94 protein-coding genes and 1 pseudogene (2 of these 95 only partly in view) are annotated in these 115,343 nt (G+C 71.8%); 55 read left to right on the forward strand and 40 right to left on the reverse strand.

Going from position 1 to position 115,343, the window contains the following annotated elements; genetic code table 11:
• The 3 genes in view from pgsB to EOT10_RS00970 are tightly spaced (at most 22 nt apart) and all read left to right on the forward strand, a layout consistent with a single transcriptional unit that may run on beyond the window.
• Positions 1-540 carry the final stretch of a poly-gamma-glutamate synthase PgsB gene (gene pgsB, locus EOT10_RS00960; protein WP_127826076.1) on the forward strand. The gene continues 1,029 nt to the left of window position 1, outside the view, so the window shows 540 of its 1,569 coding nt (coding positions 1,030-1,569); its start codon lies beyond the left edge, outside the window; the stop codon is at positions 538-540.
• The gene (locus EOT10_RS00965) at positions 537-1,019 is read left to right on the forward strand and encodes a poly-gamma-glutamate biosynthesis protein PgsC/CapC (RefSeq protein ID WP_127826077.1); all 483 of its coding nucleotides are present in this window, start codon (positions 537-539) and stop codon (positions 1,017-1,019) included. Before pgsB ends, EOT10_RS00965 begins: the two co-directional genes overlap by 4 nt.
• Before the next feature lie 22 nt (positions 1,020-1,041).
• Positions 1,042-2,112 (forward strand): C40 family peptidase, encoded by a 1,071-nt coding sequence (locus tag EOT10_RS00970; protein ID WP_127826078.1) that lies wholly within the window; start codon positions 1,042-1,044, stop codon positions 2,110-2,112.
• 68 nt (positions 2,113-2,180) lie between these two features.
• Here EOT10_RS00970 and EOT10_RS00975 read toward each other — a convergent pair whose 3' ends face one another.
• The 5 genes from EOT10_RS00975 to EOT10_RS00995 form a co-directional block, all read right to left on the reverse strand.
• The gene (locus EOT10_RS00975) at positions 2,181-4,322 is read right to left on the reverse strand and encodes a 3-hydroxyacyl-CoA dehydrogenase NAD-binding domain-containing protein (protein ID WP_127826079.1); all 2,142 of its coding nucleotides are present in this window, start codon (positions 4,320-4,322) and stop codon (positions 2,181-2,183) included.
• Positions 4,319-5,545, reverse strand: coding sequence for a thiolase family protein (locus tag EOT10_RS00980; protein WP_127826080.1), 1,227 nt, complete (start codon positions 5,543-5,545; stop codon positions 4,319-4,321). The genes EOT10_RS00975 and EOT10_RS00980 overlap by 4 nt, the downstream gene beginning before the upstream one ends.
• Before the next feature lie 239 nt (positions 5,546-5,784).
• Positions 5,785-7,068: a ribonuclease D gene (locus tag EOT10_RS00985; protein WP_127826081.1), complete on the reverse strand. Its 1,284-nt coding sequence runs from the start codon at positions 7,066-7,068 to the stop codon at positions 5,785-5,787.
• Between the two features lie 84 nt (positions 7,069-7,152).
• On the reverse strand, positions 7,153-7,815 hold the full coding sequence (locus EOT10_RS00990) for a response regulator transcription factor (protein ID WP_100591261.1): 663 nt from the start codon (positions 7,813-7,815) through the stop codon (positions 7,153-7,155).
• A gap of 328 nt (positions 7,816-8,143) precedes the next feature.
• Positions 8,144-8,779, reverse strand: coding sequence for a DUF3000 domain-containing protein (locus EOT10_RS00995; protein ID WP_431313242.1), 636 nt, complete (start codon positions 8,777-8,779; stop codon positions 8,144-8,146).
• A 152-nt stretch (positions 8,780-8,931) separates the two neighbouring features.
• Between EOT10_RS00995 and hemE the strand changes: the two genes are divergently transcribed.
• The gene (gene hemE / locus EOT10_RS01000) at positions 8,932-9,999 is read left to right on the forward strand and encodes a uroporphyrinogen decarboxylase (RefSeq protein WP_127826083.1); all 1,068 of its coding nucleotides are present in this window, start codon (positions 8,932-8,934) and stop codon (positions 9,997-9,999) included.
• A gap of 57 nt (positions 10,000-10,056) precedes the next feature.
• Here hemE and EOT10_RS01005 read toward each other — a convergent pair whose 3' ends face one another.
• From EOT10_RS01005 to EOT10_RS01015, 3 genes are all read right to left on the reverse strand, one after another.
• Positions 10,057-10,482 (reverse strand): hypothetical protein, encoded by a 426-nt coding sequence (locus tag EOT10_RS01005; RefSeq protein WP_127826084.1) that lies wholly within the window; start codon positions 10,480-10,482, stop codon positions 10,057-10,059.
• Positions 10,483-10,548: 66 nt separating this feature from the next.
• On the reverse strand, positions 10,549-11,931 hold the full coding sequence (locus EOT10_RS01010; protein ID WP_127826085.1) for an FAD-dependent oxidoreductase: 1,383 nt from the start codon (positions 11,929-11,931) through the stop codon (positions 10,549-10,551).
• Positions 11,932-11,958: 27 nt separating this feature from the next.
• A complete protein-coding gene (locus tag EOT10_RS01015) occupies positions 11,959-12,951 on the reverse strand; it encodes a DUF4349 domain-containing protein (protein ID WP_127826086.1) in 993 nt (330 codons plus the stop codon).
• Positions 12,952-13,110: 159 nt separating this feature from the next.
• On the opposite strand from EOT10_RS01015, the gene hemG reads away from it, so the two are divergent.
• Both hemG and hemQ read left to right on the forward strand, forming a co-directional pair.
• The gene (gene hemG / locus EOT10_RS01020) at positions 13,111-14,577 is read left to right on the forward strand and encodes a protoporphyrinogen oxidase (protein WP_127826087.1); all 1,467 of its coding nucleotides are present in this window, start codon (positions 13,111-13,113) and stop codon (positions 14,575-14,577) included.
• A gap of 4 nt (positions 14,578-14,581) precedes the next feature.
• Positions 14,582-15,301 carry a hydrogen peroxide-dependent heme synthase gene (gene hemQ / locus EOT10_RS01025; RefSeq protein ID WP_127826088.1) on the forward strand — a complete coding sequence of 240 codons (720 nt, stop codon included), beginning with the start codon at positions 14,582-14,584 and terminating at the stop codon, positions 15,299-15,301.
• A 76-nt stretch (positions 15,302-15,377) separates the two neighbouring features.
• On the opposite strand, the gene EOT10_RS01030 is transcribed toward hemQ, so the two are convergent.
• The 3 genes from EOT10_RS01030 to EOT10_RS01040 all read right to left on the reverse strand — a co-directional run bounded on the left by EOT10_RS01030 (position 15,378) and on the right by EOT10_RS01040 (position 19,342).
• Positions 15,378-17,000: an alpha/beta hydrolase gene (locus EOT10_RS01030; protein WP_127826089.1), complete on the reverse strand. Its 1,623-nt coding sequence runs from the start codon at positions 16,998-17,000 to the stop codon at positions 15,378-15,380.
• Between the two features lie 58 nt (positions 17,001-17,058).
• Positions 17,059-17,826: a TIGR04222 domain-containing membrane protein gene (locus EOT10_RS01035; RefSeq protein WP_127826090.1), complete on the reverse strand. Its 768-nt coding sequence runs from the start codon at positions 17,824-17,826 to the stop codon at positions 17,059-17,061.
• A gap of 151 nt (positions 17,827-17,977) precedes the next feature.
• Entirely contained in the window at positions 17,978-19,342 is a 1,365-nt protein-coding gene (locus EOT10_RS01040) for an MbnB/TglH/ChrH family RiPP precursor modification enzyme (protein WP_127826695.1), read from the reverse strand.
• A gap of 680 nt (positions 19,343-20,022) precedes the next feature.
• Between EOT10_RS01040 and EOT10_RS01045 the strand changes: the two genes are divergently transcribed.
• From EOT10_RS01045 to EOT10_RS01140, 20 genes are all read left to right on the forward strand, one after another.
• The gene (locus EOT10_RS01045) at positions 20,023-21,888 is read left to right on the forward strand and encodes a phage tail sheath family protein (protein ID WP_127826091.1); all 1,866 of its coding nucleotides are present in this window, start codon (positions 20,023-20,025) and stop codon (positions 21,886-21,888) included.
• Between the two features lie 45 nt (positions 21,889-21,933).
• Entirely contained in the window at positions 21,934-22,458 is a 525-nt protein-coding gene (locus EOT10_RS01050) for a phage tail protein (RefSeq protein WP_127826092.1), read from the forward strand.
• 125 nt (positions 22,459-22,583) lie between these two features.
• Positions 22,584-23,339 (forward strand): T4 family baseplate hub assembly chaperone, encoded by a 756-nt coding sequence (locus tag EOT10_RS01055; protein WP_127826093.1) that lies wholly within the window; start codon positions 22,584-22,586, stop codon positions 23,337-23,339.
• A 271-nt stretch (positions 23,340-23,610) separates the two neighbouring features.
• Positions 23,611-24,129: a hypothetical protein gene (locus EOT10_RS01060; RefSeq protein ID WP_223280691.1), complete on the forward strand. Its 519-nt coding sequence runs from the start codon at positions 23,611-23,613 to the stop codon at positions 24,127-24,129.
• Between the two features lie 60 nt (positions 24,130-24,189).
• Complete coding sequence (locus tag EOT10_RS01065) at positions 24,190-25,116, forward strand: Pvc16 family protein (RefSeq protein ID WP_127826094.1); 927 nt, start codon at positions 24,190-24,192, stop codon at positions 25,114-25,116.
• Between the two features lie 33 nt (positions 25,117-25,149).
• Entirely contained in the window at positions 25,150-27,150 is a 2,001-nt protein-coding gene (locus tag EOT10_RS01070; RefSeq protein WP_127826095.1) for an ATP-binding protein, read from the forward strand.
• Positions 27,141-27,434 carry a hypothetical protein gene (locus EOT10_RS01075; protein WP_127826096.1) on the forward strand — a complete coding sequence of 98 codons (294 nt, stop codon included), beginning with the start codon at positions 27,141-27,143 and terminating at the stop codon, positions 27,432-27,434. Before EOT10_RS01070 ends, EOT10_RS01075 begins: the two co-directional genes overlap by 10 nt.
• Entirely contained in the window at positions 27,431-34,099 is a 6,669-nt protein-coding gene (locus tag EOT10_RS01080; protein WP_127826097.1) for an eCIS core domain-containing protein, read from the forward strand. Before EOT10_RS01075 ends, EOT10_RS01080 begins: the two co-directional genes overlap by 4 nt.
• Entirely contained in the window at positions 34,096-34,890 is a 795-nt protein-coding gene (locus EOT10_RS01085; RefSeq protein WP_127826098.1) for a hypothetical protein, read from the forward strand. Before EOT10_RS01080 ends, EOT10_RS01085 begins: the two co-directional genes overlap by 4 nt.
• A 52-nt stretch (positions 34,891-34,942) precedes the next feature.
• Positions 34,943-35,617, forward strand: a complete 675-nt coding sequence (locus tag EOT10_RS01090; RefSeq protein WP_127826099.1) for a hypothetical protein — start codon at positions 34,943-34,945, stop codon at positions 35,615-35,617.
• A gap of 42 nt (positions 35,618-35,659) precedes the next feature.
• Positions 35,660-36,034, forward strand: a complete 375-nt coding sequence (locus EOT10_RS01095) for a LysM peptidoglycan-binding domain-containing protein (RefSeq protein ID WP_127826100.1) — start codon at positions 35,660-35,662, stop codon at positions 36,032-36,034.
• Positions 36,027-37,166, forward strand: coding sequence for a hypothetical protein (locus EOT10_RS01100; RefSeq protein ID WP_127826101.1), 1,140 nt, complete (start codon positions 36,027-36,029; stop codon positions 37,164-37,166). The genes EOT10_RS01095 and EOT10_RS01100 overlap by 8 nt, the downstream gene beginning before the upstream one ends.
• A gap of 45 nt (positions 37,167-37,211) precedes the next feature.
• Positions 37,212-37,745, forward strand: a complete 534-nt coding sequence (locus EOT10_RS01105; RefSeq protein ID WP_127826102.1) for a phage baseplate assembly protein V — start codon at positions 37,212-37,214, stop codon at positions 37,743-37,745.
• A gap of 42 nt (positions 37,746-37,787) precedes the next feature.
• Positions 37,788-38,168, forward strand: a complete 381-nt coding sequence (locus EOT10_RS01110; protein ID WP_223280692.1) for a hypothetical protein — start codon at positions 37,788-37,790, stop codon at positions 38,166-38,168.
• The gene (locus tag EOT10_RS01115) at positions 38,165-38,551 is read left to right on the forward strand and encodes a GPW/gp25 family protein (protein ID WP_127826103.1); all 387 of its coding nucleotides are present in this window, start codon (positions 38,165-38,167) and stop codon (positions 38,549-38,551) included. The genes EOT10_RS01110 and EOT10_RS01115 overlap by 4 nt, the downstream gene beginning before the upstream one ends.
• Positions 38,548-41,712 (forward strand): putative baseplate assembly protein, encoded by a 3,165-nt coding sequence (locus tag EOT10_RS01120; RefSeq protein WP_127826104.1) that lies wholly within the window; start codon positions 38,548-38,550, stop codon positions 41,710-41,712. Before EOT10_RS01115 ends, EOT10_RS01120 begins: the two co-directional genes overlap by 4 nt.
• Positions 41,709-45,509, forward strand: a complete 3,801-nt coding sequence (locus EOT10_RS01125) for a putative baseplate assembly protein (RefSeq protein ID WP_127826105.1) — start codon at positions 41,709-41,711, stop codon at positions 45,507-45,509. The genes EOT10_RS01120 and EOT10_RS01125 overlap by 4 nt, the downstream gene beginning before the upstream one ends.
• The gene (locus EOT10_RS01130; protein WP_127826106.1) at positions 45,509-47,650 is read left to right on the forward strand and encodes a hypothetical protein; all 2,142 of its coding nucleotides are present in this window, start codon (positions 45,509-45,511) and stop codon (positions 47,648-47,650) included. The genes EOT10_RS01125 and EOT10_RS01130 overlap by 1 nt, the downstream gene beginning before the upstream one ends.
• 115 nt (positions 47,651-47,765) lie before the next feature.
• On the forward strand, positions 47,766-49,361 hold the full coding sequence (locus tag EOT10_RS01135) for a DUF6519 domain-containing protein (protein WP_127826107.1): 1,596 nt from the start codon (positions 47,766-47,768) through the stop codon (positions 49,359-49,361).
• Positions 49,361-50,254 (forward strand): peptidoglycan-binding protein, encoded by an 894-nt coding sequence (locus EOT10_RS01140; RefSeq protein ID WP_127826108.1) that lies wholly within the window; start codon positions 49,361-49,363, stop codon positions 50,252-50,254. The genes EOT10_RS01135 and EOT10_RS01140 overlap by 1 nt, the downstream gene beginning before the upstream one ends.
• Before the next feature lie 27 nt (positions 50,255-50,281).
• Here the strand turns inward: EOT10_RS01140 and EOT10_RS01145 are convergent, their stop codons facing one another.
• The 6 genes from EOT10_RS01145 to zapE form a co-directional block, all read right to left on the reverse strand.
• Complete coding sequence (locus EOT10_RS01145) at positions 50,282-51,016, reverse strand: peptidyl-tRNA hydrolase (protein WP_127826109.1); 735 nt, start codon at positions 51,014-51,016, stop codon at positions 50,282-50,284.
• Between the two features lie 212 nt (positions 51,017-51,228).
• On the reverse strand, positions 51,229-52,095 hold the full coding sequence (locus EOT10_RS01155; RefSeq protein ID WP_223280693.1) for a polysaccharide deacetylase family protein: 867 nt from the start codon (positions 52,093-52,095) through the stop codon (positions 51,229-51,231).
• An 89-nt stretch (positions 52,096-52,184) separates the two neighbouring features.
• A complete protein-coding gene (locus EOT10_RS01160; protein ID WP_127826111.1) occupies positions 52,185-53,057 on the reverse strand; it encodes an ABC transporter substrate-binding protein in 873 nt (290 codons plus the stop codon).
• Between the two features lie 107 nt (positions 53,058-53,164).
• Positions 53,165-54,091 carry a PPK2 family polyphosphate kinase gene (locus tag EOT10_RS01165; RefSeq protein ID WP_431313243.1) on the reverse strand — a complete coding sequence of 309 codons (927 nt, stop codon included), beginning with the start codon at positions 54,089-54,091 and terminating at the stop codon, positions 53,165-53,167.
• A gap of 71 nt (positions 54,092-54,162) precedes the next feature.
• The gene (locus EOT10_RS01170; protein ID WP_127826113.1) at positions 54,163-55,563 is read right to left on the reverse strand and encodes a PhoX family protein; all 1,401 of its coding nucleotides are present in this window, start codon (positions 55,561-55,563) and stop codon (positions 54,163-54,165) included.
• 195 nt (positions 55,564-55,758) lie between these two features.
• Positions 55,759-56,850 (reverse strand): cell division protein ZapE, encoded by a 1,092-nt coding sequence (gene zapE / locus EOT10_RS01175; protein ID WP_127826114.1) that lies wholly within the window; start codon positions 56,848-56,850, stop codon positions 55,759-55,761.
• A 341-nt stretch (positions 56,851-57,191) separates the two neighbouring features.
• On the opposite strand from zapE, the gene EOT10_RS01185 reads away from it, so the two are divergent.
• The 4 genes from EOT10_RS01185 to msrB all read left to right on the forward strand — a co-directional run bounded on the left by EOT10_RS01185 (position 57,192) and on the right by msrB (position 60,503).
• A complete protein-coding gene (locus tag EOT10_RS01185) occupies positions 57,192-57,965 on the forward strand; it encodes a pyrimidine reductase family protein (RefSeq protein ID WP_127826116.1) in 774 nt (257 codons plus the stop codon).
• A 144-nt stretch (positions 57,966-58,109) separates the two neighbouring features.
• Complete coding sequence (locus EOT10_RS01190) at positions 58,110-58,583, forward strand: indole-3-glycerol phosphate synthase (RefSeq protein WP_189490957.1); 474 nt, start codon at positions 58,110-58,112, stop codon at positions 58,581-58,583.
• A 104-nt stretch (positions 58,584-58,687) separates the two neighbouring features.
• Positions 58,688-60,082: a UDP-N-acetylmuramate--L-alanine ligase gene (gene murC / locus EOT10_RS01195; RefSeq protein ID WP_127826117.1), complete on the forward strand. Its 1,395-nt coding sequence runs from the start codon at positions 58,688-58,690 to the stop codon at positions 60,080-60,082.
• A 13-nt stretch (positions 60,083-60,095) separates the two neighbouring features.
• A complete protein-coding gene (gene msrB, locus EOT10_RS01200) occupies positions 60,096-60,503 on the forward strand; it encodes a peptide-methionine (R)-S-oxide reductase MsrB (RefSeq protein ID WP_127826118.1) in 408 nt (135 codons plus the stop codon).
• Between the two features lie 26 nt (positions 60,504-60,529).
• On the opposite strand, the gene EOT10_RS01205 is transcribed toward msrB, so the two are convergent.
• The 3 genes from EOT10_RS01205 to EOT10_RS01215 form a co-directional block, all read right to left on the reverse strand.
• Positions 60,530-61,000 (reverse strand): hypothetical protein, encoded by a 471-nt coding sequence (locus tag EOT10_RS01205; protein WP_127826119.1) that lies wholly within the window; start codon positions 60,998-61,000, stop codon positions 60,530-60,532.
• A gap of 87 nt (positions 61,001-61,087) precedes the next feature.
• Positions 61,088-62,395: a cytochrome P450 gene (locus EOT10_RS01210; protein WP_127826120.1), complete on the reverse strand. Its 1,308-nt coding sequence runs from the start codon at positions 62,393-62,395 to the stop codon at positions 61,088-61,090.
• Positions 62,392-63,174: an alpha/beta fold hydrolase gene (locus EOT10_RS01215; protein WP_127826121.1), complete on the reverse strand. Its 783-nt coding sequence runs from the start codon at positions 63,172-63,174 to the stop codon at positions 62,392-62,394. Before EOT10_RS01215 ends, EOT10_RS01210 begins: the two co-directional genes overlap by 4 nt.
• A gap of 191 nt (positions 63,175-63,365) precedes the next feature.
• Here EOT10_RS01215 and EOT10_RS01220 point away from each other — a divergent pair, with 191 nt between their 5' ends.
• From EOT10_RS01220 to EOT10_RS01230, 3 genes are all read left to right on the forward strand, one after another.
• A complete protein-coding gene (locus EOT10_RS01220; protein ID WP_127826122.1) occupies positions 63,366-64,259 on the forward strand; it encodes a pentapeptide repeat-containing protein in 894 nt (297 codons plus the stop codon).
• Positions 64,260-64,459: 200 nt separating this feature from the next.
• A complete protein-coding gene (cyc2, locus tag EOT10_RS01225; RefSeq protein ID WP_223280694.1) occupies positions 64,460-66,721 on the forward strand; it encodes a germacradienol/geosmin synthase Cyc2 in 2,262 nt (753 codons plus the stop codon).
• Positions 66,722-66,743: 22 nt separating this feature from the next.
• Positions 66,744-67,334 carry a PDZ domain-containing protein gene (locus EOT10_RS01230; RefSeq protein WP_127826123.1) on the forward strand — a complete coding sequence of 197 codons (591 nt, stop codon included), beginning with the start codon at positions 66,744-66,746 and terminating at the stop codon, positions 67,332-67,334.
• 12 nt (positions 67,335-67,346) lie between these two features.
• Here the strand turns inward: EOT10_RS01230 and EOT10_RS01235 are convergent, their stop codons facing one another.
• Entirely contained in the window at positions 67,347-68,132 is a 786-nt protein-coding gene (locus EOT10_RS01235; RefSeq protein ID WP_127826124.1) for a metallophosphoesterase, read from the reverse strand.
• Positions 68,133-68,348: 216 nt separating this feature from the next.
• Between EOT10_RS01235 and EOT10_RS01240 the strand changes: the two genes are divergently transcribed.
• Both EOT10_RS01240 and EOT10_RS01245 read left to right on the forward strand, forming a co-directional pair.
• Positions 68,349-69,473 carry an aminopeptidase P family protein gene (locus tag EOT10_RS01240; protein ID WP_127826125.1) on the forward strand — a complete coding sequence of 375 codons (1,125 nt, stop codon included), beginning with the start codon at positions 68,349-68,351 and terminating at the stop codon, positions 69,471-69,473.
• 3 nt (positions 69,474-69,476) lie between these two features.
• Positions 69,477-70,403: an aminoglycoside phosphotransferase family protein gene (locus tag EOT10_RS01245; protein WP_127826126.1), complete on the forward strand. Its 927-nt coding sequence runs from the start codon at positions 69,477-69,479 to the stop codon at positions 70,401-70,403.
• 228 nt (positions 70,404-70,631) lie between these two features.
• Here the strand turns inward: EOT10_RS01245 and treZ are convergent, their stop codons facing one another.
• Positions 70,632-72,380, reverse strand: coding sequence for a malto-oligosyltrehalose trehalohydrolase (treZ, locus tag EOT10_RS01250; RefSeq protein WP_127826127.1), 1,749 nt, complete (start codon positions 72,378-72,380; stop codon positions 70,632-70,634).
• A 152-nt stretch (positions 72,381-72,532) separates the two neighbouring features.
• Complete coding sequence (locus tag EOT10_RS01255) at positions 72,533-73,483, reverse strand: GNAT family protein (protein ID WP_223280695.1); 951 nt, start codon at positions 73,481-73,483, stop codon at positions 72,533-72,535.
• A gap of 253 nt (positions 73,484-73,736) precedes the next feature.
• Here EOT10_RS01255 and EOT10_RS01260 point away from each other — a divergent pair, with 253 nt between their 5' ends.
• The gene (locus EOT10_RS01260) at positions 73,737-74,288 is read left to right on the forward strand and encodes an FHA domain-containing protein (RefSeq protein ID WP_127826128.1); all 552 of its coding nucleotides are present in this window, start codon (positions 73,737-73,739) and stop codon (positions 74,286-74,288) included.
• A 93-nt stretch (positions 74,289-74,381) separates the two neighbouring features.
• Here the strand turns inward: EOT10_RS01260 and EOT10_RS01265 are convergent, their stop codons facing one another.
• Positions 74,382-75,632 carry a M14 family zinc carboxypeptidase gene (locus EOT10_RS01265; RefSeq protein ID WP_127826129.1) on the reverse strand — a complete coding sequence of 417 codons (1,251 nt, stop codon included), beginning with the start codon at positions 75,630-75,632 and terminating at the stop codon, positions 74,382-74,384.
• Between the two features lie 258 nt (positions 75,633-75,890).
• Here EOT10_RS01265 and EOT10_RS01270 point away from each other — a divergent pair, with 258 nt between their 5' ends.
• A complete protein-coding gene (locus EOT10_RS01270; RefSeq protein ID WP_223280696.1) occupies positions 75,891-77,249 on the forward strand; it encodes a cytochrome P450 in 1,359 nt (452 codons plus the stop codon).
• On the opposite strand, the gene treY is transcribed toward EOT10_RS01270, so the two are convergent.
• Positions 77,209-79,764 (reverse strand): malto-oligosyltrehalose synthase, encoded by a 2,556-nt coding sequence (gene treY / locus EOT10_RS01275; protein ID WP_431313244.1) that lies wholly within the window; start codon positions 79,762-79,764, stop codon positions 77,209-77,211. The two genes, EOT10_RS01270 and treY, sit on opposite strands and share 41 nt — an antisense overlap.
• An 81-nt stretch (positions 79,765-79,845) precedes the next feature.
• Here treY and EOT10_RS01280 point away from each other — a divergent pair, with 81 nt between their 5' ends.
• Positions 79,846-81,147, forward strand: coding sequence for an MFS transporter (locus EOT10_RS01280; protein ID WP_127826131.1), 1,302 nt, complete (start codon positions 79,846-79,848; stop codon positions 81,145-81,147).
• Here the strand turns inward: EOT10_RS01280 and glgX are convergent.
• Entirely contained in the window at positions 81,101-83,215 is a 2,115-nt protein-coding gene (gene glgX, locus EOT10_RS01285; RefSeq protein ID WP_127826132.1) for a glycogen debranching protein GlgX, read from the reverse strand. The genes EOT10_RS01280 and glgX overlap by 47 nt on opposite strands.
• 160 nt (positions 83,216-83,375) lie before the next feature.
• Here glgX and EOT10_RS01290 point away from each other — a divergent pair, with 160 nt between their 5' ends.
• The 4 genes from EOT10_RS01290 (at position 83,376) to EOT10_RS01305 (ending at position 87,716) form a co-directional block, all read left to right on the forward strand.
• Positions 83,376-84,164 (forward strand): Tat pathway signal sequence domain protein, encoded by a 789-nt coding sequence (locus tag EOT10_RS01290; RefSeq protein WP_127826133.1) that lies wholly within the window; start codon positions 83,376-83,378, stop codon positions 84,162-84,164.
• A 44-nt stretch (positions 84,165-84,208) separates the two neighbouring features.
• Complete coding sequence (locus EOT10_RS01295) at positions 84,209-85,513, forward strand: copper amine oxidase (protein WP_127826134.1); 1,305 nt, start codon at positions 84,209-84,211, stop codon at positions 85,511-85,513.
• A gap of 102 nt (positions 85,514-85,615) precedes the next feature.
• Complete coding sequence (locus EOT10_RS01300) at positions 85,616-86,872, forward strand: DUF5919 domain-containing protein (protein ID WP_127826135.1); 1,257 nt, start codon at positions 85,616-85,618, stop codon at positions 86,870-86,872.
• Between the two features lie 121 nt (positions 86,873-86,993).
• Positions 86,994-87,716 (forward strand): 3'-5' exonuclease, encoded by a 723-nt coding sequence (locus EOT10_RS01305; RefSeq protein ID WP_127826136.1) that lies wholly within the window; start codon positions 86,994-86,996, stop codon positions 87,714-87,716.
• Between the two features lie 76 nt (positions 87,717-87,792).
• Here EOT10_RS01305 and EOT10_RS01310 read toward each other — a convergent pair whose 3' ends face one another.
• Complete coding sequence (locus EOT10_RS01310; protein WP_127826137.1) at positions 87,793-90,630, reverse strand: glycosyl hydrolase family 95 catalytic domain-containing protein; 2,838 nt, start codon at positions 90,628-90,630, stop codon at positions 87,793-87,795.
• A gap of 189 nt (positions 90,631-90,819) precedes the next feature.
• On the reverse strand, positions 90,820-91,692 hold the full coding sequence (locus tag EOT10_RS01315; protein ID WP_127826138.1) for a phosphotransferase enzyme family protein: 873 nt from the start codon (positions 91,690-91,692) through the stop codon (positions 90,820-90,822).
• A gap of 193 nt (positions 91,693-91,885) precedes the next feature.
• On the opposite strand from EOT10_RS01315, the gene EOT10_RS01320 reads away from it, so the two are divergent.
• The 3 genes from EOT10_RS01320 to EOT10_RS01330 are packed head-to-tail and all read left to right on the forward strand — an operon-like array spanning position 91,886 to position 94,997.
• Positions 91,886-92,821: a carbohydrate ABC transporter permease gene (locus EOT10_RS01320; RefSeq protein WP_127826139.1), complete on the forward strand. Its 936-nt coding sequence runs from the start codon at positions 91,886-91,888 to the stop codon at positions 92,819-92,821.
• 59 nt (positions 92,822-92,880) lie between these two features.
• Positions 92,881-93,714: a carbohydrate ABC transporter permease gene (locus EOT10_RS01325; protein WP_127826702.1), complete on the forward strand. Its 834-nt coding sequence runs from the start codon at positions 92,881-92,883 to the stop codon at positions 93,712-93,714.
• Positions 93,711-94,997 carry an ABC transporter substrate-binding protein gene (locus EOT10_RS01330; RefSeq protein ID WP_127826140.1) on the forward strand — a complete coding sequence of 429 codons (1,287 nt, stop codon included), beginning with the start codon at positions 93,711-93,713 and terminating at the stop codon, positions 94,995-94,997. Before EOT10_RS01325 ends, EOT10_RS01330 begins: the two co-directional genes overlap by 4 nt.
• A gap of 28 nt (positions 94,998-95,025) precedes the next feature.
• Here the strand turns inward: EOT10_RS01330 and EOT10_RS01335 are convergent.
• Positions 95,026-95,654: pseudogene (locus EOT10_RS01335) on the reverse strand (flavin reductase family protein); the annotation flags it as partial.
• Between the two features lie 108 nt (positions 95,655-95,762).
• Here EOT10_RS01335 and EOT10_RS01340 point away from each other — a divergent pair.
• The 3 genes from EOT10_RS01340 (at position 95,763) to EOT10_RS01350 (ending at position 100,224) form a co-directional block, all read left to right on the forward strand.
• On the forward strand, positions 95,763-96,947 hold the full coding sequence (locus tag EOT10_RS01340; protein WP_127826141.1) for an RNA-guided endonuclease InsQ/TnpB family protein: 1,185 nt from the start codon (positions 95,763-95,765) through the stop codon (positions 96,945-96,947).
• 282 nt (positions 96,948-97,229) lie between these two features.
• A complete protein-coding gene (locus EOT10_RS01345; RefSeq protein ID WP_223280697.1) occupies positions 97,230-98,594 on the forward strand; it encodes an alpha/beta hydrolase in 1,365 nt (454 codons plus the stop codon).
• A 37-nt stretch (positions 98,595-98,631) separates the two neighbouring features.
• Positions 98,632-100,224 carry an MFS transporter gene (locus EOT10_RS01350; RefSeq protein ID WP_127826142.1) on the forward strand — a complete coding sequence of 531 codons (1,593 nt, stop codon included), beginning with the start codon at positions 98,632-98,634 and terminating at the stop codon, positions 100,222-100,224.
• Positions 100,225-100,228: 4 nt separating this feature from the next.
• Here the strand turns inward: EOT10_RS01350 and EOT10_RS01355 are convergent, their stop codons facing one another.
• Positions 100,229-101,023 (reverse strand): IclR family transcriptional regulator, encoded by a 795-nt coding sequence (locus EOT10_RS01355; RefSeq protein WP_223280698.1) that lies wholly within the window; start codon positions 101,021-101,023, stop codon positions 100,229-100,231.
• A gap of 28 nt (positions 101,024-101,051) precedes the next feature.
• The gene (locus EOT10_RS01360; RefSeq protein WP_127826144.1) at positions 101,052-101,477 is read right to left on the reverse strand and encodes a MarR family winged helix-turn-helix transcriptional regulator; all 426 of its coding nucleotides are present in this window, start codon (positions 101,475-101,477) and stop codon (positions 101,052-101,054) included.
• A 227-nt stretch (positions 101,478-101,704) separates the two neighbouring features.
• Here EOT10_RS01360 and mgt point away from each other — a divergent pair, with 227 nt between their 5' ends.
• The 7 genes from mgt (at position 101,705) to EOT10_RS01395 (ending at position 107,870) form a co-directional block, all read left to right on the forward strand.
• The gene (gene mgt, locus EOT10_RS01365) at positions 101,705-102,916 is read left to right on the forward strand and encodes a macrolide-inactivating glycosyltransferase (RefSeq protein WP_127826145.1); all 1,212 of its coding nucleotides are present in this window, start codon (positions 101,705-101,707) and stop codon (positions 102,914-102,916) included.
• Between the two features lie 203 nt (positions 102,917-103,119).
• Complete coding sequence (locus EOT10_RS01370) at positions 103,120-104,073, forward strand: CDP-alcohol phosphatidyltransferase family protein (protein ID WP_127826146.1); 954 nt, start codon at positions 103,120-103,122, stop codon at positions 104,071-104,073.
• A 252-nt stretch (positions 104,074-104,325) separates the two neighbouring features.
• Positions 104,326-105,537 carry a S8 family peptidase gene (locus EOT10_RS01375; protein WP_127826147.1) on the forward strand — a complete coding sequence of 404 codons (1,212 nt, stop codon included), beginning with the start codon at positions 104,326-104,328 and terminating at the stop codon, positions 105,535-105,537.
• 77 nt (positions 105,538-105,614) lie between these two features.
• A complete protein-coding gene (locus EOT10_RS01380) occupies positions 105,615-106,166 on the forward strand; it encodes a DUF1697 domain-containing protein (protein ID WP_127826148.1) in 552 nt (183 codons plus the stop codon).
• Positions 106,159-106,527, forward strand: coding sequence for a nuclear transport factor 2 family protein (locus tag EOT10_RS01385; protein ID WP_127826149.1), 369 nt, complete (start codon positions 106,159-106,161; stop codon positions 106,525-106,527). The genes EOT10_RS01380 and EOT10_RS01385 overlap by 8 nt, the downstream gene beginning before the upstream one ends.
• 61 nt (positions 106,528-106,588) lie before the next feature.
• Complete coding sequence (locus EOT10_RS01390; RefSeq protein ID WP_127826150.1) at positions 106,589-107,158, forward strand: TIGR03086 family metal-binding protein; 570 nt, start codon at positions 106,589-106,591, stop codon at positions 107,156-107,158.
• A 67-nt stretch (positions 107,159-107,225) separates the two neighbouring features.
• On the forward strand, positions 107,226-107,870 hold the full coding sequence (locus EOT10_RS01395; RefSeq protein ID WP_127826151.1) for a mycothiol-dependent nitroreductase Rv2466c family protein: 645 nt from the start codon (positions 107,226-107,228) through the stop codon (positions 107,868-107,870).
• Positions 107,871-107,880: 10 nt separating this feature from the next.
• Here EOT10_RS01395 and EOT10_RS01400 read toward each other — a convergent pair whose 3' ends face one another.
• From EOT10_RS01400 to EOT10_RS01440, 9 genes are all read right to left on the reverse strand, one after another.
• Positions 107,881-108,630 (reverse strand): sirohydrochlorin chelatase, encoded by a 750-nt coding sequence (locus EOT10_RS01400; protein WP_127826152.1) that lies wholly within the window; start codon positions 108,628-108,630, stop codon positions 107,881-107,883.
• Between the two features lie 7 nt (positions 108,631-108,637).
• On the reverse strand, positions 108,638-109,567 hold the full coding sequence (locus EOT10_RS01405) for an ABC transporter permease (RefSeq protein WP_127826153.1): 930 nt from the start codon (positions 109,565-109,567) through the stop codon (positions 108,638-108,640).
• Positions 109,554-110,345 (reverse strand): ABC transporter ATP-binding protein, encoded by a 792-nt coding sequence (locus tag EOT10_RS01410; protein ID WP_127826154.1) that lies wholly within the window; start codon positions 110,343-110,345, stop codon positions 109,554-109,556. The genes EOT10_RS01405 and EOT10_RS01410 overlap by 14 nt, the downstream gene beginning before the upstream one ends.
• A 51-nt stretch (positions 110,346-110,396) precedes the next feature.
• Positions 110,397-111,515: an aliphatic sulfonate ABC transporter substrate-binding protein gene (locus EOT10_RS01415; RefSeq protein WP_127826155.1), complete on the reverse strand. Its 1,119-nt coding sequence runs from the start codon at positions 111,513-111,515 to the stop codon at positions 110,397-110,399.
• Positions 111,516-111,745: 230 nt separating this feature from the next.
• Positions 111,746-113,104: a sulfate adenylyltransferase subunit 1 gene (locus EOT10_RS01420; protein WP_127826156.1), complete on the reverse strand. Its 1,359-nt coding sequence runs from the start codon at positions 113,102-113,104 to the stop codon at positions 111,746-111,748.
• Positions 113,105-113,106: 2 nt separating this feature from the next.
• On the reverse strand, positions 113,107-114,045 hold the full coding sequence (gene cysD, locus EOT10_RS01425) for a sulfate adenylyltransferase subunit CysD (RefSeq protein ID WP_127826157.1): 939 nt from the start codon (positions 114,043-114,045) through the stop codon (positions 113,107-113,109).
• The gene (gene cysC, locus EOT10_RS01430) at positions 114,042-114,623 is read right to left on the reverse strand and encodes an adenylyl-sulfate kinase (RefSeq protein WP_127826158.1); all 582 of its coding nucleotides are present in this window, start codon (positions 114,621-114,623) and stop codon (positions 114,042-114,044) included. The genes cysD and cysC overlap by 4 nt, the downstream gene beginning before the upstream one ends.
• Positions 114,623-115,336 carry a phosphoadenylyl-sulfate reductase gene (locus EOT10_RS01435; protein WP_127826159.1) on the reverse strand — a complete coding sequence of 238 codons (714 nt, stop codon included), beginning with the start codon at positions 115,334-115,336 and terminating at the stop codon, positions 114,623-114,625. The genes cysC and EOT10_RS01435 overlap by 1 nt, the downstream gene beginning before the upstream one ends.
• On the reverse strand, positions 115,333-115,343 hold the final stretch of the coding sequence (locus EOT10_RS01440; protein WP_127826160.1) for a hypothetical protein. The gene runs 301 nt beyond the window's last position; only the last 11 of its 312 coding nucleotides appear in the window; its start codon lies beyond the right edge, outside the window; its stop codon occupies positions 115,333-115,335. Before EOT10_RS01440 ends, EOT10_RS01435 begins: the two co-directional genes overlap by 4 nt.

The raw sequence follows: 115,343 nt of genomic DNA on the forward strand, positions 1-115,343 counted from the left end.
GTGGACCTCGGCGGCGACCGGCGCGACGCCGAGGAGTTCATGGGCCTGCTGCTCGGCGACCTCGGGCCGGACTCCTCGCTCGTCGCCATCGGCAACATCCACGGCCAGGGCGAGCACCTCCTGGAGCACCTCGCCGAACTCCCCGCGGACGAGTCCGACGACACGGCCGACACCACCGACACCGCCGACCCCTACGGGACCGCGCCCCTGCCGCACGCGGCGCGGGCCACCCCCGAGCACGCCGAGACGATGCAGCTCTACGCGCCCCGCATCGACCCGTACCAGCAGTACCCGCAGGCGTACGAGACGCGGTACGCGCCACAGGCCCACATCCCCGTACAGCGCGACGCGGACCGGCCCCATCCCGAGTACGACGAGCAGCGGGCGCCCCGCGAGGCCTGGCCCACGGTGACACAGGGCCGACCCGTACCGCCCGCCGAACAGGACCGTCCCCGCGGCCTGTTCGAGCCGCGCGTCCCGCCGACGCCTTCCACCGACGACCCGCAGCAGTGGCACAGCAGCCCAGGAGAACCCCGTTGATCCCCACCGTCCTCACCCCCGAGATCGCCGCGATCGGCATCGCGATCGGGCTGCTGTTCTCCCTGATCTGCTACCTCACGACGAACCTCTCGCCGGGCGGCATGATCACCCCGGGCTGGATCGCCCTGACCCTCGTCGAGGACCTCCAGCGCGCGGCCATGGTCGTGGGCGTCACCGTCCTCACCTATGTGGGCACGCTCCTGATGCAGCGCTACGTGATCCTCTACGGCAAGCGCCTGTTCGCGGCGGTCGTGCTGCTCGGCGTGACGCTCCAGGCCACCGTGATGATCGTGCTCTCCCTCGAGTTCCCGCTGATGTACGCGAACCAGACCCTGGGCTTCATCGTCCCCGGCCTCATCGCGTACCAGCTGGTCCGCCAGCCCAAGGGCCCCACGATCCTCGCCACCGGCTCGGTGACGCTGATGGCGTACGTCGTCCTCACCGCCGGAATCCTCCTCGGCGTCATGCCGTCCGCCTGAACCTGCCACCGGAGCCGACCCCATGCCTGCCAAGAAGAAGCACCCCGTCCTGCACACCGCGGTCATCCTCGCGCTGCTCGGCGGCAGCGCCTACCTGACGGTGGAACTGCGCAAGGACGAACAGGCCAAGGCCCCCGCGGTCCAGGCCGTCACCGACACCCCGCTCCTGGAGTCGAGCACCGGCCAGAAGGGCGGCAAGCAGACCTGGGAGCGCCTGAAGAACCCCGAGCGCTCGGTCCTGCGCGGCGAGGCCGGCCAGGTCCTCGCGACCTTCACCGACGGCGCCCGCACCGCCACGCTCAAGGGCCCGAGCCGCACGTTCACCGAGCCCGCCAACACCAAGTCCCGGGTGGTCACGGAGGACTGGGTGCGGCTCATGCCCGAACCCTGGCGCAAGGGCGCCGAGCGGGAGAAGTGGTTCAAGGACTGGTTCAAGGAGTTCTACGGCAGCGAGGAGGACGACGTCTTCGCGTTCGCCTTCCAGTACCTGGAGGGCGCCCCCGTCAAGAAGGACGACGAGGGCATCGCGTACGCGGGTGACGCCAACTTCGGTCCGATCAACCCGAACGGCAGCGAGGGCAACGACCTGCGCGACGAACTCTCGGACTTCTACGACTACTTGGGCATCCCCTACACGTTCCGCGACGGCGTCACGCAGCAGCCCGAGACCCGCCGTGCCCGGTCCGTCGACTGTTCGGGCTTCCAGCGTCTGGTGTGGGGCTACCGGTCCCGCTACCCCCTGATGTCGTCGGACAAGTCCGGCGACGGCCTGCCGCGCACCGCCAACGGCATGGCGCGCTCGGACGTGGGGACCGACATCATCCCGCTCAAGGGAGTCGGCGCGGCCGACCGGCCCACGTCCATCGACGTGCTGCAGCCCGGCGACCTCGTCTTCTTCAAGCTCGACGCCCGCACGAACCAGCGCCTCGACCATGTCGGCATGTACATGGGCCACGACACCGACGGCCACATGATCTTCGTGTCGAGCCGTGAAGAGGTCAACGGCCCCACCATCGGCGACAAGGGCGGCACGTCCCGCCTCGACGGCAACGGCTACTACGCGAGCACCCTGCGCAGCGCCAAGCGGCTCTGACCGGCCGCTCGACACGACGGTGCCCGGCACGTCAGGAGGCGTGCCGGGCACCGTCGTATGCGGGGGAGTTACGCGGGGACGCTCGCCACGCCCGTCTCCAGGAACCGCTTCCCGGTCACCCGCTCGCTGACGCCCTCGCGGTCCAGGTACGGCGTGATGCCGCCCAGGTGGAAGGGCCAGCCGGCGCCGGTGATCAGGCACAGGTCGATGTCCTGGGCCTCGGCGACGACGCCCTCGTCCAGCATGAGCCGGATCTCCTGGGCCACCGCGTCGAGCACGCGGTCGCGGACCTGCTCCTCCGTCAGGACGACGTCGCCCTGCTTGAGGAGCGCGGCGACCTCGGGGTCCAGCTCCGGCTTGAAGCCGTTCTCGGCGGAGTACGTGTAGAAGCCGCGCTTGCCCGCCTTGACGACGGCCGCCAGGTTCGGGGACACCGTGAAGCGCTCCGGGAAGGCGCGGTTCAGGGTCTCCGAGACGTGCAGACCGATCGCGGGACCGACCAGCTCCAGAAGGACGAGAGGCGACATCGGCAGGCCGAGCGGCTCGACGGCCTTCTCGGCCGTCTCGACCGGGGTGCCCTCGTCGATGACGTTCTGGATCTCGCCCATGAAGCGGGTGAGGATGCGGTTCACGACGAACGCCGGTGCGTCCTTCACCAGGACCGCGGTCTTCTTCAGCTTCTTGGCGACACCGAAGGCCGTGGCCAGCGAGGCGTCGTCGGTCTGCTCGCCGCGGACGATCTCCAGGAGCGGGAGGATCGCGACCGGGTTGAAGAAGTGGAAGCCGACGACCCGCTCGGGGTGCTTCAGCTTCGACGCCATCTCGGAGACCGAGAGCGACGAGGTGTTGGTGGCGAGGATCGCGTGCGCCGGGGCGACCGCCTCGACCTCCGCGAACACCTGCTGCTTGACGCCGATCTCCTCGAAGACGGCCTCGATGATGAAGTCGGCGTCGGAGAAGCCCTCGGCCTTGTCCAGGACACCGGTCACCAGCGCCTTGAGGCGGTTGGCCTTGTCCTGGTTGACGCGGCCCTTGCCGAGCAGCTTGTCGATCTCGGCGTGGACGTAGCCCACACCCTTGTCGACGCGCTCCTGGTCGATGTCGGTCAGGACGACCGGCACCTCCAGGCGGCGCAGGAAGAGCAGCGCGAGCTGCGAGGCCATCAGGCCCGCGCCCACGACGCCGACCTTGGTGACCGGCCGCGCCAGGCTCTTGTCCGGGGCGCCGGCGGGACGCTTGGCGCGCTTCTGCACCAGGTTGAACGAGTAGATACCCGCGCGCAGTTCACCACCCATGATCAGGTCCGCGAGGGCCTGGTCCTCGGCGTCGAACCCGGCCTGCAGGTTCCCGTCCTTGGCGGCGGCGATGATGTCGAGGGCGCGGTACGCGGCCGGGGCGGCGCCGTGCACCTTGCCGTCGGCGATGGACCTGCCGCGCGCGACGGCCTGGTCCCAGGCGTCACCGCGGTCGACCTCGGCGCGCTCGACGGAGACCTCGCCCTTGAGGACGTTCGCCGTCCAGATCAGCGACTGCTCCAGGAAGTCCGCGCCCTCGAAGATCGCGTCGGCGATGCCGAGTTCGAAGACCTGCTTGCCCTTGAGCTGGCGGTTCTGGTTGAGCGAGTTCTCGATGATGACCGAGACGGCCTTGTCGGCGCCGATCAGGTTCGGGAGCAGCGCGCAGCCGCCCCAGCCCGGGACCAGACCGAGGAAGACCTCGGGCAGCGAGAACGCGGGCAGCGCCTTGGAGACGGTGCGGTACGTGCAGTGCAGACCGACCTCGACACCGCCGCCCATGGCCGCGCCGTTGTAGTACGCGAAGGTCGGCACGGCGAGGCCCGCCAGGCGCTTGAAGACCTCGTGGCCGCCCTTGCCGATGGCCAGCGCGTCGTCGTGCTTCTTAAGGAGCTCGACGCCCTTGAGGTCGGCGCCCACGGCGAAGATGAACGGCTTGCCGGTGATGCCGGCGCCGACGATCGTGCCGTCGGCCGCCTCCTTCTCGACCTGGTCGATCGCGGTGTTCAGGTTCGCGAGGGAGGCCGGGCCGAAGGTGGTCGGCTTGGTGTGGTCGAAGCCGTTGTCGAGCGTGATCAGCGCGAACCGGCCCGCGCCGAACGGGAGGTCGAGGTGGCGTACGTTCGCCGACGTGACGACCTCGTCCGGGAACAGCTCGGCGGCGCCCTTCAGGAGCTCAGCGGTGGTGGTGCTCACTTGTCGCCTCCGGCGTCCTTGTGGTGCGGGTTCTCCCAGATGACCGTGGCGCCCATGCCGAAGCCGACGCACATCGTCGTCAGGCCGTAGCGCACCTCGGGCTGCTCCTCGAACTGGCGGGCCAGCTGCGTCATCAGACGCACGCCGGAGGAGGCCAGCGGGTGACCGAACGCGATGGCGCCGCCGTACTGGTTGACGCGCGCGTCGTCGTCGGCGATGCCGTAGTGGTCCAGGAAGGCGAGGACCTGGACGGCGAAGGCCTCGTTGATCTCGAAGAGGTTGATGTCCTCGATCGACAGACCGGCCTTGGCGAGCGCCTTCTCCGTCGCCGGGATCGGGCCGTAGCCCATGACCTCCGGCTCGACGCCCACGAAGGCGTAGGAGACGAGGCGCATCTTGACCGGCAGGTTGTTCTCGCGTGCGAAGTCCTCGGACGCGATGATCGACGCGGTCGCACCGTCGTTCAGACCGGCGGCGTTGCCCGCGGTGACGCGGCCGTGGACGCGGAACGGCGTCTTCAGGCCGGCCAGGTTCTCCAGGGTCGTGCCCGGGCGCATCGGCTCGTCGGCGGTGACCAGACCCCAGCCGGTCTCGCCGACGTCCGGGTTGGTGTTGCGCACGGAGATCGGGACGAGGTCCTGCTGGATCTTCCCGTTCGCGTACGCCTTCGCCGCCTTCTCCTGCGAGCGCACGGCGTACTCGTCGGCGCGCTGCTTGGTGATGTGCGGGTAGCGGTCGTGCAGGTTCTCGGCGGTCATGCCCATGAACAGGGCGGACTCGTCGACGAGCTTCTCCGACACGAAGCGCGGGTTCGGGTCGACGCCCTCGCCCATGGGGTGACGGCCCATGTGCTCGACACCGCCGGCGATGACGGCGTCGTACGCGCCGAAGGCGATGGAGCCCGCGGTCGCGGTCACGGCGGTCAGGGCGCCGGCGCACATGCGGTCGATGGAGTAGCCGGGCACGGACTGCGGGAGGCCCGCGAGGATGCCGGCGGTGCGGCCGAGGGTCAGGCCCTGGTCGCCGATCTGCGTGGTCGCGGCGATGGCGACCTCGTCGATCTTCGCGGGTTCGAGGGCCGGGTTGCGGCGCAGCAGCTCCCGGATGGCCTTCACGACGAGATCGTCGGCGCGGGTCTCGTGGTAGATGCCCTTCGGGCCCGCCTTGCCGAACGGGGTGCGGACGCCGTCGACGAAGACGACGTCCCTGACGGTACGAGGCACGATGGCTCTCCTCCAGATGCGGGATGGCACTGCCGCGCGGCACGCTCCCGGAGTCGGGCGACGCGCTGCGAATACCGTCATGCTACTTGCGGGTAACCAAGACGTGTAGTCCCCCCGGCCGGAGCGGCGAAGGTCACACCCGACCTGCATACGCGAGGACGCCCCCGGGAGATCCCAGGGGCGTCCTCACATACGGCACATGCGGCGCGTGCGGCACATGCGTCACGTACTTCTGTGCGTCAGTCCGTCTGCTTCAGCGCCTCGGTCAGCAGCGGCGTGACCTGTTCGATCTGCCAGGGCCGCGCCCCGTACCCGCGCAGCGCCTCGGCCACCGCCGCCTCGGAGCGGTCGCCCGGCGGCTCCCAGCACACTCGGCGGACCGTGTCAGGGGTGATCAGGTTCTCCTGCGGCATGTTCAGCGTCTCGGCGAGCGCCGACACCGCGGCCCGCGCCGCGGACAGGCGCGCGGCGGCGGCCGGGTCCTTGTCGGCCCAGGCCCGCGGGGGAGGAGGCCCGGCGACCGGGGCCCCCGGCTGCGGCAGCTCCGCGTCGGGCAGCTCCCTCGCCCGGTCCACGGCCGCCTGCCACTGCTCCAGCTGGCGCCGCCCCACCCGGTGCCCGAACCCGGGCAGCGCGGCCAGCGCGTGCACGTTCACCGGGACCGCGAGCGCCGCCTCGACGATCGCCCCGTCGCCGAGGACCTTGCCCGGCGAGACGTCACGCCGCTGCGCGATCCGGTCCCGCGCCGTCCACAGCTCCCGTACGACGGCCATCTGTCGGCGGCGCCGCACCTTGTGCATGCCGGACGTGCGCCGCCACGGGTCCTTGCGGGGCGGGGCGGGCGGCGCCGACGCGATGGCATCGAACTCCTGGTGCGCCCATTCGAGCTTGCCCTGCCGGTCGAGCTCCTTCTCCAGCGCGTCCCGCAGGTCCACGAGGAGCTCCACGTCGAGCGCGGCGTAGCGCAGCCACGGGTCGGGCAGGGGCCGTGTCGACCAGTCGACGGCGGAGTGGCCCTTCTCCAGGACGTAGCCGAGGACGTTCTCCACCATCGCGCCGAGCCCCACGCGCGGGAAGCCGGCCAGGCGCCCGGCGAGCTCGGTGTCGAAGAGGCGGCTGGGGACCATACCTATCTCGCGCAGGCACGGGAGGTCCTGCGTCGCGGCGTGCAGCACCCACTCGGCGCCGGCGACGGCGTCACCGAGGGCGGTGAGGTCGGGGCAGGCCACGGGGTCGATGAGCGCGGAGCCCGCGCCCTCGCGGCGCAGCTGCACCAGGTAGGCGCGCTGCCCGTAGCGGTAGCCGGAGGCGCGCTCGGCGTCCACGGCCACGGGGCCGGTGCCCGCGGCGAAGGCCGCGACCACCTCGGCGAGGGAGGCCTCGTCGGCGATCACCGGCGGGATGCCCTCGCGGGGTTCGAGCAGGGGGATCGGCACCTCCGCAACAGATCCGCCGTCGTCCGGGGGTGCGCCCCCGGTGGTTCGCAGTGAGCTGTCTGCTGCGGTCTCTTGGGCGTCGGTCACCTGTCAAGGGTATCCGTGGATGTACAGCGCCCGTCGACGGAACGTTCCGTCGACGGGCGATGAAGGTACGTAAACAAGTCAGGATCAGTGGATGATGCCGGTGCGCAGGGCCACGGCCACCATGCCGGCGCGGTCGCCCGTGCCGAGCTTGCGCGCGATGCGGGCGAGGTGGCTCTTGACGGTCAGCGCGGACAGGCCCATCGAGACACCGATGGCCTTGTTCGACTGACCCTCGGCGACGAGCCGGAGCACCTCGACCTCACGTCCTGACAGTTCGCGGTAGCCGCCCGGGTGGCTCGGAGCACCCGGGGGGCGGCGGTGCATACGGGCCGCGGCGGACCCGATGGGGGCGGCGCCGGGGCGGGAGGGCAGCCCGACGTTGGTACGGGTGCCGGTGACGACGTAGCCCTTGACTCCGCCCGCGAGGGCGTTGCGCACGGCACCGATGTCGTCGGCGGCGGAGAGGGCGAGCCCGTTGGGCCAGCCCGCGGCTCGGGTTTCGGACAGAAGGGTCAGGCCGGAGCCGTCCGGGAGGTGGACGTCAGCGACGCAGATGTCTCGGGGGTTGCCGATGCGGGGACGAGCCTCCGCGACGGACGAGGCCTCGATCACGTCACGTACACCGAGGGCCCAGAGGTGGCGGGTCACGGTGGAACGGACGCGGGGGTCGGCCACGACCACCATGGCGGTCGGCTTGTTCGGGCGGTAGGCGACCAGGCTTGCGGGCTGCTCGAGGAGAACGGACACCAGGCCTCCTGGGGTGCGGGACGGGACCGGCTCGGGGATGAAGCCGGAGCGAACCGTGCTTTCAAGGTCACAGACCTCTTCGGCAGTAAACCCGCCCGCCTTTAGAGAAAGATCACGATTAGGTGAGTAACAATTCGTGCAATTCGGACACGCGATCGATCATCCGAAGATCGAACCGAATCACAACGGGACCGGAACTCTTCGAGGTCCGGTCCCGGTCCGTGCCGCCCCACCCCGTCACCGTCGGCGACGGAAGGCCGAAAATCGCCCACTCACAGCCACACTCATAGCCACTCTCATCACTCTCAAAGCCGGCACTCATGACCGGCTAGGACTTCTGCGGGCCCCGGCGCTGAGGCAGCGACACCACGGACGCGTCCCCCGCGCCCGCCGGCGGCAGCCCCGCGATCTGGCTGAGCAGATCGCACCAGGCCGCCAGATGCGAGGCCGTGTCCGGCACCCCGCCAAGACCCTCACGCGGTGTCCACGACGCCCGGATCTCGATCTGCGACGCCGGTGGCCGGTCGCCGAGCCCGCCGAAGTAGTGCGAACCCGCCCGCGTCACCGTCCCGCTCGGCTCCCCGTACGACAGGCCACGCCCCTCGAGCGCCCCCGTCAGCCATGACCAGCAGACCTCGGGGAGCAGCGGGTCGGCCGCCATCTCCGGCTCCAGTTCCGCCCGCACCAGCGTCACCAGACGGAACGTCCCGTGCCACGCGTCGTGCCCCGCCGGATCGTGCAGCAGCACGAGACGTCCGTCCGCGAGGTCGTCGTCGCCGTCCACCACCGCGGCCTCCAGCGCGTACGCGTAGGGCGCGAGGCGCTGGGGCGGCTTGACCTGGTCCACCTCGATCTCCGGGCGCAGCCGTGCGCCCCGAAGAGCCTCGACCGCCGCACGGAACGGCGGTGGAGCCGCGTCCACCGGATCCTTCGTCTTACGCCCCTCCCGCTCCGATTCAGTCATTCCCTCAGCGCCGTCCGACAGTCGTCCCTCAGCCGCAGCCATGCGGGGAAGATTAAGGGGAACGCGGCCTTCGCGCAGGGTAAGACACCCGGCACCCCCGCGCCGATGTCCCCGCGCCCGGCGCCGTTCGTACCCGTGCGAGACTTTCCGACGTGAGTGCCAACCTCGGCCCCTCGGGCCAGCAGCCGACAGCGACGTACGATTCCGCCTTCCTCAAGGCGTGCCGGCGTGAGCCGGTGCCGCACACCCCGGTGTGGTTCATGAGGCAGGCCGGTCGCTCGCTGCCCGAGTACCTCAAGGTGCGCGAGGGCATCCCGATGCTCGAGTCGTGCGCGATGCCCGAGCTCGTCGCCGAGATCACGATGCAGCCCGTGCGCCGCCACCACGTCGACGCGGCCGTCTACTACAGCGACATCGTCGTGCCGCTCAAGGCCATCGGCATCGACCTCGACATCAAGCCCGGCATCGGGCCCGTCGTCGAGCAGCCGATCCGTTCGCGTGCCGACCTCGCGCGTCTTCGCGACCTCACGCCCGAGGACGTCTGGTACGTCACCGAGGCCATCGGCCTGCTGACCGCCGAGCTCGGCTCCACGCCGCTCATCGGCTTCGCCGGCGCGCCCTTCACCCTCGCGAGCTACCTCATCGAGGGCGGGCCGTCCAAGAACCACGAGCACACCAAGGCCCTCATGTACGGCGACCCGCAGCTGTGGGCCGACCTGCTCGACCGCCTCGCCGAGATCACCTCCGCCTTCCTGAAGGTGCAGATCGATGCGGGCGCCTCGGCCGTCCAGGTCTTCGACTCGTGGGTCGGCGCGCTCGCCCCCGCCGACTACCGCCGCTCCGTCATGCCCGCCTCGTCCAAGGTGTTCAAGGCCGTCGAGGAGTCCGGCGTGCCGCGCATCCACTTCGGTGTCGGCACCGGCGAACTGCTCGGGCTCATGGGCGAGGCCGGCGCCGACGTGGTCGGCGTCGACTGGCGCGTGCCGCTCGACGAGGCCGCGCGCCGCGTCGGCCCCGGCAAGGCGCTCCAGGGCAACCTCGACCCGGCGGTCCTCTTCTCCACGCAGGAGGCGGTGGAGGCCAAGACGGACGAGGTCCTGGCCGCGGCGAAGGGCCTTGAGGGGCACGTCTTCAACCTGGGCCACGGAGTGCCCCCGACGACGGACCCGGACGCGCTGACGCGCCTCGTGGAGTACGTCCACGCGAAGACGGCGGTCTGAGGGCGCAGGACATGACGATGCCGCCGCCGGGACAGGCGGCGGCAACGTCGTGACGCGTCAGGCCTCGCAGTTGACGGGCGGGTTGCCGCCGGCCACCCGGCACACGTCGAGCCCGGTCCCGCCGTTCACGATGCCCAGGTTGAAGCCGGTGCGGATGAAGTCGCTCTCGCTCTCGCCCAGGACCTGGCCGGTCGGCGAGACGCTGTTCGTCTGGATGTAGTCGGAGCCGCTGCCGCCGCGGACAGTGCCGGCGACATTGCCGGTTTGGATGAAGTCGTTGCCGCCGAGGCCGTTGACCGTGTCGCCGGCGTTGACCGTCGAACACTGGATGAAGTCGCTGCCCGGTGTTCCGGTCACGTTCGAGCCGGTGACGGGGATCCCGTTGACCGAGCAGTTGGTGGCGGCCTGGGCGGGGGAGCTCAGGGCGATCGGGGCGATGACGAGTGAGGCGGCGCAGAGGGCGCGCGCAATGTTTCTGATCATATGGCCAGTGACACATGGTCACGAAGCCTTCGCAATTCGTCACCACGGGTCACTGGTCCGCCTGGGTCAGCCCGCCGCCCGGACGGCTGTCACGGCCTTGCGGGCCGCCACGAGCACCGGGTCCCACACCGGTGAGAACGGCGGGGCGTAGCCCAGGTCGAGCGCCGTCATCCGGTCCACCGTCATCCCCGCCGTCAGCGCGACCGCCGCGACGTCGACCCGCTTCGCCGCTCCCTCGCGCCCGACGATCTGGACGCCGAGCAGCTTGCCCGTACGGCGTTCGGCGATCATCTTCACCGTCATGTCGGCCGCGCCGGGGTAGTAGCGGGCCCGGCTGGTCGACGAGATCGTGGCGGTCACGAACTGGAGACCGGCCCGCCGCGCGTCCTTCTCGCGCAGGCCGGTGCGCGCGATCTCCAGGTCGCACACCTTGCTCACCGCCGTCCCGACGACGCCCGGGAACGTCGCGTAACCGCCGCCCGCGTTCGTACCGATGACCTGCCCGTGCTTGTTGGCGTGCGTGCCGAGCGCGATGTGGCGCTCGCGGCCGGACACCAGGTCGAGGACCTCCACACAGTCGCCGCCCGACCAGATGTTCTCGTGGCCGCGCACCCGCATCGCGAGGTCGGTGAGGAGCCCGCCGCGGTCGCCCAGCGGGAGCCCGGCGGCGCGGGCGAGAGACGTCTCGGGGCGGACGCCGATGCCGAGGACCACGACATCCGCCGGGTACTCGGCGGACGTCGTCGCCACCGCCCGCACCCGCCCGTCCGCACCCGTGAGGATCTTGGTGACCTCGGCGTCGTCGACCATGGTGATGCCCAGGCCCGTCATCGCCTCGTGCACCAGGCGGCCCATGTCCGGGTCGAGCGTCGACATGGGCTCGGCGCCGCGGTTGACGACGGTGACCTCGTACCCGCGGTTGATCAGCGCCTCCGCCATCTCCACGCCGATGTAGCCCGCGCCGACCACGACGGCACGGCGGCCCCGCGTCGCCGAGAGCGTGTCGAGCAGTGCCTGCCCGTCGTCGAGGGTCTGCACGCCGTGCACCCCCGGCGCGTCGATCCCGGGAATCCGCGGCCGCACCGGCCGGGCCCCGGTCGCGATCACGAGCTTGTCGTACGACGTCCAGGCCTCCGCCCCGGTGTCGAGCTCACGCGCCCTCACCCGGCCGCCCTCGATGTCGAGTTCGGTCACCTCCGTGCGCATCCGCAGGTCGATGTCGCGCGCCCGGTGCTCCTCGGGCGAGCGCGCGATCAGCTCCTCGCGCTCGGCGACGTCGCCACCCACCCAGTACGGGATGCCGCACGCCGAGTACGAGGAGAAGTGCCCGCGCTCGAAGGCCACGATCTCCAGCTCGTCGGGGCCGCGCATCCTGCGGGCCTGCGACGCGGCGGACATGCCCGCCGCGTCGCCGCCGATGACCACCAGTCGCTCACGTGAAGGGCTCATACGCACCAAACTACGTGGGCGCCCCCGTCACTCGTCCCCGCCCCGCTCCCTCGCCGCAGGATGCACCGGCAGCGCGCCGGACGCCGTCCCCTGCGGCGGCACGGCGGCAGCGGCCCGGCGCGGCATCCTCGGCCGTACGAGGCGCAGCCAGAGGAAGGCCAGCAGGCCGCCCACCGCGGCGAACGGCAGGACCGCGCCGATGACCACCGCGAGCCAGCGCAGCATCGTCACGAACGCGTGCCAGCCGCCCGAGACCGCGTCGGTGAACCCCGGCTCCTCGTCCTTCTTCTCCGCCTTCTTCACCGGCGTCTCGGTCAGCGACAGCGTGATCGTCGCCAGGCTCGTCCGGTCCTTGAGGGACGCCTGCTGCGCGAGCAGCGCCTCCAGGTCGGACTCGCGGGTGCTCAACTCCCCTTCCAGGGCGACCACATCGCTCAGCTTCGTCGCCTTGTCCATCAGCTCCCGCACGCGCGCCACGCTCGCCCGCTGCGACCTGACGCGGCTCTCCACGTCGACGACCTGGTCCGTGACGTCCTGCGCCTTCACGTTCCGGTCGATGAGCCTGCCCGCGCCGGAGAGGTCCGCGAGCACCTGCTCGTAGCGCTCCTGCGGGACGCGCAGGACGACCCGGGAACGCTCGTGTCCCGTGTCGTCGCGGTCGGTCGACTCGTCGCCGACGATGCCGCCCGCGTCCTCGGCCGCCGCACGGGCCCGCTCGAGCGCCCGCGGCACGTCCTTGACCTGCACGGTGAGCGTCGCGGTGCGGATGATGTGGACGCCGGTGAGCCGGGGTGCCTGCCGCTTGGCCGCGTCCGGGCTGCCGTTCGCCTGTCCGCCGCCCGCCCCCTGCGCGTTGCCGCGGTCCTCCGCTGCCGCCTTGCCGTCGGCCCTGCTCGCGCTCGCGTCCCCGCCGCCGGACGCGCCGCTGCACCCGGTGAGCGCGAGCGTCGCGGTGAGCAGTACGGCGCCGAGCGCCTGGACGGAGCGGCGCCCCGGCCGCGGTGTGCTGGATGCCTGCATCGACGTACCCCCGAAGGTTGGGTTGAGTGGGACGGATGGGCCTTCGCCACGGATGGCCCTTCGCCGCCTCCTTTGACGGCCGGGAGGCCCCTTTCGGTGGTTGCCGCGCGGTCCCGATGCGGTCACGGTCGGGACTCGCCGCAATGAGACAGTGGGGGCATGCGCGAAGCGGACACAGGGACGGGAACGGGACAGGCGCCCAGGGCGGTCGTCATCGGCGGAGGCATCGCGGGGCTCGCCGCGGCTCACCGATTGCTCGGCACCGGCGCGCACGTCACCGTGCTGGAGGCCTCGGGGCGGCTCGGCGGCAAGCTGCGCGCCGGCGAGATCGCCGGCGTACGGGTCGACCTCGGCGCCGAGTCGATGCTGGCCCGGCGCCCCGAAGCCGTGGCTCTCGCCCGCGAGGTGGGGCTCGCCGACCGGCTGCAGCCGCCGAGTACGGCCACGGCCTCGCTCTGGACCCGGGGCGCGCTGCGCCCGATGCCCAAGGGCCATGTGATGGGCGTCCCCGGCACCGCCGCCGCACTCTCCGGAGTCCTGTCCGACGAGGGCCTGGCCCGCATCGAACGGGACCGCGACCTGCCGGCCACCGAGTTCGGCGACGACGTCGCGGTCGGCGCGTACGTGGCCGAGCGGCTCGGCCGCGAGGTCGTCGACCGGCTCGTGGAGCCGCTGCTCGGCGGGGTGTACGCGGGCGACGCGTACCGCATCTCGATGCGCAGCGCCGTTCCCCAGCTCTTCGAGGCGGCCCGCGCGCACCGCTCGCTGACCGAGGCCGTCCGCGCCATCCAGGAGCGCGCGGCGCAGAGCCGGCAGACGGGCCCGGTCTTCATGGGCATCGAGGGCGGCATCGGGACGCTTCCGCTCGCCGTCGCCGACTCGATCCGCGCGCGCGGCGGCGAGATCCTCCTCGACAGCCCCGCGCACGAGCTGCGCCGCACCCCCGACGGCTGGCAGGTCAGGGCCGACGACCGGATCATCGAGGCCGACGCCGTCGTCCTCGCCGTGCCCGCGCAGAAGGCGGCCTGGCTCCTCGACACCGAGTCGCCGGCCGCCGCCGCCGAGCTGCGTGCCGTCGAGTACGCCTCGATGGCCCTGATCACCCTTGCGTTCCGGCGCGGCGAGGCGAACCTGCCCGAGGGCTCCGGCTTCCTCGTGCCGCCCGTCGACGGCCACACCATCAAGGCGTCCACGTTCGCCTCGCACAAGTGGGGCTGGATCGCGGCCGAGGACCCGGACCTGGTCGTCGTACGCACCTCCGTCGGCCGCCACCGGGACGAGAAGGACCTCGCGCGGGACGACGACGGGCTCGTCGCCGTCTCCCGCCACGACCTGCGCGAGGCCACCGGCCTGACCGCCGAGCCCGTCGCCACGCGGGTCACGCGCTGGCACGAGGGCCTGCCCCAGTACCCCGTCGGCCACCACGCGCGCGTGGCCCGCATCCGTGGCCACGTCGCCAAGGTCCCGGGCCTCGCCGTGTGCGGAGCGGCGTACGACGGGGTCGGCATCCCCGCCTGCATCGCGAGCGCCTACGCCGCGGTCGACCAGCTCGGCGGCGATCTGACCGGCCTGGACGAACTGACCGCCCACCCGGTGCAGAGTCTGCACGGCGGCGCGGGAGAATAGATCCATGAGTGACGACGCCCCCGCCAAGATCCCGAACGCCGGCAAGATGGCCAAGGACCTCAACGAGGTCATCCGCTACACCCTGTGGTCCGTCTTCAAGCTCCGAGACGTCCTCCCCGAGGACCGCACGGGCTACGCGGACGAGGTCCAGGAGCTCTTCGACCAGCTCTCCGCCAAGGACGTGACGATCCGCGGCACGTACGACCTGTCGGGCCTGCGCGCCGACGCCGACCTCATGATCTGGTGGCACGCGGAGACCGCCGACCAGCTCCAGGAGGCGTACAACCTCTTCCGCCGCACGAAGCTCGGCCGCGCCCTGGAGCCGGTCTGGTCGAACATGGCGCTGCACCGCCCCGCCGAGTTCAACCGCTCGCACATCCCGGCGTTCCTCGCCGACGAGACGGCCCGCGACTACGTGAGCGTCTACCCCTTCGTGCGCTCCTACGACTGGTACCTGCTGCCCGACGTGGACCGCCGCCGCATGCTCGCGGACCACGGCAAGATGGCCCGTGGCTACCCGGACGTGCGCGCCAACACGGTCGCCTCGTTCTCGCTGGGCGACTACGAGTGGATCCTCGCCTTCGAGGCCGACGAGCTGCACCGCATCGTCGACCTGATGCGTCACCTGCGTGCCTCCGAGGCCCGGATGCACGTCCGCGAGGAGGTCCCGTTCTACACGGGCCGCCGCAAGAGCGTCGCCGAACTGGTCGCGGGTCTCGCCTAGTTCGCCGCGCGGTTCTTCGCGCGAAGGGGCCGGCCGGTCGTCGTGACCGGGCGGCCCCTTCGCGTACGCGCCGCTGTCAGTTCGCGGCGAGCGGGGTCGGCTCGGGGTGCGGGGCGCAGCTCGCGGCGCCGGTCACCGGCACCCGCCCCTCCATCAGGTAGGCGTCGAGGTGGCCGTTGACGCACTTGTTGGGGCCGGCGGCGATGCCGTGGGTGCCCGCGCCCCGCTCGGTGACCAGGACCGAACCCTGAAGTCTGCGCCACAGCTCCCGTGCGCCCTCGTAGGGGGTGGCTGCGTCCCGCTCGGCGGCCAGGATCAGCGTCGGGGGCAGCGCGCCGGGCGCGGTCCGCACGTCGACGGGGCGCTGACGCGGGGCGGGCCAGTACGCGCAGGGCAGGTTCATCCAGGCGTTGTCCCACGTCTCGAACGGGGCGCGCCGCGCGAGCCGCGTGTTGTCGCGGTCCCAGACGCGGAAGTCGGTGGGCCAGGCCGCGTCGTTGCACTCGACGGCCGTGTAGACGGCGGCGGCGTTCTCGTTCTCCGCGGCCGCCGCCTTCTGCGGCGCGGCCTGCTCGGTGAGCGGCTCGGGATCACCCTTCAGATACGCGGACAGCGCGGTCGCCCGCAACGCCCAGTAGTCGTCGTAGTACCCGACCTGCAGGAACGCGGTCTGGAGCTGGCCAGGGCCGACGGTGCCGCCCGCCGGCTTGCTCGCGAGCCGCGCCCGCACCTTCTCGTAGCTCTGCTGCACGTCGTCCGCGGTCGCGCCCAGGTGGTACGTCCTGTCGTGCTTGGCCACCCAGCGGCGGAAGTCCGCCCAGCGCCGCTCGAACGCCACCGACTGCGCGAGGTTGTTCGTGTACCAGATCCGCGTCGGGTCGGGGTTCACCGCCGAGTCGAAGACCATGCGGCGCACATGCGTGGGGAAGAGCGTCGCGTACACGGCCCCGTAGTAGGTGCCGTACGACGACCCCATGAAGTTCAGCCTCGGCTCACCGAGTGCGGCGCGCAGCACGTCCAGGTCGCGGGCGTTGTCGAGCGTCGTGTAGTGCCGCAGCGCGTCCCCGGCGTTCTTCGCGCACCCCTGCGCGTACGCCTTGGCCTCGGCGATCCGCTCCAGCTTGTACGAGGCGGAGGGGTGCGTCGGCGCCTGGGTCGGGGCATGCCCGAACCGCTTCGGGTCCTCGCAGGACAGCGGGGCGGACCGGCCGACGCCGCGCGGGGCGTAGCCGACGAGGTCGTACGCGGAGGCGATGCGCTTCCACTCCGGCATCAGGCCGACGAGCGGAAAGTACATGCCGGACGCGCCGGGGCCGCCGGGGTTGAAGACGAGCGCTCCCTGCCGGGCCACCGGTCTGCCGCCCTCCGGGGCCGTCCGGCCGGTGGCCTTCACACGGCTGACGGTCAGCCTGATCTGCTTGCCGTCGGGGTGCGCGTAGTCGAGGGGGACGGAGACCGTGCCGCACTTGATGTGGTTCGGGAGGCCCTCCGCCTTCGCGCACGGGCCGAAGCTGATCCCGGTGGCCGCTGCGCGGGCGGCGGCGACGGCGGTGCCGCGCAGGGCCGCGGAGTCGGGCGGCTGCGCGGTGTCGGCCCGGCCCGGGGCGGCGACGAGGGCGGTGAGGACCAGGGAACCGGCGGCGGCGTAGAAGGAGGAGGCGTAGCGGGAGGGGGTGTGGCGGGAGGGGGCTGCTCTCACAAAGGGGATACTTCGTGCGGCAGTTGGCGAAGTAAAGCACCGGCCTGCCGGTGTCGGCTCAATGACCCCGTTGCGCCGTCCCGAACGCCGAGCGCAGGGCTGCGTCGGGGACCGCGCGGACGCCGTGCACCGCGACCGCGGTGAGCAGTCCCGCCTCCCCGGTCGCGCGCACGGCCCTAGGTAGCGCGCCGATCAGCCGCTGCCCGGTGGGGGACGCCCAGCGGGTGTACGGATGCACCTCGAAGCGGGCGATCGCCAGACAGGCCAGCGTGAGGGCGAGCGGCAGCACGAACCACGCGGCGATCAGCACCCCGTCACCCGGCGCCTGACCGGGCATCAGGAGCGCCACGCCGGCCAGCGTGACGACCGCGAGAGCCGCGGCCCGCACCTGGCGGACGGCGCCCGCGACCCCGCTCCGCGCACCGTCGGGAACGGCGAGGCCCGCCGCGACGAGCCGGTCGGCGAGCGCCCGTACCGCGTCCGCCGCCGCCGTCGCCCGGCGGACCGCCCCTATCCGGGACTGCCCGTCCGGCCCGATGGCGCCGATCACCGACCGCTCGATGTCGTCACCGCCGACCGGATCGACCACGGTCGCCCAGCCGGTGTGCGCGAGCAGCAGCCGCCGGCTGCGCGCCATCGAGACGAGGGTCAGGTCGGCCACCCGGTACGGGCCGCCCGACAGGAACGCGGCCTCGTACAGCGTCAGCTCGTGCGTGCCGCCGCCGGCCGGCTCGCTCTCCGCGGCGTGCACCGCGGCGAGGCAGAGGCGCGCGCAGGAGAGGAAGGCCGCGGCGCAGGCCATGAGCAGGAACAGGAGCCAGAACATGGGGTTTATCTATGTCACGTGTTCGGGTGGCCGCCACGGCAATTCCATGATGTGGACAGAGCGTTGTCGGTATGTGACGTTCCGTTTCGTTTCGCTTCGTGGCTCCGTGCGGGCCGTCACGCTGGTGTCAGAGCTGGCGTCAGTGTCGGCGTCATGACGGCCGGAGTGCCGGGCGTCGCCGGCGCAGGGCGGACCGTGCCGCGTGCGCGAGGCGGGCCGCGGGGCGGGCGGCCGGCGGGGTCGGTCCCGACCGCTCGCGCCACCACCGCTCCAGCTCCCGCCGCGCCACCGCGTCGAGGGAGTCGCCCGCGTCCAGGGACTCGCCCGCGTCGAGCAGGTGCTCCGCGAAGTCGAGGGCGTCCCGGCGGTAGCCGCCCGTCATGGGGCGCGACCGCGCGTACGACAGGAACGCGGGGCGGTACGCGGCCGCGCCGAGGATCACCGGAAGCTCGGGCGCCACCTTCGCCACGACGTCCGCCCGCTTGGCACACAGCGCCCGGCCCTGGACCTTCAGGCGCGCGTGGTCGAAGCCCTCCGGCGCGGGTGTCCCCGCGACGAGGGCGGACAGGAGGGAGGCCTGAGCGAGGGCGAGCCGCTGGCGGGCGGGGGCGGTTTCGTGAGGGGAGGCGTCGGTGTCCTGGGAGGCCGGGGCCGGGGCCGGAGAGAGCCGTACGGGAGCACGCCCGTCGGCGGGAGCTGTCGTCAACGTCCCCCGGATCTCGGCGAGTTCACGCTCCAGCTCCTCGGGTGCCGGGAAGTTCTCGTCGCGTTCCAGGAGGACCCCGGGCGGCGAGACCCGGGACGCCAGGTCGGCGAGGATGTCGAGGACGGGGCGCGGCACGGGGTGCGCGTGGCTGTCGTGCCACACACCGTCGCGCTCGAATCCGCCCGCCACATGGACGTAGGCGATGGCCTCGACCGGCAGTTCGGTGAGCGCCTTCGCCGGGTCCTCGCCGCGGTTGACGTGGTTCGTGTGCAGGTTCGCCACGTCGATCAGGAGGCGGACGCCGGTGCGCTCCACCAGCTCGTAGAGGAACTGGCCCTCCGTCATCTCCTCGCCGGGCCAGGAGAACAGGGCCGCGATGTTCTCCACGGCGAGGGGGACGGGCAGGGCGTCCTGGGCGATGCGGATGTTCTCGCAGAGCACGTCGAGGGCGTCGCGGGTGCGCGGGACCGGCAGCAGATGGCCGGCCTCAAGGGGCTGCGACGCGGTCAGCGCACCACCCGCCCGTACGAACGCGATGTGCTCGGTGACGAGCGGGGAGCCGAGCGCCTCGGCGCGGGCCGCGAGGTCGGCGAGCCTGCCCCCGTCGGGCCGGTCGGCGCCGCCGAGGCCGAGCGAGACGCCGTGCGGCACGACGGTGACGCCGCGCTCGCGCAGCCGAAGGAGGGAGTCGGGGACGTGCCCGGGGCAGACGTTCTCGGCGACGGCCTCGACCCACTCGACGCCCGGCATCGCCTCCACGGCCTCCGCGATCTCCGGCCGCCAGCCGATGCCCGTACCCAGACGCTCGATCCGCTGCATGGTTCCCCTCCTCCACCCGGCCCGTGTGCCGTGCGATGACCGTGTCATGGCCCCGCCGGGCCGCTCCGAACCCGGGAGGGGGGACGTTCAGAGCTTCATTTGAGGTTCCGCCGGGGGTCGGCGCGCGGGGCCGGTGCGCGGAGCCGGCGCGCGGGACCGGGGGCTCGCGCCGCGGTCCCACCCCGGTGGAACCGGCCACGGCGCTCTTGGCGCGTCTGCGTAAAGCCGCAAGGCCGGGGAGGCCATGTGTACGGGCACGGAGCCGCAACGCCGCCGGAATTGTGAGGTACGTCAGCACATGGGCTCCCCTGTGCTGCACCATCCGCTGTGTGGAAGTCGTGAACTACCTGTCCCGACACGTGCACATCGTGTGTAGGTCGAGCAGGCCCCACTTCATCGAACCGACTTTCGGGCTGGCGTAAACATGCCTTGCTCCCACAACGCCCAACTACCCACAGTGGACGGGCACTTGAGCATCAGGAGTCACAAGCACGCGTGCTTGGCCCGGGCGGCCGTCCGTCCGGGGCATCGACGGGGGAAACTGATACCGGTGTGCGGACCGGCGCGGCACGACGCGTCCGGAGACCGCCGCGCGCCGCCTTTTGCCACACCTCTCCCTCTGCTGTCTCTTGGTGCCTTCACCCGGTGCCTGAGCAGGGATAGGAGGGGGAATGCCGACGAATGCAGTGAGCGCCGCCAAGCCGACATATCCCGGCGTGTACGTCGAAGAGCTTCCCAGCAGTGCCCGCACCATCTCGACCGTCACCACCTCGGTGACCGCGTTCGTGGGTCACACCCGGCGCGGACCGCTGAACCAGCCGGTGCGGGTCACCAGCTTCACCGAGTTCGAGCGCCGCTTCGGCGGCCTCACCTCGCAGAGTGCCGTCGGCTACGCGGTGCACCAGTTCTTCGGCAACGGCGGCACGGTCGCCGTGATCGTCCGCGTCACCAAGGCGGGCAGCGGCAAGGCCGCCTGCGTCACCCTGGAGTCCACCGAGGGCCACAGCGAGAGCGCGGTCCTCGAAGTGCACGCCAAGGAGCCCGGCCACTGGGGCGACGGTCTGCGCGTCGCCGTCGACTACGACACCGCGTGCCCGGACGACGAGTTCAACCTGAGCGTGTACGACGCCCGCGGCGGCGCCCGCGAGGCCTTCACCGGCCTGTCCATGGACGCCTCCCACGGCCGCTACGCCCCGACCGTCGTCAACGCGGGCTCCCGGCTGATCCGCGTAGACGTCGTCGGCGAGGGCCGCCCCGACCCGTCGGGCACCGTTTCCAAGCCGTTCGGGCACGAACTCCCCGATCTGGCCGTCGACTTGAAGGTCAAGATCGGCGAGGTCGAGCGCGAGTTCACGCTGTACGACCCCGACAGCGACGGCGAGGCCCCGTGCAACGTGGCCGAGCTCGCCCTGCTCCTCGAACGCAAGCTCCGGGCCCTGCCAGACGCCCCCGGCAAGCACGCCTTCGCGGGCGTCGAGGTCACCGCCTTCGGCCGGCGCGTCCAGGTCGTGGCGGGTTCCACCGATCCCGAGGACGTGGTCCGCTTCGTCGGCGAGTGCGCCAACGACCTGGGCCTCGAAGGCTCCGTCAACCCGCCGGTGTTCCCGCTCGAAGGCGGCGAGGACGGCGACCCGCCCGGGCCGCGCGACCTCATCGGCTCCGAGGCCGACAAGACCGGCATCCAGTCCCTGCGCGGCGAGGACGACGTCAACCTCCTCGTCCTGCCCGAGCTGGCCGCGTACGAGAACGTCGACGACGCGGTCACCGTGGTCTCGGCGGCCCAGCGACTGTGCCAGGAACGGCGGATCTTCCTCCTCGTCGACGCCCCGAACTCCTGGGGCAGCGTGGACGCGGCACGCGCGGGCCTCGCGGCCTTCGAGCCGGTGCGCGGCAACCACGCGGGCCTGTACTTCCCGCAGCTGCAGCTCACCGACCCGCTCACCGGCCGCCTCCGCTCCTTCCCGCCGTCGGGCGCCGTCGCGGGCGTCTTCGCCCGTACGGACGCCGAGCGCGGAGTGTGGAAGGCGCCCGCCGGCACCGAGGCCCGCCTCGCCGGTGTGCACTCCCTCGCGGTCAACCTCACCGACCGCGAGAACGGCCTGCTCAACCCGCTGGGCGTGAACTGCCTGCGGACCTTCCCGATGGTCGGCCCGACCGTCTGGGGCGCCCGCACGCTGGAGGGCTCCGACGCCCTCGACAGCGAATGGAAGTACGTGCCGGTGCGCAGGCTCGCCCTGTACGTCGAGGAGAGCCTGCAACGCGGCCTGCAGTGGGTCGTGTTCGAGCCCAACGACGAGAACCTGTGGCAGCAGATCCGCCTCAGCGCCTCCTCGTACCTGCACAACCTCTTCCGCCAGGGCGCCTTCAAGGGCGGCACTCCGCGCGAGGCGTACTTCGTCAAGTGCGACCACGACACCACGACGGACGAGGACATCGCGAACGGCGTCGTGAACGTCCTGGTCGGCATCGCGCCGGTCAAGCCCGCCGAGTTCGTGATCGTCAAGATCCAGCAGACGTCCGGGCAGTTCGAGCTCTAGGCACCCGAAGGACCCGACAAACCGCTGTGAGCGTGAAGGAATCCGATGGCTGAGTTCACTGTCAACGCCCATCGCTTCGACCCGTACAAGAACTTCAAGTTCCTGGTCCTGTGGGACGGTCGTACGGTCGCGGGCATCAGCAAGATCAGTCCGCTGAAGCGGACCACCGAGGTCGTCAAGCACCGGCACGGCGGCGACCCGAGCTCCCCGCGCAAGTCGCCGGGCCGCTCCGAGTTCGAGGGCGTCACCCTGGAGCGGGGGGTCACCCACGACCCCGAGTTCGACCGCTGGGCCAACAAGGTCTGGCAGGTCGGGGCCGGACTCGGCTCCGAGGTGTCCCTCGCGGACTTCCGCAAGGACATCGTGGTCCAGGTCCTCAACGAGGCCGGCCAGGTCGCCGTCTCGCACAAGCTGTACCGGGCCTGGCCCAGCGAGTACCAGGTCCTCGGCGAGCTGGACGCCAACGCCAACGCGGTGGCGATACAGAGCCTCAAGCTCGAGTGCGAGGGCTGGGAACGCGACTACGAGGTGCCGGAGCCGGAGGAGCCGTCTTTCCTCAACCCGGCGTGATCCGGGGTGAGTTGAACGGTCTCCATCGCCCTGGGCGAGTTGCACCACCGGCTTGAAGCCGGAACATCGGCTGAATTCCACCGCGCGGGCGGCGGCAGGGGAACGGAACAGGGGCGGGGGCAGGTATGACGGTCACCCAGGCCGGCGACCTCCTGGCGACATGGGAGGCGGGGATCGGGCGCGACGGCCCCGGCCGTGCCCTGCTCCTGCACCGCGCCGCCCGTCCCGAACTCGCCGGCGACAGCGAGGCGTTGCTCGCTCTGCCGGTCGGCGCCGGCGAGGCCGATCTGTTCGCGCTGCGCCGGACCCTGTTCGGCGAGCGCATGCAGGTCAGGGTCGACTGCACCGCATGCGGCGCGGACATGGAATTCGACCTGGACGCAGGGGAGTTCGCTCGTTCCCTGCGACCGCCGGACCAGCCGGTGGTGCGGCTCACCGAGGGCGGCTTGGACATCGCGTTCCGGGTGCCGACCGTGGCCGATCTCTCGGCGGCGGCCCGGCACCCGGACGCGGCACTCTCGGCCGACGGGGCTCGGCGGGCGCTGCTCGACCGGTGTGTCGTCTCGGCGGAACGCGACGGGGACGCCGTCTCCGTCGACGCACTGCCGCCCTCCGTACAGCGGAAGATCGCGGAGGCCGCCGAGGCCGTCGACCCGGCCGCCGACGTGACGCTCAGCATCAACTGCCCCGAGTGCGAGGCGGCCACCCGCGCCGAACTCGACATCGCCTCCTACCTGTGGACGGAGCTGGACGCCTGGGCACGCGACGTCCTGCTCGACGTCCATCTGCTCGCCACCGCCTACGGCTGGACCGAGCCGGACATCCTGGCGCTCAGCCCGCTGCGGCGCCGCTACTACCTGGAGCTGTGTGCGGATGCCTGAGCCGTTCGGCCCGCCGGGGGGCGCGTCCCCGGACTCCTCCTCTTCCTCCTCTTCCTCCTCGGATTCCCGCTCTCCCGACTACTTCGACCGGCTGCTCGCCCGGCATGCGCAGGGCGCCGGGCCGAGTGCCGGGGTGGCACGGGTGCGGCCGAGGCTCGCCGGCCCCTTCGAGCGGGTGGAGGCGGTGCGCGGGGGCGGGCATCAGGAGGCCGACGAGGTTGGGGCGCTGTGGCCTTCTTCGCAACAACAAGCCGTGAGGGGTGGGGAGTTGATGGCTGCGACGCGTGAGGTCAGGTTCCACTCGGAACGTGAGCGCACCCTCGTACGTACGGAATCGACCCCTGCCCCCGAGCCGCTCACCCCACGCGCTGCGTCTCCAGCCCTCCGGCCGGACGTGCCCCTGCTGCGGCCCGCCGCCGCACCCGTGCCGCGCGCTCTCCCCGAGACCTCACGCCGTGCCACCGCACGGGAGCGCACCACCGCGCTTCCGTCCCCGCGCGCGGCCTCCGCGCCCGTCCCCCCGGGTGCGGAGGCCGCAGCCGCCGTCGTGCCCGCCCCCCTTCGGCCCAGCGCCGTGGACACGGCGGCGGCACGGGACGCGGTACGGCAGACAGCGGGGCGCCGCGGTGCACGCGGCGCCGAGCAGGTGGTGCAGGTGCAGATCGGGCGGCTCGAAGTGACCGCAGCGGGGGCTTCGTCCGGGGGCGGTGGTCGCGGGCAGCGGCAGGCCCCGGGGCGGCAGGGCGCGACGGTCAGTTTGCAGGACTACCTGGCGCGGGGGCGCGAGTGAACGACGTACGCCGTGGACGACGTATCGGACGAGGCATCGAGGGACTGAGGAACTGACGTCATGAGCAACGCACTTGCACTCGCCCACGTCACCCAGGCCCTGGCCCTGCTGATCGAGGCCAACCTGCAGCCGGAGATCGGCATGGCCGTCAAGGTCGAGCCGCGCAAGCCGCCGGCCGACCCGCCGTCCGACCCCACCATCACCGTGTTCCTGTACCAGGTCACGCCCAACACCTCGCAGCGCAACAACGACCTGCCGACCAGGGCCTCCGACGGCAGGGTCGTCAAGCGCCCGGCCGCCGCCCTCGACCTGCACTTCGTGATCAGCGCGTACGGCGAGGAGAACGAGCTGGTCGGGCAGCGCCTCATCGGCTCCGTGGTGCGCACGCTGCACGAGATCCCCATCCTGCCCAAGGACATCATCGAACAGGCCGGTGAAAAGCCTTACTTGGCGGGCAGCGACCTGGCGGAGGCGGTCCAGAAGATCCGGTTCACGCCGACCGCGATGGACGTCGACGAGACGTCGAAGCTGTGGGGGATGCTGTACCAGACGCCGTACTCGCTGTCCGTGGTGTACCAGGCGGCGCTCGTGTTCATCGAGGGCCGCGAGACGCCGGTCCCGGCCAAGCCGGTGGAGCGGCAGACGGTGACGGTGCTGCCGTTCGGGGCGCCGGGGGCACCGGAGCGGCCGGGGGCGGTGTCCGACGGGAGTGCGTCTACGGGGGCGGGTGCGGTCTCTGCCGGGGATGCGTCGACGGGCTCGGGCCCGGCCGCCGACGGGGCGGACGCGCCGGTGAAGGGCGACGCCTCGGCGAGGGGCGCTGGTAAGGCGGTGGCGAAGACCGCCGCTGCCGCGAAGGCCCCGGTCAAGTCGGCGGCTGCCAAGGCCCCGGCCCGTGCCCGCAAGACCTCGGCGCGTGGCGCCGCCAAGAGCGCGGAGTCGGCCACGCCGCGGAAGCCGGCCCAGGACACGGGCGCGGAGAGCTGAGGGAGCGTGCGGACACGGGGGCGAGGTGACGACATGGCGGCGGACCGGGCAGAGGGACGGGGCCGTGACCTGCCGTTGACGGCGGAGATCCAGCGCGTACTGGCGCGGGTGGACGCGCACGCAGCGCGGGTGGCGGACACCGCACCGGCTCAACCAGCCGGAGAACAGAGCGACTTGGGGGCGGGCGAGGACACTACCGCGACCGGCCACGTACCGGAGACGACGCCGGCCACCGCCGCCCCGCTCACCGCCCTGTCCTCCTGCTTCGGCCTGACCGCCTTCGAGCGCGACCTCATCCTCCTCACCGCCGCCTACGAACTGGACCCCACGACCGCCGCCCGCTGCGCGGCCGCGAGCGGTGACCCCGAGCGTGCCTACCCCACCTTCTCCCTCGCCCTGGCCGCGCTCGGCGAGCCGCACTGGAGCGCGCTCACCCCGGTCGCCCCGCTGCGCCGCTGGCGCCTCGTCGAGCTGGACGACGAGTCACGGCTGACCATGTCGCGGCTCCGGCTCGACGAGCGCATCCTGCACTTCCTGCTCGGCTCGCCCTATCTGGACTCCCGGCTGCACGGCCAGTTGCGCCGCACCCCGGTCGCCGACGGCCTGCCGCCCTCGTACGACCTGGCCGCGAACCGCGTCACCGCGGGCTGGACGGCGGGCGCGCGCCCGGACGCCCCGCTCCTCGTCGAGCTGGTCGGCGGCGATCTGCGCAGCCGCGCCGACATAGCCGCCGCCGCGGCCGCCCGCGCCGGTCTCGGGATCTACGCGATGAACGCCGAGGACATCCCCACCGATCCCGCCGCCCGCGACGCCCTCGCCCGGCTCTGGCAGCGCGAGGCGATCCTGCTGCCGGCCGCGCTGCTCGTAGAGGTCGACGAACTGGACCGGGACCAGCGGGCGGCGACGGAGGCGTTCCTTGCCGGAGCCGCCGTTCCCGTCGTGGTCTCCAGCGCGGACCCACGGCCGACGGAGCGGGCGCGCGGCGAACGAGTGAGCGTGCCGAACCTGGATGACGAGGAACAACTCGGCTTGTGGTCCGGTGAGTTCGAAGGGGTCGTCGACATCGCAGAGAGCGAACTGCGCTCGCTGGTGGCGCAGTTCCAGCTGCCGCCTCATGTCGTACGTTCCGCAGCTGCCGCCGTACGCCGGGACCTGCCCGCCGAAGACGTGCTCGACGGGGCGCAGCTCGCCTGGCGGGCGGGCCTGGGCGAGGCCCGCGTCGGCATGGACGAGCTGGGGCGGCGTATCGAGCCCGAGGCGGGCTGGGACGACCTGGTCCTTCACGAGCGGCAGACCAGCGTGCTGCGCGAGATCGTCGCGCACGTGCGGCAGCGGGCAACTGTCCACCAGGAGTGGGGATTCGCCCAAACGCTCCGTCGCGGCCTCGGCGTCACGGCGCTCTTCGCGGGAGGCTCCGGCACCGGCAAGACCCTGGCCGCCGAGGTCATGGCCAAGGAGCTCGGCCTCGACCTCTTCATCATCGACCTCTCCCAGGTCGTCAGTAAGTACATCGGCGAGACGGAGAAGAACCTCCGCAAGGTCTTCGACGCCGCCGAACGCGGCGGCGCGCTGCTCCTCTTCGACGAGGCCGACGCCCTGTTCGGCAAGCGCAGCGAGGTCAAGGACAGCCACGACCGGTACGCGAACCTCGAGGTCAGCTACCTCCTCATGCGCATGGAGGCGTACCGGGGCCTCGCCATCCTCACCACCAACATGAAGAAGGCCCTCGACACCGCCTTCATGCGCCGCATCCGCTTCGTCGTCGACTTCCCCTTCCCGGCCGAGCACGAGCGCGCCGAGATCTGGCGCCGGGTGCTTCCCGCGCAGACCCCGGTCAAGGGAATCGAGCCGGACCTGCTCGCCCAACTCACTGTCGCCGGCGGCTCGATCCGCAACATCGCACTCTCCGGTGCCTTCCTCGCCGCCGAGGAGGGCGACCGCCTCCAGATGCGCCACATGCTCGCGGCGGCCCGCACCGAATACCTCAAGCTGGAACGCTCCTTGACGCCGACGGAGGTCCGCGGATGGGTGTGAAACGTGAGAACCCTGCACCTCGTGAGATCCGTATCGACGTCGGCGAACTCGTCCTCGACGGGTTCCGCGTCGACCCCGACCGGGTCTCGGCGTCCTTCGAGCACGAACTGACCCGTCTCGTACGCGAACACGGTGTCCCGCTGGCCGCGGACGGGTCCCTGACCCTCGACGCGCTCTCCGGCCTCCCCTCGATGCCCGCGGACCTCTCCGCCCGCCGCCTCGGCCAGGAACTGGCCCGCGCGGTGCACGCCGGTCTCTCCGGCCACGGGGAGGTGACCCGATGAGCGGCTCCCAGACCCAGGACGCCCGCAGCGACCAGTCCGCCGAACAGCGCCGCAAGAAGCGCAAGGAGCGGGCCGCGAAGAACCGCGCGCCCGAGCCGAAGGACATCGTCAGCGGCGCGGGCCAGCCCCTCGACGTCGGCGTGCGCAGGGAGCTGGAGGAACAGCTCGGCCACGACTTCAGCCGCGTACGCCTGCACACGGACCGCGACGCGGGCGCCCTCACCGACCTGCTCGGCGCGGACGCGGTGGCGGTCGGCCAGGACATCTTCTTCCGCGAGGGCGCCTTCCGCCCGGGCACGACCGACGGCCAACGCCTCCTTGCCCACGAGCTGTTGCACACCGTCCAGAACCCGGAGGGGCTCGGCGCGCTGCGCGCCGGCCGCGACCTGGGCGCGGTAAGCCTGCCGCAGCAGGCCGCCGAGCGGGAGGCGGAGGCGGGGGCGCAGGAACTCGTACGCTCTGAGGAATCGGCGCCGGAGAAGACCCCGGAGATTGAGGCGGGGCAGGCCACCCCTGGCTGGATGCGGTACGCGACGGTCGACGCGGACCGGAATCGCATCGAGCAGATCGACCCGGCGACTCTCGTCGACCGGTTGGCCAACCAGGTGGTGCGCTCGCTGCGCGGCGACCCGGAGGACCTGTCGAAGCGCACCCGGATGCAACTCGCCCGGATGCCCGAGGACTTGCGGGACGGCGTCCTGGTCCGGCTGGAGAACCGGCTGCTCAGTCCGGAGCACGACCGCGTCCTCGACCTCGTCGACGACATCGAGTACGTCGATGAGCTGGAGCAGAGTTCGCTCGACGTGCCGGGCGTGGAGTCCGACTCGGCGGCGGACCTGCACGTCGAGCGGGAGAACGAGCGGCGGCAGGCCGAGGAGGAGCAGGGCGAGGAGGAGCTGCCCGAGGTGGCGCCGGGTCCGGAGAAGGACCGGACCGAGCAGGAGTGGGTGCCCGGCAGCACTCCGGAGAACGGGGGCAGCCGGGAGGACGGAACCACCCCACAGGGCAAGCAGCCGAAGCGGAAGCCCGGTGCGGGCGCCAAGGGATCCAATGCCCAGGGTGGAACCGGGAGTTCGGGGGCCGAGGCGGACTCTGGCGTACCGGGTGCTGCTGCTCGGCAGGATGCGTCGTCAGGCCAGAGCGAGGCCTCGGGCGGGAAGTCCGAGGGCGGTCAGGGCGGTCAGGCCGGTCAGCAGGGTGGCGGTGAGAAGAAGGAAGCGGGCGGCGCCGACGGTAAGGACGGCAAGGACGGGCACGGCCAGCAGGGCGCCGCGGCTGCGAGCAAGGAGGAGTCCGCTGCCAAGAACCGTCCCGGCGCGGCCGACGCGCTGACGGCCGGCAAGCAGGTCAAGCCGGAGGACAAGGGCGGCAAGGACAAGCCCACCGGCTCGCCCATGGCGTCCGGCAAGGACACCGAGCTGTCCGGCGCGGTCAGCAGGCTCGACGGCGTACGCAGTCAGGACCTGGACGGCGAGGAGGAGCAGGCCGACGAGGACCCGTTCGGTGCGGGTAGTGAGTCGGAGGTCGAGGTCGGGGGCGGTGAGCCGAGCGCCTGGGACACCAAGCTGCGGCCGGAGGACTTCCTGCCGGAGCAGGACCTCGATGTGTCCGGCGTGCCGACCGCGGACAGGTCGGAGCCCGGCTCCGGCGACGCCGCGCTGCCGTCGTTCCCGGCACCTCCGCCCACCAAGGCCGAAAAGGTGCAGGCCGAGCGGGACGCCGAGGACGCCGAGGATGCGGCGGACGCGGATCTGCCGGAGCCCGAGCTCGACGCGGACGCTGATGGGCCGGGGGACTCAGCCGACGCGGACGAAACAGGCGCCTCCGGTGGCGAGTTGGGGGCCGTCGATGTGGAGCGGGCTGCTGCCGCTCCGGCGGGCGCGGGCGCGGCGACGAAGGACCCGAAGAGCGGGGACGACCCGAAGGCTGGTCCGGTCGCCGCGCAGACGACCGTGCAGGAGGCGCCGGGCAAGACTGCCGGCGGCGAGACCACGGAGGCCCCCGCGAAGGAGGCCGCCGCCAAGGAGGAGAAGGGCGCCCCGGCGGCGGGGGACAAGGGCGGGGGTGCGGCGGAGAAGGGGTCTCAGCAGGCCGCGGGGAGCAAGACGGCGGCGTCGGAACCCGGGGCGAAGTCATCAGGGTCCTCCGGGCCGGCGTCCAGCACAGGGGCTGCGAGCGGCGGGGCTTCGGCCACTGCTGGTACTGGGCCTGGCGCTGCCGGCAAGACTGAGGCCGCCCCCGAGCCCAAGGCTGCCTCCGGTGGTGGGCCCGGTGCGGGAAGCAGCCCGCAGCACGAGGCCCCGGCGGCGAAGGCGCACACGCCCGCCGCGGCGGAGCCCGTAAAAACCCCGGAGGCGCCCGCGCCGGTCTCCGCACCCGAGCCTGCCTCCGAACCCGAGCAGGCGCCCGCGCCGAAGGCGGCGGGCCGCAAGCAGGGTGCCGAGCCGAAGGCCACGCGAGCTGGGGGCGGAGGCGGCGGCAGCGCTGCCAAGGCGGCCCCCGGCCGGGGCAAGAAGGACACCGCAGCGGCCCCCAACCTCGCCACCGTGTCTCCCGAAGCGGGCCTTTCGACGGCCTCAAAGCTCAAGCCGCACAAGGCACTTCAGGCCATGTCGGGTGTCGGCAGTGCGACGGACCGCACGGTCGGTGACGAACACAAGGCCCTCGCCGCCGCCCCGCCCCAGATGCAGCGTCCGGCCGGTGCCCCGCAGACCCTGGAGGGCAAGCCGAAGGCCGGCGCCCCGGCCACATACTCGCAGGATCCGGCGCAGAAGTCCGAGGCGCCGAAGGACGAGAAGGCCGAGGTCAAGGGCGCCAAGGAGCCCGAGGGGCAGATCGAGGCGGAGAAGGCGGAGGAGCCCGGCGGCTGGGACACCTTCAAGATGGCCCTGGGCTTCGGTGTCGGCAAGCTCCTGAGCTGGGTCGGCTTCAAGGTGGACGCGCAGGAACTGGCCGCCAAGTTCGCCGGGCTGCCCACGAAGGACGAGGCGCTGAAGAAGGCCCAGGCGGGCAACGCGCCGGGCGTACAGATGCAGGGCGCCGCCGAGGATACTGCCGGTGAGCAGGGCACCAGTGTCGACGCCAAGGGCGAGGAGACCGTCGCCACGGGCCGGGACGACGCGGGCCGCCCGATGGGCGAGAACCAGGTCTACCCCGACGCTCCCAAGGAGCAGATGAAGGGGCAGGTCCCCGGCGCCGCCGGCGGCAAGGGCGGGATCCCCGCGGGCGGTGCGTCGACCGGGGCGGTACCGCCGGAAGCGGCCTCGGAGGTCGCCGAGCACGACCGCGGTCCGCAGTTCCAACGGGCCTTCACCGACGGCCAGAAGGGCATGTCGGACAGCCGGCAGACCAAGGACAAAGACTCCCGCGAGTCGCAGGCGAAGCACAAGGTGAAGGTCGACGCCGAGATCGCGACCAACACCAAGAGCCAGGCGGACGAGCGCGGAAAGGCGATGACCGAGGTCACCGCGCACCGTGAGGACTGGCGCACCGAGCAGGACGGCGAACTCAAGAAGCTCGGTACGAAGAAGACGGACCGGCACGAGAAGGTCCGCAAGGACGTCAAGGACAAGGAAGAGAAGACAGACAAGGACGTCACCAAGGAAAAGGACGACGGCGACAAGAAGATCAAGGACGAGAACACCAAGGCGGAGAAGGACGCCGAGAAGAAGCGCGACAACAGCGTCAAGGACTCGGGAAACTGGGTCAGCAAGGCCTTCAACTGGCTCAAAGAAAAAGTCATCGAGATCAAGAACGCGATCGTCCGCGTCATCAAGGACGCGCGGGACGCTGTCGTCGGCTTCATCAAGAACTTCAAGGAGACGGTGGAGCGCTGGATCAACGAGGCGCGCAAGTTCATCGTCGACACGATCAAGCAACTGATCGACGACTTGATCGAGTTCGCCAAGGCGATGGTCCGGGCCGTCATCGAGATCGCCAACCGCATCCGGAAGTTGATAACTTCCCTCATCGAGGCGGCGATCGCCCTCGTCAACCGTCTCGCGGCGATGCTCAAGAAGGCCATATCCGATCTCCTGAACGCCATCGCCAAGCTGCTCAGCGACATCCTGAACATCCTGAAGAAGATGCTCATGGACGTCATCAAAGCAGTCGTCGACGCGGTCAAGCAGGTCCTCGACTACGCCTCCAAACTCCTCAACGCGCTGGGCGAGTTCATGCTCATCGCGGTCGACTTCCTCTCCGACCCCGGCGGCTGGCTGAGCGGGGCGAAGAACTCTGCGGTGGACGGTGCGAAGAACCACCTCTTCCGCGAGGTCGTATCGGCCGTCAAGGCGTGGTTCCAGTCGAAGATCGAGGAGATCATCGGCGTTCCGAAGGCGATCATCGAGAAGCTCATCAAGGGCGGCTTCAGCCTGGAGAAGATCGTCAAGGAGACGTGGGACGCGGTCGTCCCGATGCTCCCCCTGATCATCGGCGAGATCGTCATCACGAAGGTCATCGCCAAGCTGATCCCGGGCGCGGGCTGGGCCATGGCGGTCATCGACGCGATCCGTACGGCGATCGGCGCGCTCGGCGCGATCCTGCAGGCGATCGGCGCGGTCATCTCCTGGCTCAAGGTCGTCCGCCAGGGCGGCGCGGGCATCCTCTTCGCGAAGGCGGTGGCGGCCGGCGTCGTCGTGCTCCTGGAACTGGCGTACCAGGCCCTGATGGACGGCATCGGCAAGTACGTCGCCAAGGTCGGCAAGCGCCTCAAGGGCGTCGCGGCGCGCCTCGGTAAGAAGTTCAAGCCCGGCAAGGGTGACGGGAAGCGGCCGGCGGGCGGCGCGGACGACAAGGGCGCGGGGAAGGGCGACGGCAAGGGGGCGCCGAACTCGGAACCCGCCTCGTCGTCTGCACCGAAGCCGGATACGAAGTCCGCCCAGGGCAAGCCCGGCGCAGAGGGCTCGGGCAAGTCCGCCGGCCCCGACGGCAAGAAGCCCACGGGCAAGGCCGACGAAAAGGGAGCTCCCGGCAAGCAGGACACGAGCCCGACGCCGGCGGCCAAGCCGAAGCCCAAGCCGGAACCCCCGGCGAAGCCGAAGCCGGAAGCGGACGCGAAGGCCAAGCCGAAGCCGAAGGAAGAGGCGCCGAGCAAGCCGAAGGACGACGCACCGGGCAAGCCGAAGGACAGCAAGGAAGGTCCGGGCAAGCCGAAGGAACCGGAGGCGAACAAGCCGAAGGGCGACGGTAAGGACGCTCCCGGCAAGCCCCACCAGAAGGGCGACAAGGACGGCCCCGGCACCAAGAAGCCCGGGAAGGACAAGCCCGAGAAGGACGGCCACGGCAAGCCGAAGGACGACGCGCCGGGCAAGAAGCCCCAGCACGACAAGGATGAGCCGGGCAAGAAGCCGAAGCACGACAAGGACGAGCCGGGCGGACGAAAGCCGAAGCCCGACCGTAAGGGCCCGGGCAAGACCAAGCCCAAGCACGAGAAGAGTGGTCCTGGCCGGCCCAAGACCAAGCATGACAAGGACAGGAAGAAGAAGGACGAGGACTCGAAGGAATCGAAGGACGAGCGGCTGCGGAAGATCGTGGCGCGCATTCATCCCAAGTTGAAACGGCTGCTGGACAAGGGCCTGCCCGCACCGGTACTGAACACGACGCTCGCAGCTATGCGTGTGTGGAATCGGCTCACGAGCCTAGCTGCCGCGGGCGAAAAGGACTTCAGTGTTGTCGCGACACTCAATCCGACAGCCATTGCGGCGAAGGGGGAGTTTGAGGTGTTCCCCCACGGTGTCGAGGACAAGGTGACGCTTGAGTTGCGTAACCGGATCAAGGCTGAAGTGACGGGAACCCATACGCTGGAAGCGATAGTTGAAAAGGTTGAAGCTATCGGAGACAGCGTGCTGAGAGGTGGGCAGGATAATAGTGGTGGTGGAGGCCAGGGGAACAGCCGAGTCGCGCACTCGACGGGTTCGAGCGGCGGGCAAGGAGGTGGTAGGACGGGAAGGGGGAAGCTTGAATGGAACCCGGAGATCGGGCAGTTGAGGAAGAAGGACGCGTGGATAGAAAGGGCTCCGAACAGTGTAGTTCTGAAATATGACAACCCGCGCAACATAAAGGGAGAGCCGGAGAAGACCGCCATTGGTCAGTTCAGGCGCAGGCTGCGGGAAGAAGACATGACGGTCGTTCAAACGAAGGGGGTGCAGCCTGCGTACAGGGATGCCGGTGGCAGGGAGTACGTCAAGAGCGAGTCCGGAAGCTTCGTGCCTCGTGAGGTCGAGCGTAATCTCGCCTCGCGGGACAAGCGGCCCGATCGCGACGGGCTGAGTGCTGAAATGCCTGACCTGCCGGCCACTCCCGCACAGGTGAAGGATCACGTACTCGGCGCACAGTCGGAGCGCGGCGGAAAGAAGAAAAAGAAGCAGCCAGTGAAACGGGTGACCCCCTTCTTCTCGACCTCGAAGCTGCCGGTCAAGGACTTGAGGAACCCTCAAGGAGAGGCGCTCGGTGGCGAGTTCGGATCGGTCAGGATCGATCTCGCCTTTGTCTCGCCAAGTCAGATATTCGACCTTACGAATGCGGCGGACCAGGAGCGTTGGGGGCTTGCGGGGCTTAACAAGGGTGAGAGGCAGGGGTTGCAGGATGTCGTGCGAACTCAGGAGATCTTGATTCATGGGAGCATCCCGAAGGGGGCCATCTTGGAATTGAGGGATCCAGCGTGAGTGAAGTGAAATTTGATTCGCACTACTGGGCTGAATACACCACCCAGGATCGCCGTCTTGACGAGGTCCGTGCCCGGCTTGCCTCCGGGGCTGTTGGAGTCGACGGATTCCTGGCTCTGCTGCGGAGCGACTCGGTCGTCGCCGTGGGGGTCGCGCTTGATCACTACCGGCATGAGCAGTCGCTGACCCGTTTCGGTGGGTCCAATCCGTACGAGGAATTTGAGGAGACGGTCCTGGAAGTCGCCCGCCGATCGCTGACCATGCCGCCCTATCCGCCAGAGGATTTCGAGGGAGGCGACATGGGGCTGAACCATGCCAGTGCCTTGCGTGTCCTGGGGGACCTGGGGGATTCCAGTGACGCGAGCGCTATCTCTGCGATGCTGCGCACCGGCGAGTCCTCTGAGGTGTTCAGCGCTGCTCTCTGGGCGGCCCGTGCCGCATTGCTTGATTCGGACGAAGCGGACCCACCAGACGCCGAACTGGTCCGTGATATCGAGGGAGTCGTCTTCGATGAAGACAGGGGGATGAAGGATCGGGTTGACGCGCTCATGGCCTTCAACCACGTCCAGGACAGATCAGTGGGAGAGATTCTGGCCAGGGTCGCTCGTTTGCCGCACCCGGAACTGGAGGTCGAGGCGCTCGCCCTCCTCATCGGCTACTACCTGGACACTCACCTGGCAACGGTCGAAGAGGTCATCGATTCATGGAAACCCGAGGATGTCGACGGAGTCAGGCAGCAAATTGTTCGAGGTTTCGATGCCGCGAAGAGAAGGCGGGCTATGGGCCAGTAGAAGAGCCACGGACCCGTAGTTCATCTGGCCTGATCATGAACGGAGTGCAAATATGACCCGCTACACCGACATCCCCAAGCCCATCCGCTCCGGAATAGTCCTCATAGACCCCGAACGCGGCACCCCCCAACGCATCATCGTGCTCCAGTTCAACCCCGACACCCTCGAACGCAGCCTCTCGCCCCAAACAGCGGGTGCCGGAGGCGACTCCGGCGGTGGCGGCAGCGGGAACGGGGACCGTAACGAGGCCCTCCGACTGAAAGGGCCCGCCCAGGAGCAGTGGAAGTTCACCGCCGAGATTGACGCCACCGATCAGCTTGAGATCGCCGCGCCCGTCGGGATTCATCCCCAACTCGCCACCCTGGAAATGCTCGTGCAGCCCACCACCGCCCAGCTTCGCGAAGCAAGTCGGCTGGCGAAGAACGGGACCATCGAGATCAGTCCGATCGAGATGCCGCTCACCCTCTTCACGTGGGGCAGCAAGCGCGTCATGCCCGTGCGGCTCACCGAACTGTCCATCAACGAGTCCGCGTTCGACGTGAACCTGAACCCCATCCGGGCCTCCCTCAGCATCGGCCTCAAGGTCCTCAGCGTCAGTGATCTGCCGGCCGACCACCTCGGCGCCGACCTCTACATGGCGCACCTCGCGCAGAAGGAGCAGCTCGCCAGGGGCGGGCTGCGCGGGGGCTTGGGCGCGCTCGGCCTCAATGGAGTGCTGAGCCGATGACGACGTGCGGAAACATCGAGCGGGAGAGGGTGAGTCATCGCCATGGCTGACATCGAGCCGTACGAGAACGCCATGGATGCCATACCGGGCGCGCATCCCTACCCGAGGTCCAGTCGGTATCACGACGCCGAGATCGGGATCCACCGGCAGGCGGACGGGACCGAAGTCCGTTACACCAAGCGGCGGTTGCTGCCCCCGCTCCCCGACGAGGGCGATGACAACACCCAAACGCACACCGTCAGCACCAGCGAGCGGCCCGATCTCCTCGGGCAGCGGTACTTCGGTGACCCGGGGCAGTGGTGGCAGATCGCCGATGCCAATCCGGTGCTCGATCCCCGGGAGTTGACCGACGAAGCCGGCAGCGTCATCGACATCCCGCGTGCCGGCGGCTTCCCGCAGGGGAACCGGCGTGTCTGAGCAATCCGTGGGGAAAGGCCCCATCCACATCACGCTCCACATGGGGCCGCAGCTCGCCAAGCCCGTCCCGCAAGAGGTCACCGAGGCGCTGCTGTCCGCGCAGATCACCGCGACGGCGGGGGAGCGGAGCGGGTTCCAGCTCGCCTTCGATCTCACGAAGAACGGGATGATCAGCCGCGCCCTGCTCCCCGAGGGCTTCTTCGACCCGAAGACCCGCGTCATCGTCACCGTCAGCGTCAAAGGCACCCCCGAGGTGCTGCTCGACGGGCTGATCGTGCGTCAGGAAGTCGGCTCCAGTAATCAGCCGGGGCACTCCACCCTCACCATCACCGGCGAGGACCTCACCCTCCTCATGGACCTGGAGGAGCGCACCGACCGCTACCCCAACCTCCCGCCCTCCGAGCGCGTCCTCGCCATCCTGCGCCGCTACTCCGAGTACGGCATCCGCCCGGATGTGTACCGCGAGCAGATCCACCAGCCCCCCAACCAGAACCTGCGCGTGCACTACCAGACGAGTACCGATCTGCAGTACGTGAATGAGCTCGCCCGTGCCAATGGGTTCACCTTCTATCTGGAGCCCGGGCCCAACCCCGGCCAGTCCTCCGCCCGTTGGGGGCCCGAGGTCCGCCTCGGTATCCGTCAGCACGCCCTCAACGTCAACATGGACGCCAACTCCACCGTCGACCAGCTGACGTTCGCGTACGACGGCACCGCGCGCCAGGAACCGCAGGCCCGCTGGCAGGACCCCGCCAACCGGCACTCCACCCTCCTGCCGCAGCCGCCGATCACCCCGCTGCGGCCCCCGCTCGGCAAGCGGCCCACGCCCGCGCTCAAGCGCAAGACCCTGTCCGGCACCGCCAAGCAGCAGCGCGCGCAGGCCGAGGCCGAACTCCTCGCGCAGGCCGCCACATCGGCCGATGTCATCTCAGGGTCCGGCTCGCTCGACGTCAACCGGCACGGGTATCTGCTGCAGCCCCGCCAGCTCGTCGGCGTGCGCGGGTCCGGGCGGGCCTACGACGGCGACTACTACGTCAAGTCCGTCACCCACAACCTGCGGCCCGGCTCCTTCCAGCAGAACTTCACCCTCTCCAGGGAGGGGCTGGAGGCGCAGCACGACACGGTCCGGCCCTGACCCACCCCACGCGAGCAATACCGCACACACCAGGAGCAGTTCAGCATGGCGGCACCCAGCAATCGCTACCTCGGCAAGTTCCGCGGCCGGGTCGTCGACAACAACGACCCGCTGCACATCGGCCGCGTCACCGTCGAGGTCCCCGACGTCCTGGGACCGGAGACCTCGACCTGGGCGCTGCCCTGCCTGCCGTTCACCGGGCCCGGGGCCGGCCAGTTCGTGGTGCCGTCGCCGGGGGCGGGCGTGTGGGTCGAGTTCGAGCAGGGCGACCCGAGCTTCCCGGTGTGGACCGGCTGCTGGTACGGCGATGAGAGTGAACTCCCTCCGGATGCGAGGAAGTTGGCCGCACAGGCCTCCGACCACAAGCCCGTCGTCGTGCAGACACCCGGCAACCACAAGATCGTGATGTCCGACGCGCCGGGCGCCGAACGGGGGATCCGGCTGCAGGCCGACGGCGGCTCGTACATCCACATCACCAAGGAAAAGATCGTCATCGCGACCGGTGAGGGCGCCGAGGTCGTCCTCGAGGGCAAGCGCGTGACCATCAGCAAGGGCCTGACCGTGGCCGCCAAGCAGTGACAAGTGGCCAGTGATCAGTGACCGATGACCAGCCAGTGGTAAGTGACGAGTAACGGGGGACGGATCAAGTTGTCCGGGATATCCGGGGTTTCGGGGAGCCTGCTCGGCGAGGACGCCGTGATCAGCTGCCCGCACGGCGGCAGGGCCGTACCCGCCACGACATCCAACGGGTCGGTGCACCTCAACGGCGTACCGGTCCTCACCGGCGCGCACACCTTCGTGGTCGCCGGCTGCCCGCACACCGTCGACGGTGTGCCCTCACCCTGTGTGGCCGTCCGCTTCACCGCGGACGACACCGGCATCACCGTCGACGGCGCGCCCGTGCTGCTCGACACCTCCGCGGCCCAGTGCTTCTCGGCGGCGTTCGTCGCCCAGGGGCCGCCCTTCGTCCAGGCCACGCAGCGAGAGGTGACCATCCCATGAGCCGGCGTACCCGGGTCCGCAGCGACATCGCCTTCCCGTTCCGGGTCGACCGGCGGGGGCGCACCGCACACGCGGACCACGACGAGCATGTACGGGACCTGATCGAGCAGTTGCTGTTCACCAGCCCCGGCGAGCGCGTGATGCGCCCCGACTTCGGCTGCGGTCTGCTCGACCTGGTCTTCTCGCCGAACAGCCCCGAGCTGACCAGCACCCTCGAACTGTCCGTGCAGGCCGCCCTTCAGCGCTGGCTCGGCGACCTGATCGAGGTCGAGGCGCTGGACATGGAGAGCGACGAGAACGTCGTACGCGTCTTCCTCGCCTACGCCGTACGCGCCACCGGGACCCGCCGTGACGACGTCTTCGAAGGGAGGGCCCAGGCGTGACCAGCGAAACGACCACCACCGTCGGCGGCCGACGGGCCAAGGTAAGGGCCGCTCAGCTCAACGGAGTTGACGCCGTAGAGGTGAGCGACGACGGGCTTGTCCTCACCGTCACCTTCCTCGGCAAGGCTCCGCACGGCCTGTGCCCCGAGAACGTACGCATCGACGGCGGCCGCCGCGTCACCGGCCTGCGCGCCGAGGACGTCAGCGTCGAGCGCGAGGAGGACCCGGAGCTCGACGACCGGCTCTACGTCACCCTCGACCAGGCCGGCGACACCTCCCCCTACCGGCTCTCGCTCGTCGAGACCGACCCGTACGGGCGGCCCGGTGACGTGCCCTTCCGCGGGTTCGACCAGCGCTACCACAGCGCGGAGTTCCGCTTCCGGCCCGACTGTCCGTCCCCGTTCGACTGCGCGGACGAGCCGCAGGAGGCCACGGACTTCCCGCAGGCCCCCGTCATCGACTACACCGCCCGCGACTACGAGACCATCCGCAAGCTCCTCCTGGACCGCCTCGCGCTCACCACGCCCGACTGGGTCGAGCGCAACCCGGCCGACCTCGGCACGACCCTGGTCGAGCTGCTCGCCCACACCGGCGACCTGATCAGCCACCAGCAGGACGCGGTCGCCACCGAGACCTACCTGGACACCGCGCGCCGCAGGATCTCCGTACGCCGCCACGTACGCCTCATCGACTACGCGATGCACGACGGCGCGAGCGCCCGGGCGTACGTCGCCGTGGAGACGGCCGGCGAGCACACCCTGTTGCCGGGGACCTTCCGTTTCGCGTCCGTCGACACCCGCACCCTGGACCCGCACGAGACCCCGGAACCCGGCACCGTCATCGACGACGCGGACCTCGCCGACCTGAGCGAGCGCGGCTCGGTCGAGGTCTTCGAACCGGTCGACGCAGGCGAGCCGTTGCGACTCCTCGACGCCCACAACACGATCCGCCTGTGGACCTGGGGCGGGGAGACATGTGCCCTGCCCGCAGGGGCCACCGCCGCCACCCTGCGCGACGAGTGGGCCGACCCCGAGCTGTGCCAGGAGCGCCGGCTCGACCTCCGGCCCGGCGACGTACTGATCCTCGAAGAGGTGAAGGGCCCGCGCACCGGCACCCCCGGCGACGCCGACCCCACCCGCCGCCAGGCCGTCCGCCTCACCTCCGTCACTCCGGGCGTCGACCGCATCGAGGACCAGCCCGTCCTTGAGGTGACCTGGGCCGCCGAGGACGCCCTGCGCTTCCCGCTCACCCTCACCACGCTCGGCGGCCGCGACTGCGCACCCGTCGACGACGTGAGCGTGGCCCGCGGCAACGTGGTCCTCGTCGACCACGGCCGCTCGCTGGCCTGGTGCGGCGACGGCCTCGCGGAGACCGTCACCGTGCCGCACGTCCCCGCCGTCACCGGCGCCTGCGGCCCGCCCGCCTTCGGCTGCAACGACCGCGACGAGGGCAACGCACCGGCGCGGCTCATCAACTCCCTTGCGGACCAGACCGAATGCGGTTCGCCGCTGAGTGCCGACGACATCCGTGAACTGTTCGACGTCGTCGGCGAAGTGGAGACCATCCGCGCCGGCCTCGGCCTCGAACTCGCGGGACAGCAGGGACGGGAACGCGTGGTCCCGGGCACCTCGTACGCCCAGGCCGCCGCCCTCAAGACCCTCCCCGCCCAGTCCGTCTACCCGGGCATCAAGCCACGCTTCCACCCCAAGCTCGGCCGCTCGCCCGTCACCCAGGCCGTCGCCTTCCCGGACCCCGCCCACGTCAGCAAGGGCCAGGCCGACCGGCTCGCCGCGATCCCCGGGCGCGTCGAGCAGCGCCTGACCGAGCTGTGGCGCAGTGCCCGCGACCGGGACGGCCTCGACGACGCCGAGATCGCCGAACTCACCGTCATCTACGGCCTGAAGATCCTGGAGCGCCTCGAACTGAGCGCCCACCCCGTCCGCGCCCTGCGTGAACTCCTGCACCGCAGCGACCAGTTGCTGGACAACAAGCTCCGCCGCATCGAGGTACTCACCGCACGGGCCCGCGCCGGCACCGTCCTCGACGGCCACATCGCCTGGGAGATCGCCCACACCTGGGGCCCGCCCTACGCCGCCGGACTCCACCCCGACGAGCCCGTCCTGCGCGGCCCCGCCACCGCCGCCCTCACCCACGACCCGCGCCAGGCCCTGCCCGCCGTCCGCATCCACGAGGGCGACGGTGAACAGGAGTGGGAGCCCCGCCGCGACCTGCTCGAAAGCGGGCCGCGCGACCGGCACTTCGTCGGCGAGCTCGACGACGACGGCCGCCTCGCCCTGCGCTTCGGCGACGGCCTGCACGGCGCCCGGCCCACCCCGGGCGCCCGCCTGGAGCTGCGCTACCGCCTCGGCGGCGGCACCGCGGGCAACGTGGGCGCCGAAGCCATCAACCACCTGGTCATCTGCCAGGACGACGGCACCCCGGACGCGCCCGACACCCCCATCCCCGTCGCCGGCGTACGCAACCCCCTCCCCGCACTCGGCGGCGTAGAACCCGAACCACTGGAACAAGTAAGGCAGTTGGCGCCGCTCGACCTGCGCCGCGCCCGCCTTCGTGCCGTCACCGCCGAGGACTACGCCGCCCTCGCCTCCGCCCTGCCCGGCGTACAGCGCGCCGCCGCCGACATCCGGTGGACCGGCAGCGTCCAGGAGGCGCACGTCGCCATCGACGCGTACGGGACCGGCGCGCCCGCGCCCGAGCTGCTCGCCTCGGTGGCGCACGCCCTGGAGGCGTACCGGCGTATCGGCCACGACCTGGTCGTGAGCCCCGCGCGCCTGGTGCCGGTGGACGTCGCGCTGTGCGTGTCCGCGAAGCCGGGGCACCAGCACGGGCAGATCCTCGCCGAGCTGTACCGCGTCCTCGGGCGTGGCCGGCTGCCCGGCGGGCGGCTCGGCTTCTTCCACCCGGACGCGCTGAGCTTCGGTGAGCCGGTGCGGCTGAGCCGGCTCGTCGCGGTCGCGGCCGCCGTACAGGGCGTGGAGAGCGTCCAAGTGACCAGGCTGCGCAGGCTGTTCGAAGAGGACCGTGGAGAGAGGGAGGACGGCGTGCTGCGGCTCGGCCCGCTGGAGATCGCCACGTGCGACAACGACCCGGACCGGCCTGAGAACGGCCACCTCGAGATCACCCTGGGAGGTGCCCGATGAGCGCCGAAGACGTAAGCGGCTGCGGTTGCGGCGGTGCGTGCGCGGGCGGCGGCGGTCACGACGAACGCCACGCCCCCTCCGCCCCGCACAATCCGCCGGGCCGCACCGCCCTCGACTACCGCGTCGGCGACTACGGCTCCTTCCTGGCCGCCCTCCACGACCGGCTCGCCTCGCCCGCCTACCCGGCGCTCGGCCGGCTCACCGTCCGTACCCCCGACGACCCGGCGCTCGGCCTGCTCGACGCCACCGCCGTCCTCGGGGACCTGCTGACCTTCCACTCCGAGCGCATCGCCGACGAGGCCTACGTCCGTACCGCCAACGAGCACCGCTCCCTGGTGCTGCTGGGCCGCCTGGTCGGTCACCGGCCGCGCCCCGGCGTCGCCGCCTCCACCCACCTCGCGTACCGCCTCGACCGCGACCCGCGCGCCGAGAACCTGCCCGTGGTCATCCCGCGCGGGGCGCGCAGCCACTCCGTGCCCGCCGCGGCCGACGAGGAGTCCCAGACCTTCGAGACGGGCCAGGACCTCAAGGCCCGCTGGGACTGGAACGAGCTCAAGGTCCGCAGGCGCCGGGCGACGCTGATCACCCCGGAGGATGTGGAGCGGCGCTCCGAGCTGTTCGTCGAAGGAGCCGACAACTCCCTGCGCACCGGGGACCAGTTGCTGTTCGTCTTCGAGGAGAAGGCGGGCGGTGACCGGCGCCTCGCCCCCATCGCCGGCGTCCGCGTCGACCGTGACGACGACATCACCGGGATCAGCCTGCCCATGTCGGCGCCGCCGACGCTGAAGGAACTCGTCGACGAGGCGCTGCGCTGGGTCGCCGAACCGGCGGAACCGGGGGAGCCCGGCGACGAGCCGCCCACGCCCGAGGTGCCCAACCCCCGGCCCATCAGCCTGCTCATCGCGGAGTTCGACTTCCAGGTGCTGAAGCCGCTGCGCGCCGATCTGCCCGGCATCAAAACGCCCGGCCGGTTCGCCGCCCGCCTCTCGGAACCGTTGGCGCGGCTCGGCGAGGCGCAGGTGCTCGCGGGGGCGTACGAAGACGTCGCCGGGTGGTTCGAGCAGCTGGAAGCCGTACTGGCCGAACTGGCGGAGCGGGCATTGGAGTTGGCGCCCGCCCAGCCGGTGGACGACGGCGAGCGGGCCGCGGCGCTGAAGTACACGGCGGAACGGCAGGCGCCCCAGGCCGCCGCCTTCAACGCCCTCGCCACCCTCGTCCCCGCTCTCACCGCCGGCACCGGCAAGACCCCGGGCCGCGGCTTCACGCCCGCCGCCCCGGCCCCGGGCGCCGACACCGCCCGCCTCCTCGCGGCCCTGCACCCGGGTCTCGCCCGCACCCTCTACCCGGCCCTGCACAACGCCAAGGGGCCGGCCGCGCCGAAGTTGCTGCGCGAGCTGCTCGCCCTGCGCGTGCGGACGGCCCCGTTCGGCGCGACGGCCCCGCTCAAGCCGGTCCAGGACGACCGGGGCCGGGTCGTGCGCACCGCCGACTGGCCGCTCACCGGTGCCGTGCTGACCAGCATGCGCATCGTCTTCGACACCTCGGGCAAGGTGCCGGAGCGGGCCGAGTTCCAGTACATCGAAGGCAACGGCTCCGACCAGCGCTCGGAGAATCTGCTCGGCCAGACGGTCATCCCGCCGTTCCCGCTCGGCCCGGGCACCGTCGACCTCTCGGCCCGCGCCGCCCAGGACCGCGAGCTGAGCTGGCTGGCCCGGCGGCCCACGGACTCCCAGGAGCCTGGCGTCACCGCCCAGTTGCACGCCGGGCTGCCCGACCTCGGCCTGTTCGTGTCCCGGCCCGACAGCGAGAACCGGATCCATGTCGTCGTCAGCAACGGCTCGTCCGAGCCGGTGATCCTGCTGCCCGGTGTCCGGCAGCAGGTCACGCGGGACGGGTACGAGGTGACGCTCACGTACACGGCGGCCGGCACCCAGCCCGACGTCGAGATCGTCATCGCGAGCAAGCCGGAGCCCGTCGACCGGAACATCCTGCAGCTGGACAGCGTGCAGGACTCGGTCACGGTCGGCAGCTGGGTCGCGGTCCAGCGGCCCCGCAAGGGCGCGCAGGGCGGCATCCCCGGCGACAGCAAGCTGCAGCTCGTCACCACCAAGGTCACGGCGGTGCGCACGGCCGCGTACACGAACTACGGCATCACCGGACGCGGCACCGAACTCACCCTCGCGGACCCCTGGTTGGACGACAAGGACGTCCTGCTATCACACATCCGTGACACCACCGTGTACGCGGCGGGCGAGCCGCTGCGGATGGCCGACGAGCCGCTCGGCGAGGACGTCCACGGCAACGAGATCGAGCTCGCCGAGCTGTACCAGGACCTGCAGCGCGGCCGCACCCTCATCGTCAGCGGCGAGCGCAGCGACATCACCGGCACCACCGGAGTGCAGGCCACCGAGGTCGTGGTGATCGCCGAGGCCGAGCGCGTCACCGATCCGACCGCGCCGGACGGACCCTTCCACACCAAGCTGACCCTGACCGCCGACCTCGCCCACCGCTACCGCCGCGAGACCGTGCAGATCCTCGGCAACGTCGTCGAGGCGACCCACGGCGAGAGCCGCGACGAACCCATCGGCAGTGGGAACTCCGACCGCGTCAACCAGACCTTCGCGCTCTGGCAGTCCCCGCTCACCTGGATGGCCGCCGACACCCCCCTGGGCGCGACACCCGCCCTGGAGGTACGCGTCGACGGACTGCTCTGGCACGCGGTCGACAGCCTCGCCGGACGCGGCCCCCGCGAACGCGTCTACATCACCGGCACCACCGCCGACGGCCGCACCACCGTGACCTTCGGCGACGGCGTGCACGGCGCCCGCCTCCCCAGCGGCCACGAGAACGTCCGCGCCCGCTACCGCTTCGGCACCGGCAAGGCCGCCAACGTGGCGGCGGACCGCATCACCCAGGCCGTCACCCGCCCCCTCGGCGTCACCGCGGTCACCAACCCGCGGCCCGCCACCGGCGGCGCCGACGCGGACGGGCCCGCCCTCACCCGCCGCAACATCCCGCTCTCCGTCGCGGCCCTCGACCGGCTCGTGTCGGCGCCCGACTACGAGGACTTCGCCCGCTCCCGGGCGGGCATCGGCCGCGCCCAAGCCCGCGAACTCTTCGACGGCAGGCGGCGGTTGCTGCACGTCACGGTCGCCGGCACGGACGACGTCCCGATCGCCGAGGATTCCGACCTGCTGCGGTCCCTGCGCGCCTCGCTGAATGAGTACGGCGACCCGCGCCTGCCCGTCCGCGTCGACGTACGGGAGCTGGTGCTCCTGCTCCTCGCGGCCCGCGTCAAACTCGCGCCCGACCACACCTGGGAGGTCGTCGAGCCGCGGCTGCGGGCGGCCCTGCTGCGCCGACTCGGCTTCGAGGGACGGGAGTTGGCGCAGCCCGCCGCCCTCTCCGAAGTCCTCGCCACCGCGCACGCCGTGCCCGGCGTCGACTACGTGGACGTCGACGTCTTCACCGGCGTCCCCGCCTCCGCCACCCCGGACGAGCTGTCCCGCCTGGTCACCACACCGGGCCTGCCGCGCCCCACGGTCCCGGCGCACCCGTCGACGTACGACGAACGCACCTACACCGTGCGCGACCAGGACGGCGAGACCCTGTCCTCGGTCAGTCACCAGCACGGTCTGCCGCTCGCCGAACTGCTGCGTCTCAACCCCGACATCACCGACACCCGGCGTCTCGGCCGGGGCCGTTCGGTGTGTGTCTTCCGCGGTATCCGCCCGGCCCAGCTCGCGATGCTGTCGCCGCTCGCCGCGGACACGATCGTTCTCACGGAGGTCAAGTGATGTCCCGAGAGCCGGACGGCCTCGCCGACCTGCTGCCCCAGTGGCACCGCCTGCGCGACGCCGAGGAGGGCGAGCCGCTGCGCGCGCTCCTCGCCGTCATGGCCGAGCAGCTCGACCGGGTGCGCGACGGCGTCGAGCAGGGCTACGAGGACCTGTTCGTGGAGACGGCCGCGCCCTGGGTGCTGCCCTACCTCGGCGACCTCGTGGGATACCGGACCCTGCCCGGCTACGAGCGGGTCCTCACCACCGGGCTGCGCGGCGCCGCGCGCGACGGCCTCGAACAGGCCATCGCGCCGCGCCGCGACGTCGCCGCGACCGTCGGCAACCGGCGCCGCAAGGGCACCCTGCATCTCCTGGAGGAGATCTCCGAGCAGGTCGCCGGCTGGCCCGCGCGGGCCGTGGAACTGTCGCGCACCGTCTCCCACCACCAGCCGGTCAAGCTGTACGCGGACGGGGCCTCCCACCGCCCGGAGCGCGGGCGCACCGCCGACCTGCGGGACGGTTCGGCCCTCGACCTGGCGGGCGGTCCCTTCGGGACGGTGGCCCGCAGCGTGGACGTGCGGCGCGCCGACTCCCATCACCGGCAAGGGGGTTGGAGTCCGGCCGGGGTCGCGCTGTTCGTGTGGCGGCTCAAGGCGCACTCGCTGACCCGGTCACCCGCGTACTGCCTCGACCGGGCCCGCCACCTCTACACCTTCTCCATCCTCGGCAACGACACCCCTCTCGTCACCAGGCCGGAGCCGGAGCCCTCGGCCACGCACATCGCGACGATCGACAACGTGCCCGCGTTCATCCGGCGCCGCCAGCTGCACGACCGGCTCGCCGACTACTACGGGCCCGGCAAGAGCTTCGTCATCCGCCGCGACGGCGAGGACAACCCCGTCCCGCTGTCCGACATCGTGGTCGTCGACCTGTCCGAGTGGCGCTACCGGCCGAAGCGCGGACAGGTCGCAGTCGACCCGGAGACGGGACGGATCGCCTTCGGCGCGCGGTCGGCACCCCGGCAGGGTGTGTGGGTCGACTACCACTACGCGTCCGGCGCCGACATGGGCGGCGGCGAGTACCCGCGCGAGCGCGAGGAGCGGCCCGACGCGGCCGTGTACCGGGTCGGGCCCGGGGAGACGTACCGGCAGATCATGGACGCCTACCGTGCCTGGCAGCACGACCGGCGGGCGGGCACCTGCGGGCCCGACGGCATCGTCGAGATCACCCACAGCGGCGCCTACCAGGAGCAGCTGGACTTCGATCTCGACCCCGGCGACCGCTTCGAGCTGCGCGCCACCGAAGGAGCGCGTCCGGTCATCCGGCTCCTCGACTGGTACAGCAACCGGCCCGATGCCCTCAACATCCGGGCGGTTTCCGAGAATTGCGAGCCGGGGGACCGGCCGCGGATCGTGCTCGACGGGCTGCTGATCGCCGGGCGCGGCATCAACGTCACCGGCCCGATGGGCGCCGTCGTCGTACGGCACTCGACGCTCGTACCCGGCTGGTCCCTGGAGCCGGAGTGCGACCCGCACTCACCCGACGAACCGAGCATCGTCCTCGAACGCACCACCGCCTGCCTGCAGATCGAGGACAGCGTCCTCGGCACCATCGAGGTCATCGGCGACGAGGTGTCCGAGGAGCCCCTCGACATCCACCTGCGCGACTCGATCCTCGACGCCACAGGACCCGACCGCGAGGCCCTGTCCGCGCCGGACTGCCGGCACGCACACGCCGTCCTGCACATCCACCGCTCCACCGTCATCGGCGAAGTGCACACCCACGCGGTGCGCATCGCCGAGAACTCGATCTTCACGGGCCGCCTGCACGTGGCGCGGCGCGGCATCGGCTGCATGCGTTTCAGCTACGTGCCCGCCGGGTCGCGCACCCCGCGCCGCTACCGCTGCCAGCCCGACCTGGCCGGGCCGGACCAGGCCGGGACCGTGCGCCCGCTGTTCACCTCGGAGCGCTACGGGACGCCCTGGTACGGGCAGTTGGCCGCCGGGTGCGCCGAGGAGATCCGGCGCGGGGCCGAGGACGGGGCCGAGCTGGGCGCCTTCCACGACCTGTACCTGCCCCAGCGCGAGGACAGCCTGCGGGCGCGCCTCACGGAGTACGTGCCCGCGGGGACGGACGCAGGGATCTTCTACGTGACCTGATCCGAGTTCCTTCCACGGGGCCGCGCCGTGCCCCGCCACGACTTGCGACCGCGCCGCCGCCCCGCCCACCCACGACTTGCGACCCGCACATTCCTGAACCAGGGGGACTCCCTTCATGCACGCAGATCTCTCCCGCTCCACCTTCCGCCCCGGACAGCACTACTCGGGGGTCATCGTCCAGCAGGGCCGGGTCCAGCTCGACGCGGACGCCAACGAGCAGGCCGCGATCCAGCTCCACCAGGCGCGGACGGCCGTCGCCGACCTGATCGGCCGGCACGGCGGCCCGCTCGGTGGCAACAGCGACACCGGATTCCGCATCAAGTACCACGGCAGCACCCCGGACATCGACACCCTGGAGATCCACGGGGGCCACTACTACGTCGACGGCATCCTGTGCGACGCGACCCGCCCGGCACCGGGCGACGCCGTGCCTGATGACGAGGACCTCGACGAACAGGCACCCGCCCCGGCCGCGTTCTGGGACTACTGGGACCAGCCCGACGGCTACCGGAACAAGGAGAACCCGGCCGACCGGCTGCCCACCGACTACCCCTTCGTGGTCTACCTCAACGTGTGGGAGCGCGCGGTGACCGCCGCCGAGGACCCGGCGCTGCGCGAGGTCGCCCTCGGCTCGGCGATGCCCGACACCGCCGCCCGCCGCAAGGTCGTCTGGCAGGTACTGCCGCTCGCCTACGGAGAGCTGGGCATCGAAGGAGACGTACCGTCGCCCGACGCCGTGCGCGCGGCGTTCGAGAGCTGGGCGGCGAAGGAGGCCGCCCCCAAGTCCCGCCTCGCCGCCCGCAGTCAGCGCCCCGACCACGCCGACGAAGACCCCTGCCTGGTCAGGCCCGACGCCCGCTATCGGGGCCCGGAGAACCAGCTCTACCGCGTCGAGATCCACGAGGGCGGCGAGGCCGGCAAGGCGGGCAAGCCCGGGAACGCCACCTTCAAGTGGTCCCGCGAGAACGGCTCCGTCGTCTTCCCCGTCGACACGGTCGACGGCACCTGGGTGGAGCTCGCGACCCTCGGCCAGGACGACAAGCTGGACCTGAACGTCGGCGACCATGTCGAACTCGTCGACACCGCGTACGCCTCCCGCCTGGAACCCCTGCCGCTCCTGCGCGTCGAGGAGCTGGACCTGCCCGGCCGCCGGGTACGCCTGTCCGCCGAGCCCGACCAGCACGTCGGCCGGCGCCCCGAACTCCACCCGTACCTGCGCCGCTGGGACCACCAGGCGGCCCCCAGGCAACGCGGCCGCACCACCCCGCTGCGCGGCGGCGCCATCCGCATCGAGGAAGGCGCCTGGCTGCCCCTGGAGGACGGCGTCGAGGTCTACTTCGAGAAGAACAGCACCTACCGCACCGGCGACTACTGGACCGTGGCCGCCCGCACCGCGACCGGCAGCGTCGAATGGCCCGTGAACGCCGCCCGCAAGCCGCTCCTGTGCCACCCGGCGGGCATCGTCCGCCACTACGCGCCGCTCGCCCTGGTCAAGGGCGAGGACAGCCCCGTCGACCTGCGCCTCGGCTTCTCCCAGCTCGCCGCCCGTACCGTGCCGCCGGCCGACGCGGCCGCCCTCGCGGCTGAACAGCGGGCGAGCGACGAGGAGTTCGCGGCCGAAGGTGCCGCCCCGGCCGGTGCCAGGTCGCAGACGACGGCCGAGGCGGAGGCCGCGGTGGACGCGTCCGCGACGGGGGAGGGGGACGTCTGATGGCCACGCCGCTGACCGCGTCCAAGCTGGTGGAGATCCTCCGCGCCGAAGGCCTCACGGTGCACGAGGTCCGCAACTGGCGCCGCCACAACCGCAACACGAAGGGGCCCTACGGCCCGATGAACGGCGTGATGATCCACCACACCGCCACCACCGGGACGCAGTCCTCCGTCGACATCTGCTACGACGGCCGCCCCGACCTGCCCGGCCCGCTGTGCCACGGCGTCATCGACAAGAAGGGCGAGATCCACCTCGTCGGCAACGGCCGGGCCAACCACGCGGGCCTCGGCGACAGCGACGTCCTGCGCGCCGTCGTCAACGAGACGAAGCTCCCGCACGACAACGCGGTCGACAGCGACGGCAACCGGCACTTCTACGGCTTCGAGTGCGTCAACCGCGGCGACGGCAAGGACCCCTGGCCCGAGGCGCAGAAGGAGGCCATCGAGAAGGTGTCCGCCGCGATCTGCCGCCACCACGGCTGGAGCGAACGGTCGGTCATCGGCCACAAGGAGTGGCAGCCCGGCAAGGTCGACCCGCGCGGCTTCACCATGGACGGCATGCGCAAACGGATCGCCGGCCGGCTCGCCGGTAAGCCGCAGGGTTCCGGCCCCGAGTCCGACCCGAAGCCCGCGCCGGCCAAGCCGACGCGCGCCCCGTTCCCGGGCAGCGGCTTCTTCCGCGACGGCCAGAAGTCCGCGCTCATCACGGCCATGGGCCGCCGCCTGGTCGCCGAGGGCTGCGACCACTACGAGGAGGGGCCCGGCCCCGAGTGGACCGACGCCGACCGCAAGTCCTACAAGGCCTGGCAGCAGAAGCTCGGCTTCAAGGGCAAGGACGCGGACGGCATTCCGGGCAAGACCAGCTGGGACGAGCTGAAGGTCCCGGCGTCCTGAGCGTCTGACGGTCCTGCGCCGGGCCGGTCAGGGGACCTGGAGACCGGCCGGGCGCAGGGCGGGGTGGTCGGCCACGACGGTGCAGGAGCCGGGGGCGATCTCCGTGAACCCGGCGTCCCGCACCACGGGCAGCCCGCTCCGGGTCAGCTCGCCCCAGTGGTCCGCGTCCGCGGTGCGCACGGAGAGCGGGAAGCCGGCGTCGCGCCACTGCGCGCGCTGCCCGTCCGACAGCTCCCACCAGGCCAGCTGCGCGCCGTGGCCCGCCTGGGCCATGGCCTTGCCCGCCGACATGTCCAGATCCGGGCTCAGCCACAGCACGGGCGCCGTACGGTCCGGGGCCGCCGGGGGCTCCGGGTCGTCCAGGTCCGTGCCCGACACCTGGAGCCGCGCCAGGTCCTTGGGCCAGCCGTCGAGCGGGACCGGCGGGAACACCCGTACCTCGGCCGATCCGCCCGTCACCGTGATGCCGTCGAGCGCCTCGGCCCTGCGCCACTCGGCGCCGCGCGCCCGGCGCACCACCTTGCGGATCCGGGCGTCCTGCCAGTCGCGCATGACCTGCGCCCACTCGCCGTCGCCCGTCGACCGCGCGTCGGAGAGGATCACGAGGACCGCGCGGGCCGCCGTCTCCAGCGCGTCGGTGCGGGCCGGGGGAGCGGCCCGCTCGATCCGTGCCACGAGGGGCAGCACGAACTGGCGTGCCTCGTCGCGCGCGGTCCGCTCGGACCGGAAGGGGCTGTCCTGCGTCTGGTCTTCACTGCTCACCGGACCAGTCTGCCAGGCGCCGTCCCTCCGGCCGCCGCCTGCTGCCGCCTAGGGGGTGTCTGGCAATTCCCCGCGGCGTCGCGACGTCCGGCACGCACGCTCGCCGCGTTGCCGAAACGCCCGAGTAGCTCCGCTACTAGGACGCTCCGGCGCCTTGCGATCGCACGCACCGGACGCCGCTCCTTCCTCCACGGGGAATTGCCAGACACCCCCTAGCGGGACGGCCGCCCCGCCGCCGTGCCGATCAGCTCCGAGACCCTCACGAACCGGTACCCGCGCTCGCGCAGCTTCGGTACGACGGCGCGGACCGCGCGCTCCGTGGCCGGGGCCGCGCTGCGGGTGCAGTGCATGACGACGACCGACCCCGGCCGCACCCCGTCGAGCACCTGCTGGGCCACCGCGTCCGAGTCCGTCGCGAACGCGTCGCCGCTCACCACGTCCCACTGCACCGCCGTGACGCCCGCCGGGGTCAGGGCCCGCAGCGCCCGCTGGTCGTAACAGCCGCCCGGGAAGCGGAAGTAGGGCACGGTGCGCTTCACGCCCGCCTTGCGGAACGCGGTGAACGCCCGCTCCACGTCCGACCGCATCCGCGCCGGGGGCACGGTCGGCAGGCCGTAGCAGTCGCCCGTGAAGGCGTAGTGGCTGTACGAGTGGTTGGCCACCTCGAACAGCGGGTCGGCGCCGATGGACCTGGCCTCGGCCGGGTACTCGTCGGCCCAGCGGCCCGTCATGAACACCGTCGCGGGCACCTTGAGGCGCCGCAGCGTGGCGATCAGGGCGGGGTTGTCGAAGTGCTCACCGGCCGCCGCGCGCGGCCCCTCGTCGGCGGTCATGTCGGCGTCGAAGGTGAGCGCGACGGTCCGGACCGGCGAGTGGGCCGCGCTCTTGAAGACCGGGGTGAGACCCGCGGGGCCCGGGGCGAGTGTGGGCGGACGTGAGGGCGCGGCGGACGCCGGGGCGCTCACCACCTTCCGCGCGGGGTGCCCGGCGGATCCGCCGCCCCCACCGCATGCCGTCGCTCCGACCCCCAGCGCGCCCAGGGCGCAGACCAGTGCAAATCTCCGTACATAGGTCATCACGCGGCGACAGTAACCGTACTAATGGTATGAATTGCGCACCTGGTCGCGGACGCGGTGCGGCGTCCCGCCAGGAGTGCGAAGGGCGGAGCTCAGCCGTCCCGCAGGGCCTGTGCCACCTGGTCGAAGAACCGCGCGTGCGCGGACTCGCTCGCCGGGAGCTCTGGATTCCAGGGGAGCAGGCGGGCCCCGGCCGCGACCGACCGCCAGTGCGGATCCGCCGCGTACTGCTCCGGCGGGGCAGCGTTCACGCGCGAGTCCACGAGCACGATGTCAGGGGCGAGAGCGGCGGCCTCCGCCCACCCGGCCGTGTTCCAGTTGGCGCCGGGCCCCTCCGGCGGCTCCACGGTCCGTACGCCCAGGGCCGTCAGCGCGCTCAGGTCGGGCCACCGGGCGGGGCGGGCCAGATGGACGCTGTCCGGGCCGCCCGGCGACAGCGCGAGCACCCGCCCCGGACGCTCCCGCGCGGCCTGCCCCAACTCCCGTGCGGTGCACTCCAGTTCGCCCAAGCCCCCGCCGCCGCCCCGCGCGCCGAGCGAGCGCGCCAGCTCGGCGAACCGCTCCCGCACCGCGCCGAGCGAACGGCCCTGCCCGACGTCGATCGCGACGACCGGGACGTGCTCCTCCAGATGCTTCGCCACCTCCGGATCGACGCCGTACACCTGCCCGCCGCCGTACGTGACGGCCACGACGAGATCCGGTGCGGCGGCCAGCACGGCCTCCAGGCCGAGCCCGGCGCCCGCCCCCAGGTAACGGACCTCGTCGAGCGGCAGCGCCCCCGCCTTGGCCGGGTCGGCGCCGGCATCGTCGTGGAACGAGCCGAAGATCCCCTCCGGCCGTATCCCGTGATCCCACAGCGTGGCGCCGGCCTGTATGTAGGCCACCACGCGTAACGGCACGTCCGCCGCGGCGGCCACATGCCCGCGGTCGTCGGTGAACTCCCAGACTGCTGCGTGTCGTTCCATGGGTGTGTGTCCTTGTCCGGAGAGGTGCGGAAGGGTCCTGCGGGTCCGGCGGAACCCGTAAGACCCTTCCCAGGACAGGGGGAGCACACGCGTCGGGACGACCGGCCTCAGTCCTGCGCCAGCAACAGCTTCCTCGCCTCGGTCACGTCGAAGTCCGCCTCCGGGTAGTGCGGGTCCAGCGACTCCAGGTGCTCCAGGAGCAGCCTGCTGATGGCCCAGTTGCGGTACCACTTGCGGTCGGCGGGCACGAGATACCAGGGCGCCTCGTCCGTCGAGCAGCGCTCCAGGGCGATCTCGTACGCCTCCTGGTACGCGGGCCACAGGGCGCGGTCCTCGATGTCGCCCATGCTGAACTTCCAGTGCTTGTCCGGGTTGTCGAGCCGTTCGAGCAGACGCTCGCGCTGCTCCTCGTACGAGAGGTGGAGGAAGCACTTGACGATTGTCACGCCGTCCTCGGCAAGCGACTGCTCGAAGCGGTTGATCTGGCTGTAGCGGCCGCCCAGTTGGCGCCGCGGGACGAGGTCACGGACCCGGGCGGCGAGGACGTCCTCGTACTGCGAGCGGTCGAAGATGCCGATCTCGCCGGGCTGGGGGAGCGAGCGCTTGATGCGCCACAGGAACGGGTGGCTGAGCTCCTCGGCGGTGGGCGCCTTGAAGGCCTTGATGCGGCAGCCGGACGGGTTGAAGAGGCCGATGACGTGCTTGACCGTGCCGCCCTTGCCGCTGGTGTCCATGCCCTGGAGGATCAGCAGGATCCGGCGACGGTCCCCCGCCGTGCCGGAGGCCCAGAGGCGGTCCTGGAGGCCGGCGAGGCGTTCACCCATCCGGGTGGTCTCCGCCAGGCCCGCGGCCTTCCCGGAGGGACCCGCGGGCGTGGCCCGTGCGTCGTACGAGGCGAGGTCCACGGGCTCGCCGGCGGGGATGCGCAGCAGCTCTCGGAGCGCGGCGGGCGCCGCCCCGGGCCTCGCCGGCTTGTCCCGGGCCTTCCCGGAGCCCTTGCCCGTCCGCTGCGTGTCCTTGCCGGCCTCGGCCACCGCGCACCCCATTTCGTACCGTTCCCGAACCCGTCCGGTCCCTCGATCGTGGGACCGGACGGGCGGCGCCGCTACCGGTGCCAGGGGCCCGTCACGGCGAACGTCGTGCCGGGCGAGTAGCAGTTGACGTACATCGTGTCGCCGTCGGGTGAGAACGTGACGCCCGCGAACTCGCCCCACGCCGGTTTCTGCGCCGTGCCGGTGTTCTGGCGCCCGCGCGCCATCGCGTACACCTCGCCCTTGCGGGTCACGCCGAAGACGTGCTGCGCGCCCTCGCCGTCCTCGCAGACCATCAGGCCCCCGCTCGGCGCGAGACAGATGTTGTCGGGCTCCTCGCCGGGCAGCTGGACGTCGGTGCTCGGGCCGAAGACGATCACCAGCGTGAGCCGGCGACTGTTCGGGTCGTAGCGCCAGATCTGCCCGAAGTGGTCGGCCGCCGAGCCCTGCGCGCTGTGGGCGAAGGAGGAGACGAAGTAGACCGACGAGCCGCCCCAGTAACAGCCCTCCAGCTTCTGCGCGTGCGTGATGCCCTTCGGGCCGAAGTCCTGGAGGCGGACGGGAGTCCGGGCCGCCAGCGGGTCCGGTACGTCGACCCACTCGATGCCGTCGAAGCTCGCGCCCGTCTCCTGGATCGCCGACAGGTCGGGCACCCCGGGCACCCGCATCGCCTGGAGCGTGCCGCCCGCCCGCAGGGAACCGAGGCCGCCCTCGGGCTTGTCGGGGAGGAAGCGGTAGAACAGGCCGAACGGCTTCTCGAAGGCGTCCTCGGTCTCATAGACGACGCCCCGCCTCGGGTCGATGGCGACCGCCTCGTGCTGGAAGCGGCCCATCGCGGTCAGCGGCACGGCGCCCGAGCGGTGCGGGTCCTCGGGGTCGACCTCGAAGATGAAGCCGTGGTCCTTGGTGTACCCGTTCGTGCCGGCCTTGTCCTCGGTCTCCTCGCAGGTCAGCCACGTGCCCCAAGGGGTGTGCCCGCCCGCGCAGTTGACGGCGGTGCCGGCGATGGCGACGCGCTCCGACAGCACGTTCCCCCGGTGGTCGAGGGTGAGCGCCGTACAGCCGCCCTTGCCCATCGGGTCGTACGTCAGGCCCTCGACGGTCGGTACGGGGATCTTCGCGGTGACCCGGTTCTCGTGGTTGCGGACCAGGTGGACCCTGCCGTGTCTGCCCTCCAGGGCGGCCATGCCGTCGTGGTTGCTGGGCACCCTGCCCTCGCCGGAGCGCAGCGGGTCGCCCTCGCGGGAGAGGACCTTGTAGCGGAATCCCTCGGGCAGGTCGAGCAGTCCGGCCGGGTCGGACACCAGTGGGCCGTAGCCCTGCTCGCCGAGGCTCTGGGCGGCGGCCGTGCCCGCGAAGAGCTCGGAGAGACTGCCGGCGAAGGCGATGGCGGCGACGGAAGCGCCGCTGCGCGCGAGAACCTGACGTCGTGTTGCGGACGGCTGAGCGGTACGTGCGGTACGTGCTTCAGACATGGGGCAACCTCCTGTTGGCGGACAGGAACGTGTGACCCGGTCGTGTGTATCACGCACTGTGGTTCACGGGAACTACGCGCGTAACAACCTGTCGCTCATGACACAGCGGTAACCAGCGGTATCCGGTGGTTTCACGCCACGGCCGCGCCGCGGACGTACGAACGGGCGCGCGAACCCTCCGCGCGCCCGCCGGCGTCAGGCGTCCACGAGCCCCTTCGCGTCCCGCGCGAGCGCGGTGAGCCGGGAGATCGCACGGAAGTACTTCTTGCGGTACCCGCCGTTCAGCATCTCCTCGCTGAACAGCCGGTCGAAGGGAAGGCCGGAGGCGAGCACCGGCACCTCGCGGTCGTAGAGCCGGTCGGCGAGCACGACGAGCCGCAGCGCGGTCGACTGGTCGGGGACCGGCTGCACGTCCGTGAGGCAGACCGCCTTCAGGTCGTCGGTCAGGGCGCCGTACCGGCTGGGGTGCACGCGCGCGAGGTGGTCGAGCAGATGCGGGAAGTCGTCGAGCGAGGCGCCCTCGGTCGCGTACGCGGCCTTCGTGACCTGCTCGTCGGAGAACGGGGCGGGGGCCTCGGGCAGGCCGCGGTGACGGTAGTCGTCGCCGTCGATGCGCAGGGGGCGGAAGTGGGCGGACAGGCCCTGGATCTCGCGCAGGAAGTCGGCGGCGGCGAAGCGGCCCTCGCCGAGCTTGCCCGGCAGCGTGTTCGAGGTCGCGGCGAGCGCGACGCCCGCCTCGACGAGCTTGCTGAGCAGCGACGACACCAGGACCGTGTCGCCCGGGTCGTCCAGCTCGAACTCGTCGATGCACAGGAGCCGGTGCTCACTCAGGGTGCGCACCGTCTGCTGGAAGCCGAGCGCGCCCACCAGGTTCGTCAGCTCGACGAAGGTGCCGAAGGCCTTCTGCTCGCGCGCCGCGGGGGTGGCGTGCCAGAGGGAGGCGAGGAGGTGGGTCTTGCCGACGCCGTAGCCGCCGTCGAGGTAGACACCGCGGGGGCCCGTGGGCGCTGCGGGCTTCCTGGCGAACCAGCGCCGCCTGCCCGCCCCGCTCGCGTGGGCGCCGCCGAGGCCGGCCGCGAAGTCGCTCAGAACCCGCACCGCCTCGGGCTGGCTGGGCTGCTTGGGGTCCGGGATGTACGTGGCGAAGCGGACCGAGTCGAAGCGCGGCGGCGGCACCATCTCGGCGACCAGACGGTCCGCGGGGACGAGCGGCTCACGGGCGCACAGGGACAGAGGGGCCGCGTCGGCTATGGAGCTGGGCGCCTGAGCGGTGGTGGAGGACGACACAGCCCCCAACTCTAGGGCCTGCCGTCAAATTCCCGTCTGCCCCGCGACGCCTGGCACGCACGCTCGCGGCGCTGCCGAAGCATCCGAGTAGCTCCGCTACTAGGGCGTGTTTCGAAAGTCCCGCCTGCCCCGCGGCGCCTGGCACGCACTCCCCCACTCTCGGCTTCGCTCGAGCGGGGGGACCCCCATGCGGCGTTGCCGAAACGTCCGAGTTGCTCCGCCACTAGGGCGCTCCGGCGCCTTGCGATCGCACGCACCAGACGGACGCCGCGGGTCCCGCCCTCCGGGCGGACGACGGGAATTTGGCGGCAGGCCCTAGACGCCATGGGACACTGCGTGACATGCGACGCCTGTTCCCTGTGACGTACGAAACAGCAGATCACGCGGCTCACGAGCCTCGCGAGTGGACTCTCGACGAGCTCGCGGAGGCCTACGCCTACCCCGCCGAGCAGGCCGTATGGCTGCGCGCCAACATGGTGTCCACGCTCGACGGGGCCGCCCAGCACGACGGCCGCTCGCAGGGCATCTCGTCCGCGGCCGACATGCGGATCTTCGGCACCCTGCGCGGGCTCGCGGACGCCGTCGTCGTCGGCGCGGAGACGGTCCGGCTCGAGGGCTACCGTCCGGCACGCGCGCGTGAGGCCTTCGCGGCGCGCAGGGAGGCGGCCGGACAGGGCCCCGCCCCGGCCATCGCGGTGATCAGCGGGAGCCTGAACCTCGACTTCTCCCTTCCCCTGTTCACCTCGCCCCTCGTTCCCACGTTCGTCATCACCGGCGCGGGCGCGCCGCCCGACCGGGTCGACGCGGCGCGCAAGGCGGGCGCCGAGGTGCTGATCGCCGGCGAGGGCGCCGCGGTCGAGCCGGAGCGTGCCGTGCGTCTGCTCGCCGAGCGCGGGCTCACGCGGCTGCTCACGGAGGGCGGACCGCGTCTGCTCGGCCAGTTCGTGGCCGCACAGGTGCTCGACGAACTCTGTCTGACGATCTCGCCGATGCTCACGGCCGGGGACGCGCAGCGCATCACCGGTGGATCATCCCTGACCGTCCCGGAACGTTTCGAGATGGCTTCTGTACTGGAAGAGGCCGGGTTCCTGTTCACCCGATACCGTCGGACCTGACAATCAGCGGAATGTGCCGTTCCGTTTACCTTCCGCTGGGCACACTAAATCTCGCAGACCCCGTGCTGCCACGGGGCAGGATGGTTTCCGCAGGGACCGGTCGACCGTCGACGGCCCACGGAGGAGAGAAGAAGGGCGCCTGTCGTGTTCACGAGCGTATTGATGATCGAGAAGGCCCTGACGTCCGCCGACGTGGAATTCGTCACGACCTTGCACGGTGACGAGGAAGTCTCTTTCCACGTGCTGCTCCAGCCCCGCGGCGACCAGGCGGACCGCCTGCTGCGGGCCATCGACGACGTCGCGATGGGGGAGCTCGACGACGCGGCGAAGGAGGGCGAGGTGCCCGAGGGCAAGGACGCCGCGGAACTCGGCGAACAGGCCCTGGGGGTCTCCCTCACCGCCCTGCACCAGGCGGGCTGCGAGGCCGAGGGGCGCCTCATCGAGGACCACCCGTTGGACGCCCTCAAGACCCTGGTCGACGAGATCGGCGCGGACGAGGTCATCGTCCTGACCGACCCGCACTACGTGGAGGAGTTCTTCCACCGCGACTGGGCCTCGCGCGCCCGGCACAAGGTCGGCGTCCCGGTCCTGAAGCTGTTCTCCTACAGCAAGGTCTAGGCCCCTCGTTCCCCCGGGGATGCGCGGGCGGGGTGCGCGGAGAAAGTAGGCTGAGCCTGCCCGCAGCGGGCACGCAAGCGCACACCGTCCCAGGGGAGAAACCAATGGCACCCGGCCTGCCCACCGCCATGGACCGACCGCACTTCATCGGCATCGGCGGCGCCGGAATGTCGGGCATCGCCAAGATCCTCGCGCAGCGCGGCGCCCACGTCGCCGGCAGCGACTCCCGCGAGTCCGCCACGGCCGGGGCGCTGCGCGAGCTCGGCGCCACGGTCCACATCGGCCACGACGCCGCGCACCTCGCCCCGGACGCGACCTGCGTCGTCGTCTCCTCCGCGATCCGCGCCGACAACCCGGAGCTGGCCCGCGCCGCCGAGCTCGGCATCCCCGTCGTGCACCGCTCCGACGCGCTCGCCTCGCTCATGGACGGCCTGCGCCCCATCGCGGTCGCCGGCACGCACGGCAAGACCACGACGACGTCGATGCTGGCGGTCTCCCTGACCTCCCTCGGCCTCGAACCGTCGTACGCGATCGGCGGCGACCTCGACGTCCCCGGCTCGAACGCGCTGCACGGCGCGGGCGAGATCTTCGTCGCCGAGGCCGACGAATCGGACCGCAGCTTCCACAAGTACGCGCCCGAGGTCGCCATCGTCCTCAACGTCGAACTCGACCACCACGCCAACTACGCGTCGATGGACGAGATCTACGAGTCCTTCGAGACCTTCGCCTCCAAGATCGTCCCCGGTGGCACGCTCGTCATCGCCGCCGACCAGGCCGGCGCGGTCGAGCTCACCCGCCGCCTGCGCGACACGACGTCCCTCAAGGTCGTCACCTACGGCGAGTCCGAGTCGGCCGACGTCCGCATCCACAAGGTCACCCCGCGCGGCCTGACCAGCGAGGTCACCGTCCTCCTCGACGGCAAGCTGCTCACCTTCACGGTCTCGGTCCCCGGCCGCCACTACGCGCACAACGCGGTCGCCGCGCTCGCCGCGGGCGTCGCGCTCGGCATCCCCTCGCGCAACCTCGCCGCCGCCCTCAAGTCGTACACGGGCGTCAAGCGCCGCCTCCAGCTCAAGGGCGAGGAGAACGGCGTCCAGGTCATCGACTCGTACGCGCACCACCCCACCGAGATGACCGCCGACCTGGAGGCGATGCGTTCCGCCGCGGGCGACGCGCGGATCCTCGTCGTCTTCCAGCCGCACCTGTTCTCCCGCACCCAGGAGCTCGGCAAGGAGATGGGCGACGCCCTCGCCCTCGCCGACGCGTCCGTGGTCCTGGACATCTATCCGGCCCGCGAGGACCCGATCCCCGGCATCACCAGCGACCTGATCATCGACGCGGCCCGCGCGGCCGGCGCCGACGTGGACGCCGTCCACGACAAGGCGACCGTGCCCGACGTGATCGCGGGAATGGCCAAGCCGGGCGACCTTGTTCTCACGATGGGCGCGGGCGACGTCACGGAGCTCGGCCCTGAGATCCTGGCCCGCCTCTCCAAGTAAGGGACTGAGCTGCATGGCGTACGACGTAGAGAAGCCGGACGAGGAGTGGCGCGCGGAGCTGACCCCGGCGGAGTACGCGGTACTGCGCCAGGCCGGCACGGAGCCCGCCTTCGTCGGTGAGTACACCGACACGAAGACCGAGGGCGTCTACTCCTGCCGCGCGTGCGGCGCGGAACTGTTCACCTCGGGGGAGAAGTTCGAGTCGCACTGCGGCTGGCCGTCCTTCTTCGACCCCAAGGACACCGACGCCGTCGAACTGATCGAGGACCGCTCCCACGGCATGGTCCGCACCGAGGTGCGCTGCGCCCGCTGCGGCTCCCACCTGGGCCACGTCTTCGAGGGCGAGGGCTACCCCACCCCGACGGACCAGCGGTACTGCATCAACTCGATCTCGCTGAAGCTGGCGCCGGAAGCGGGCTGAGCCGGGCTCGGGGCTCCGGCGGAGGCTCAGTCCTCCGCCGGCTTCTCCGGCTTCTCAGGGCGCATCATCGGGTGGATGACGCCCGGGAAGACCCGGGCCTGGACCACCGGCTCCGCCGATCCGCCGCGGACCACCGTCTCCGCAATGCCCCAGGGCCGGCCCGGCAGGACGACGGTCAGGGTGTACGCCGACGAGCAGCCGGTGCACGCGTAGCGGTCCGCCCAGGTCTCCACGTCCGTGAGACTGCCGGGGGCGCGGCCCACGTGCCGGTGCCGGGCGTGGCAGTGATCGCACTTCTCGCCGGGCTCGCACGTGCCGCCGCAGGGGCACGGGACGTCGAGGGAGTCCGCCGGCTTCCAGCGCTGCGTGCGGACGGCCTCGGCGGTCTGGCCCATGTCCTTCATCGACTTCAGATTGCGGGCGGCCTCGACGTACGACTCGCCGGTCGACGCCATCCGGTTCCGGATCACGTGCTTGCGTCCACGGTTCGTCGTCATCTGTTTGTCCTCCCTGGGGGTTCACGCAGCCCGCCAGGAGGCCCACGAGATCGGTCCCTCCAACGGTACCGGGCCCCGGGAGCGGGTTCAGCCGGGCCCGGTGGCGACCGGGAGTGCCTTCACGCCGTTGATGAAGTTCGACACCAGCCGCCGCGCCGGTCCCGCCGGTTCGAGGACCGGCAGCGCCCGGCAGGTCTCCTCGTACAGCACCCGCAGCTGCAGGCGTGCGAAGTGGGCGCCCAGGCAGACGTGCGGGCCGTCCCCGAAGGAGACGTGGGGGTTGGGGGAGCGGTCCAGGTCCAGGCGGTGCGGGTCGGTGAAGACGCGCTCGTCGTGGTTAGCGGAGGCGTGGAACACGACGACCTTGTCGCCCGCCCGGATACGACAGCCCGCGAGGACGGTGTCGCGGGCCGCGGTGCGGCGGAACGTGAGCACCGGCGGATGACGGCGCAGGAGTTCGTCCACCGCTGTCGACATGTCGGCCTTCCCGGCGCGCAGTCTCTCGTACGCGCCCGGGGCGCGGGCCAGCTCCAGGAGGCCGCCGGGGGCCGCGCTGCGCACCGTGTCGTTGCCCGCGACCGTCAGCAGGAAGAAGAACATCTCCAGCTCGGCCGGCGTCAGATCGGGGTCTGTGGCCAGGGCCGTCATGACGTCGTCCGCCGGGTGGGCCCGCTTGTGCGCGGCGAGCGAGCGCGCGTACGCGAACATGTCGGCGAGCATCGCCGGTGAGCGCGGGTTGACCGGTCTGCCGTCGGCGTCGAGGACCGGCCCGCCCGCCTCGGCGGCCTCGGCAGCCTCATCGGGGTCCTGGTAGCCGATGACGCGCCGCGTCCAGTGCAGGAGCAGGCCCCGGTCGGAGTGCGGGACGCCGAGGAGGTCGGACAGGTTCAGGAGGGCGTAGTCGTCGGTGACGGCCGAGACGAGGTCGACGGCGGGGCCGGGGGCCGCGAGGGCCGCCGTGAGCAGGGTGCGCGCGCGTGCGCGGGCCAGCGCGGCGAAGCGGTCCACGCGGCGTGGGGTGAAGGCGCGGCTCACCAGGCGCCGCAGCCGGCCGTGCCCCGGCGGGTCCTGGTTGAGCATCATCGAGCGGATGAACGGCAGGTCCGCCGGGTCCGGGTCACGGATCTGCGTCGCGCCCAGACACGACGAGTACGTGGCCGCGTCCTTGAGGACGCGGACCACGTCGGCATGACGGGTGACCGCCCAGAACCCGGGCCCTGCGGGCCAGCCGAGCACCTCCGGCTCCGCCTGCCAGGCGACCGGATGGTGGTCGCGGAGCGTGCGGTAGCTGTCGTGGGGGATGCCGCGCGCGTACTGGCGGGGATCAAAAACGTCGGGGAGGTCTCCGAGGTAGGGGACCCCGGGTACGTCGTGCGCCCCGCGCGCCTCCGTCATACGTGCGGTCCGTCCGCCCGCAGGAAGTCCTCCACCGTCCGGATCAGGGCGAGCGGTGTCTCGTCCATCGCGTAGTGCCCGCACGCGGGGAGTTCGGCCAGCTCGGCGCGGGCGTACCAGTCCATCCAGGTGGCGCGCATCAGGTCCGCGGAGAGCGCCGGGTCGAGCGCCCCGGTGACGGCGAGCGCGGGGACCGTGGCGCCCTCCACCCGGTCGTGGAAGTCCTCGCCCGCCCACGAGTCCAGATAGGCCCGGAACGCCTTCGCGTCGCTGACCGCCACGGACCGCTCCACCATGCGGTCGAGCCAGGCGGCGGGCCGGGTCCCGCCGGTCGTGATGTCGAGGATGGCGCGGCGGTTCTCCGGGGTGTGGGCCGCGCCCGCGAAGAGCTCCCACTGCTCGGGCGGCAGCGGCAGCCCGGACGCGGGGACCGGGGAGACGCCGACCAGCCTGCGCAGCCGGTGCGGCGCGAGGGCCAGGATCCGCTGGGCGACGCTCCCGCCCATCGAGTGCCCGATCACCGAGAAGCGCTCCCAGCCGAGCCGGTCCGCCAGTTCGATCACATCGGCCGCACTCTCCGCCGTCGTGTACGTACCGCCCGCGTCCCGGGCCCCGCCGTAGCCCCGCAGGTCCACAAGGGCGTACTCGAACGCGGAGCGGTCGAGGTCGGGGACCACCGGGGCGTACGCGCCACGGTCCGCGAACCAGCCGTGCACGGCGACGACCTTGTGCGGTCCCGAGCCGTGCAGTTCGTGAGGGAGGACGAAGGAGGAGGCCACAGTGACTCCTGTCGGGTCGGGGTCCGTACGGTCCCGTGGGGTCGCGCGCGCCCGCGCAGCCCCACGGTGGCGCGGTGCCCCCGGGTCGCACAAGGGCGCGCGGCGGCATCGGGGACAATGAAAGTCCGAACCGGGCGCCGCCGCGAGTGGCCGTATCCGGCCGACCGTCACGACGCAGGAGACCAGGCCCGTTGTCCCAGAAGCGCGAAACCCGACCCGCGGCGTCCGACTCTTCGGGCCCCGACGACCGTTCGGGCCCCGACACCGCGCCGGAGGCCGGGCACCGCCGCCGTCTCGACCTGCGCGCCGACTGCGAGAACTGCTTCGGCCTGTGCTGTGTCGCGCTGCCGTTCGCCAGGTCCTCCGACTTCGCCGCGAACAAGCCCGCCGGGCAGCCGTGCCGCAACCTCCAGGACGACTTCCGCTGCGGCGTCCACGCCACGCTCCGCGACAAGGGCTACCAGGGCTGTACGGTCTTCGACTGCTTCGGCGCCGGCCAGCAGGTGTCCCAGGTGACGTTCGGCGGCGAGGACTGGCGTACGTCCAAGAGGGTCGGGCGCGGGATGTTCGACGTCTTCCCCGTCATGCGCCAACTGCACGAACTGCTCTGGTACTTGACGGAGGCGCTGGAGCTGGAGCGGGCCCGCCCGGCGCACCAGGAGGTACGGCGCGCACTCGACGGGATCGAGGAACTCACCCGAGCGGACGCCGCCACCCTCGCCGCCGCCGACGTGCCCGCCCTGCGCGCCGAGGTCAGCGAGACACTCCTCAAGGTCAGCGAACTCGTCCGCGCTGCCGTGCCGGGCCGCAAGAAGAACCACCGGGGCGCCGACCTGATGGGCGCCCGCCTCAAGGGTGCGAACCTGCGGGGTGCCAACCTGCGCGGCGCCTATCTGATCGCCGCCGACCTCACCGGTGCCGACCTGCGCGAGGCCGACCTCATCGGCGCCGACCTCCGTGACGCACGCGTGGCGGGCGCCGATCTGACCGGCAGCCTCTTCCTCACGCAGGCCCAGGTCAACGCGGCCCGCGGCGACGGCTCGACCCGCATCCCGGCCACCCTGAGCCGCCCGGCGCACTGGTAGCGACTCCGTCCCGGGCACGGCACCCCGGTGTGCGCGAGGGTCACGTTGTCGCCGCGGATCCCCTTCTCCCGGGCGGGCCCGCGCCCCCGAGGCCGCCCCCTCTACCCCGTCCGGGCGGCCCTCAGGCGTCCGTTCACGCGATGGTGCGATCATGTGCCGCCGTCCGGATGCCCGTCGCGGACCACGGGTAGGGCCGGGCCATGACGCAGCCGTTCGAACTGCCGCACTTCTACATGCCGTACCAGGCGCGGCTCAATCCCCATCTCGACGAGGCGCGGGCGCACTCCACCCGGTGGGCCCGCGAGATGGGCATGCTGGAGGGGTCGGGTGTCTGGGAGCAGAGCGACCTCGACGCGCACGACTACGGACTGCTGTGCGCGTACACCCATCCCGACTGCGACGGGCTCGCCCTGTCGCTCGTCACCGACTGGTACGTGTGGGTCTTCTTCTTCGACGACCACTTCCTGGAGACGTTCAAGCGGACCATGGACCGCGAGGGCGGCAAGGCCTATCTGGACCGGCTCCCGCTGTTCATGCCGATGGACCTGGCCACGCCCGTGCCCGAGCCGCGGAACCCGGTCGAGGCCGGCCTCGCCGACCTCTGGGCGCGCACCGTGCCCGCCATGTCGGCGGACTGGCGCAGGAGGTTCGCCGAGTCGACCGAACACCTCCTCAACGAGTCGATGTGGGAGCTGTCCAACATCGACGAGGGGCGCGTCGCCAACCCCGTCGAGTACATCGAGATGCGCCGCAAGGTCGGTGGCGCGCCCTGGTCGGCGGGGCTCGTCGAGTACGCGACCAGCGAAGTGCCCGCCGCCGTCAGCCGGTCGAGGCCGCTGCGCGTCCTCAAGGAGACGTTCTCCGACGCCGTGCACCTGCGCAACGACCTGTTCTCGTACCAGCGGGAGGTCGAGGTCGAGGGGGAGCTCAGCAACGGCGTACTGGTCCTGGAGACCTTCTTCGGCTGTACGACACAGCAGGCGGCGGACACCGTCAACGACATCCTCACCTCACGCCTCCACCAGTTCGAGCACACCGCGCTCACCGAAGTGCCCGCGCTCGCCGTCGACAAGGGGCTCACGCCGCCCGAGGTCGCCGCGGTCGCCGCGTACGCGCGGGGCCTCCAGGACTGGCAGTCCGGCGGTCACGAATGGCACCTGCGCTCCAGCCGCTACATGAACAAGGGCGCGACCGGGGGCACCCCCCTGACCGGGCTGACCGGGCTGACCGGGCTGACCGGGCTGGCCGGGCTGGCCGGGCCGACCGGAATCGGCACGGCCTCCGCCGACGTCGGCGCCCTGCTCGCCGCGGCCGGCGCCGAACGGCTGCGCGCCTACACGCACGTACCGTTCCAGAAGGTGGGCCCCTCCCAACTCCCCGATTTCTCCATGCCGTTCGAGCTCCGGCTGAACCCCGGCCTCGACGAGGCCCGCCGCCGCCTCACCCCGTGGGCGCACGCCATGGGCATCCTGGCGGAAGGCGTCTGGGACGAGGACAAGCTCGCCGCCTACGACCCGTCCCTGTGCGCGGCCGGCATCGACCCCGACGGCGACCAGGACGCCCTGGACCTGAGCGCGCAGTGGCTGACCTGGGGGACGTACGCGGACGACTACTACCCGCTCGTCTTCGGCCGGCGCCGCGACATCGCGGGGGCGCGGGCGTGCACCGCGCGCCTGTCCGCGTGCATGCCGATCGACGGGAGCCCGGTCCCGCCGCCGGTGAACGCGCTGGAGCGCGGCCTCACCGCCCTCTGGGCCCGTACGGCAGCCGGCATGACGACCGGCCAGGCGCGCACCCTGAAGGCGTCCGTCGACGTCATGACGGAGAGCTGGGTGTGGGAGCTGGCCAACCAGCTGCAGAACCGCATCCCCGACCCCGTCGACTACCTGGAGATGCGCCGCGCCACGTTCGGCGCCGACCTCACCATGAGCCTGAGCCGCATGGGCCACGGCCCGGCCGTGCCTCCCGAGGTCTACCGCAGCGGCCCCGTCCGCTCCCTGGAGAACGCGGCCGTCGACTACGCCATGCTCACGAACGACGTGTTCTCGTACCAGAAGGAGATCGAGTACGAGGGCGAGATCCACAACGGGATCCTGGTCGTCCAGAACTTCTTCGGCTGCGACTACCCGACCGCGCTCGGCATCGTGCACGACCTCATGACGCAGCGCATGCGGCAGTTCGAGCACGTCGCCGCCCATGAGTTCCCGGTCCTGTACGACGACTTCAAGCTGTCGCCCGAGGCGCGGGCCACGATGGACGGCTATGTGGCCGAACTGCAGAACTGGATGGCGGGCATCCTCGGCTGGCACCGCGACTGCCGCCGTTACGGAGCCGACGACCTGGCCCGGCGCGCCCACGGCTTCGTGCCGGGACAGGTGCCGAACCCGTTCACGAGTGGGGTGACGCCGAGCCCGTTCAGTCTCACTCGTTCGTGGATCGTCGCGGGGGATGCCGCCGGGTAGGGCTGTGGCCGGGAGGTGGGCCATGGAACAGACCGCGTTGCGCCCCAAGTCGATGCCCGGAGCTCCGAGGCGTGAGGCGCCGGCCGTCCGGGGAAACGGTTCGGGGGGCCGTCGCCCGCACGCGGCGCGGCGCCGCGGCAAACGCCTCGTCACGCTGTTGTTCGGCCTGCTGGTCGGGGTGGTGCTCGTCCTGTCGGGCGTCGGCCTCGGCACGGTAGGGGCCACCGTCATAGGGATGAGCAAGCTGGCCGAGGTGCAGCAGCACATGGGGGTGGCACCGCGGCCTCCGTCGCCCGCGCCTTCCGTGGCTCCTACGGGGCTGCCGTCGCCGTCGGCCCGCCCGCTGCGGGCGACACTCGGCGTCGAGGCGGTGGACGCGCCCAACGGGGCGGGGGCGCTGGTCGTCGGCGTGCACGTACCGGGCCCCGGCTACACCGCCGGCCTTGTACGGGGCGATGTACTGGTCGCCGTCGACGGGACGCGGATTGACTCGGCGGCCGGCCTCGCGCGGGCGGTGGAGGCCGCGCGTGCGGGCCGCGCGGTCACGCTGACGGTCCGGCACATGTCGGGTGCACACCAGGTGCTGTCCGCGACTCCCGGAGTGGTGGTGTAGCCGGGTGGCCGGTCACACGACCCGGAAGTGCGTCGTCAGGCGGTGCTCGTCGTCGAGGATGTGGAAGGCGAGCCCGACCGGGGCGTCACGGTCCGCCACTCCCTCGCCTTCCCAGGGCAGCCGCAGCGTCCACGTCACGCCCGGGCCGACCACGAGGGGCCGTCCCGCGAACACGGTGGCGGCCGGGGTGTGCGCGTGCCCGGTGATGACCCCGGCGATCTGCGGTCGCCGTTCCAGAAGGGAGGCGAGCCGCTGTGGCTGCTGCAACTGGTAGGCGTCGGGCAGCGGGTGGTGCAGCGCCACCGGCGGGTGGTGGAAGGCGAGCAGGACCGGCGTCCCGCCTTCGAGCTCGTCGAGTTCGTCGAGTTCGTCGAGGGTGCCCTCCAGCCAGCCGTACGTCTCCTCGTCGAGCAGGCCCTCGTCGGCGCCCGGAATGCTGGAGTCGCACATGAGGACCATGGCGTCGCCCACGCGGTGGGCGCGGTTGACGGGCCCTTCCGACGCCGGTTCGCGCAGCAGGGCCTTGCGGTAGGGCGCACGGCTGTCGTGGTTGCCGGGGCAGGGGAGTACGGGGAAGGGGAGGGCGGAGGTGTGGGGGCCGGTGCCGTGGAGGCCGAGCAGTGCGGCGGCCTCCTCGTACTCCGGCTCGGCGCCGTGGTCGGCGATGTCGCCGGTGACGAGGAGCGCGTCCGGCGGGATCGGGAGCGCGCGCAGGTGGTCGATGACGCGGCGGGCGCGCTCCGTGGCGCGCGGGGTTCCGTCGAGGTGCAGGTCGCTGATCTGGGCCAGCACAAGCATGGGCGTGCGTCCTCCGGAACTGGTGATTAATGGATGACGCTGATCTAAGCATTAGTTGTAATGGTTGATCAACACCTGGGCATTAGTGCGTGGGTGGGGGCGGGGGCGGCGCGGTTGCCGGAACGGACTCGCGTCAGGCCCGGCGGACGGGCAGGATGCTGCCCGTACGTCCCGTTCGGAGAAGCACCGTTCAGTTCGGCACACTCGGAGGACCGGATGACCGCCACGCCCCCGCCGTTCACGGCGGACGACTACAAGGCCCGCATGGAGCGCGCCGCCCGGTCCGCGGCCGACGCGGGGCTCGCCGGAGTCCTGGTGGCCCCCGGCCCCGACATGGTCTGGCTCACCGGTTACGCGCCCACCGCCGCCACCGAACGCCTCACGCTGCTCGTCCTCGCCCCCGGCCAGGACCCTGTCCTCGTCGTGCCCACCCTGGAGGCACCGGACGCCGCCGCGGCGGCGGGAGCCCCGGCCCTCACCCTGCGGGACTGGACCGACGGCAAGGACCCGTACGCGGTGACCGCGCCCCTGCTCGGCACCTCCGGACGCTTCGGCATCAGCGACAACGCGTGGGCGATGCACCTGATCGGCCTGCAGAAGACGCTTCCCGACACCTCGTACGCCTCCCTCACCGAGGCCCTGCCGATGCTGCGCGCGGTCAAGGACGCGGCCGAACTCGAACGGCTCGCCGCCGCGGGCGAGGCGGCCGACGCCACGTACGAGGAGATCAAGAAGGTGTCCTTCGCGGGGCGCCGGGAGACCGACGTCGCGGGTGATCTCGCCGATCTACTGCGGCAGTTCGGGCACTCCCAGGTCGACTTCACCGTCGTCGGATCGGGACCGAACGGCGCCAACCCGCACCACGAGGCGGGCGAGCGCGTCATCGAGGACGGCGACATGGTCGTCCTCGACTTCGGCGGCCTCAAATACGGCTACGGCTCCGACACCTCCCGCACCGTGCACGTCGGCGAGCCGACCGACGAGGAGCGGCGCGTCCACGACATCGTGCGCGAGGCGCAGGCGGCGGGCTGCGCGGCGGTCAGGCCCGGCGCCGCCTGCCAGGACGTCGACCGCGCCGCCCGCGCGGTGATCACCGAGTTCGGCTACGGCCAGTACTTCATCCACCGCACCGGACACGGCATCGGCGTCACCACCCATGAACCGCCCTACATGATCGAGGGCGAGGAACAGCCCCTGGTCCCCGGAATGTGCTTCTCGGTGGAACCGGGCATCTACCTGCCGGGCCGGTTCGGCGTACGGATCGAGGACATCGTGACGGTCACCGAGGACGGCGGGCGACGGCTGAACAGCACGTCGCGGGACATGGCGATCGTGAGCTAGGGCATGTCCGACGCGCCGCGGCCCACCCAGGACACCGTCCACAGACTGCTGGGCACCCTCTTCCCCGACGGCGGACGCCTCGAGGTCGCCCCCGTCACCGAGGGTGGCGACCACTCCACCTGGTGGGCCGGCACCCGCTATGTGCTGAGGTTCGCCCTGGACGCGCCCTCGTCCGCCCGGATGCGCCGCGAGATCAGGCTCAGGGACCTCGTGCGCCAGCACGTCGGCGTCGCCGTGCCGGCCAGCCTCGCGTCCGGCGAGTGGACGAGCGGCCTCACGTACACCCTCGACACCCGCCTCCAGGGTGCGTCGGGAGACGCCGTCGACGTCACGGCGGCCGGCGAGGAGGATCTGGCGGGGCTGCTCGGCGGGCTTCGGGCGGTGCCCGCCGCGCGGGCCGAAACCCTCGGCCTCAGGAGGACGCCGCCGCGTTCCCTCGACGTACTGCGCAGGGAGGCGGGGAGGGCGGCCGAACGCCTGGGCGCCGACGGGGAGTTCGAGCCGGCCCGGCTCGCGCAGTTCACCGCGCACGCCGCGGCCCAGCTCGCCCCGCAGCCCGGCGCCGTCGTGGTCCACCACGACCTCAAGGGCGAGCACCTGACCGTGACCCCCGACGGCCGGGTACGGGGTGCCCTCGACTGGGCCGACGCCGTCATCGGCGACCCGGCCGAGGACATCGCGGGCCTCGCCGTCGCCGTCGGCTCCCGCGCCGCCGTCCGCGCGGCGACCCTCGCCGGTTACGGCGCCCGCGCGAGCCTGCGCGGCCTGTGGCTGGCCCGCTGCGACACCCTCGTACGCCTCGCAGGGCGTCTGTACGGCACGGACGACAGCCCCCTGCCGCTGCTGCGCACCCAACTGGACCGCGCGTGGGAGGCGATCCTCCTCGAACTGGTCACAGAACTCTCCGACAAGGACCCTGACCTCAGCTGACCGACCGACCGGCCGACCGGCTGACCGACCGACCGACCGGCCGACCGGCCGACCGGCTGATCGACCGACCGACCGGCTGGCTGACCGGCCGACCGGCTGACCGGCCGACCGGCTGGCTGACCGGCCGACCGGCTGGCCGATCGCCCGGCTGACCGACCGGCCGGCTGGCCGCCCGCCCGCCCGGCTGGCCGGGCGTCGGGGCGGCCCGCGACCCTACGGCCCAGGACCCTACGGTCCGACCAGTACCGCGCAGGACTCCGGCGGGACCGTGAGCAGGCCGTCCTCGGCCGGCAGGCCCACCGGCTCCCACGCGGCGAGCACCCGGTAGCCGTTCCGGCCGACCGGCACCGCCGCCGGCCTGTCCGACAGGTTCACCGCCACCCGCAGATCACCCCGCCGGTACGCGATCCAGCGGGCCTCCTCGTCGTACGCCACCCGCACGGCCGCGAGGTCGGAGTCCGTCAGATCGGCGCGGCCGCGGCGCAGGGCGATCAGCTCGCGGTACCAGGCCAGCACGCGCGCGTGGTCCCCGCTGTGCGGTTCCGACCAGTCCAGGCAGGAGCGCTCCCTGGTCGCCGGGTCCTGGGGGTCGGGGATGTCGTCCTCGGCCCACCCGTGCGCCCCGAACTCCCGCCGCCTGCCCTTGCGTACGGCCTCGGCGAGGGCCGGGTCCGTGTGGTCGGTGAAGAACTGCCACGGGGTGCCGGCGCCCCACTCCTCGCCCATGAACAGCATCGGCGTGAACGGCCCGGTCAGGACCAGCGTCGCCGCACACGCGAGAAGCCCCGGCGAGTGGGTCGCGGAGAGCCGGTCGCCCTGCGCGCGGTTGCCGATCTGGTCGTGGGTCTGGGCGTAGCCGAGCAGCCGGTGCGCGGGCGTGCGGCTGCGGTCGATGGGGCGCCCGTGGTGGCGGCCCCGGAACGACGAGTACGTGCCGTCGTGGAAGTAGCCCCGGGTCAGGGTCTTGGCGAGGGCGGCCATCGGCGCCTTCGCGAAGTCCGCGTAGTAGCCCTGGGACTCGCCCGTCACCGCCGTGTGCAGGGCGTGGTGGAAGTCGTCGCTCCACTGCGCCTGGAGTCCGAGGCCGCCGTGGGTGCGCGGGGTGATCAGGCGAGGGTCGCCGAGGTCCGACTCGCCGACTAGGAACAACGGCCTGCCCTGCTCCTCGGCCAGCTCGTCCACGGCCGCCGACAGCTCCTCCAGGAAGTGGACCGCGCGCGTGTCACGCAGCGCGTGCACCGCGTCCAGGCGGAGCCCGTCGATCCGGTAGTCGCGCAGCCAGGCGAGCGCGCTGCCCACGAAGTACGCGCGCACCTCGTCGGAGCCGGGCGCGTCGAGATTGACGGCGGCGCCCCAGGGCGTGTGGTGGGTCTCGGTGAAGTACGGCCCGAACGCGGGCAGATGGTTGCCGGAGGGGCCCAGGTGGTTCTGGACCACGTCGAGGACGACGCCGAGCCCGAGCCCGTGCGCCATGTCGACAAAACGCTTCAGCGCCTCGGGACCCCCGTACGGCTCGTGCACGGCCCATGGGCTGACGCCCTCGTACCCCCAGCCGTGCCGCCCGGGGAACGGGCACAGCGGCATCAGCTCCACATGCGTGACGCCCAACTCGACGAGGTGGGCCAGGTGTTCGGCCGCAGCGTCGAGCGTGCCCTCGCGCGTGTACGTTCCCACGTGCAGCTCGTACAGGACGGCGCCCGGGAGCCCGCGATCCGGCCCCGAGGGAGACCGCCACACGTACCGCCCGTGGTCCACGACCGCGCTCAGGCCGTCGGGCCCGTCCGGCTGCCGGCGGGAGCGGGGGTCGGGCAGCACCGGCCCGTCGTCGAGCGCGAACCCGTAGCGCGAGCCGTCCACGGCGTCGGCGTCACCCGCCCACCACCCCTCGCGCCCCGGGTCGCGCTCCAACGCGCGCGTGGTGTCATCGCAGTAGAGCGTGACCCGGTCGGCCTCTGGTGCCCACACCTCGAACTGCACGGACGGTTCCCCCTTGTCTGCCGACAGTGACGACCCGTCCATCCTGCGTCAGCGGAGATCGATCCGCTGGGATTCGCGGTGGGCCGCGCAGATTCCTCGCCGGATCAGACGCACGGACCGGCCGGGGAACCGGGGGGGTCCGGCGCCGTACCTCAGACGAAGTTGATGCGCTTCTCCGTCACCGGATAGCCGGCCTTCGTGAAGTTCGCCGCCATCGGGAAGTTCCCGTCGTCCGTGGCCCCCGCGACGAACTCCGCCCCGTGCTCCACCAGGAAGTGTGTCGTCTCGACGAGCAGGTCGTACGCGTAGCCGTGGCCGCGCTGCTCGGGCACCACGCCGATGAACCCGACGCACGGGCCGCCGGGGTTGTGGGCGGGCACGTGCAGCCCGACGAGCTCCCCCTCGGGCGTGTACGCCAGCTGCCACCACTCGCGCGGCGACGGGCACCAGTGGAAGAAGTCCAGCTCCTCCTGAGCGGCCGTGTCGAGGCCCGACACCTCGATGGCGTGCCGAGCGTGCGCGTCGAGCGTCGCCGAGTGGACCTGGCGCAGCACGTCGAGGATGACGGCGTCGTCTGGTTCGGCCCTGAACTCCAGGCGCCCTGGGCGCTCGGGCAGCCCGTTCTCGGGCGTCCACCGGTAACGCAGCCGCTCCACCAGGAGCTTCATGCCTGCCCGGGTGACCGCCTCAATCCGCGCCTCGGCGGCGGCCCGCGTCCGCGGGTCCTCGCGCCAGCCGGCCGGCAGGATCAGCTCGTACTCCACGTCGTACGGGGCCCGCCGCAGCAGTTCGACACCGGCTTCGAGGTCGTCGTCCCGGACGTCGAACCAGTTCAGGTTCACCGGTTCCGTGTCGTCCTTGCCGCCCCACCACGCGGCCCGCGCGACGACACGGCCCTCACGCAGGGCCACCCACGTCCAGTCGGGACGGTAGTCGCCGTCCTCGGCGACCGTGCGGTAGTCGACACCGGTGATGACGCGGCCCACGAGGCCCGGGTCTTCGAAGGTGCGGAAGAGCGGGACGTCCTCCTCGGTGAGGGCGCGGACGACCAGGCCGTCGTCGCCGTGCGTCGCGTGCGAGGTCGCTTGCCGTGCAGCAGTCAAGAATTCTCCAGGTACGGGAGTCGACGGGAGTCAACGGGAGTCAACGGGAGTCAACGGGAGTCAACGGGAGTCAACGGGAACACGCCTGGCGGCGGTCCGGGCGCCCGAACGTAGCAGCGAACCGGCGCCCGCGCGCCCGCATTTCCGCGCGCCGCGCATCGGAGGCAGTCCTTGCTGGTCACGGCGGTGCGAGGGCGGGTGGAAGTTCGCCGTTTTCTGGACACCCCGGTCGCGCTGCCGGACAATCGCGTACGTGACCTCCTCGTTCGAGCACCATACGTACCCCGCGCGGCTGTCGGACGCCGAGCGCGACAGGGCGTTGCGGGAGCTCCGGGAGGGCGCCGCCCTCGGCAGGCTGTCGCACGACACGTTCGTCCGGCGCATGGAGCTGGCCCTCGCCGCGCGCCGATCCGACGAACTGGCCGCGCTCACCGCCGATCTGCACACCGAGGGCCGCTGGTCCCGGATCGTCTTCGGCTCCGTCGCCGCGGTCTCTGGCTTCACCGTGCGGCTGCGCGGGGCGTGGCAGCGCGAGCGGCTCCCGAAGCTGCAACTGCCGCCGCCCGGCAGCCCGTACCCGCTGCGCATCGGCCGCGACCCGGCGAACGGACTGCGCCTCAGCCACGAGACCGTGTCCCGGGTGCACGCGGAGCTGAGCCTGCAGGGCGGCATGTGGGTGCTGCGCGACCTCGGCTCCACGAACGGCACGTCGGTCAACGGACGGCGGGTGGTCGGCGCCGCGGTCGTCCAGGACGGCGACCAGGTCGGCTTCGGACGCATGTCGTTCCGGCTGTCGACGGGCTGACGCCGACTGGTTCGGGGGAGGACGGCTTTGGGCGGGCTGACTCCGGTCGGCCCCAAGGGAGTTCGGGTTCGCCCCCCGGAACGTGCCGACCGCTCAGTCGCCCGCCACGCGCGTGTGCCGTACGGCGGCGACGGTCGTCCGGGCCTGGTGCTCGACCTGGTGCTCAAGGGGCACCCAGCGGGCCCTGAACCGCTCGGCGAACGCGTCGCTCCACTGCGCCACCACCTGTTCGAGCCGTGCCGCCTCCGGGTCCTGAGCCTCCTTGAGAACCCGCAGAAGCATCGCGGCGGCCCGGAGCGGCAACCGTCTGCTGAACGCGTCGATGCTCCCCACGTACGCCATCGTGGAGTCGGGCGGCGGCGGTTGCAGCCAGTCGGCGGCGAGACCCGGTACGAGCGCGATCGCCCACCGCGCCGCCCGCAACAGCGGCCCGTCCACCTGGGGAAGGCGCGACAGCGCCGCCTGAAGGATCTCCTCCACCAGCAGCGCGTCCCGGCTCAACCGGTGTGCGAGGGACCGCAGTTCACGGCCTGGGGCGGGGTGCGGCGCCGGGTCGTCCACGAGGTCGCTCGCCCACATCGGGACCTCGATGATCGCGGTGCTGCCTCCGTAGCGGTGGGCGTGGTGCCAGGTGCTCTGCCGGGCGTCGTCGGGCAGGCTCGGGAACGCGGCCTCCGTGCCGGGCGCCGGCATAACATGGACGCCGGGGCCCGTCGCGGGCCAGCCCGCCGCGTCCGCCGCCCCCGTCTCCACCGGAATGTGCAGCTCCGCCGCCGACTTGGCGAACGGCTCGGCGAGCCCCGGTATGTCCCGCGTCAACTGCACCCAGCTGCCGCCCAGATCGGTGCCGTGCAACGACACCTGGAGCAAGGGGCGCAGCTCGTCGATGACCCGGATCAGGGTGCGCGTCTCGGGCGGCAGCCGGTCCGGCGGCAGCACGGACGGCGACCACTCGGGCTGTTCGGGACCCGCGGGGCGGAAGAAGTGCCGGTGGTAGTCGAGGAGCGTGCGGGGCGCCGGGGTGCGGTGCAGAGCCGCGCTGTCGGGGTCGGCGCACAGCAGGAAGTGCCAGGAACGGTCGGTGCGCAACTCGCGTTCCATCAGGGCGCGTTCGGCGAGGCGCAGCAGCGTGGAACCACCGACGGGCTCGTTCGCGTGGGCCCCTGCGACCACAAGGACCGCGTGGTGCGCATGGCCCACGGACAGCAGGTGCAGGGGTCTGCCCGCACGTGAGGTCCCCACCTGGCGCAGCACGCACAGGTCGGGTCGGTGAGCCGTCAGCTCCCGGGCTGACGCGACCAGTTCGGCCACATTGGGGTAGCGCTGCTCCGTCAGGTGACTCACCCCCGTTGGTGCTCCCCGCGTCGCATCCCGCAGTACCCCACGCTCCGCCGCGGCTGTCAAGAAGGCGGTTGGCCGGTGCCCCGGCGCGGACCGCGACGCACGGCACGCCGCGGCCCGTGCGATGACCACGACCCGGCCCACGACCACCCGTCTCACCCGTCCGGGCGTACGAGGACTGCGCGGCGGCGCCCCCGGTGGTCCCCTGAGAACACTCGCGCGCCGCCCGGCGCGCACCGGCCCAAGGCTGGGGGCACGGCGATGCGCGCTGCTCCGGGCGCCCAGGACCCCGCCGGGTTCACCGGGCCCGTGACACAGGGGCCCGGCACGTGCCCCTTCGTGCCCTCCGGCGGAGCCGACACGACCGGTGCCGACGCGACCCGTCCCGGCATCGCCACCGGCCCCGGCACCCTCACCGGCACCCCCACCGTCCTCCGCCCCGCACGCGCTCGCCGCGCGCCCGATGCCGATGACGACGGCGACAGCGATGGCAATGGCTGTGGCGACGGCACGATCCTGCCCAGCCTCCGTTCACCCGCCGTCGGCCGCGACCCCTACCCCCTGTACCGCACGCTCAGGACGTCGTACCCCCTTGTCCACGACGAGGCCTTCGGGGCGTGGCTGATCAGCCGCTACGAGGACGTGCGGGCCGCGCTCGCCGACCCGCGGCTCGTCGCGCCGCCCCCGAAAAGCACCCTGACGCACCTGACGCACCTGGAGGACCGCGCCCACGCCGCGCACCGAGCCCTGCTCTCACCCGCGCTGCGCGGCCGCGCCCTGGCCGCCCTGCGGGCCGGGGTGGAGCGTGCCGCGTTCGTGCTCGCCCGGCGTCTGTCGGGGCGTCAGGAGGCCGATCTCGTGGCCGAGTTCTGCCACTGGCTGCCGGCCGTGGCGGCGGTGACCGCGCTCGGGCTGCCCCACGAGGAGACCGCGCGCGTGCGGGAGTGGTGCCGCGACGGCCTCACCCACCTGGGGGCCGGGCACGGGGACCTCGACGCTTTTCTCCGCCCGTACGTCGCCCGCCGCCGCGCGCGTCCGGGGCGCGATCTGCTGTCCGTCCTGTGCACGGCACGTGCGGACGGCCGCCCCCTCCCCGACGAGACGGTCGTGGGGACGGCCGGAACGCTCCTCGGCGCCGGAGGCGAGGCCACGCACCTGGCCCTCGCGTCGTTCCTCGCCAACCTGCTCGACCACCCGGCCCAGCTGAGGCTCGTCCGGGAGCGCCCCGCGCTGATGCCGGCGGCCTGGGCGGAGTCCCTGCGCCGCGACCCCGCCGTGCACATCGTGCTGCGCCGCGCGCTCGTCCCCGTCGTCACGGGCGCGGGGACGATACCGGCGGGCGCCGCCGTCGCCTGTCTCCTGGGCTCCGCGGGCCGCGACCCGGCACGCTTCGCCGCCCCCGACCGCTACGACATCCTGCGCCCCGCCCCCGGCCAACTGGCCTTCGGCGCGGGCCGCCACCGCTGCCTCGGCGTGCAACTGGCCCGCCTCACCGCCGAGTGCGCGCTCCACGCCCTGCTGGAGGCGCTGCCGCGGCTGCGCAGGGCGCCGGGCGGCCGGCCGGCGGACGAGGGCCTGATCACGCGCGGTCCGAAGACCCTTCCGGTGCTCCTGGGCTGAGCGGCGCGCGGACGAGCAGGGCTACGGGCAGCCCTGCGAAGAGCTGCTCCACGCGCGCGTGACCCTCGAACTGCCGCCCTGGAGCGAGCAGATCGACCCACCGCCCCTCCGGCAGCGTCAGCTCCGTGTCGCGCCAGCCGCCCGCGTCGGCAAGCCGCAGGGACAGCCGGGTCACCGCAGTGACGACCTCTCCGGAGCGTGCGAACGCCACGCAGTGCCCGGCGCCCACGCCCCGCGCCGGAACCGGTTCGTACGTGGCCTCCGCGCCGAACCACTCCGGGTGCGCGCGCCGCAGCCTCAGCGCGGCGGCGGTCAGTGCCATCTTCTCGTCGGACAGATCACCGGGCAGGTCACCGGACACATCACCCAACAGATCACCGGACACGACACCCCCCTCGCCGGAGTCGAGCCGTTCGAGCAGCGCGCGGTCGAAGCGGGCCGGCGCCCGGTTGTCGGGGTCCACCAGAGCCCGGTACGCACGCTCCGTGCCCTGGTAGACGTCCGGCACCCCCGGCATCGTCAGATGGACGAGAGCCGCCCCGAGGACGGTGGCCCGCACATGGGGCCGCAGAGAGTCCGAGAACGCGGCGACGGCCTCCCGGGGAGGCCCGCACGGGCCCGCCGCCACGAACTCCCGCACCGCCTTCTCGTAGTCCCCGTCGGGCTCCGTCCAGCTCGTGTGCAGCCCGGCCTCGCGCACGTGCTTGAGCATCGCGCCCTGGAGCCGCTCGCCATCACCGTCACCGTCACCGACGCCATCACTGTCACCGGCGCCATCGCCGTCGCTGCCGTCGCCGAAGCCGACCGCCGTCTGCCAGGCCGCCCACGCCAGTTGGGGATCGGGCGCGCTCGTACCGCCCTCGCGCGCGGTGCGCTCGGTGACCTCCGCGAGCAGGTCGGCCCAGCGCCCGGGACACTGCGTGAGCACGGAGATGCCCGCCCGCACGTCGGCGCTGCGCTTGGTGTCGTGGGTGGAGAGCACCGTGCCCGTGCAGGGCCAGTCGCGCTGCACGCGCGCGCAGTACGCGTGGAAGGCCTCCGGGACGACCGCCGGGCTCTGCGGCGTACCGCCCACCTCCGTCGCGGACAGCAGCGGCGCGTGCCGGTAGAACGCCGTGTCCTCGACCGCCTTGGCCCGCAGCGCCGACGCCGTCTGGGCGAACCGCGCCCGGAACGCGCGATGCTCCGGCCCCGACCCGCGCTTCCCGAGCGCCAGTTCCCGCACGGTGTCCACCGCCTCGGCCTCCTCGGCGACGGTGAACACCCCCTTCGCGTCCTCGGCGTCCCCGGGAGTGAGCACGGTCTCGGGGTCCGCGCCCCCGCTCGCGTACGGCCGGTACACGTCGAGGCGGACCAGGAGCTCGCGCACCGCGGACCGCAGGGCCCACGGGGCGTGGTCGCGCAGGGCGGCGTCGGCGGCGCACAGGCGGCCCGCCTCGCGCGTGAGCCGGTCCACCTCGGCCGCCAGCTCGTGCGTGACGACCTCGTACGCGGCGCGCCTGGCCGTGGCGTCCCAGTCGCCCCCGAGGTCGTCGGGCGCGGCCGTGAAGCGCCGGAAAAGGGAGAGGAGTTCGTCGGCTCCGGACGGGTCGGTGAACAGTCCGTCGATGTGGCGCAGCGCGTCGTAGCCCGTCGTGCCGGCCACCGGCCAGGCCGCGGGCAGCTGTTCGTGCTCGCCGAGGATCTTCTCGACGACGGTCCAGCGGCCGCCTGCCCCCTCGGCGAGGTCCTTCAGATACGCGCCGGGGTCGGCGAGGCCGTCGGGATGGTCGACGCGCAGCCCGTCGAGGACGCCCTCGCGCAGCAGCTGCACGATCTTCGCGTGGGTGGCGTCGAAGACCTCACGGTGCTCCACGCGCACCCCGATGAGGTCCGAGATGGTGAAGAAACGCCGGTAGTTCAGTTCGGTACGGGCGAGGCGCCACCAGCCGAGCCGGTACCACTGCGCGTCGAGCAGCTCCGGAAGCGGCAGCGTCTCCGTGCCCTCGCGCAGCGGGAACGCGTGCTCGTAGTAGCGCAGCACCGGGCCGTCCACCTCCAGGTGGTCCAGCTCGTGGCTCAGCCGGTGGCCCAGGGCGGGCAGCAGGACCCGCCCGTCCTGCGCCTCCCAGTCGATGTCGAACCAGTGCGCGTACGGGGAGTGCGGCCCGTCCCGCAGCACCTCCTGGAGGGGCCGGTTGAGGCCGGCCGCCGCCGCCATGTGGTTGGGCACGATGTCGGCGACGAGCCCGAGGCCGTGCTCCCGCGCCGTCCGGGCGAGCGCCCGCAGCCCCTCCTCGCCGCCCAGCTCCTCCCGCACGCGCGCGTGGTCCACGACGTCGTACCCGTGGGTGGAACCGGGGACGGCCTCCAGGACCGGCGAGAGATGCAGGTGCGAGACACCCAGGGAGGCCAGATACGGGACGGCGGCGGCCGCCGCGGCGAACGGGAACGCCGGCTGGAGCTGCATCCGGTACGTGGCCGTGGGCGGGTCGGGGACCTCGCCCCCGTGAGGGTCCGGTGTCATGCGCGTCATGCGAACCTACGTACCCGCCCGGGCGTCTTTCGTGTCATCGCCGCATGCATATGTCACCGTCGCCGTCGGTAGTTTCGACCGATGGCACAGGCAGCTGGGGGAACGGCGGGGACCTACCGCGCGGTGATCGGGGCGACCGGGGCGCTGCTCCCGTTGATCTCGTTCTTCGGCCGGCTGCCCGTGGCGGTGATCCAGTTCGGCAGCGTGCTGCTGGTCACCAGGACGAGCGGATCCCTCGCGACCGGGGGGACGGTGGCCTGCGCTCTCGCGCTCGGGCAGGTGGCCATGGGGCCCGTCGTCGGCCGGCTCGCCGACCGGCGCGGGCAGCGGAGCGTGGTGCTGTGCTGTTCGCTCCTGAACGCCCTCGCGATCGCCTGCTACACGCTGGGCGCCCTCGCGCGGCTGCCCACGCCGCTCCTGGTCGCGCTCGGCGTGCTCGCCGGGGTCACGGTGCCGGGCATCGGGCCGCTGGCCAGGGCCCGGGGCGTCGCGCTCGTCCGCCACGGGGAGACGGACGAGCGCGACGGCCACCCGGCCGACGGACGCCTGGTCAATGCCGTGCTGTCGCTCGAGAGCACCATGGACGAGCTGTCGTTCGTCCTCGGGCCCGCCCTGATCGGCGCCGCCGCCTTCGCCGGCCATCCCGCGTACGCGTTCGGGATCGCGGCCCTCCTGGTCGCCGGCTGCGGTACGGCGTTCGCGCTGCACCCGACGGCGACGGCCGTCCGGCCCGTGGCGGCGCCCGTGCCGAGGACGCCGAGGACGCCGCGGGCCCGGCGTCCGCGCATGCCGCGCGAGGTGCGGCTCGTACGCCTCGGCCTCGTCCTCCTCGGTGTCCTCCTGGGCGGCTGCGGGGCCGGGATCACGGCGCTCACCCAGGACCTCGGCCAGGAGGACCAGGCGGGCCTCGTCTACGCCGCCATGGGCGTCATGAGCGCCGTCGTCGGCCTGTCCATGGCGGCCGTGCCGGAGCGCGTCGGGCTCGCCCTCCGCTGGCGCGTGGCCACGGCCGCCGCCGCCCTCCTGTCCCTCCTGCTGATCGGCACGCAGAGCATGACGGGCCTCTACGTGGCGGTGACCGTGTTCGGCGCCATCTTCGCGCCGAACCTGATCACCGGCTTCGGGCTCACCGAACGCGCCGTGCCGGGCGAACGCCTCGCCGAGGGCATGACGTTCGCCGCGAGCGCCTTCGTCGGCGGTCAGGCGGTCACGCTCGCGGTGGCGGGCCGCCTCGCAGAGTCCCACGGCCCCGCCGCCGCGTTCACCGTCGGCAGCGTGGCCGCCGCCCTCGCGTTCGGCGTCGCCCTCCTCGTACGGGCCCCCGCAGGCCCCGAGGTCACGCCGGCCGCTGCAGCACCGTCAGGCTCCGGTCGAGGAGCATGAGGCGGTCGCCCGCCTTCACCTTCGCGCCCGTCCCCTGCGGCACCCCTTCCGGCAGCGCCGTGTCCACGACGAGCTCCCACTGCCGGCCGTGGTTGACGGGGACGACGAACTCCTTCGGTTCGGCCGAGGCGTTGAAGAGCAGCAGGAACGAGTCGTCGTAGATCCGTTCGCCCCGGGGGCCCGGCTCCGAGATCGCGTGCCCGTTCAGGAACACCGACATGGCCCGCGCCTGCGCGGCCCCCCAGTCGTCCCGCGTCATCTCCCGGCCCTCCGGGGTGAACCAGGCGATGTCGGACAGCTCGTCGTGGGTGCCCTCGACCGGCCGCCCGTGGAAGAAGCGGCGCCTGCGGAACACCGGGTGCTCGCGCCGCAGTCGCGCCATCGCGCGCGTGAAGGCCAGCAGGGGATCCGTCTCGCGGTCCTCGGGCCAGTGCACCCAGGCCAGTTCGCTGTCCTGGCAGTACGCGTTGTTGTTGCCGTGCTGGGTGCGCCCCAGCTCGTCCCCGTGGCTGAGCATCGGCACGCCCTGGGAGAGCATCAGGGTGGCGATGAAGTTCCGGGTCTGCCGGTCCCGCAGGCCGAGGATCCGCAGGTCGTCGCTGTCACCCTCCGCGCCGCAGTTCCACGACCGGTTGTGGCTCTCCCCGTCACGGTTGCCCTCACCGTTCGCCTCGTTGTGCTTCTCGTTGTACGAGACCAGGTCGCGCAGCGTGAAGCCGTCGTGGCACGTGACGAAGTTGATCGAGGCGAGCGGGCGGCGACCGTCGTCCTGGTAGAGGTCGGACGAGCCGGTGAGGCGTCCCGCGAACTCGGCGAGGGTGCGCGGCTCGCCCCGCCACAGATCCCGGACGGTGTCCCGGTACTTGCCGTTCCACTCCGTCCACAGGGGCGGGAAGTTGCCCACCTGGTAGCCGCCCTCGCCGACGTCCCACGGCTCGGCGATCAGCTTCACCTGGGAGACCACCGGGTCCTGCTGCACGAGGTCGAAGAACGACGAAAGCCGGTCCACCTCGTGGAACTGCCGCGCGAGCGTGGCCGCCAGGTCGAAGCGGAACCCGTCGACGTGCATCTCGGTGACCCAGTACCGCAGCGAATCCATGATCATCTGGAGGACGTGCGGCGAGCGCATGAGCAGCGAGTTCCCGGTGCCCGTGGTGTCCATGTAGTAGCGCCGGTCGTCCGCGAGGCGGTAGTACGAGGCGTTGTCCAGGCCCCTGAAGGACAGCGTGGGACCGAGGTGGTTGCCCTCCGCCGTGTGGTTGTAGACGACGTCGAGAATGACCTCGATCCCGGCCTCGTGCAGCGCCCGGACCGCCGACTTGAACTCCAGGACCTGCTGCCCGCGGTCGCCCCAGGAGGCGTACGCGTTGTGCGGGGCGAAGAAGCCGATGGTGTTGTAGCCCCAGTAGTTGTTGAGGCCCATCTCCACGAGCCGGTGGTCGTTGACGAACTGATGCACCGGCATCAGCTCGAGGGCGGTCACGCCCAGCTCGGTCAGGTGCTCCAGGATCGCCGGATGGGCGAGCGCCGAGTACGTGCCGCGCAGCTCTTCCGGGAGCGCCGGGTGGGTCATCGTGAGGCCCTTCACATGGGCCTCGTAGATCACCGTGTGGTGGTACTCGGTGCGCGGCCGCCGGTCGTTGCCCCAGTCGAAGTACGGGTTGACCACGACCGACGACATCGTGTGCGGAGCCGAGTCCAGGTCGTTGCGCCGGTCGGGTGAACCGAACGGGTATCCGTACACCGCCTCGCCCCAGTCGATCTGCCCGCTGATGGCACGCGCGTACGGGTCGAGGAGCAGCTTCGAGGAGTTGCAGCGCTGCCCCCGCTCCGGGGCGTACGGGCCGTGCGCGCGGAAGCCGTAGCGCTGGCCCGGCATGACGCCGGGCAGGTACGCGTGGCGCACGAAGGCGTCGGTCTCCCTCAGTTCCACGGCCGTCTCCGAACCGTCGTCGTGCAGCAGACACAGCTCTATCCGCCGGGCGGCCTCCGAGAAGACCGCGAAGTTGGTACCGGCGCCGTCGTAAGTGGCACCGAGTGGATACGCCTGTCCAGGCCAGACCTGCATGGGTACGACTCTTCCACTTCCGGCCCGGATGCCCCGGGCGACTTCGGCCAGAGTCTTCCCGAAAGTCACGGAACCTCCTAGGAATCGGGCCCCTCTTAAGGGAAAGACCGGACAGCCCGTCCGCCCGTTCGCGGGCCCGCGGGGACAACAGGGGGAAGATGTGCGAGAGCTCGCAAGGCGCCATCTGGGGAAAATCACGGCGGGGGTGGCGGTCGCGGCCGCGTCGGCCGCCGTACTGCTGGGCGTGACCCTGCCGGGGGAGGCGGGCGCGGGTGACCAGACCGCGGCCGGCTCCGCCCGGCAGGACGCGGTCCCGCGCGACGGCGTGGTGGAGGCCGCGCCGAAGCAGGGCGCCAAGGGCGTCGGCAGGGACCCGCTCACCGACGACGAGATCAGGCGCGCCGAACAGATAGCCGTGACGAGCGGCGGACTGCGCAGAAGCGCGCGCGACGTCGACGGCGACCGGGGGCCGCAGCGCCTGTCCACGAACCTCAGCGAGGTGGACCCCACGCTGACCGGCGCGCGGGCCGCCGAGCGCCGGGCCGAGGTCGTCTCCTACGACTACCGGACCGACACGGTCGTGACCCGGACCGTGAACCTCGACACCGGCAAGGTCGAGAACACCGACACGGCGCACGGTGTACAGCCGCCGCCGAGCCCGGGAGAGCTGCGCGAGGCCACCCGGCTCCTCATCGCGAACCCGCTCGGCGCCGGCCTGAAGAAGGACTACAAGGACGCCACCGGCAAGCAGCTCACCGGCCCGGACCAGCTCGAAACGAGCGGCATGGTCTTCCGCAAGGAGACCGTCGCCCACGTCCCGGGCGCCCTCACCGCGTGCGGAGAGCACCGCTGCCTGCGCGTCGTCACCAAGGTCAGGAACGGGCCGTGGATCGACACCCGCGCCCTGGTCGTCGACCTCAGCGCGCGCACCGTCGGCCGCCTCGGCTGAGCCCTCACGCCGTCTTCTCCTCCTGTTCGAAGGAGTCATTCCGTATGCACGTCAACAGACTTCGGCGCGTCCGCGCCCGGGCCGCCGTCGCCCTCGCGTCCTTCGCGCTGCTCGGCACGGCCGTCAGCGCGGCCGGCCCGGCGACCGCCGCCCCGCGGGCCCCCGCCGCGGCCCCGGCCTGCAGCACCGCGTACCAGATCGAGCAGACCCTCGACGGGGGTACGACCTGGCGCATGTGCTGGCACTACAACACGCTGTCCGGGCTCGTCCTCGACGACGTCAGCTACCAGCCCAGGGAGGAACCCGAGCCGATAGCCGTCCTCACCAGCGCCCGCCTCGCACAGGTGCACGTCCCCTACGACGACGGCGAGAACGAGTACGACGACGTCACCGGCACCGACTTCGGGTACGCCCTGCAGAACCTGAAGCCGGGCGAATGCCCCGGCGGCACCATCAAGACCGTCAAGGTGCCCGACCGGGGCGACGTGCAGGGCCTGTGCACCACCACGCGCGCGCGGGGGCACGCGTACCGGCTGAACAACGACGAGAGCACCGGCGGCACCGGCAAGCTCTACACCGCCCAGGGCAAGGACCTCCTCGTCTACACGGTCAACAAGGCGTCCTGGTACGAGTACATCACCGAGTGGCGCTTCTCCTCCGACGGGACGATCACGTCGAACGTCGGCGCGACCGGCAGCCTCTCCCCGTACGACTACAACGGCACCGACGGCAAGGGCTGGCCGATCGGCAAGGGCGCCCGCGCCTACGCCGAGAGCCACAGCCACAACGTCTTCTGGAGGCTCAACTTCGGCCTCGACGGCTCTTCCAGGAGCAAGGTCGAGCAGTACGACTCCAAGGTGACGGCGCCGCGCGGCAGCGGCAGCCCCACCACGAAGACCACCCGCACCCCCGTCACCAGGGAACTCGCCGGTGACGCCAAGGACATGCGCTGGTGGCGCGTCGTCAGCACGGCAGGCAAGAACAAGGACGGCCACCCCCGGTCCTACGAGTTCGTGCCCGGCCGCACAGCCAAGTTCCCCGGCCGCTCGTTCACGCAGCACGACGTGTACTTCACCGAGTACAAGAAGTGCGAGCAGTACGCGAGTGACAACCCGGCCGGGCACTGCGGGGGCGCCAGCGTCGACAAATGGGTCGGCGGGCAGACGCTCACGCACCCGATCGCCTGGGTCAACATAGGGTTCCACCACATCGCCCGGGACGAGGACCAGCAGCCGATGCCGGTCCACTGGCAGGGCTTCTCACTGGCCCCCAGGGACGTGACCGCTATGAATCCGCTCACTCCCGCCGATCTCGCGGACCAGAACGGCGTGCCCAGAAACGGCAGTTGAGAAACTACCCTGCCCATCGGGCTGCACCGCCGACCGCTCCCGGAGTACCCTTCCTTGATCGTTGCTGGGGGAGTGCTCGGGGGAGCGGAAGGCGGTGCGTGGGTGAGCTCGGGTGGGCTGGAGCTACCCCCTGGTGACGCGGGTCACGAGGGGAGTTCCTCCGACGTCCCGCCCGGAGCGGTGTCCCTGGCACGACCCATGGACATGGGGTCCCAGATAGGCCCCGAGTCGGGCCTCGCCTGGGGCGCCGAGGCCTGGAGCGAAGTGCGTACACGCGCGCAGCGAGCCGGCCGGGCCTACATCTGGCTGAACCTGGTCGAGCAGCGGCTGCGGGCCGTCGTGGCCGCCGTGCTCCGCCCCGTCTACGAACCCGTCCACGGCGACGACTGGGTCGTGGCCGCCGCCGGGCCCGCCGGACAGGAATGGGTGCAGCGGGCCGTCGCCGTGCGCGAGGTGAGCCGCCGCAAGGGCTATCTGCTCGACCCGGCCGACGACAACGTCCTCAGCTTCCTCACCCTGCCGCAGCTGCGTGAGCTGATGGTCCAGCACTGGCCCTGCTTCGAGCCGTACTTCGACGACCGCCGGGACGTCGAACTCGCCCTCGACGAGCTCGAGGTGACGCGGAACGTCGTCTCGCGCAACCGCGCCCTGTCCGAGGCCGTCCTCGGCCAGGCCGAGCGCGCCTCGGCGCGGCTCCTGGAGATGCTCGGCACCGGTTCGGACGTGCCGTCCGCGCGCCGGTTCCCCGTCGACGCCGTCGAGGAACTCGTCGGCGACCGGTACGCGGACGTCGTGGGCGTGCACCCGGACCGGGTGCGGCTTTTGCGCCAGTTCCCGGCCGAGGACATCTTCGGCGGCGCGCGCCGCCTCGACGCCATCGGCATAGGCCTGGACATGCTGGTGCAGAACTTCTCGGGCCGCCGCCTCGTGCGCCTCGCCGAGTCGGGCTGCCGGGTGCGGCTGCTCTTCCTCAACCCCGCCTCCAGCGCCGTCAAGCGCCGGGAACGCGAGCTGGGCCTCAAGCGGGGCGAGCTGAGCCGCTCCGTCGAGATGAACATCCTGCACATGCGCCGGGTCCGCGCCCGGCTGCGCGACCCGGGCGCGTTCGAGATCCAGGTCTACGACGAGACGCCACGGTTCACCGCCTATCTCGTCGACGGCGACGGCTCGGACGGCATCGGAGTCGTCCAGTCGTATCTGCGCCGGGCCCGGGGCATGGAGGCGCCGGTCCTGGTGCTGCGCGGCCCCGGGCGCGTGGTGAGGGCGACGAGCGCACGCGACGGGGAGGAAGCCGGACTTTTCCCGACGTATCGGGAAGAGTTCGAAATGGCGTGGGCGGACGCCCGGCCGGTGTCCTGAACCCGCCGCGCGGCGAGGACGACGCGGGAAACCGCACGCCCCCGGCCCGTTGTCAGTGCCCCATGTCATCGTGGTGACCACTGGGGAGACACGGGGAACGCACCACGAAGAAGGGGGCCGCATGGGATGGCACCAGGAGCTGCTGGTCGGCTTCGACCTGGAGACCACGGGGACGGATCCGCGCGAGGCGCGCATCGTCACCGGCGCGGTGATAGAGGTCAGGGATTCGAGGCCGCTGGGGCACCGGCAGTGGCTCGCCGACCCGGGGGTCGAGATCCCCGCCGACGCGGTCGCCGTGCACGGGATCAGCAACGAGAGAGCGGCGGCCGACGGCGAGCCGGCCGACAGGGTCGCGGACTCGATAGCCGAAGCACTCGTCGGGTACTGGCACACGGGCGTGCCCGTCGTCGCGTACAACGCAGCGTTCGACCTGACCCTGCTCTCCGCCGAGCTGCGCCGCCACGGGCTGCCCTCGCTGCGGGACCGGCTCGGCGGTGTCGACCCGGCGCCCGTCATCGACCCGTACACGATCGACCGCTCCGTGGACCGCTACCGCAAGGGCAAGCGGAACCTGGAGGCGGTGTGCGCGGAGTACGGCGTGACGCTCGACGCCGCGCACGACGCGTCGGCGGACGCCCTCGCCGCCGCGCAGCTCGCCGCCGCGATAGCCGCCCGCCACCCCAAGGTCGCCTCCCTGGGACCGGCCCGGCTCCACACGTCCCAGATCGAGTGGTACGCGCAGTGGGCGGCGGACTTCCAGTCCTTCCTGCGGCGCAAGGGGGACGCGGAGGCGGTGATCGAGGCGGCGTGGCCGATGCGGGAGCTGGCGGAGCCGGGGGTCTGAGAGGCGGGCCACCCACCCGGCCGGCCACCCACTGACCCGGGCGCCCGCCCGCACAGCCACTCGCCCACAGGCACGCCTACACAGCCACCCGCCGCCACTGCTGTGACGCCGCGCCCGTGTACGTCTGCTGGACGACCGCCGTGCCCGCCTCCGTCGAACCCGCCGCCGTACCGAGGCACTTGCCCGTGCGGACGCACACCAGGCGGACGTGGTCGCCGTCGGTGGTCTCCGGGCGCCAGTGCTGGTTGTCGGCGCCGGTCGCCCGGTACTGCACGACCGGGGCGTTCTCCGTGGCCTGGCCGCCGCTGACGTCCGCCGTCAGGCCGGAGCCGACGTTGGTGAGGCGCCGGCCGCCGTCCAGGGTCTCGGTGAACTTCCACTGCTGCGCGGCGCCGCCCGTGCGGGCGCCCAGGACCAGGGGCGCGGACTCGGCGGTCCCCGTCACGCCGATCACCATGCGGCTGTCCGCCCGGTTGACGAGCACGTAGCGCTCCGACGCGTAGGAGGGGGTCAGGGTGACGCTCGCGCCCGGCCTCAGTCTGACGTCCTTCGTCCAGGACCCGGCCCGTACGCGGGTGGTGGTGCCGCCCGTGGACGTCAGGCGCAGCTGCGTCGCGATGCCGTCCCGCCACTCCAGGTCGGCCGTGAACCCGCCGCGCACGCCGATGCCGGTGACCCTGCCCGCCGTGCCCCAGGCGACCGGGAGTGCCGGAAGGAGTTCGACGAGACCCGGGCGCGAGTAGAGCAGCATCTCGATCACGGCGGCGGTCGTGCCGAAGTTGGCGTCGATCTGGAAGACCGAGCTGTTGCCGCCCAGTTGGTACATGTCGAAGAAGTTCGGCGCGGTGCCGTTGCTGTGGTTCACGGAGGGGCGCAGCACGGTGCCGACGAGCTGGTACGCCTTCTCGGCGTCCTTCATCCGCGCCCAGCACAGGGCGCGCCAGGCGCAGCCCCAGCCGTAGGTGTCCATGCCGCGCGCGGTGAGGCCCTTGTCGACGCCGACGAGGATGTCGTGCGGGCTGCGGTCGTGGCTGATCCGGTCGCCGGGGAACAGGCCGACCAGGTGGGAGAGGTGCCGGTGCCGGGTCTCGCCCAGGTTCGCGCCGCCCATCCACTCCTCCAGCCAGCCCGTGGCGGAGCTGACGCGCGGCAGGTACAGCCGGTCCTGGAGCGCGGCGACGCGGCGGGCGTACCCCTGGGACTCGCCGAGGTCCGCCGCGGCGGTGCGGAAGTTCTCGAACAGCTGCCAGACCAGCTCCTGGGCGTACGTGATGCCGCGGGCGTCGGTCGGGCCGTGCTCGGGCGACCAGTCGTGGTCGTCGACCAGGACCTCGACGTCGGCCCCGGACTTCGGGTCCTTCACCGTCGCCGTGACGAGCCGCTTCTCCCAGAACGCGCAGGCGCCCTCCAGGAGCGGCAGGATCTTCGCCAGATAGCGCCGGTCGAGGGTGAACTCGTAGTGCTCGAAGAGGGAGTTGCACAGCCAGGCGTTGCCGGCCGGGTGCCACCACCAGCCGGGGCCGCCCATGGTGTTGGTGGAGATCGCCGTGGTCCAGCCGGCGATCTCGCCGCTGGTGTTGCGGAAGCCGTTGCGCGGGTCGTTGAAGAGCTCGCGCGTGCGGACCTCCCAGTGCGGGACCTGGGCGAGACAGTAGTCGGCGAGCGCGTCGAAGCAGTCGGGCAGGCCGGTCCTGTCGGTGGGCCAGTAGTTCATCTGCAGGTTGATGTCGGTGTGGTAGTCCGCCATCCACGCCGGGTCGTTCCGGTCGACCCACAGGCCCTGGAGGTTGAGCGGCAGCGAGCCGCGCGAGCCGCACACCGTGAGATAGCGGCCGAACTGGACGTACGACGCCTCCAGTTCGGGGTCGGGGCGCCCGCCGGAGGCCTGCCGGGCCAGCAGCCGCTGGTCGGTGTCCAGGGCCCGCTGCGCGTCGCTGGACACGCCCAGGTCCACGGTCATCGTGCCGAACAGGGCGCGGTGGTCGGCGACATGGGCGGCGAGGAGGCCGCTCGCGCCGGTCCTCGCGGCCGCGGCGGTCCGTGCGGTGGCCGTGGCGCGTGGGTCGGCGCGGCGGTCGATGAATCCGTCGGCGTCGGGGGAGTAGGAGGTGCCGCCGCTGAGGACGAGCAGGACCTCCTCGCAGCGGTCGAAGGTGACGGAGGAACCGGTCGCGCCGACGGTGCCGCCCCGGTGCGAGGCGGCACGGGCGACGGCGGCGTACGCGAGGTCGTTCGGGAGTGTCGCGGCGAAACCGGCCGACGCGGTGGCCGGGTCCGCGGTGATCGCCTCGGCGCGCGTCCCGGCCAGGGTGAGGCGTCCGCTCCAGGTGCCGCCGCCGCTCTGCGTCAGCCGGACGACGATCACGTCGTCGGGGTGGCTGCAGTACGTCTCACGTCGGTAGCGGACGCCCCCGAGCTCGTACTCGACGGTGATCAGGCCGTTGCTGAGGTCGAGGCGCCGGCGGTAGCCGCTGACGGCGGCCGGGTCGTGTCCCGGCACCTCCACGTACGCCTTGACGAGGACGCCGTACGAGCCGAAGTGGGCGGTGTCGTAGGGGAATTGACCGTCGGACTCCAGGGAGTCGTTGGGCCCGCCCGTCCACAGGGTCACGTCCGAGACGGACAGGACGTCGCGGGACGGGTGCCCCGAGACGACGGCGCCGAGGCGGCCGTTGCCGATGGGCAGGCCCTCCCGCATGAGGCGGTCCTCGGCGGCGGGGGACGAGTAGCGCAGGGCGACCGCGTCGGCCTCCGGCACGAGACCGGGCGCGGCCGGGCGTCCGCCGGGTCTGGGCGCCGTCTGCGCGGCGTAGGCGGGTACTTGACTCAGAGCCAGGAGAGATCCGATGGCTGAGCCGTATTTGAGGAGGGAGCGGCGGGTGACGGCGGTACCGGGTCCGGGGCGCGTAGGCATCTGGTCCTCCAGCAGGGGTCGGCCAACTCAGCCGTACCTTGCTCCAGGACCCCACCGCGGGAAAGAGATCGGATGAATTCAGCGCGAAAGTCCAACAACTCCTGAGCGGGAGTCCAACTGCCCGTCCGGACCGGCGCCGCCGCATCACGAAGTGGCGGATCCCCACCCCGGACCGGCACGGTCGGAAGGTCAGAACGGGTACCAGCGCACCGTCGGATCCCCGTCCCGCAGCGACGCCACCCTGCGCCCGAACTCCGCGAGCGCCTTGGGGTTGGCCGGCGCGTGCTGCGCCACCCACGCGCAGCTCGCCGTCTCGCGCGCGCCGCGCAGCACCGCGCACCCGTCCCACTCGCGCACGTCCCAGCCGTACGTCCGCGTGAACGCGTCGTACGCCTCGGGGACCAGGCCGTAGCGGTCGCGGGAGAGCGCCATGACGACCAGGTCGTGCTCGCGCAGGTCCGACGAGAACGTCTCCAGGTCCACGAGGACGGGCCCGTCCGGCCCGATGTGCACGTTGCGCGGCAGCGCGTCCCCGTGGATCGGCCCCGGCGGAAGGTGCGGGACGAGCGCGGCCGCCGCGTCCGCGAAGCCGTCGCGCCGCTCGCGCAGATACGCCGCGTCGGCGGGGTCGATCGCGTCCCCCGCGAGCCGCAGCCACCGCTCCACGCCGCCGAGCAGCTCGCGGCGCGGCAGCGCGAAGGGCGGCGCCGGCAGGGCGTGCACGAGGCGCAGCAGCTCGGCCAGGTCACGCGGTTCGGCGGGCCGCAGCGCGGCCGGGACGCGGTGCCACAGCGTCACCGGGTGGCCGTCCACGAGGAGCGGTTCCGGCTCGGCGGCCCGTACGGCGGGCACGCCCTGTCCGGCGAGCCAGCCGGCGACGGAGAGCTCGTGCCGGGCCCGCTCCAGGAGTTCGGGGGCGCGGCCCACCTTGACCACGAGGTCGCCAAGGGCGAACACGGCGTTCTCGCCGAGCGCGAGCAGTTCGGCCTCCCGCCCGTCGCCCCGCGTCCCGTCCGGGAGCCCCGCCGCGGCGAGTACCTTCCGCGCCTGCGCCTCGTCCATCACTTGCCTCCCGCGATCACGTCGTACCGCGCCAGTCTCCCACCCGCCCCGTCCACACCTCCGCCCCGGCCCACGGCGCACTGAACATGTACATGCACACAGCCTTGACGGCCCACGACTCCCTCAGCACGATGACGATGGCCGCCGGGACGGCCGGACCTCTCCCACCCGCCCGCCCGAAGGAGCCGATGCCGTGACCTTGGCCACCGCGACGAAGCGGCCGGTGAAGCGTGTGTCCGAGCCGCCCGGCCGGGGGCGCCTGGTGGACCACGGCGCCTGGTTCCTCGTGCTGCCCGCCCTGATCCCCATCCTGGTGCTCAGCGTCGGGCCCCTCCTCTACGGCATCGCGCTGTCGTTCACCGACGCGCAGGCGGGCCGCACCGCGCCGACCCGGTGGGTGGGCGCGCTCAACTTCCAGGACCTGCTGCACGACACGCTGTTCTGGGAGTCCTTCCGGATCGGCCTCTTATGGGCCGTCGGCGTGACCGTCCCGCAGTTCCTGCTCGCGCTCGGCCTCGCGCTCCTGCTCAACCAGAACCTCCGCTTCCGCTGGCTGGCGCGGGCCCTCGCGATCATTCCCTGGGCGATGCCCGAGGTCGTCGTCGGCATCATGTGGCGCCTCGTCTACCACCCGGACGCCGGCATCCTCAACGAGACGCTCCGTGACCTCGGGCTCGGCGACGGGCGCGACTGGCTCACCGGCCTCGCGACCGCACTGCCCGCCGTCATCGTCGTCGGCGTCTGGGCCGGCATGCCGCAGACCACGGTCGCCCTGCTCGCCGGGCTCCAGAACACCCCGCCCGAACTCCACGAGGCCGCCGCCCTCGACGGCGCGGGCGCCTGGGGCCGCTTCCGGGCGGTGACCTGGCCCGCGCTCAAGCCGGTGGCCCTCGCCATCACCGCGCTCAACTTCATCTGGAACTTCAACGCGTTCGCCCTGGTCTACGTCCTGACCAACGGTGGCCCGGGCGGCCGCACCCGCCTGCCGATGCTGTTCGCCTACGAAGAGGCCTTCCGCTACGGCCAGTTCGGCTATGCGGCGGCGATGGGCTGCGGGATGGTCGCGGTCATCTCCGTGATCCTCGCCTTCCATCTCGTGGGCCGGCTCAAGGGAGGCGACGAGCAGTGAGCCGTACCCGTACCCATACCCGTACCCATACCCGTACCCGTGGCCGTACCCGTACAGGCATCCGGCCGAGCAGGCCGGCGCGCGCCGGGCAGTCCCTCGCGCTGCTCGCCTATCTCGTCTTCCTGGCGTTCCCGTTCCTGTGGCTGATCTCCACGGCCTTCAAGCCGCCGCGCGAACTGGCGAGCCTGCACCCCACCTGGATCCCCAAGGACCCGACGCTCGCCAACTTCCGTCAGGCGTTCGACGAGCAGCCCCTCCTGCGGGCCGCCGTCAACTCCGTACTCGTGGCCCTGAGCGCGGCGCTCGTCGCCGTCCTCGTCGCGACGCCGATGGCCTACGTCATGGCCCGCCACCGCTCCCTGCTCTCCCGCGCGGCGACGGGCTGGGTGGTGATCAGCCAGGCGTTCCCGTTCGTCCTCCTGATCATCCCGCTCTTCCTGATCCTGAAGAACCTGCACCTGATCAACTCGCTGCCCGGCCTGACCCTGGTCTACGTGGTGTGGTCGCTGCCCTTCGCGCTGTGGATGCTCGTCGGGTACGTGCGGGCCGTGCCGCGCGAGCTGGAGGAGGCGGCGGCCGTGGACGGCGCCGGAAAGCTGCGCACGCTCGTCTCGGTCACGGCGCCGCTGCTCGCGCCGGGGCTCGTCGCGACGGCGCTCTTCGCGTTCATCACCGCGTGGAACGAGTTCTTCTTCGCGCTCGTCCTGATGAAGACGCCGGAGCGGCAGACCCTGCCGGTCGTCCTGACGCACTTCCTCGGCGCGGAGGGCGTCGCCGACCTCGGACCGCTGGCCGCCGCCGCGTTCCTCGCCACCCTGCCCTCACTGGTGATCTTCGCGCTCATCCAGCGCAGACTCACCGGCGGGATCCTGGCCGGGGCGGTGAAGTCATGAGGCGCGTACGCGCATGGGCCGCCGTCGCCGCGGCCGTGGCCCTGCTGCTCACCGGCTGCTCGTCCGGCAAAACCGTGGACGACGGCAAGGTGACCCTCGAATTCCAGTCCCTGGCCTGGCAGAAGGAGTCCGTCGACGCCAACAAGCAGCTCGTGAAGGAGTGGAACGCAGCCCACCCGGACATCCAGGTCAAGTACGTGCAGGGCAGCTGGGACAGCGTCCACGACCAGCTGCTGACCTCCTTCGAGGGAGGCGAGGCGCCCGACGTCATCCATGACGCCTCCGACGACCTCGCGGACTTCGCGTACGGCGGCTACCTCGCCGACCTGCGCGACCTGCTGCCCGCCCGCCTCAAGTCCGGCATCCCGCAGCGCAGTTGGGAGACCACGACCTTCGGTGACGGTGTCTACGGCGTGCCGTTCCTCCAGGAGCCGCGCGTCCTCGTCGCCAACGCGAAGATCCTCCGGGCGGCCGGGGTGCGGATCCCGACGCCCGCGAAGCCGTGGTCCTGGGAGGAGTTCCGGAGCGTCACCAAGAAGCTCAGCGGCGGCGGGAGGTTCGGTGTCGCCTGGCCGCTGAAGGAACCCGTCTCGGCCACCCTCAACCTCTCCCTCTCGGCCGGCGGACGCATGTTCCACCGCGGCGCGGACGGCAAGGTGACGGTCCGTTTCGACGCGGCCGACGCGGTCGTGCCCCGGACCGTCCACGACCAGGCGGGCCCCGACGGCAGCGCATCGGGTGCGACCCTCGGCATGAGCGGCTCGGACACGCTCCCCGGTTTCTTCGCCGGCAAGTACGCCATGGTGCCGCTCGGATTCTCCTACCGTCAGCAGATCGTCCAGCAGGCGCCGAAGGGCTTCGAGTGGCAGGTGCTCCCGGCGCCCGCGGGCCGCGACGGGCTCGCGCAGGGCGTCTCGCCGCAGACCCTGTCCGTGGCGCAGGACAGCCCGCACAAGAAGGAGGCGGCGCAGTTCATCGACTTCCTCCTGCGGCCGCGGAACATGGTCCGCCTCGCGCTCGGCGACTGGATGCTGCCGACCGGCACGCAGGCCCTGAAGGACCCGGCCCTGCGGACCACGAAGAACGACTGGGCGACCGGCACGGCCCTCGCGGGCGGCCTCCGCTCGGCCCCCGCACAGTCCGTACGGGGCTACCCCGAGTGGAAGGACAAGGTCGCGACGCCCGCCCTCCAGGAGTACTACAGCGGCTCCATCGGCCTGGGAGAGCTACGCAAACGCCTGGTGAGGGACGGGAATCTCGTCCTCGCCAGATATCAGAGGTAGGGCGGGACGGGGAAGCCGGGGAGGGGGGTCACATATCGAGGACGAGGCGTGGGCCCCGGCAGCGCGAGACACAGATCATCAGCGTCTCGCCCGACGCCCGCTCCTCGGCGGTGAGCACCGAGTCCCGGTGGTCCGCCGTGTCCTCCACTATGTCGGTCTCGCAGGTCCCGCAGGTGCCTTCCGCACAGGAGTAGAGCACCTCGACCCCCGCATCGCGCACCGTGTGCAGGATGCTGCGGCCGGGCGGCACGGTCAGGGTGCGGCCGGAGCGCCGCAGCTCCACCTCGAAGGCGTGGTCCGGCCCGTCCTGCTTCACGGGCCGGAAACGCTCGGTGTGGGCGGCGCTCGGGCCTCGACGGCGTCGAGGAGCGGCCCCGGGCCGCAGCAGTAGACGAGGGCGCCGTCCCCCGCCGTCCCGAGATACCCGTCGAGGTCGAGCAGCCCCGTCTCGTCCTTCGGGGCGACGCGCACCTTCTGTCCGTACACGGAGAGGCGGTCGAGGAACGCCATCGAGGCGCGTGTCCGGCCGCCGTACAGCAGGCTCCACTCGGCGCCCGCCGCCTCGGCGGCGGCCACCATCGGGAGGATCGGGGTGATCCCGATGCCGCCCGCCACGAAGCGGTAGCCCGGTGCCTCGTGGAGTGGGAACGCGGAGCGTCGCGGTGCCGTTCGGGCGGGCCGGGTCAGGCGGGGAACCGGTGATGGGCTCGTACGAACGTTCCGTCGTGACGGTGTGCGTTCGACGTGTTTTCTAGGGTGATCGTCATGCAGCTGCGGTACGCCTTCAGGTTGTACCCGGACGCGGCTGGCGAACCGTTCCCCAGCGCAGGACAGTTGTCCAAGGAGCTGATCACCCGAGCGAAGCAGACCGTGGAGCGGGCCTGGCTGGGTGAGGTGTCCGCCGTCGTGCTCCAGCAGTCTCTGCGCGACGTGGAGGGGGCCTACCGCAATTTCTTCGCCTCCCTCAAGGGCACCCGCAAGGGGGCGAGAGTGGGCTCGCCGCGGTTCAAGTCCCGCAAGGACAGCCGACAGCCGATCCGGTTCACCGCTAATGCCCGCTGGTCGATCACTGACAATGGGTGGCTGAACCTGCCGAAGATCGGCGAAGCCAAGGTCAAATGGTCCCGCTCCCTGCCCACGGCTCCGACCTCGGTCACCGTGATCAAGGATGCGGCCGGCCGGTACTTCGCGTCCTTCGTCATCGACACCGATCCGGCCGCCGACGCCATGGCTGTGCCCGACACCGACCAGATGGTCGGCATCGACCTGGGCCTTACCCACTTCGCGGTCCTCTCCGACGGCAGGAAGATCGACTTCCCGCGGTTTCTGCGCCGTGCGGAGAAGAAACTGAAGCGTGCCCAGAGGGATCTGTCGCGAAAGCAGAAGGGGTCGCAGAACCGAACCAAGGCCCGCCTGAAGGTGGCCCGCCCCCACGCGCAAGTGGCCGACGCGCGCCGCGAGTTCCACCACCAGCTCTCCACGAAGCTGATCCGTGAAAACCAAGCGATCGGCGTGGAGGACCTGGCGGTCAAGGGATTGGCGCGCACCCGCCTGGCCAAGAGCGTGTACGACGCGGGCTGGGCGCAGTTCGTGAACATGCTGGAGTACAAGGCGGTCCGGTACGGGCGGACCTTGGTGAAGATCGGCAGGTACGAGCCGACCAGCCAGGTCTGCTCGGCGTGCGGGTTCAAGGACGGGCCCAAACCCCTGGACGTGCGGGAGTGGACCTGTGCCGCCTGCGGTGCCGTCCATGACCGCGACCACAACGCCGCGAAGAACGTGAGAACGGCCGCCGGACCGGCGGTTTCAGCCTGTGGAGCGCAGGTAAGACCAGGATCCGTCCCGGCACAGCGCGACGAAGCAGGAAGCCACGGATTCACTCCCGAACCCCGTGCCGCGCAGCGGCACAGTAACGAGAGCGAAGGCCAAAATCCCCGGGCCTCAGCCTGAGGAGCAAGTCAAATACCAATGGTTCCGCGCGAACTCGGACATGGCACTCCCGTCCCTGAAGGGCGAAGCGGCTCTGCTTCGCCGTGCCGTGGTGTGCCCCCAGCGTCGTGACGGGGGCGACGCCCCGGCAACGGCTCTTCCGCCGGGCGGAAGCCGGAGTATGTTGGCGGCCCCCAATCATTGACCTCAGCAATTATTGAGCTCTACATTCCATGCATTCGCCGGCACTCCCCGGCGGCCCCCGCACCCTCTCGGAACTCCCGCAGAACGGAGCGCCTCATCGTGCCCGCACCTTTGCCCCGCGCCCTCGCCGCGCTCGCCGCCGCGCTGCTTCTCACCATCGCGGCGCCGGCCGCCGCCGAGGCCGACGACGCGGCGACCGCCCGGCACCTGACCGGAACCCTGGCCGACGACGCGACCTGGATCGCGGACGTCCCCGCCCACTGGAACGGCACCCTCGTCCTCTTCTCGCACGGCTTCGGCCCGACCGTCGCCCAGGACGCGCCCACGCCCGCCGTACGTTCCCAACTCCTCGCCGAGGGCTACGCGTTGGCGGGCTCCTCCTACGATCCACACGGCTCGATGTGGGCGCTGGAGAGCGCCGAGCGCGACCAGTTCGCCACGCTCGACGCGTTCGCCGCCGCGGTGGGACACCCGGCGCGCACGCTCTCCCTGGGCCAGTCGATGGGCGGCCTCGTCAACGCCCGGATCGCCCGCGACGGCGCCGGCCGCGTCGACGGAGCGCTCGGCATGTGCGGCCTGGTCGCCGGCGGCACCGACCTCGACACCTATCAGCTCAACGCGGAGTACACGCTCGCCCGGCTGCTGCTGCCCGGGCAGGAGGTGCGGCTCACCGGCTTCGCCGACGCGGCCGAGGCGTCGGCCACCGCGGACCGGCTCACCACGGCCGTGACGTCCGCGCAGGACACGGCGGAGGGCCGGGCCCGTATCGCGCTCGCCGCCGCCTATCTCAATCTGTCCGCCTGGTCGTCCGGCGCGAAGCCCCCCGCGCCGCACGACGCGGCGGCCCAGGAGGAGCAGCAGTACGCGTGGCTGGCCCAGGGCCTCCTGACGTTCATCGAGGGCGGGCGGTACGCGATGGAGCAGTCGGTGGGCGGCAACAACTCGGGCAACGCCGGCACCGACTACGCCGCCCTACTGGCCCGCTCCGAACACGCGCCACAGGTACGGGAGTTGTACCGCGCCGCCGGGCTCGACCTGCGCGCCGACCTCGCCGTGCTCGCCGCAGGGCCCCGGACGGTGGCCGATCCGGCCGCGGTGGCCGCCGCGCGGCGCACCTCGTCGGCGGGGCAGGGCCTCGGCGTACCGCTGCTCGACGTGCACACCGTCGCCGACAACCTCGTACCCGTGGAGCAGGAGGACGCGTTCGCGGACCGGGTGCGGGCGGCCGGGGACGGGTCCCTGCTGCGGCAGGCGTACGTCGCGCGCCCCGGGCACTGCACCTTCACCACCGCGGAGACCGTCGCCGCGGTGCACGCGATCGACCGCAGGGCCGCCCTCGGACGCTGGGACGGCGCCGAACGGCCCGCGGCTCTGCAGAGCGCGGCGCTCGGCCTGCGCCTGGGAGGCGCCGCGTATGTCCCGTACAGGCCGGGCGAGTTGAACGGCGCGGCCCGCTCCCGCTGAACCGTTCCCCTTCCGACCCTCGACCCAGGGATGTCCCATGCCCGCACGGAGAATCACCGGCCGCTTCACCGCCGGAACCCTGATCGCCGGATGCCTCGCCGTCTGTCTCGCCCAGATCGGCATCGCCCTTCCGGCCACCCTCAACGGCCTGTTCCAGGAGCATCTGCACCCGGTGGGCTCCCAGTTGACGTGGATATCCGACGCGTTCCTGCTCCCCGTCACCGTCCTCGAGCTGACCTTCGGTGTCCTCGGTGACCTCTTCGGGCGCAAACGGCTGCTCGTCGGCGGCGCCGTGCTCCTCGGCATCGGTGAGACGGTGGCCGCCCTCAGTGCGGGGGTGCACCAGCTCTGGGCCGGGCAGGCGCTCGCCGGGCTCGGCGCCGCGGCGCTGTTCCCGACCTCGCTGGCCATGATCGCGGCGGGCAGCACCACCGCGGCGAGCCGGACCCGCGCCATCGCCCTGTGGGCGTCCAGCCTGTCCGCGGGCGGCTTCCTCGCCCCGCTGCTCGGGGGTGTCACCGGGAACTACGGCTCCTGGCGGTGGGCCTTCGTCGTGGTGACGGCCGTCGCGGCGGTGAGCGCCCTCACCAGCCTGCTGCTCGCCCACGACTCCCGTGCGCCCGAGGGCCGTTCGCTGGACATCGGCGGACAGATCACCATCGGCGTCGGCGCGTTCGCCCTGCTCTACGGGGTCATCCAGGGGCCGATGGACGGCTGGAGCTCCGTGCCCGTGGTCACCGCCTTCCTGATCGCCGCCGTCTTCCTCGGCCTGTTCGTCGTCGCCGAACTGCGGGCGCGCTCACCGCTGTTGCGCCTCGACCTCTTCGCCGACCGGGCGTTCGCGGTGGCCTCCGCCGTCACCGTCGTAGGCATGTTCGCCTTCCTCGGCACCGCGTACGCGGCGAGCATCCGGCTCGGTCCCATCCAGCACCAGAGCCCGCTGCGCACCGCGTTCGCCTTCCTGCTGCTCAACGGCATCACTCCGTTCCTCACCCCGCTGACCACCCGGCTGCTCACCCGGGTGGCGCCGCGTCTGCTGCTCGCCGGCGGCCTGACCCTGATGGCCGCGGGCGATTTCGCCGCCGCCTCGCTGCGCGTGACCGACCGGGCCCTGCCCTCGCTGATCCTGCCGCTCGGCCTGGTCGGGGTGGGCTTCGCCTTCACCGTCTCCTCCGTCACGGCGACCGCCGTCAACGCGGCACCGGCCCACCTCGCGGGCATGGCCAGCGCCTCGACGAACCTGCTGCGCGACTTCGGCTTCACCCTCGGTCCCGCGGTCATCGGCGCGGTAGCACTCAGCCGGGCGGCGTCCCGCCTCGACGGCGCGATCGGTACGTCGGACCTGGCGCCGGGTGCCAGGGCGGCGGCCGGGGAGGTCCTCGCGGAGGGCGGCCCGCTCGCCCTGAACTCCGTACCGCCGGGTTCCCCTCCCGGGGCGGCGACACCATACGCCCTCGAGGCGCTGGGCCACGGCTACGCGATCGGGTTCGTCGTCTGCGGGGCGGCGGCGGCACTGTCGGCACTCCTCGTACTCGTAGCCCTGCGCCCGGCCAGGGAGAAGGGCCGGGAGAAGGGTACGGACACGGCCGTCCGGGACGCCGACGGTTCGGCCGCCGCGGTCTCCCCCTGACTCCTCAGGGCCGCCAGCCCAGAGCGCGCGAGATGCCGCGCCCCGCGAGCCGTACGGCCGGGACCAGCGAGTGCGGCTGTGTCCCGGCCGAGGGGACCACGAGCGAGACCGCGGCCACGACGTCGCCGCGCGGCCCGCGCACGGGCGCGGCCACCGAGACCGCGTCGTCCGTGATCTGACGGTCCGCCACCGCGCACCCGGTGCGCCGCACCTCGGCCAGGGCACGGCGCAGGCGGGCGGGGTCGGACAGGGTGTGCGGGGTGAAGGCGGCGAGCGGCCGCCCGCAGACCTGGTCCTGGAAGGCCTTGGCGCTGTGGGCGAGCAGGACGAGTCCGACGCCCGTCGCGTGCAGCGGCCAGCGCGCCCCGGGTCGGCTGCGGACTCCGACCGCGTGGCGGCCGGACAGCCGCTCGATGTAGACGACGTCGAGGCCGTCGAGCACCGCGAGATGCACGTTCTCGTGGGTCGCCTCGTAGAGGTCCTCCAGGAACGGCAGCGCGGCCTCGCGCAGGGCGGGGCCGCGCGGGGCCAGCGCCGCGAGTTCCCAGATCCTCAGCCCGACGTGGTAGCTGCCCGCCACGTCGCGCTCGAGGGCGCCCCACACGGTGAGCTCGCCCACCAGACGGTGAGCGGTGGCCAGCGGAAGCCCGGCCCTGCGGCCGATCTCGGTGAGGGACAGCGCGGGTCTGCGGTGGTCGAACGCGCCGAGCACCGCGAGGAGCCGCTCCGCCGCGGAACGGCTGCGTGCCGCGTCCGCGGAGTCGTCCGACGGCTCTGCCATGTCCGGCGGGTCTGTCATGTCCGACGGCTCCTTCATGTCCGGCGGGTCAGCCCCGGTCCGCTTCCGCGACCCTCGCCAACAGGGCCTGCAACGTGGCCCGTTCCTTGGGGGCGAGGGGTGCGAGCAGTTCGTCGGTGACGCGCCGGCTGCCCTTGTCGGTGTCGCGCAGGACGTCCTTGCCCCTGTCCGTGAGGGCGACGATGCGGCTGCGCCGGTCGCCGGGCGCGGGTCCCCGCTCCACCAGGCCGAGTTCCTGCAGGTCGTCCACGAGGCTCACGATGGCGCTCGGGTCGTAGCCGAGCCGGTCGCTCAGCTCGCGTTGCAGGGCGCCCTCCACGGTGGCGAGGTAGCGCAGCAGCGCATAGTGCCGCAGCCGCAGGCCGAACTCTTCGAGCGTGGCGTTGAACAGCCGGCCCGAGTGCAGCCCGAGCCGGTAGAGGAGATAGCCGGTGTCGGCGTGCAGGGTGCGCATCCAGGGCGCATCTTCGTCAGTGATGTCGGGCTCCGGGGTCGGTCCGTGGGGGCACGGGGGTGCGTGAGGTCGGCTCCAGCATGAAGGACTTAAAGGCTTACGGCAACTATTGTTGACAACAATGATTGGTCATAGCTTTCTTCTCGTCGACCTCGGGAGGGCGGGGGCGGCGGCCAGGACGGGGAATTGAGTTGCACGAGACGTTTCGTCTCGCCTACGGTTGCGCCATGACCGCCCCCAGGAACACCCACATCGCCATGTTCTCCATCGCCGCCCACGGGCACGTGAACCCGAGCATCGAGGTGATCCGGGAGCTCGTCGCCCGCGGGTACCGCGTGACGTACGCGATCCCGCCGCAGTTCGCCGACAAGGTCGCCGAGGCCGGGGCCGAGCCCAAGGTCTGGCACTCCACGCTCCCCACCGACGACGACCCGGACGCGTGGGGCACCGAACTCATCGACCACCTCGAACCGTTCCTCACCGACGCCCTGCAGGCCCTGCCCCAGCTCGTCGACCTGTACGAGGGGGACGAGCCCGACCTCGTCCTCTACGACATCACCGCGTACCCGGCCCGCGTCCTCGCCCACCGCTGGAACGTGCCGATCGTGCAGTTCTCGCCGAACCTCGTGGCCTGGGAGGGCTACGACGAAGAGGTCGGCAAGCCGATGTTCGAGCCGCTGAAGCAGACGCCGCGCGGCAAGGCGTTCTACGAGACCTTCGACCACTGGATCCGCTCGAACGGGCTCGACATCACGGTCGAGGACTTCATGGGCCGCCCGGACCGCTGCCTCGTCCTCATCCCCAAGGCGCTCCAGCCCAACGCCGACCGGGTCGACGAGAGTCGTTACGCCTTCGTCGGCGCCTGCCAGGGGGACCGCTCGGCGCAGGGGGAGTGGCAGCGGCCGGCCGGCGCGGAGAAGGTGCTCCTCGTCTCGCTCGGCTCGACGTTCACCAAGCAGCCCGCCTTCTACCGGTCCTGCGTCGAGGCGTTCGGCGGGCTCCCCGGCTGGCATGTCGTCCTCCAGGTCGGCAAGTTCATCGACGTGACGGAGCTCGGGGAGATCCCCGCGAACATCGAGGTGCACCCGTGGGTGCCGCAACTGGCGATCCTGCGCGAGGCCGACGCCTTCATCACGCACGCGGGTGCGGGCGGCAGCCAGGAGGGCCTCGCCACCGCGACCCCGATGGTCGCCGTGCCGCAGGCCGTCGACCAGTTCGGCAACGCCGACATGCTCCAGGCGCTCGGCGTCGCACGCCACGTACCGATGGAGGAGGCGACGGCCGGGACGCTCAGGGAGGCGGTGCTCGCGGTGGCGGGCGACCCCGAGGTGGCGCGCCGGCTTCAGGAGATCCGGGCGGACATGGCGGGGGAGGGCGGCACGGCACGCGCCGCCGACCTGGTGGAGGCGGTGGCCGGGGTGGTTGCGCGTCAGCCGTGAAGGGGCGGCGCGCGTTTGGTCACGGACCGGTGAATGGGTAACGCTCGGATAACGCAGGCGGTCCCTGGCGAAGTCATCGACTTGGCCATGGAGTTCGACCGTTACCCCCGGTCAAAGGTTGCACTCAGCGCTACTTGAACCTGGTGTGAAGCCCTTTCTAGCGTGAAGTGAACTCACGCCGAACGCCAGGAAGTTGGCCCGCCATGCGCCGAGACATACCGCCCCTCGACGAGGTACGCCGCATCACCCAGAAGAAACGCGACGCGTGGTGGACCGTGCTGCTCGTCGACCCCGTCGCCACCCCCCTCGTGCGCCTCGCGGCGATGCGCACGAGGGTCACCCCGAACCAGATCACCTGGGGCGCCTTCGTCCTGGGACTCGGCTCGGCCGTCTGCTTCTGGCTCGCCGACTGGCGCTGGCTGATCGCCGGCGCCGTCGTCTACCACCTGAGCTTCGTCCTCGACTGCATGGACGGCAAGGTGGCCCGGCTCACCGGTCAGGGCTCGGTCTTCGGCGCCTGGCTGGACTTCGTCTTCGACCGCATCCGCGTCATGGTGTGCGGGGTCGCGCTCATGGCGGGCCAGTACGAGCGCACCGGCGACGAGCTCTACATCTGGCTCGCCCTGGCCGTCGTCGGCCTCGACACCCTGCGCTACATCAACTCCCTGGAGATCTTCAAGATCCGCCACTCCATGCGCAAGCAGATCAAGGAGCGGGTGCGGGAGGCCAGGCGCGCCGAGAACGCGGCGGAGCTCGCCTTCATGGAGGACCTGCTCCGCGACAACCCCGAGGCGGACATCGACCATGACCTGCGCAAGACGCAGGCGGCGGCCGACGAGCCGGAAGCGCCGCAGGAGAGGGCCCGAGTCGTCGACCTGCACCAGGAGTTCAGGAGCCGCTTCCCCGTCTATCTGCGGCTGCGCGCGTTCCTGCTGCGGCACCGGATCCGTACGCATCTCATCAGCGGGATCGAGTTCCAGATGGGCGTCTTCATGATCGGCCCGCTGACCGACCAGGTCCTGTGGGCGACGGTCGTCTCCGGAGCGCTGCTGCTCCTCTTCGAGCTGGCCATCGTCTACAAGCTGCTCCTGTCGACGCGCGACTTCACGCGCACGATCGACTCCTTCGCGCGGCAGCCTCTTCGCGCGACGCACTGAGGGAATTCCCCGAGTCCGATGTGTTGGGCGAAGCCCGAATTGTTATTACGAAGGCTTGTTGAACAAGTCACAGGTGTATGTAGGCCTTGATCTGGTCGCGTCAATCGGACAGTGTTTCGTGCCAACCCCCGGAGATCTTCCGGAGATTGCCGGGGGACGCGTGAGAACCATCAGCGAAACAACGAACCAACAGCGAAACAACGAAACACCCCCCACAAACCCCCCACAGAAACCACGAGGAGACCCCTCTTCATGGCCATTCACAAGCGTGCCCGCAACAAGGTCAAGCTCACCGCGGCGATAGCCACCGCCGCCACCGCGGTCGGCGTGTCCCTCTTCGCGGGCTCCCTGGCAGGCGCCTCGACCCCCACCGAGGGCAAGGTCTACGGGCTCGACGCCAAGGGCGCCGTGTCCGGCAGCTACATCGTGCTGCTCGACAAGAAGGCGAACACCGACGCCAAGCAGGACCTCGCCAAGGAGTACGGCGGCAAGCTGAAGCGCTCGTACTCCTCCGCCGTCAACGGCTTCTCCGTGAACGGACTTTCGGAGACCGAGGCCAAGCGCCTGGCCGCCGACTCGTCCGTCGCCAAGGTCGTCCAGAACAAGAAGTTCCACATCGACGCGACGCAGGACAACCCGCCGTCGTGGGGCCTCGACCGCATCGACCAGACCGACACCGCCGGCGACGGAAAGTACACCTACCCGGACAGCGCCGGTCAGGGCGTCACCGCGTACGTCATCGACACCGGCGTCCGCATCAGCCACAAGGACTTCGGCGGCCGGGCCTCCTACGGCTTCGACGCCGTCGACAACGACAACAGCGCCGACGACGGCAACGGTCACGGCACGCACGTCGCCGGCACCATCGCCGGTGACGCGCACGGCGTCGCCAAGAAGGCGAAGATCGTCGCCGTCCGCGTCCTCGACGACCAGGGCTCCGGCACCACCGAGCAGGTCGTCGCCGGCATCGACTGGGTCACCAAGAACCACCAGGGCCCGTCCGTCGCCAACATGTCGCTCGGCGGCGGCGCCGACGAAGCGCTCGACGCGGCCGTCCAGAAGGCCATCGCCTCCGGCGTCACCTTCGCGGTCGCCGCGGGCAACGAGTCGGCCGACGCGTCCCAGGGCTCCCCGGCCCGCGTCAAGGAGGCCATCACCGTCGCCTCCTCCACCAAGGACGACCAGCAGTCCGACTTCTCCAACTACGGCTCCGTCGTGGACATCTACGCCCCCGGCTCGGACATCACCTCCGACTGGAACACGAGCGACGACGCCACCAACACCATCTCCGGTACGTCGATGGCGACCCCCCACGTCGTGGGCGCCGCCGCCGTCTACCTGAGCGGTCACCCCGACGCCACCCCGGCCGACGTCTCCAAGGCGCTCACCGACGGCGCCACGCCCGACAAGATCTCCAACGCCACCGAGGGCACGCCCAACAAGCTCCTCAAGATCGTCGAGTAACACCCGCGCGGTACCTCTGACCGGCGGCCGCCGTGCCCTCCCCCACGGGGCGCGGCGGCCGCCTATCGTGTGTGCCCATGACGACCAAGGCGTACGCGGCACTGCTCCGCGGCATCAACGTGGGCGGCAGCAAGAAGGTCCCGATGGCGCGGCTCCGTCCCCTCCTCGAAGGGCTCGGGCTCGGCGGCGTACGGACGTATCTGCAGAGCGGGAACGCGACGTTCACCAGTGATCACGGTGACGAGGAATCCCTCGCGGCCGAGCTGAGCGCGGCCATCGAGAAGGAGTTCGGCTTCGCCGTGGACGTGATCGTGCGCGATCACGCCTCCCTCAAGTCGGTCGTCGACGCGTGCCCCTTCCCCGCGGACACCCTCGAAGGCAAGCAGCTGCACGTCACCTACTTCTCCGGTCCCGTCACTCCCGGGCGGTTCGCCTCCGTGGACCCGGCCGCCTTCGCCCCCGAGGACTTCCGCCTCGGCCCCCGCGAGCTGTACCTCTACGCCCCCGAGGGCCTCGGCCGCTCCAAGCTCGCGGCGCAGCTCTCCCGGCCGGGCCTCAACAAGGGCCTGATCGCCACGTCCCGGAACTGGAACACCGTCGTCAAGCTCGTGGAGATGACCGGTGCCTGAGCTCAACAGCGCCGTCGAGGCCGCCATCGAGGGCGAACTGCGCCTGCTCGACCCGGAGGTGCGCCGCTCCCCGGAGCTCCTCGGCGAGCTGCTGCACCCGGACTACTTCGAGTTCGGCGCGTCGGGCCGCCGCTGGGACCGCGCCTCGATCATCGCCGCGCTCTCCGCGACGAGCGAACCGGGCGCACGGCCCCTCACCGTCTCGCGCATGAAGGGCGTACGGCTCGCCTCCGGTCTCGTCCACCTCACGTTCGAGACGGACCGCAACGGAGCCCGCGCCCACCGCAGTTCACTGTGGCGGCGGCACGAGGAGGGCTGGCTGCTGTACTTCCACCAGGGGACGCCGTTCAGCCGGAACTGAGCCCCGCGGGCTGTCGCGTTTCTTCAAGCCGCCGGAGGCCCCCGCGCGAGACGCTTGCCGCATGGAAAACGAGTACACCTCCATGAAGGAATGCGCCGCGGAGGCCGCCAGGGTCGCGCGGGGCGTGGACGCGGCGCGGCTGCCCGAGCCGAGCGGATGCGGCGACTGGGACGTGCGCGCCCTCGTCAACCACTGGGTCCTGTACACCTCGCACGGCCTGGAGCACCGGGCCCTGCGCACGACTCTCCCCGACGAGCTCACCGCCCGTGACTTCACCGCCGACACCGGCTGGGCCGAGGCGTACGCCGTCCAGCTCGACAAGGCCGTCGCCGCCTGGTCCGACCCCGCCGTCTGGGAGGGCGAGATCGACCTCGGCTTCGCCAGGATGCCCGCGCCCGCGATCGCCGCGCTGCTCATCGCCGAACTGGCCCTGCACGGCTGGGACGTGGCCCACGCCACCGGCCAGGACTACCGGGTCTCCGACGACACGGCCCGCCTCCTGTACGGCGTCGTCGAGGCGAACGCCGAGGAGTACCGCCAGTACGACGGCTTCGCCGAGCCCGTCCCGGTGCCGGACGACGCGCCCCTGTTCCACCGCGCCCTCGCCCTGAGCGGCCGCGACCCGCGCTGAATGGCCCGGGGAAACGGGGGAGAAGTGGACCACCCGGGCGGGCCACCCGGCCGATAGCGTCAGCGTCATGAAGACGACGACCGACACCGCCCGTACCGGATCCGACGAACCGTCCCGCGTGGACTTCTACTTCGACCCCGCCTGCCCCTTCGCGTGGATCACCTCGCGCTGGATGCTGGAGGTCGAGCGTGAACGCGCCCTCGACCTCCGCTTCCGCCCCATGAGCCTGTATCTGCACAACACCGGGAACGAACTCCCCGACTGGTACCGGGAGCTGGTCGACAAGTCGATCGGCCCGGTACGGGTCGCCGTCGCCGCCGCCGAACAGCACGGCGACCACGTCCTGCGGGACCTCTACACGGCCTTCGGCACCCGCATCCACGAGGCGAAGAACGAGGACTTCGACCAGGTCGTCGCCGAGTCGCTCGCCGAACTCGGCCTCCCCGCCTCACTCGCCGGGGCGGCGCACGACCCGGCGTACGACGAAGCGGTCCGCCGCTCCCACGACGCGGGCAAGGAGCCCGGCTCCGACGGCTATGTGGGCACGCCCACGATCCATGTGGACGGCACGGTGTGGTTCGGTCCCGTCCTGCGCGCGATCCCGCGCGGCGAGGACGCCGTCCGCCTCTTCGACAGCTTCCGCACCCTGGCGACGCACCCCGACCTCTTCGAGCTGAAGCGGACGAGGACCGGCGGGCTCGACTTCTCCTGACGCCGCCCTGTCAGGCGGCCGGCGCGACCAACTCCCGTACGGCCGCCGCCTCGTAGCGCTCCACGAGGAGCCGGGCGACCTCGGGGGCCGGGCCGAGGACGTCCGCGAGGACATCGGCTCCGGCGGCGCCCCGCGCGATGCGGTCCGGCAGGAAACCCGGGGCGAGGACGTACGGGGCGACCGCCACGCGGCGGACGCCCTCGGCGCGCAGTCGCGCCACGGCGTCCTCCGTGCGGGGCAGAGATGCGGAGGCGAACGCAGGCCGCACGGCGCACCAACCGGTGTGCCGCCACTCCCGCGCGATTTCAGCGATCACTGCGATCGCCTCCGGGTCGGTGGAGCCCGCCGAGGCCAGGACGACCCCGGTCGTGGGCTTGTCGGCCGGGGTGAGCCCGGCCTCGTACAGACGGCGTTCGAGCGCCGAGAGGAGCAGCGGTGACGGGCCGAGCACCTCGGCCTGCCGGATCCGCAGCCCGGCCGGGGCCTGCCGCAGGACCGCCGGGATGTCCGCCTTCGCGTGGAACGCGCGCGTCAGGAGCAGCGGCAGGGCGACCACGTCGCGCACGCCCTCCGCCGCCAGGGACTCCAGGACCCCCTGCACCGAGGGGACGTTGAAGTCCAGGAACCCCGTCTCCACGCGCAGCCCCGGCCGCAGCGCCCGCACCGCGCCGACGAGCGCGTGCACCGTCGCGGCATGGCGCGGATCGCGGCTGCCGTGGGCGATCACGAGCAGGACCGGGCGGGCGGGGTACCGGGACATGGCGGGGTCAGCTCCTCACGAGGAGGCCGCGGCCGCGCAGGACGCGCCGCTCCAGGGGGCTGAAGATCAGCAGGTCGATGGCGATGCCGACGATCAGGATCAGGAAGATGGCGAGGAAGACCATGGACATGGAGCTGGCGTTGCGGCCGTTCTCCAGGAGCTGTCCGAGGCCGACGCCCAGGTCGGGCGACGAGGCGATGATCTCCGCGGCCATCAGCGAGCGCCACGAGAACGCCCAGCCCTGCTTCAGGCCCGCGAGATAGCCGGGCAGCGCAGCCGGGAGCACGATGTGCCAGGTGTGGCGCAGGCCCGTCGCGCCGAGGGTGCGGCCGGCCCGCAGGAACAGCGGCGGCACCTGGTCGACGCCCGACACCAGGCCGTTGGCGATCGAGGGGACCGCGCCGAGCAGGATCACGGCGTACATCATCTTGTTGTCGAGGCCCAGCCAGATCACGGCCGGCGGGACCCAGGCGACCGAGGGCAGCGACTGGAGGCCGGAGAGGATCGGGCCGATCGCCGACCGGATGAAGCGGACGCGGGCGACGACCAGACCGAGCGGGGTGCCGATCGCGAGGGCCAGCAGGAAGCCCAGCAGGCCGCGCGACACACTCGTCCAGATGTAGTCGAGGAGCGTCCCCTGCAACCACGCGCTGGACACCTCGTCCCACACCGCGGACGGCGGGGGCAGCTTGCTCGGATCGGTGACGATCTTGAAGGAGACCAGGGCCTGCCACGCCACCAGGACCAGGACCACCGCCGTCAGCGGCGGCAGCACCTTGCGCACCAGGGTCTGGCGCAGCGGCGTACGGACGGTCTGCACCGTCTCCAGGGCGTCGAGCCCCGCCTCCAGACCGGCCAGGTCCTGTCCGGGACCCGAGTCGGTGACGGCGGCCGGGCCCACGGCCTTGCTCGCGGTCGTCGTCTCAGTGCTGGCCATGGCGGCGAATCTCCCCACGCAGTTGTTCGGTGATCTCGACGGACAGTTCCGCCACGGCGGTGTCCTCGATGCGGCGCGGCTGCGGAATGCCGACCCGCCACTCGTGCGCCACCCGGCCCGGCCGCGACGACAGCAGCACGACCCGCTCCGCGAGACGCACCGCCTCGCGGACGTTGTGGGTGACGAACAGGACGGAGACGTTCGTCTCGCGCCAGATACGGGTCAGCTCGTCGTGCAGCACATCACGCGTGATGGCGTCGAGCGCGGCGAACGGCTCGTCCATCAGCAGGAGTTGACTGTCCTGCGCGAGCGCGCGGGCCATCGCCACACGCTGGCGCATACCGCCGGACAGCTCGTGCACCCGCTTGTCGTACGCGCCGTTCAGGCGGACGAGCTCCAGGAGCTCCTCCGCCCGCGTGCGGCGGTCCGCCTTCGGGATGCCCCGCAGCTTGAGGGCCAGTTCGATGTTCTTGCCCGCGGTCAGCCACGGGAAGAGCGCGTGCTCCTGGAACATCAGGGCCGGCCGGCCCTGCGTGCTGATCTCGCCGGACGAGGGCTTGTCGAGCCCCGCGACCAGGTTGAGCAGCGTCGACTTCCCGCAGCCCGAGGCTCCCAGGAGGGTGACGAACTCGCCCGGCGCCACGTCGAGCGTGATGTCGTCGAGGACGAGCTGCTGCCCGGCGGGCGTGGCGAAGGACTTCGAGACGTGCTCGATCCGCGCGGCGTGGCCGGTGGTCTCCGTACCGTCCACAGCGGCCTTGGCGAGGGTGGTTGCCATGGTCGTCACCTCCTGGGAACTCAAGTGATTACGGGCTGGGCTGACGCGGCTCTACTTGACGCCGAGGCCGGCGTCGGCGACCGCGCCCTTGCCCTCGGCCTTGAGGACCTTGTTCAGCGGCGCCAGGTCGTAGATGCCCTTGAGGTCGGGCTTCACCAGCAGGCCCGCCTTCACCGCGTGCGCCGCCTCGGTGCCGAGGGTCGAGGCCAGCGGGTCGTCGGTGAACCGGATGGACTTCCAGGCCGGGTCGAGGACATTCGCGGGAAGGGCCTTGCCGGTGTCGGCCGCCAACTGCTTGTTGGCCGCGGCCTTCGCCTCGTCCGGGTTGGCGTTGATCCACGCGTTCGTCTTCACCGAGCCGCGCAGCACGGCCTCGACGACGTCCGGGTGCTCCTTGAGGAACGACTGCCGCACGATGATGTTCGTGATCACGAACTTCTTGCCGGGCCACAGGTCGGACTCGTCGAGGAGGACCTTGCCGCCCTCGGCCACGAGCTTGGACGCGGTCGGCTCCGGCACCCACGCGCCGTCGATGGAGCCGGACTTGTAGGCGTCCGGGGTGATCTTGTTGTCCGTACGGACCACGGAGACCTCGCCCTTGCCGCTGTTGGCGTCGACCTTCCAGCCCTTCTCGGCAACCCAGTTCAGGAACGCGACGTCCTGGGTGTTGCCGAGCTGCGGGGTGGCGATCTTCTTGCCCTTGACGTCGTCGAGGGACTTGATCTTCTTCGGGTTCACCACCAGCTTCACCCCGCCGGACGCCGAACCGCCGATGATGCGCAGGCTCTTGCCCTGGGACTTGGTGTAGCCGTTGACCGCCGGCGACGGGCCGATCCAGCCGATGTCGATGGCGCCGCCGTTGAGCGCCTCGATCTCGGACGGGCCCGCGTTGAAGGTCTGGTACTGCGCCTTCGTGCCCTGGAGCTCCTTCTGGAAGAAGCCCTTCTGGTTGCCCACGAGGGCGGTGCCGTGCGTCAGGTTGCCGAAGTAACCGATCTTCACGGTGTCGGCGGAGAGCTTCTTGCCCTTGGCGGCGACGTTCGTCTTGCCGGACGTGTCGTCCTTCGCCTGGGAGCCGTAGCCGCAGGCCGTCGCGGCGAGCGCGAGGAGCGGCAGGGCGGCGACGGCGGCGAGGCCGCGGCGCCAGGAGGCGGAAGTGTTGGCAGGCACGGGAGGTGTTCCTCTCGTTGGCCCGGCGGTCACGGTGCTATGCCGTGGCCGGGAGGTCGGCAGGTTTTCGCTTGCGTACGAACAGGTCGCGGGGGGTGTGGGCGCGCAGGCAGTGCGCGTACGTCATCGCGCACATCGCGCGACCCCGCCCTGACCGCTGCCGAGGGCGCCGCTGCCGACGCGGCCGCCCTCTTTCGCGAACGTCGAGTAGATGTCGATGGACGTCATGACTAGAAGTCCCAGCCGTCGTCGTCGGTGGCCTGCGTGGCCTCGTCCGCAGCGGCGGCCTGCGGCTTCCCGCCGAAGGCCTCGCCCGCCATGCCCGCGGCGAGCGTCGTGCCGTCCGCGGGGTCGATCAGCAGGAACGAACCGGTGCGGCGCGAGTCGGCGTAGTCGTCGAGCGCGATCGGCTCGGCGGTGCGGACCTTGACGCGGCCGATGTCGTTGGCGACGAGCTGCCCCGGCTCCGGGTGCTGCGAGAGGTCGTCGAGGGTGAGCCGCGAGGGGATCTCCTTGACGATCGCCTTGACCGTGCGGGTGGTGTGCTTCAGGAGCACCCGCTGGCCGACCGCGAGGGGCTGGTCCGCGACGTGGCAGACGGTCGCCTCGACGTCCTGCGAGGTGGCGGGCGCGTCACCGCTCGGCACGATCAGGTCGCCGCGCGAGACGTCGATGTCGTCCTCCAGGAGGAGCGTCACCGACTGCGGCGTCCACGCCACGTCGACCGACTTGCCGAGCAGGTCGATGCCGGAGACCTTCGACGTACGGCCCGACGGCAGGACGGTGACGGACTCGCCGACGCGGAACGTGCCAGCCGCGATCTGGCCCGCGTAGCCGCGGTAGTCGGGGTGCTCGGCGGTCTGCGGGCGGATGACGACCTGGACGGGCAGCCGCGCGTGGCAGCTCGTCAGGTCGTGGCTGACGGGGACCGTCTCCAGGTGCTCCAGGACGGTCGGGCCGCCGTACCAGTCCATGTTCGCGGACGGCTCCACGACGTTGTCACCGGCGAGCGCCGAGATCGGGATCGCGGTGATCTCGGGGACGCCCAGACCGGACGCGTACGCCGTGAACTCCTCGGCGATCGACGCGAAGACGGACTCCTCGTAGGCGACCAGGTCCATCTTGTTCACGGCGAGGACGACGTGCGGGACACGCAGGAGCGCGGCGACGGCGGCGTGCCGGCGGGTCTGCTCGATGACGCCGTTGCGGGCGTCGACGAGGACGACGGCGAGGTCGGCGGTGGACGCGCCGGTCACCATGTTCCGCGTGTACTGCACATGCCCCGGGGTGTCCGCCAGGATGAACCGGCGGCGCGGGGTCGCGAAGTAGCGGTACGCCACGTCGATCGTGATGCCCTGCTCCCGCTCGGCCCGCAGACCGTCCGTGAGCAGCGCCAGGTCGGGGGCCTCCTGGCCGCGGCCGAGCGACACCCGCTCGACGGCCTCCAGCTGGTCGGTCAGGACCGACTTGGAGTCGTGCAGCAGACGGCCCACGAGGGTGGACTTGCCGTCGTCGACGGAACCGGCGGTGGCGAACCGCAGCAGGGTGGTGGCCGACAGGCCGGCCAGCTGCTCTGTGGTGCTGGTCATGTCTAGAAGTACCCTTCGCGCTTGCGGTCTTCCATCGCGGCCTCGGACATCTTGTCGTCGGCGCGGGTCGCGCCCCGCTCGGTGATCCGGGACACGGCGATCTCGGCGATCACGGCGTCCAGCGTCGCCGCGTCGGAGTCGACGGCGCCGGTGCAGGACATGTCGCCGACGGTGCGGTAGCGGACGACGCGCTTCTCGACGGGCTCGCCGTCCTTCGGGCCGCCCCACTCACCGGCGGTCAGCCACATGCCGGACCGCTTGAAGACGTCCCGCTCGTGCGCGAAGTAGATCTGCGGCAGCTCGATGCCCTCGCGGGCGATGTACTGCCACACGTCCAGCTCGGTCCAGTTGGACAGCGGGAAGACACGGACGTGCTCGCCCGGCGCGTGGCGGCCGTTGTAGAGCTGCCACAGCTCGGGGCGCTGGCGGCGCGGGTCCCACTGCGAGAACTCGTCCCGCAGGGAGAACACGCGCTCCTTGGCGCGGGCCTTCTCCTCGTCACGGCGCCCGCCGCCGAAGACGGCGTCGAACTTCTCGCTCTGGATGCGCTCCGTGAGCGGCAGGGTCTGCAGCGGGTTGCGCGTGCCGTCCGGGCGCTCCTTGAGGGCGCCGCGGTCGATGTACTCCTGCACGGACGCGACGTGGAGCCGCAGGCCGTGCTCGGCGACGACGCGGTCGCGGTACTCCAGGACCTCGGGGAAGTTGTGCCCTGTGTCGACGTGGAGGAGGGTGAACGGCACCGGCGCGGGCGCGAACGCCTTCAGCGCCAGGTGCAGCATCACGATGGAGTCCTTGCCGCCGGAGAAGAGGATCACCGGCCGCTCGAACTCGCCCGCCACCTCGCGGAAGATGTGCACGGCCTCGGACTCGAGGGCGTCCAGGTGCGAGAGGGCGTACGGGCTGTCGGTCTCTTCGCCCGTGGTGGGTGCGACGGTCGTCATGAGAGACCCCTTTCGGTGAGCAGCGCGTGGAGCGCGGCCGCGGACTCCTGCACGGTCTGGGTGTGCGACTCGATGCGCAGGTCGGGCGCTTCGGGCGCCTCGTACGGGTCGTCGACCCCGGTGAGCCCCTTCAGTTCACCGGCGGCCTGCTTCGCGTACAGGCCCTTCACGTCGCGCACGGAGCACACCTCGACGGGCGTGGCCACGTGCACCTCCAGGTAGCCGGTGCCGCCGGCCTGGTGGCGCTTGCGGACGGCCTCACGGCTGTCCGCGAACGGCGCGATCACGGGGACGAGCGCCAGCACGCCGTTACGGGCGAGCAGTTCGGCCAGGAAGCCGATGCGCTGCACGTTCGTGTCGCGGTCCTCGCGGCTGAAGCCGAGGCCCGCCGACAGGAACTCGCGGATCTCGTCGCCGTCGAGCACCTCGACCTTGCGGCCCTCGGCGCGCAGCCGGCCGGCGAGTTCGTTGGCGATCGTGGTCTTGCCCGCGCTCGGCAGACCCGTGAGCCAGACGGTGGCTCCGGTCACTTGCTTCTCCAAAGTCTCTGTGGACTGACTCGGTGTCTGAGGGGGCATCAGCCGTGGATCCCGCATTCGGTCTTGTTGCTGCCGGACCAGCGGCCCGCCCGCGCGTCCTCGCCCTCGAGGAGACGCCGGGTGCAGGGGGCGCAGCCCACGGAGCCGTAGCCGTCCATGAGCAGGGGGTTGGTCAGCACGCCGTGCTCGGCGACGTACGCGTCGACGTCGTCCTGCGTCCAGCGGGCGATCGGCGAGACCTTCACCTTGCGGCGCTTCTCGTCCCAGCCGACGACCGGGGTGTTCGCCCGCGTCGGGGACTCGTCGCGGCGCAGTCCCGTGGCCCACGCCGTGTACGAACTCAGGCCCTCCTCAAGAGGCTTGACCTTCCGCATGGCGCAGCACAGGTCGGGGTCGCGGTCGTGCAGCTTCGGACCGAACTCCGCGTCCTGCTCGGCGACGGTCTGCCGCGGGGTGAGCGTGATGACGTTGACGTCCATCACGGCCTCGACGGCGTCGCGGGTGCCGATGGTCTCGGGGAAGTGGTAGCCGGTGTCGAGGAAGACGACGTCCACGCCGGCCCTGACGCGCGACGCGAGGTGCGCGACGACCGCGTCCTCCATGGAGGAGGTGACGCAGAAGCTCGTGCCGAACGTGTCGATGGCCCAGGTGAGGATCTCCAGGGCGGACGCGTCCTCAAGGTCACGCCCGGCCCGCTCGGCCACTTCTCGCAGGTCGAGTTCCGTCAGCTCAGTGTCCTGAGTGGTCGTCATATCTCTT

This window comes from Streptomyces antnestii (genome assembly GCF_004005495.1).
Lineage (GTDB): Bacteria > Actinomycetota > Actinomycetes > Streptomycetales > Streptomycetaceae > Streptomyces > Streptomyces antnestii.

Excerpts from the sequence above, each read along its gene's own strand:
- EOT10_RS01355 (WP_223280698.1), bottom strand. The coding sequence starts at position 101,023 with ATGACAGACCCGCCGGACATGGCAGAGCCGTCGGACGACTCCGCGGAC.
- EOT10_RS01310 (WP_127826137.1), bottom strand. The coding sequence starts at position 90,630 with ATGCCTACGCGCCCCGGACCCGGTACCGCCGTCACCCGCCGCTCCCTC.
- EOT10_RS01405 (WP_127826153.1), bottom strand. The coding sequence starts at position 109,567 with ATGGCCAGCACTGAGACGACGACCGCGAGCAAGGCCGTGGGCCCGGCC.
- EOT10_RS01125 (WP_127826105.1), top strand. The coding sequence starts at position 41,709 with ATGAGCGCCGAAGACGTAAGCGGCTGCGGTTGCGGCGGTGCGTGCGCG.
- EOT10_RS01065 (WP_127826094.1), top strand. The coding sequence starts at position 24,190 with ATGAGCAACGCACTTGCACTCGCCCACGTCACCCAGGCCCTGGCCCTG.
- EOT10_RS01400 (WP_127826152.1), bottom strand. The coding sequence starts at position 108,630 with ATGTCCCGGTACCCCGCCCGCCCGGTCCTGCTCGTGATCGCCCACGGC.
- EOT10_RS01060 (WP_223280691.1), top strand. The coding sequence starts at position 23,611 with ATGGCTGCGACGCGTGAGGTCAGGTTCCACTCGGAACGTGAGCGCACC.
- EOT10_RS01390 (WP_127826150.1), top strand. The coding sequence starts at position 106,589 with ATGGAAAACGAGTACACCTCCATGAAGGAATGCGCCGCGGAGGCCGCC.
- EOT10_RS01270 (WP_223280696.1), top strand. The coding sequence starts at position 75,891 with ATGCGCGCTGCTCCGGGCGCCCAGGACCCCGCCGGGTTCACCGGGCCC.
- EOT10_RS01380 (WP_127826148.1), top strand. The coding sequence starts at position 105,615 with ATGACGACCAAGGCGTACGCGGCACTGCTCCGCGGCATCAACGTGGGC.
- EOT10_RS01010 (WP_127826085.1), bottom strand. The coding sequence starts at position 11,931 with ATGAGCCCTTCACGTGAGCGACTGGTGGTCATCGGCGGCGACGCGGCG.
- hemG (WP_127826087.1), top strand. The coding sequence starts at position 13,111 with ATGCGCGAAGCGGACACAGGGACGGGAACGGGACAGGCGCCCAGGGCG.
- EOT10_RS01135 (WP_127826107.1), top strand. The coding sequence starts at position 47,766 with ATGCACGCAGATCTCTCCCGCTCCACCTTCCGCCCCGGACAGCACTAC.
- EOT10_RS01395 (WP_127826151.1), top strand. The coding sequence starts at position 107,226 with ATGAAGACGACGACCGACACCGCCCGTACCGGATCCGACGAACCGTCC.
- EOT10_RS01420 (WP_127826156.1), bottom strand. The coding sequence starts at position 113,104 with ATGACCAGCACCACAGAGCAGCTGGCCGGCCTGTCGGCCACCACCCTG.
- EOT10_RS01095 (WP_127826100.1), top strand. The coding sequence starts at position 35,660 with ATGGCTGACATCGAGCCGTACGAGAACGCCATGGATGCCATACCGGGC.
- EOT10_RS00970 (WP_127826078.1), top strand. The coding sequence starts at position 1,042 with ATGCCTGCCAAGAAGAAGCACCCCGTCCTGCACACCGCGGTCATCCTC.
- EOT10_RS01330 (WP_127826140.1), top strand. The coding sequence starts at position 93,711 with ATGAGGCGCGTACGCGCATGGGCCGCCGTCGCCGCGGCCGTGGCCCTG.
- EOT10_RS01315 (WP_127826138.1), bottom strand. The coding sequence starts at position 91,692 with ATGGACGAGGCGCAGGCGCGGAAGGTACTCGCCGCGGCGGGGCTCCCG.
- EOT10_RS01245 (WP_127826126.1), top strand. The coding sequence starts at position 69,477 with ATGTCCGACGCGCCGCGGCCCACCCAGGACACCGTCCACAGACTGCTG.
- EOT10_RS01185 (WP_127826116.1), top strand. The coding sequence starts at position 57,192 with ATGCGACGCCTGTTCCCTGTGACGTACGAAACAGCAGATCACGCGGCT.
- hemQ (WP_127826088.1), top strand. The coding sequence starts at position 14,582 with ATGAGTGACGACGCCCCCGCCAAGATCCCGAACGCCGGCAAGATGGCC.
- EOT10_RS01305 (WP_127826136.1), top strand. The coding sequence starts at position 86,994 with ATGGGATGGCACCAGGAGCTGCTGGTCGGCTTCGACCTGGAGACCACG.
- EOT10_RS01115 (WP_127826103.1), top strand. The coding sequence starts at position 38,165 with ATGAGCCGGCGTACCCGGGTCCGCAGCGACATCGCCTTCCCGTTCCGG.
- EOT10_RS01160 (WP_127826111.1), bottom strand. The coding sequence starts at position 53,057 with ATGGAACGACACGCAGCAGTCTGGGAGTTCACCGACGACCGCGGGCAT.
- EOT10_RS01280 (WP_127826131.1), top strand. The coding sequence starts at position 79,846 with ATGGCACAGGCAGCTGGGGGAACGGCGGGGACCTACCGCGCGGTGATC.
- EOT10_RS01080 (WP_127826097.1), top strand. The coding sequence starts at position 27,431 with ATGAGCGGCTCCCAGACCCAGGACGCCCGCAGCGACCAGTCCGCCGAA.
- EOT10_RS01090 (WP_127826099.1), top strand. The coding sequence starts at position 34,943 with ATGACCCGCTACACCGACATCCCCAAGCCCATCCGCTCCGGAATAGTC.
- EOT10_RS01140 (WP_127826108.1), top strand. The coding sequence starts at position 49,361 with ATGGCCACGCCGCTGACCGCGTCCAAGCTGGTGGAGATCCTCCGCGCC.
- EOT10_RS01295 (WP_127826134.1), top strand. The coding sequence starts at position 84,209 with ATGCACGTCAACAGACTTCGGCGCGTCCGCGCCCGGGCCGCCGTCGCC.
- EOT10_RS01205 (WP_127826119.1), bottom strand. The coding sequence starts at position 61,000 with ATGACGACGAACCGTGGACGCAAGCACGTGATCCGGAACCGGATGGCG.
- msrB (WP_127826118.1), top strand. The coding sequence starts at position 60,096 with ATGGCGTACGACGTAGAGAAGCCGGACGAGGAGTGGCGCGCGGAGCTG.
- EOT10_RS00995 (WP_431313242.1), bottom strand. The coding sequence starts at position 8,779 with ATGACTGAATCGGAGCGGGAGGGGCGTAAGACGAAGGATCCGGTGGAC.
- murC (WP_127826117.1), top strand. The coding sequence starts at position 58,688 with ATGGCACCCGGCCTGCCCACCGCCATGGACCGACCGCACTTCATCGGC.
- EOT10_RS01170 (WP_127826113.1), bottom strand. The coding sequence starts at position 55,563 with ATGTCTGAAGCACGTACCGCACGTACCGCTCAGCCGTCCGCAACACGA.
- EOT10_RS01050 (WP_127826092.1), top strand. The coding sequence starts at position 21,934 with ATGGCTGAGTTCACTGTCAACGCCCATCGCTTCGACCCGTACAAGAAC.
- EOT10_RS01075 (WP_127826096.1), top strand. The coding sequence starts at position 27,141 with ATGGGTGTGAAACGTGAGAACCCTGCACCTCGTGAGATCCGTATCGAC.
- cysC (WP_127826158.1), bottom strand. The coding sequence starts at position 114,623 with ATGCCCCCTCAGACACCGAGTCAGTCCACAGAGACTTTGGAGAAGCAA.
- EOT10_RS01210 (WP_127826120.1), bottom strand. The coding sequence starts at position 62,395 with ATGACGGAGGCGCGCGGGGCGCACGACGTACCCGGGGTCCCCTACCTC.
- EOT10_RS01375 (WP_127826147.1), top strand. The coding sequence starts at position 104,326 with ATGGCCATTCACAAGCGTGCCCGCAACAAGGTCAAGCTCACCGCGGCG.
- EOT10_RS01070 (WP_127826095.1), top strand. The coding sequence starts at position 25,150 with ATGGCGGCGGACCGGGCAGAGGGACGGGGCCGTGACCTGCCGTTGACG.
- EOT10_RS01235 (WP_127826124.1), bottom strand. The coding sequence starts at position 68,132 with ATGCTTGTGCTGGCCCAGATCAGCGACCTGCACCTCGACGGAACCCCG.
- EOT10_RS01055 (WP_127826093.1), top strand. The coding sequence starts at position 22,584 with ATGACGGTCACCCAGGCCGGCGACCTCCTGGCGACATGGGAGGCGGGG.
- EOT10_RS01240 (WP_127826125.1), top strand. The coding sequence starts at position 68,349 with ATGACCGCCACGCCCCCGCCGTTCACGGCGGACGACTACAAGGCCCGC.
- glgX (WP_127826132.1), bottom strand. The coding sequence starts at position 83,215 with ATGCAGGTCTGGCCTGGACAGGCGTATCCACTCGGTGCCACTTACGAC.
- mgt (WP_127826145.1), top strand. The coding sequence starts at position 101,705 with ATGACCGCCCCCAGGAACACCCACATCGCCATGTTCTCCATCGCCGCC.
- EOT10_RS01105 (WP_127826102.1), top strand. The coding sequence starts at position 37,212 with ATGGCGGCACCCAGCAATCGCTACCTCGGCAAGTTCCGCGGCCGGGTC.
- EOT10_RS01035 (WP_127826090.1), bottom strand. The coding sequence starts at position 17,826 with ATGTTCTGGCTCCTGTTCCTGCTCATGGCCTGCGCCGCGGCCTTCCTC.
- EOT10_RS01435 (WP_127826159.1), bottom strand. The coding sequence starts at position 115,336 with ATGACGACCACTCAGGACACTGAGCTGACGGAACTCGACCTGCGAGAA.
- EOT10_RS01370 (WP_127826146.1), top strand. The coding sequence starts at position 103,120 with ATGCGCCGAGACATACCGCCCCTCGACGAGGTACGCCGCATCACCCAG.
- EOT10_RS01340 (WP_127826141.1), top strand. The coding sequence starts at position 95,763 with ATGCAGCTGCGGTACGCCTTCAGGTTGTACCCGGACGCGGCTGGCGAA.
- EOT10_RS01005 (WP_127826084.1), bottom strand. The coding sequence starts at position 10,482 with ATGATCAGAAACATTGCGCGCGCCCTCTGCGCCGCCTCACTCGTCATC.
- EOT10_RS01350 (WP_127826142.1), top strand. The coding sequence starts at position 98,632 with ATGCCCGCACGGAGAATCACCGGCCGCTTCACCGCCGGAACCCTGATC.
- cysD (WP_127826157.1), bottom strand. The coding sequence starts at position 114,045 with ATGACGACCGTCGCACCCACCACGGGCGAAGAGACCGACAGCCCGTAC.
- EOT10_RS01045 (WP_127826091.1), top strand. The coding sequence starts at position 20,023 with ATGCCGACGAATGCAGTGAGCGCCGCCAAGCCGACATATCCCGGCGTG.
- EOT10_RS01230 (WP_127826123.1), top strand. The coding sequence starts at position 66,744 with ATGGAACAGACCGCGTTGCGCCCCAAGTCGATGCCCGGAGCTCCGAGG.
- treY (WP_431313244.1), bottom strand. The coding sequence starts at position 79,764 with ATGACGCGCATGACACCGGACCCTCACGGGGGCGAGGTCCCCGACCCG.
- cyc2 (WP_223280694.1), top strand. The coding sequence starts at position 64,460 with ATGACGCAGCCGTTCGAACTGCCGCACTTCTACATGCCGTACCAGGCG.
- EOT10_RS01410 (WP_127826154.1), bottom strand. The coding sequence starts at position 110,345 with ATGGCAACCACCCTCGCCAAGGCCGCTGTGGACGGTACGGAGACCACC.
- EOT10_RS01015 (WP_127826086.1), bottom strand. The coding sequence starts at position 12,951 with ATGCAGGCATCCAGCACACCGCGGCCGGGGCGCCGCTCCGTCCAGGCG.
- EOT10_RS01130 (WP_127826106.1), top strand. The coding sequence starts at position 45,509 with ATGTCCCGAGAGCCGGACGGCCTCGCCGACCTGCTGCCCCAGTGGCAC.
- EOT10_RS01360 (WP_127826144.1), bottom strand. The coding sequence starts at position 101,477 with ATGCGCACCCTGCACGCCGACACCGGCTATCTCCTCTACCGGCTCGGG.